Here is a 112,630-nt window from a genome sequence, read left to right as displayed (position 1 = left end):
GAACGGAGCGTCCGTTCTTCAGCTCTTCCTTGATACGTTCGTTAATCAGTACGTTAGCATCAACGGCGACCGCCAGCGTCAGCACGATACCGGCAATACCCGGCATGGTCAGCGTGGCGCCGGGCAGCAGAGACATAATCCCCACAATCAGCACCAAGTTTGCCACCAGCGCAGTGGTCGCAATCACGCCGAATTTACGGTAGTAAACCACCATAAACACGATAGAGGCGATCAGGCCCCACAGGCAGGCTTCCAGACCCTGAGTAATGTTTTGCGCGCCCATGGTTGGACCAATGGTGCGTTCTTCCACAATCTGGATTGGCGCAATCAGCGCGCCCGCACGCAGCAGCAGCGACAGCTGACGCGCTTCGTTTGGATTGCTGATGCCGGTGATGCGGAAGCTGTTGCCCAAGCGAGACTGGATATTCGCGACGTTAATCACTTCTTCCTGCTTCGCCAGGATAGCGCGACCGTTGGCGTCTTTCTTACCGCTGTCTTTGTATTCCACAAACAGCGTTGCCATCGGCTTGCCGATATTATCCTTGGTGAAGTTGGACATGATGTTGCCGCCCGCGCTGTCCAGCGAGATGTTAACCTGTGCCTGGTTGTACTCATCCATGCTCGACGTCGAGTCAGTGATGTGATCACCGGTCAGGATCACGCGCTTGTACAGCGTTACCGGCTGGCCGTCGCGGGTATTTTTCACTTCGGAATCGCCCGGTACGCGGCCGTTGGCGGCAGCGGTAGGATCGACGGAGGTGTTAACCAGACGGAATTCCAGCGTGGCGGTCGCGCCCAGGATCTCTTTAGCACGCGCGGTATCCTGAATACCCGGCAGCTCGACCACGATGCGGTCAGCGCCCTGACGCTGCACCAGCGGTTCGGCAACGCCAAGCTGGTTCACGCGATTACGCAGGATAGTAATGTTCTGCTGAACCGCATATTCGCGCGCTTCACGCAGGCGGTCATCCGACATGACCGCACGCAGCAGGTTGCTGCCGCTGGCGTTGATCACCAGATCGCGATGGCGGCCGGTCAGATAGCTGACGGCGTCGTCACGCGCCTGTGCGTCACGGAAACGAATTTCCAGACCGTAGTTATCGGTTTTACGCACGTTGGTGTAGGGAATATTTTTGTCGCGCAGATCGCTTCTGAGGTTATCGATATTCTGCTCCTGGAGCTTGCCCAGGGCGGTATCCATATCGACTTCCATCAGGAAGTGCACGCCGCCGCGCAGATCGAGACCGAGTTTCATCGGTTCTGCGGCCAGCATACTCAGCCAGCCTGGCGTGGCTGGAGCAAGGTTGAGCGCGACAACGTAGTCTTCGCCCAGCGTTTTGATGATGGCGTCACGAGCGCGCAGCTGCACGTCGCCGTTAGCGAAGCGCGCCATGATAGCGCCGTTTTCCAGCGCAATGGATTTGCTCTGGATATTCTCTTCTTTTAAAGCATTCTGGATCTGATTCAGCGTCTGTTCACTGGCGGCGCTTCCGCGCGCGCCGGTGATCTGAACAGCCGGATCCTCACCATACAGGTTGGGAAGCGCATAGAGCAGACCGACGATAAGCACGACGATCAGCATGATGTACTTCCACAAAGGATAACGGTTTAACACGGCAGTTCCCTTAGGGAAAACAAAAAATTACAGCGCCTTCATCGTACCTTTCGGCAGAACGGCAGCCACGAAATCACGTTTGACCACAACTTCCGTCGTCTCGTTCAGCGCGATAGCTACATAGCCGGTATCCGCCACTTTGGTTACGCGTCCGACCAGGCCGCCGGTGGTCAGCACTTCGTCACCCTTGCTGATGGAATCCATCAGTTTTTTATGCTCTTTGCTACGTTTCTGCTGTGGACGCAAGATCATGAAATAGAAGATCAGACCAAAAACCACCAGCATGATGACCAGCGAATACGGGCTTCCCTGTGCTGGCGCACCCGCAGCAGCCACTGCATCAGAAATGAACAAGCTCATTAATTTTCCCTCATTGATTAATTATCAGACGTTTAACGGCGGAACCGCTTTGCCCGTCCGCGCATAAAATTCGGTAACAAAGTGCTCTAATTTACCCTCTTCAATAGCCTTGCGTAAACCAGCCATCAGGCGCTGGTAGTAGCGCAGGTTATGAATAGTGTTAAGACGCGCACCCAGTATTTCGTTGCAACGATCCAGATGATACAAATAGGCGCGGCTATAGTTGCGACAGGTGTAGCAATCACACTCCGCATCCAGCGGCGCCGTATCATCTTTATATTTCGCGTTACGGATTTTCACCACGCCGTCAGTCACGAACAGGTGGCCGTTACGGGCATTGCGGGTAGGCATCACGCAGTCAAACATATCGATACCGCGACGTACGCCTTCAACCAGATCTTCCGGTTTGCCGACGCCCATCAGATAGCGCGGTTTGTCCTCAGGGATCTGCGGACAGACGTGCTCCAGAATACGGTGCATGTCCTCTTTCGGCTCGCCGACCGCCAGGCCGCCCACAGCGTAACCATCAAAGCCGATCTCTACCAGTCCTTTTACGGAGACATCTCGTAAATCTTCGTAAACGCCGCCCTGAATAATCCCGAACAGCGCGTTTTTATTTTCAAGCGAATCAAAGCGGTCGCGGCTGCGCTGCGCCCAACGCAGCGACATCTCCATCGAGCGTTTGGCGTAATCCCAGTCGGCAGGATAAGGCGTGCATTCGTCGAAAATCATCACGATATCGGAACCGAGATCGTACTGGATCTCCATCGATTTTTCAGGATCGAGGAAGATCTTGTCGCCGTTAATCGGGTTGCGGAAATGCACGCCCGCTTCGGTGATTTTGCGAATGTCGCCCAGGCTGAACACCTGGAAACCGCCGGAGTCGGTCAGGATTGGCCCTTTCCACTGCATAAAGTCGTGCAGATCGCCATGCAGCTTCATGATCTCCTGGCCGGGACGCAGCCACAGATGGAAAGTGTTGCCGAGAATAATCTGCGCGCCGGTATCCTGCACTTCTTCCGGCGTCATGCCTTTTACGGTGCCGTAGGTGCCCACAGGCATAAAGGCCGGGGTTTCCACCACGCCGCGATCGAAAACCAGACGGCCACGGCGCGCGCGCCCATCAGTAGTATCTAATTCAAACTTCACGTTGCCTCCATCAGAGAAACAGTCTGATGCTTAAGAGTTGACCTGCGCCCCGGTCGGGCGCAGGCGTCGCAACCGGACAAAGCCGGTTATGGCATTATTTACCGACCTGCTCGTTTATCGCCTGCGGATTGCGGGTGATAAACATCGCGTCGCCATAGCTGAAGAAGCGATACTTCTCCGCTACCGCCTGCTCGTAAGCGTGCATGGTGTGACGGTAGCCCGCGAAAGCGGAAACCAGCATAATCAGCGTCGATTCCGGCAGATGGAAATTGGTGACCAGCGCATCAATAACCTGATACTCATAGCCGGGATAAATAAAAATTTTGGTGTCGTCGAAGAACGGCGCAATCAACGCGTCTTTGGCCGCCGCCGCTGCGCTCTCCAGCGAGCGCACGGAAGTTGTGCCTACGGCGACGACACGGTTGCCGCGCGCTTTGCACGCCAGCACCGCATCCACCACTTCCTGCGGAACCTCAGCATACTCGGCGTGCATAATATGATCTTCAATGCTGTCCACGCGTACCGGCTGGAACGTGCCCGCGCCGACGTGCAGCGTAACGAAAGCGGTTTCAATCCCTTTCGCCCGCAGCGCTTCCAGCATAGGTTCGTCAAAATGCAGGCCAGCAGTAGGCGCAGCCACCGCGCCGGGACGTTCGCTGTAAACAGTCTGGTAAAGCTCGCGATCCGCGTCTTCGTCAGGACGATCGATATAAGGCGGCAGCGGCATATGGCCGACGGCGTCCAGAATATCCAGCACGGCGCGCTCGTCGTCGAAATGCAGCTCAAAGAGCGCGTCGTGACGGGCAACCATCGTCGCTTTGACGCTTTCGTCGTCGCCAAGCAGCAGCCCGGCGCCCGCTTTCGGCGCTTTAGAGGCGCGAATATGGGCCAGCACGCGATGCTCGTCCAGCATCCGTTCAACCAGCACTTCGATTTTGCCGCCGCTGGCTTTACGTCCGAAAATACGCGCCGGGATCACGCGCGTATTGTTAAAAACCAGCAGGTCGCCCGGATTGAGCAAATCCAGTAAATCGGTGAACACCCCGTGGGTCAGCGCGCCGTCCGGGCCGTTAAGGCACAGCAGACGGCATCCGCTGCGCTGGGCCTGCGGATAGTGGGCAATCAAAGATTCGGGCAACTCAAAAGAAAAATCGGCAACGCGCATGGTCATTCACAGTCAGGGAAATCAGGGCGCACATTCTAGCTGAAAACCCGCCAATTCTGAACCATTCGCCGCATCTATCGGTTAAACCGTCCGCCAACGGGCGTCGATGCGCTCTGCACGCCCCTATCAACGGTATCCCGACACGTCAGAAGCCGATATACTGCCGCGATGAACTTTCTCGCTCACCTTCATCTGGCGCGGCTGGCCAACAGCTCCCTGCTCGGCAACCTGATGGCTGACTTCGTGCGCGGCAATCCGCGTGACGTCTGGCCTGATAACGTTGCCGCCGGCATTTTGCTGCACCGACGCGTTGACGTCATGACCGACGCCCTGCCGGAAGTCCGGGTCGCACGCGGTTTTTTCCGCCCCCAAACCTATCGCGTATCGCCTATCGCGCTGGACGTCATCTGGGATCACTTTTTATCCCGTCATTGGGATGAGATCGTGCCGGAAACGGCCTTACCGGATTTTTTACGTCAGGCGCGGGCGGAGATCGGCCCGCACCTTGCCACCACGCCGGAGCGTTTCCAGCATCTGAATCGCTATCTGTGGACGGATCGCTGGATGGAAAAGTATGCGGAAGCGCCCTATTTGCAAAACGTGCTGACCGGGATGGCCAGCCGCCGTCCTCGCCTGGCCGCGCTGGCAGATTGCTATCAGGATTTTGTTGATAATTATCAACAGCTCGACGCTGTTTTCCGGCAGTTTTATCCGCAGATGATGGCAAAAGCCCGCCAGCAGTCACTGTAGCCACGATTGCCGCTTGCCCTTTTGCTGAAAAAGGTTATTGTTGGCGAACACATTGAATAAAAAAGCTTTTTGATAGGTAAAGCCTATCAGAGAAATCGGCGGTTATCGCTGGTTTACAACGCTATCCCGCCCCATACTGGCGGCCGTTTCCCTTAATTTATCCTTACAGGAGTGACTATGGTTCTCGTAACTCGTCAGGCCCCTGATTTCACCGCCGCAGCCGTGCTGGGCAACGGTGAAATCGTAGAAAACTTTAACTTTAAAAAACACACCGCTGGTAAAGCCACCGTTGTGTTCTTTTGGCCAATGGACTTCACTTTTGTTTGCCCTTCTGAGCTGATCGCTTTCGACAAGCGTTATGAAGAATTCCAGAAGCGCGGCGTGGAAGTGGTCGGCGTCTCTTTCGACTCCGAGTTCGTTCACAACGCATGGCGTAAGACCCCAATCGATAAAGGCGGCATCGGCGAAGTAAAATACGCGATGGTTGCGGATATCAAACGTGAAATCCAGAAAGCCTACGGCATCGAGCATCCGGATGCAGGCGTTGCGCTGCGCGGCTCTTTCCTGATCGACAAAGCCGGTGTGGTTCGCCACCAGGTTGTTAACGATCTGCCGCTGGGCCGTAACGTTGATGAAATGCTGCGTATGGTTGACGCGCTGCAGTTCCACGAAGAGCACGGCGAAGTGTGCCCGGCTCAGTGGGAAAAAGGCAAAGAAGGCATGGGCGCTTCTCCGGACGGCGTAGCGAAATACCTGTCTGAGAACGCTGGCAAGCTGTAATATCTTTTTGCAGACTGCTGAATAGAGCTCGCTTCGGCGAGCTTTTTTTATGCGGGCAATTCAGGCGGCTTAAGCTTTTGATGCGGGCGCACCAGGTTAAATATACAGCACGCCGCGGCGGGCTGTGATAGTCTGTTTACCAGTACAGTTCAAAGAGGGAAGAGAGTGCCCAAAAAAGAGCAGGCGTATTCTTCAGAAATCTGTGCCCTCATCGGCAGAGCCGTAGCAGAGCTGCTGGAAAGCGGCGAACCGGTAGGACGACATAACATCCTGATTAGACTTCAGATCCACAGCGCACAAGCTACAGACGAAAACATGAAGGCCGCTATTCAACGCGCTTTCCGATCGATACTCGACCGCTTCCATTAACCCCTATAGTCCCTGCACAACCCCTTTTTTCAACTGTCCCAGGCAGCAGGCTTCGGCTATGGCTTTTTGCCGATCTGCATAAGCCGCCTGGGATGTGGGTGAAGGTTATGCGTCGTCAGGCGTGCGGGCCACCACCACTTCCAGCGCCTGGCGGAAGATATCCAGCTGGACGACATCAGAGGTGTTTTCCAGCTTTTCAATCAGCTTCAGGATAATCGCTTTGTTCGTTACGTAGCCACCGGCTGCCGCAATTTCTCTGATCACGGCGCCGATAACTTTGGTTTCCTGAGCCAGTAAATCACCTTCTCCCTGAAAATGTTCAAGGATGCCCGGCTCTGAAGAGTGCTGCTGCATAGTATTCGCCTTTATAAAGGGCGGGATATCCCCACCTGAATTGACTCAATGTTTTTTGGTGCCGTCCGGCGGGCCTTCGCTGGTAAAAAGGTGCGTCACGTTATCCACGTCTCGAATTTCGTGCGTATAGCGATTGTTACCAGTCTTTATATTATTTCTGACATCGATAATAGCCTGTTTGCAGGCACGGTGCCTGGCAGCGCTTTTTTCCACGGCGGCCATCGCCTGCAGCTGACGGATCAGCGCGGCGTTATTGATGGTAGCATCGGTTTTTAACAGCACCAGTACGGCCTCACCCAGCACTATATCAATCAGTTTTTCATCGTCATTTCTGTACATACCAGCTTCTCTGTATCAGTGATGTGGGCACATAAATAGCCACAGTTCCCGGAAGTAACCCTGGGAGGCAGCAGGTTTGCCAACCACCGCCGATCAAAGGGCCAGGCGGGAAAGCAGGCCGGGCCGAGCAGAAAAGTTAGGACGTCTGGTAATCATCATCCAGGCTTTGAAACTCAGTCCTCACGGCCAAACAACATGCCTATCAGCTCGTGATAATGCTTTTCCTGTTCCGCATCGGAGGCCAGTTCAAGCCGCCTCAGCAGTTTAGAACAGATCGCCTTGCGGTTAATATTTTTACCCGAACGCAGAATCTCCACCACGATCTGCCCCAACGTTTCCTGTTGAGAGGGCATCATCGCTTCACTGAAGTAGCGACTGATATCACCTTCAGTTTTCGGGTTAAATCCATCCTGACGCATACAGCCCCCTTCAGTTGGTAGGTTAAAACGTGTTTAAATAATTCTGCGCTTAAGTTAACCAGTTTCGGCAAATGTGTACAGCTATTTTGAAGTTGTACAAGCCGATTTCTTGTAGCAAAAAGTGCGGCCCGCAGTGTAATACTCTGTCAGCCTGTTTTTTGAGAGGGATATTCAGGTGTTATAGCAGGTGAAGCTGCGTTTTTCGCTCCCTACAGATTGAATAGTCACCAGGATGCTTTTGGCAGCACGAATCTTTAAGGATGTATGGATGTACAAGTTTTTCTCCGCGGCCGTGCTTTTTGCTGGCCTCACGGCTTTTTTTAGCCAGCCCGTACAGGCGGACTACGTGCTGGAAAAGGTAGTGGAAGTCAGCCGACATGGCGTTCGCCCGCCTTCGCCGGATAACCGACGAGCTATTGAAAACGGTTCGGCCCGGCGCTGGCCCGACTGGCTGACCGCAGACGGTAACCTGACCGGTCACGGCTATACGGCAGCCTGGCTGAAAGGACGTTACGAGAGCAGTTACTATCGTGAAGCGGGCCTGCTGGGCGAAGGCTGCCCGAAGGAACGGGATTTTCACCTGATAGCCAGTCCGATGCAGCGTACCCGGGCCACAGCGCAGGTGTTAGCCGAGGCGGCTTTTCCGGGCTGCGACATTGCGGCACATGTCATGGCGGCCTCGCTGTTTCAGCTTCCCAACGAGAAAGTCAGCCAGGAGCAGGCCGCGACGCATCGTCAGGAAGCGCTACGCGCGATGGGCGGCAGCCTGGCAGACGCGCAGCGGCGGCTGCAACCGCAAATCGACGCGTTAAAAAAAGCCGTCTGTCAGCCCGCCCGGCCCTGCCCTGTTTTCAGCCAGCCCTGGCAGCTTGCCACCTGGTCGAACGGCACGGTCGGCATTCAGGGACTGGATACGCTGGCTGCAATGGCGGAAACGCTGCGGCTGGAATGGAGCGAAAACAAGCCACTTAGCGAAGTGGCCTTTGGCAAGGTTAATAATCAGGCGGAACTGGCCGCGCTGCTGCCGCTGCTGAGCGCTAAATATGATTACACCAACGATTTGCCCACGCTGGCCAGCCGCGGCGCTTCAGGGCTGATGAGCCAGATTGCCAGCGCGCTGCGCGCAGGCGCGACCGGAGAAAGAGCAACCGACGCGCCGCCGGACGTGCGCTGGCTGCTCTATGTCGCTCATGATATCAATATCGCCTGGCTGCGTACCCTGTTGGATTTCCGCTGGCAGCAGGCCGATTATCCGCACGGCAATATTCCGCCCGGCGGCAGTCTGGTATTCGAACGGTGGCGATACAAGGGCGAGCGTTTTATCCGCATCTATTTTCAGGCGCAAAGCCTTGCCCAGCTGCGCGAGCTTACGCCACTCGATAAGCAGCACCCTCCGCTGCTGACCGAGCTGACGTTTCCGGGATGCAGGCAAATGGCCCCAGGCACGCTGTGTCCCTGGCAGGCCGCTATGCAGCGGATTGAACGGCATATTGACCGCGCATTAACGACGTCTGCCGCTATCAGCCAAAGGCGCGTTCTCCAAAACTAATCGACGCCACTGAGACGGTCAATCCTACATCTCTCAGCATTTAAGTACCGCTTTCGGTGCTCGATGAGCGGAGTTGTCAGCATTTAGCCAATAAAAAAGGAGCCACGGCATGATGCCGCAGCTCCTTTTTTACTTCGTTCACAAAGCTTTTACGCAGACTGATGCTCAATAGCCTGCTGGCTTTCAATTGCCTGCTGGCCGTGAGTGATAGGGATACGGCGAGGTTTTTCGCTTTCAGGGATTTCCTGATACAGATCCACAGCAAGAATGCCGTCCTGCAGTTTCGCGCCGGTAACTTTTACATGCTCCGGCACCGTGTAGCTAAGACGGAAGTCGGCACGGCTGATGCCACGATGCAGCCAGCCATTTTCTGCGCTTTCCGTTTCTTTCTGCTCTTCCCTCTTACCGGAAATGGTTAGCTGTCCGCCTACCGTTTCAATAGACAGCTCGCTCTCTTTCCAGCCGGGTACGCTCACCGCCAGCGCATAGCGATCTTTATCTACGCGACGAATATCATAAGCGGGCGTAGCGGCTACGGGCGTGTCGCCGGTCAGCTGGCTGAACAGCCGATCCATACGGTTGAAACGGTCTGAAAACAGCGCGTCGCTCAAGGAAGGGATCAGGGAGAAGTTGCGTACGGTCATCATCATAACCTCCTGAATACAGTCTCTATTCAAAAGCTCATTTCGGGCAGGTTCGCCGCCTGCTCGTAAGTAAAATAGGGTCGGCCGAATCTATTTCAAGCGTTGCAAATAAAATTTTTTACCGCCTGTTTGCCATCGTCGCCCTGAGTCTGACGCATAAAAAAACCTGAGCCGGGCGTGCTGCCGGACTCAGGCTTTTTCAGGGTGGCAGGCGGAAATGCTGTTCGCTTTCCGGCCTACGCCTTGATTCTTTTCTTCACCAGCGTCCAGCTGATCAGCAGCAGGACTATCCAGCCAATACCGACGTAAAGCGATACGCGGGTATCCGGGAAGTAGCCAATCAGGCCGATAATAAAGAACAGGAACAGGATACCGACGATGGCCGTGAATATCCCGCCAGGCATGGCGAACTTCAGCTCTTTCGCCTGCGCGGGCGTCAGCGTGCGGCGGAAGCCAATCTGGGCGAACAGGATCATAATCCATACCCAGACGGTGGCAAACGTCGCCAGCGAGGCGATCACCAGGAAGACTTTCTCCGGCATCAGGTAGTTCAGGTATACCGCAATCAGCATCGCTAACATCATCACCAGCACGGTGATCCACGGAATACCACGGCGTGAGACGGTGGCGAAAATTTTAGGCGCATGGCCCTGCTCCGCCATACCGTGCAGCATCCGGCCAACGCCGAAAACGTCGCTGTTAATCGCCGAAAGCGAAGCCGTAATCACCACAAAGTTCAGAATGGCTGCCGCAGCGGCTATGCCCATATGCTGGAAAGTCAGGACGAACGGGCTACCGTTGGTGCCAACCTGGTTCCAGGGATAGATGGACATAATCACAAACAGCGTGCCGACATAAAACACCAGGATACGCAGCGGCACCGTGTTAATCGCACGTGGGATCGACGTGGCGGGATCTTTCGCTTCACCAGCGGTAATGCCGATAATCTCAATACCGCCATAGGCAAACATCACGATTTGCAACGACAGCACCATGCCGATAACGCCGTGCGCAAAGAAGCCGCCGTTGGTCCATAAATTGCTGATGCCGGTAGGCTGGCCGCCGTTGCCGATGCCCCAGAAAATAATACCGATGCCTGCCACAATCATAATAATGATGGTGGCGACCTTGAACAGCGACAGCCAGAATTCTACCTCGCCAAACACTCTTACCGTGGCCAGGTTAATCGCGCCGATAATCAGCACCACGCTCAGCACCCACACCCAGTGCGGCACGTCGGGGAACCAGACGCCCATATAGATGCCGAAAGCGGTGACGTCGGCAATGGCGACGATCAGAATTTCAAAGCAGTAGGTCCAGCCGGTGATATAGCCGGCCAGCGGGCCGAGATAATCCTGAGCATAGCGGGAGAACGAGCTGGCCTGCGGATTGTTCACCGACATTTCGCCCAGCGCGCGCATGATGATATAGGCGATAGCACCGCCGATAATATAGGCGAGGATCACGCTTGGCCCGGCCATTTTCATTGCGTCAGCCGAACCGTAAAACAGACCCGTGCCGATGGCCGAACCGAGCGCCATAAAGCGGATGTGGCGGGTACTCAGTCCCTTTTTGAGCGTATTATTTTTCATCTTTCATTCTGCTTAAACTCTGTCAACTTCTCCTGCCGGAGATCGGGCAGGAGAAGGTATCACACTTTTACTGCTGGTGCGCATTCACCTGCGCGCGTCCCATAACGCGATCGCAGATGGCCACGACGACCAGTATTGCCAGCGAAGGCGGCAGCCAGGCCAGGCCCTGCTCGGCCAGCGGCAGATTGGCCGTAAATGCAGGCAACGCATCCTTAAAACCGGTGGTTTTGATAGCGTCGATAACGCCGAAAATCAGGCTCACCAGCATGGTCGGTGCGATAATACGCGTACTCTTGTTCCACCAGCGCAGCGTAAAGCTCAGCAAAATCAGCACGATGCAAGGCGGATAGATAGCCGTCAGCACGGGTATAGAGAACTGGATCAGCTGGCTCAGCCCCAGGTTCGACACCAGCATCGAGAACAGGCCCAGAATAAATACCAGCTGGCGATAGGTCAGCGGCAGATACTGCTGGAAGAACTCGGCGCAGGCGCAGGTCAGGCCAACCGCCGTCACCATACAGGCAACAAAAATCAGCGCCGCCAGGAACAGGCTACCCAGGTCGCCGAAAGTATGCTGCACATAGGCGTGCAGAATAGCAGCGCCGTTGGCGTTCTGATCGACTATAGAGGCGCTGTCGGAACCCAGTTTAAACAGAGCAAGATAAACCAGCGTCAAACCAACCCCGGCGATCAGGCCCGCGATAATGGTATAGCGCGTCAGCAGACCGGCTTCGCTGACGCCGCGAGAGCGCGCCGCGTTCACGATAACGATGCCAAACACCAGCGCGCCCAACGTATCCATCGTCAGATAGCCGTTAATAAAGCCGCTGGAGAAAGCGCCATGCTGATAAGCCTCGGTAGCCGGTGCCAGGCCGCCCGCTGGCCAGATCAGCGCGGCGATGCCCAGTACGGCCAGCGCCACGATCTTCAGCGGCGCCAGGATATGCCCGACGGTATCCAGCAGCTTGCCCGGATAAAGGGAGATACCAATGACCAGCGCGAAATAGACCAGGCTGTAAATAAACAGCGGCAGCGGGCTGTCGCCGGTCATCGGCGCAATACCCACTTCAAAAGAGACGGTCGCGGTGCGCGGCGTGGCGAACAGCGGGCCGACGGCCAGATAGCAGACGGTGGCCAGCACGATGCCCGCCGCTTTGCCAATCGGCGAGCTGAGCGCATCGATACCGCCCCCCACGCGCGCCAGCGCGACAACGGTGATAACCGGCAGGCCGACGGCGGTCAGCAAAAAGCCAAGCGCAGCGATCCAGACGTGTTCCCCGGACTGAATACCCACCATCGGCGGGAAAATAATGTTACCGGCACCCACAAACAGGGCGAATGTCATAAAGCCCAGCGCGAGGATGTCTTTAGAAGTTAAACGATTTGTCATAAGGCCCGTACTGATGTTGAGTGAAATCGCGATGTCGGTTCTGTTCCCTGTGCGCTTTCAGCGCCCGATCTTTTGCCACGGCGGATAACTGCCTGACAGAAATACCGGCGCGTTTGCGCTATTTATGATCTTTTATACAGGGAGATAAATAAAACGGCGGTAAGTAAAACGTTTATAGCGGAGAAAGGCAATACGGGATCGAGAAAGCAGAGTGATATAGCGTAGAAATTGCTTAAGCCAGATAATCACTTCAGATTACAGGCGAGATGCCTTACATGATTTGTATTTTTTTTGAACTTCCCGGCGTTATTTTCTGCATTATTTTGCCAATGGATGCACAAAAGGCGCGTATAAACGCGCCTTTTGCATCTTTTGCCCGGCTTACCAGACCTGTTTAGCGATATCCACCACCAGGCGCAGCTTGGCCCACTGCTGCGCTTCGGTCAGGCTGTTGCCCTCTTCCGTAGAAGCAAAGCCGCACTGCGGGCTGAGGCAGATTTGATCCAGGCTGACGAACTGCGCCGCTTCCGCGATGCGCTTCTTCACCGTTTCCGGATCTTCCAATTCGCCAGTTTTGGTCGTTACCAGACCCAGTACCACCTGCTGTTTGCCCGGTTTGATAAAGCGCAGCGGCTCAAACCCGCCAGAACGCTCGTTGTCGTACTCCAGGAAGAAGGCGTCGATATTCACGGTGCCGAACAGAATTTCCGCGACCGGCTCATAGCCGCCTTCGGAAATCCAGGTCGAGCGGAAGTTACCACGACAAACATGCAGGCCCACGGTCATATCGTCCGGCTTGCCTTCCAGCGCTTTATTCAGCACCTGAGCATAGATGTTCGCCAGCTCTTCAGGATCGTCGCCGCGCTCGCGGATTTGACGCTTTTGATCTTCCGAACACAGATAAGCCCAGACGGTATCGTCCAGCTGCAAATAGCGGCAGCCAGCGTCATAAAAACCTTTAATCGCATCGCGGTAAGTCAGCGCCAGATCGTTGAAGTAATCCTTCAGATCGGGATAGACATTAGCGTCAATCACTTTACGGCCGCCGCGAAAGTGCAGCACGCTTGGGCTTGGGATAGTCATTTTAGGGATAGCGTCGCCGCTGATGCTTTTCAGGAAACGGAAATCTTCCAGCATCGGATGGTTGCCGAAACCCAGCTTGCCGGTCACCTTTACGCCGCGGGCTTTGGTCTGCACGCCGTTGAACTGAATGCCCTGCTCCGCTTCATAGCGCTCCACGCCGTCCAGACCGTCAAAGAAATCGAAGTGCCACCATGCGCGGCGGAACTCGCCGTCGGTGACCACTTTCAGGCCGCTGGCGCGCTGGTGCTCTACCACCTCGCGGATCGCTTTGTCTTCGATCTGGCGCAGGGCGGCGGCGTCGATTTCCCCGGCCTGAAACTGCTCGCGGGCCTGCTTGATAACGGCAGGACGCAGAAAACTTCCTACAACTTCGGCGCGGTATTGGGCTGAATCTCTTTGCATGATCGGTCACTCCTGGCCTGCGCAGCGGCGCATAATTTCATGGTGAAATAGTTACTGTTTGTTATCCTGAGACATCTGGATGTCTAAATGGCTGAATGCAAGAATGTCATGAGAAAGATTCAGCGGCAAACGAGGAAATTTCATTACCCATGAAAAAAATTCATGTTGATGGTGCTTACCCCTCCACCATCGCTCTGGCCTTTTTTAGCTGGTCGTCAGACAGCGGCAGATAGCCCGCCTGGGTGACCAGCGCCTGGCCCTGCGCCGACAGCGCCTGCCGTAAAAAAGCCTTTGTCAGCGGCTCCAGCGGCTGGCCCGGCGCTTTGTTGACATAGATATAGAGCGGACGCGCGTAGGGATAGCGGCCGCTGCGAATATTCTCTACCGAAGGCGCAATCTCGCGATCGCCGTCAAGGGCGACCGGCAGCGTTTTTACCCCGGTCATATGCGCGCCCATGCTGGCGTAGCCGATACCGTTCAGCGTGCTTGCGACCGCCTGGATCACCGCAGCGGAACCGGGATATTCGCCCACGTCGTTACGAAAATCGCCGTTGCACAGCGCCTGCTGGCGGAAGAACCCCCAGGTGCCGGAAGCGGAATTGCGGCCAAAGCGCTGCACAGGCCGCTGCGCCCATTGCTGCTGCTTAAGCTGAAGATCGCCCCAGTTGCGTACGGCAAACGTCGCGCCGCAGCGGCGGGTTACGGAGAAAATAGCGTCGAGCTGCTGAGCGTTGATGCCCTGTAGCGGATTATCCTGATTGACCACCACCACCAGCGCGTCCATCGCCACCGGCACGGCCAGCGGCGCATAGCCGTAGCGGTTCTCGAACAGCTGGCGCTCCACCGCCTGCATGGGGCGACTCATAGCGCCAAGCTGTGCGGCGCCCGCCGCCAGCGCGGTCGGCGCCGTCGACGATCCCGCAGCCTGAATTTGTACGTTAACGCCCGGATAGTGGCGGTTAAAGCTCTCCCCCCACAGCGCCATCAGCGTGCCGAGCGTATCCGAACCCACGCTGCTGAGGTTGCCCGCCAGCATCCCTTCGTTCGCGCCTGTTGCCGTGCCGCACAGCAGCAGCAGCGCCAAAAACCACTTTTTCATTTTTTTATCCGCCAGCTCAGTGAACCGCATTCTGAGCCAGTTCGTTGTTGACGATCAACCTTGCAGGCAGCGAGAAGCAGAAACAGGTTTCTTTACCCGGCTGGCTGGTAATTTCCAGACGGGCATGGTGATGGCTGAGCGCGTGTTTGACGATAGCCAGCCCCAGCCCGCTGCCGCCGGTCTGCCGCGAGCGCGCCTTATCGACGCGATAAAATCGTTCGGTCAGGCGAGGAATATGCTCGGCGGCGATGCCCGGCCCGTTGTCGCAGACCTTAAACTGCGCGCCGTGCGACGTCTTTTGCCAGCTGACGGTGATGCGCGTGCCGTCCGGCGTATGGTTGACGGCGTTATAGACGAGATTGGAAATGGCGCTGCGCAGCTGCTCATCGTTACCGAATACCCGCAGCTGTGGATCGGCGGAAAAGTGGATTTCGTGCCGCCCCTGGCTGAGCGTTTCCGCCTCGCGCTGGAGCAGCCGCAGCATCAGCGGCACATCGACTTTTTCCTGCAAATCAAGCGCGGGCGCGGCTTCGATCCGCGACAGCGTCAGCAGCTGTTTAACCAGAGCATCCATGCGGCGGGTTTGTTCCTGCATGGTATGCAGCGCCTTATTGCGCGACGGGCCTTCCAGCACCGCGTCGCTCATCATCTCCAGGTAGCCCTGAAGCACGGTAAGCGGCGTGCGCAGCTCATGGCTGACGTTGGCGAAAAAGTTGCGCCGCGCGCCTTCCAGCTGATGCATTTGCGTCACGTCGCGCGCCACCAGCAGCCACTGGCCTTCGCTATAGGGCATTACGCGGAACTCAAGATGGCGATGGCTGTTCAGCACCAGCGTCAGCGGCCGCGAGAAATCGCGCTGGCGCAGATAGAGGGTAAATTCAGGATAGCGCAGCAGGTTTAAGATATTTTGGCCGTTGTCTTCCGGCCAGCGCAGCCCCAGCAGCTGTTGCGCCAGACCGTTGCACCAGAAAATCGTGCCCTCTTCCGTGGTCAGCACCAGCGCATCCGGCAAGGATTCCGCGCCGCTGCGAAAGCGTTTAATCAGATGGCCCAGCTCCCGACGGCGGCGGCGGTTGCGCGCCTGCATCTGGTAAAGGCCGTAAAAAAGCGGTTCCCAGCTGCCGCGTCCGGTCGGCGGCGTGATGCTGCGATCGATCCACAGCCAGTGGGAAAGACGAAGCAGGTTAGCAAAATGCCAGCCCAGCACGGCCAGTACGGCCAGCAGCAGCCACCACGGCAGCCCGCCGACCAGCAGACCGACAATCAGCGCTGGCAGGCAGGCGAGCAGCAGCTCAAGCAGCAATCTCTTCCAGGAGAGGCGTTCCAGCACGATGAAAACTCCAGTGGGGACAATCAGTAACGCGCAGAGAAGCGGTAACCCGTTCCGCGCACTGTCTGCACCATACGATCGTGCCCGGTCAGTTCAAGTGCCTTACGCAGACGGCGAATATGCACGTCTACAGTACGATCTTCCACGTACACGTTAGTGCCCCAGACGTTATTAAGCAACTGCTCGCGGCTGTAGACGCGCTCGGGGTGCGTCATAAAGAAATGCAGCAGCTTATATTCCGTCGGCCCCATCTCCAGCGGCTGCGTTGCCGACATCACGCGGTGCGAGGAGGGATCCAGGCTCAGGCCCTGAATTTCAATCACCTCTTCCACCGCCATGGGCGAAATACGGCGCATCACCGCTTTGATGCGGGCCACCAGCTCTTTGGGCGAAAAAGGCTTGATAATATAGTCGTCCGCGCCCACTTCCAGCCCGCGCACGCGGTCTTCCTCTTCGCCGCGCGCGGTCAGCATCATCACCGGAATATCGCGGGTCATCGCCTCGCGTTTCAGATGGCGGATAAACTGAATACCGGTGCCGCCGGGCAGCATCCAGTCCAGCAGGATCAGATCGGGCCACGGCTCAATCAACAGATTAATGGCGCTGTCATAATCTTCCGCTTCTATCGGCTGATAGTCATTTTGCTCCAGCACAAAACACAACATCTCACGGATTGGGGCTTCATCTTCGACCACCAGAATGCGCTTAGCCATTATTGCTCCTGCGTTTGTGACGGAATGTCACTGGATATGCGGCGTCATTATGCGTCAGATTTATGACACTTTTATGAAAAAAGCGCCGGCTAATCATCAGTTTTATAACACTTTCAGCAGGATGGAAATGCGTAGCTGAGGTTTTTTGGCCAGGCGTTTATAATCGGCGTTTCGCTTACCTGACACTGAAGGGACGCTATGCGACTTATTCATACCGCCGACTGGCATCTGGGCCAGTTTTTTTACACCAAAAGCCGGGCGCCGGAGCATGACGCTTTTCTGACATGGCTGGTCGGACAGGTTGAGCAACATCAGGTCGATGCCGTGATCGTCGCGGGCGACGTGTTTGATACCGGCTCGCCGCCCAGCTACGCGCGCGAGCTTTACAATCGGTTTGTGGTCAGGCTGCATCAGACCGGCTGCCAGCTGATTATTCTGGCGGGCAACCACGACTCCGTCGCCATGCTGAACGAATCGCGCGAGCTGCTGGCCTGTCTGAATACGCGGGTGATTGCCGCCGCCAGCGAGGATCCGGCCGATCAGGTGCTGATGCTGAACCAGCGGGACGGTCAGCCCGGCGCGGTGCTCTGCGCTATTCCTTTTTTACGCCCCCGCGATATTACCGTCAGCAAAGCGGGTCAGTCGGGACGGGAAAAACAGCAGACGCTGCTGGAAGCGATTACTCACCACTATCAGCGCAGCTACGCGGCAGCGGTGCAAATACGCGGCGAGCTGCCGCTGCCCATTATTGCCACCGGCCATCTGACCACAATGGGCGTCACCAAAAGCGACGCCGTACGCGATATCTATATCGGCACGCTGGACGCTTTTCCCGCCCAGGCCTTTCCCCCTGCGGATTATATCGCGCTGGGCCATATTCACCGCGCGCAGCGCATCGCCGATACGGATCATATTCGCTACAGCGGCTCGCCCATTCCGCTCAGCTTTGACGAGCTGGGACGCGATAAAAGCGTGTTCCTGGTCGATTTCGCCGACGGCCAGCTACAGCAGGTCATGCCGCTGACGGTGCCGCTCTTTCAGCCCATGCAGATGATTAAAGGCTCGCTGGAAGAGATCGAGCGCCAGCTGCGCGAGATCCAGCCGCCGGAAACGGGGCAGAAAGTCTGGCTGGATATCGAAATCGCCACGCAAACCTGGCTCAACGACCTCCAGCGGCGTATCCAGGAACTGACGGAAAGCCTGCCGGTCGAGGTGGTGCTGCTGCGCCGCAGCCGCGAGCAGCGCGACAGCATTATCAGCCGGCAGAACAACGAAACCCTGAGCGAGCTGAGCGTGGAGGAAGTCTTTCAGCGCCGTCTGGCCGCCGAAGAAGAAGAGCCGGAGCGCATCGCGCGCGCCACGCTGCTGTTCAGCCAGACGCTGGCGGACATGGAGGAGCCATCATGAAGATCCTGACGCTAAGGTTTAAAAACCTCAACTCGTTGAAAGGCGAATGGAAAATTGACTTTACCGCCGAACCGTTCGCCAGCAACGGGCTGTTCGCCATTACCGGCCCGACCGGCGCGGGCAAAACCACGCTGCTGGATGCCATCTGCCTGGCGCTTTATCACGAAACGTCGCGGCTGGGTAAGCTGTCGCAGTCACAGAACGACCTGATGACGCGGGATACCTCAGAATGCCTGGCCGAGGTGGAGTTTGAAGTAAAAGGCGTCGCCTGGCGGGCGTTCTGGAGCCAGAACCGCGCACGCGGTGCCGTAGACGGCAATCTTCAGGCACCGCGCGTCGAGCTGGCCCGCTGCGACAATAACAAAATCGTCGCCGACAAGGTAAAAGACAAGCTGGAGATGCTGACCGAGCTGACCGGGCTGGATTTTGAGCGCTTCACCAAGTCGATGATGCTCTCGCAGGGACAGTTTGCCGCCTTTCTTAACGCCGACGCCAACAGCCGCGCCGAGCTGCTGGAGGAGCTGACCGGCACGGAAATCTACGGTCGCCTTTCCGCCAGCGTTTTTGAGCGGCATAAAAACGCCCGTGGCGCGCTGGAGAATCTGCGGGCGCAGGCCGCCGGGATGGCGCTGCTGGATAATGAACAGGTTCAACAACTTACGTTACAGTCAGCCCGGCTGCTGGCAGAGGAGCAGGCGCTCACTTCGCAGCTTCAGCATCGGCAGCAGCTGCTGCACTGGCACCAGCAGTACCAGACGGCGCTACAGGCAAAAGAAGCGGCCGTCGCCGGGCAGCAGGAGGTGGAAGCGGCCTGGCAGGAAGCGATGCCGCAGCTGAACCGGCTGCAACAGGCCGAACCGGCGGAAAAGCTGCGTCCTCAGTGGCTACTGCGCAATCAGCATCGGCAGGATCGGCTCGCGCTCGCTGAGCAGCAGCAGCACATCAATACGCAGCGCCAGCAGGCTCAACAGCAGCTGGACGAGCTGGCCGACGAGCTGAAAAAGGCGGAGGCGGCCCGGCAGCAGCACGAAAACGACAGGCAGCAGCAGGAGACGCTGATCGCCGAACAGCTGCTGCCGCTGGATAACCGTATCGACACGCTGGCCCAACAGAACCAGGCGCTGGAAAAAGAAGTAAGCGATTACCAACTTCATCTTAACGCGCGCCAGGCCGCGCTGCATCAGGCCCAAAACCAGCACAAGGAAAACGCGGCCCGCCAGCAGGAGCAGCAGCGCTGGCAGCAGCAGCACGCCCATTTTGCCCACTGGGGAGAATCGCTGCCGCTGTGGCGCGCGCGCTTCGAACAGCAGCAGCAAAGTGAACAGGCGCTGGCCGCGCTGCGCCAGCGTATCCACGAACAGCAGCAGGCGGTCAGCCGACTACGGCAGCAGATTGCCCAGGCGGAACAGCAGGCGCAGCCGCAGCAGGCTCAGCTTGAAGCGCAGCAAAAACAGGTCGCGGAAGCCGAAGCGGCGTTAACCAGCCAGCGGCAGCAGCGTTCCGAAGAGCAGCTACAGGCCTCGCTGACCAGGCTACAGCAGCAGCGGCCGCAGCGGCAACGCCTGGCGCTGATCGCCTCGCAGTGGCCGCCGCTGATGCAGCGAAGCCAAAGCCAGCACAACGATCGCACCGCGTTGCAGCAGCAGCTCCAGCAGGCGCAGGCCGATCTGCAAAACCTGCGCAGCGGCTGGAAAGAGAAGCGGCAGCATTTGCAGGACCTGGAAAAACGCTGCGAGCTGGAGCAGCGCATCGCCGATCTGGAGCAGTATCGCGCCCGGCTGGAGCCGGAACAGCCCTGCCCGCTGTGCGGCTCCTGCCAGCATCCCGCCGTCGCCGACTATCAGGCGCTTGAGCTTTCTGAAAACCAGCAGCGCCTTGCCGCCTTAAGGCTGGAAGTCGACCAGCTGAAGGATCGCGGCACCGCCAGAGGCGAACAGGTGAAAAGCCTGCAGGCGCAGCTGGAAAAGCTGCAGCGTGAGCTGACGGAAAGCGACAGCGAAGCGGCGCGCCTGCGCGAACAGTGGCAGAGCACGGCGCAGGCGCTGGGCCTGAGCGCTTCGCCGGACGATCTGCAACAGACCAGCGACTGGCTGACCGCTCAGGAACGCCAGGAAAGCGAAACGCAGGCGCAGCTGCTGGATTTGCAGCAGCGCGCCCACCAGCTTCAGCAGCAGAAAGATCGGCTGGCGGAAATGCAGAAAGCGCTCAGCGAGATGAAGCAGCAGCAGGAGCTGGCAGGTCAGCAACTGCTTACTTCTGTCAGAACGCAGGAAGAGCTGGAGCAGTCGCTCGCCCAGCAACAACAGCAGGCGCAGCAGCAGCATGATAGCCTGCGCGCTGCGCTGGCCGAACGGGATCTGACGCTGCCGCCGGCGGAGGAAACCGAAAACTGGCTGCATGAACGACAGAAAGAGTGGGATGCGTGGAACACTGTTGCGCAGTCGCTGACGGCTTCGGCTTCGCAGCTGACCGCGCTGGCCGCGCAGCAGCAGGCGTTGCAGGAAGAGATCGCGCGTGAACAGGCGCAGCTGATCCAGCGTGAGCAGCGCAGCCAGGCCGGTCAACAGGCGCTGGCCGTCCTGCGCGACCAGCGGCGACAGCTGTTTGGCGACAAGGTGGCGGCCGAGGTGCAGCAGCAGCTGCGCGCGCTGTCGCAGCAGCATCTTGAGCGCGGCCAGCAGCTACAGCAGCAGTGGCAGCAGCGGCAGAACCAGTTAAATACCCTGACCGGACAGCATAATTCGCTGGACGAGCAGCTGACCGTGCTGACGCACAGGCTGGAACAGGCGCAGCAGGCCTTTAGCGCGGCGCTGGAAGCCAGCGACTTCAGCAGCGAGGCGGCCTTTACGGCGGCGCTGATGGATGAAGATCGGCTGCGGCAGCTGCAGGCGCTACAGAAAACGCACGAGCAGCGACGCCAGCAGGCAGCGATCCTGCTGGCTCAGGCAGAAAAAACCCTGACGGCGCTGCCGGAAAAGCCGCAGGATCTGCCGGAAGATCCTTCTGCGCTGCACGCCGCCGTGGAAAGCCTCTCGCAACAGCTGAAAGAAAACGCCCGTCAACAGGGCGAGACGCGACAGCAGCTCAGCAGTGATGCGGATCGCCGCGAACAGCAAAAAAACCTGCTGGCGACCATTGAGCAAGAAACGCGCCAGGTAGAAGACTGGAGCTATCTCAATCAGCTTATCGGCTCGAAGGAAGGCGATAAGTTCCGCAAATTCGCCCAGGGCCTGACGCTGGATCATCTTGTCTGGCTGGCGAACAACCAGCTAAACCGCCTGCACGGCCGCTATTTGCTCCAGCGCAAATCGCAGGAGGCGCTGGAGCTGCAGGTCGTGGATACCTGGCAGGCGGACGCGCTGCGCGATACGCGCACCCTTTCCGGCGGCGAAAGTTTTCTGGTGAGCCTGGCGCTGGCGCTGGCGCTCTCGGATCTGGTCAGCCATAAAACGCAGATCGAATCGCTGTTTCTGGACGAAGGCTTCGGCACGCTGGATGCCGCTACCCTGGACGGCGCGCTGGATGCGCTAGACGCGCTGAACGCCAGCGGTAAAACCATTGGCGTAATCAGCCATGTGGAAGCGATGAAAGAGCGTATCCCGGTGCAGATCAAGGTGCGCAAAATCAACGGACTGGGTTACAGCCGACTGGAAGTGCCGGGCTGAATCTGCCAGTAAAGCGGCGAGCCGAAAGCCTCAACAAAATGGTCGATGACCGCCCTGACGTTAAGAGGAGGATGCCGCGTATGGGGGTAAATCGCAGCGATATGCTGCGGCTCGGTAGTGATAGCGGCAGCAAAATCCGGCAGCAGCCTGACCAGCTCGCCCGTTTGCAGTCTGTCGCCGATCAGCCAGTCCGGGTAGAGCAGCAGCCCCATGCCCCCCAGCGCGGCGACCAGCAGCGTTTCCGCATGGTTTGACGCCAGCAGCGGCGACACGGGATAGTGGATCCACTCCCTGCCCGGCTGGCGGAAAAACCAGCGGTTCGGGCCGGACGAACCGCGGTAAACCAGACAGCGGTGGCGATGCAGTTCGTCGGGATGGACAAGCGCGCCATGCTTACGCACATACTCAGGCGAAGCGGCCAGATAATAGTATTGCGTGCCGAATACGCGGGCGTGAAAAGAAGAATCGGTCAGCGCGCCGATACGAAAGATCACATCAGCCGGTTCTTTATGCGGATCGATATAGTCATCGGTTTGCATCATCTCGATGGTCAGCTGCGGATAGCGTTCGGCTAATGCCGCGAGGCCAGGCGCGACGTGCCGCTGGCCAAAGTAGATTGGCGCGTTAATCCGTACCAGACCAGAAGGCGCCAGCGTTCTTTCGTGCAGCGTTCTGCGCGCCTCCTCCATATTGCCGGTTATGCCGCGCGCATAATCGATAAATAGCCGCCCGCTTTCCGTGGGCGCTATCGCGCGGGTATTGCGATAAAAAAGCTGCTGGCCCAGCGAATTCTCCAGCTGATGGATCACGCGCGACACCTGAGAGGCGGAGATGCCCTCACGTCTGGCTACCGCCGAGAAGTTTTGCGCATCGTAAACCGCAATAAAGAGTTTTATCGCGCGCAGATTGACCGATTCCAGACCCGGCATTAATGCATTTCCTGCAAAAGTGTTTACCGCACTATAGCATTTCTATCATCTCTCGACCGCTGTAACCTTCCGCGCCTGATTAACGGGGAAATTTTGCTATGCAACTTTTATTGATTGTCTTGGTTATTGCCGGCGGTATGGGCCTGTCCGTAGAGGCAGGCCTGTTAGGGCCGCTGGGCGGAGAAGTGGGCGACCTGTGGGCAACCTTCAGTATTTTCGGTGTTGGCGCCGCGCTGACCTTTCTGCTGATGCTTTTTTTCAGCCCGCGCAACAGCCCGTCGTTTTTTGCCCAGCCCGGCTGGCAGCTGCTGGGCGGCGTACTGGGGCCGATTTACGTGGTTATCCTTACCGTTGCCACGCCGACCATCGGCGTCGCGATGACCATGATCGGCATTCTTGCCGGGCAGGTGTTTAAAAGCCTGATCATCGATCACTTCGGCCTGCTGGGCACGCCGCAAAGAAAAACGGACGGCAAGCGCCTGATCGCGCTGCTATTTATTGTCGTCGCGCTGGTATTGGTGGCAAGGGGGTAAAACAATGATAACGATTTTGATGATTATTCTGGCAGTGGCTGGCGGCGCGATGCTGAGCATTCAGGCCGCGATCAACGGCCAATTGGGCAGTAAAGTGGGCGTGTTCCGCTGCGCCTTTCTGACGTTTTCCGTCGGCGCGCTGATTACGGCTCTGCTGATCTTTTTCTTTGAACCGAAGCAGGCGGTCAGCCTGCTTGACGTGCCGAAGTGGCAGCTGCTGGGCGCGCTGTGCGGCGTTCCCTACATTGTGATTATGGTGCTGGCGGTACAGCGTATCGGGACGGCGGTCGCCACGGTTGCGGTGATCTTCGGCCAGCTAGCGATGAGTATGCTGATTGATAATTTTGGCTGGCTGGGCAACGCGGCCGTGTCGTTTTCGGCCAGTCGTCTGGGCGCCATTGTTTGTCTCGGCATCGCCCTGTTCTTTATCTACGCCAGCAACCGCAGTAAAAACGCGGCGGCCGTCGGGCGCGACTGACTAACGCCCTGCAACGTGAAAAAGCAACGGCCCGGCACGCGTGAATGCGAGCCGGGCCGTTTTGCCTTCGCCAAACGGTAAACCATCAGATTTTACCGTTTTACTTAGCCAGACGGTGAACCGTCAGATCTTCCCGGCCTTAGCGCGCGGGCCTAGCAGAAGCGCACCGTCGTCGCCAGCCGTCAGCAGGCGGGCGCTTGTAATGGCCGCGACATCATGGGCTTTATCCGAGACGTTGCTGGCGATCTGGTGCACGGCGGCGGCGATCAGCATCCCCAGCGCGGACTGATTATTGTTGCTGCTCTCATTATCGGAGGCCGTCGCCGACCCGCTCCAGATCTGCTTGCCGCTGCGTAAATCCACCAGTTTTGCCGAAGCGGTCACGCGCGTTTCGCTGTCCACAATCAGGTATTTAGTGCCGTAGGTGTTGATATCGATATACAGCGCCGCGTCGGCGTTAAAAATATCGTGCAGCTTAGTGGTGGAAACGCTGCGAATATCCGTGGCGTTGTTCAGACCGTTCTGCTTAAAGGTTTCCTCAACCACCGCCACGGGGAAAACGTAATAGCCGGATTCCGCCAGCGGCTGGGTGACCAGCGAAGTAAGGCTGTGCGCCGCCGCGATATCCGTTGTGTGGTTCTCCGCAGGCAGTACCAGAATGGAAGCGGGCTTGCTGGCGCGAAACGCGCTGTAGTCATGCGGCGTTTTCTTTGCGCAGCCGGTCAGCGTGATAACGGCCAGCAGAGCGGTAAAGGCGAAAAGCTTTTTCATTATTTTGCTCCCTGCTTATTACGCATCAGGAAATCCATATAAGAAGCGGACTCAGGAAAAGCCGTTTTCTCGGCGGTAAACTGTTGGAAAGCTAAATCGGGCTGGCCAGCGTTAACATAAAGTAATCCCAGCTGCGCGTGCAGGCCCGGTGCCACCGGTTTATTTTTGGCTTTCGCCTCTTCAATCACTTTATTCAGCGTAGCGATTTCTTTTTCCGGCGCGCTGCCGTTTTGATAAAAGCTGTAAAGCGAATTCTGGTAGTCGCCCCAGTAATAGATATTTTCTTTTTTCTGCGCGCAGGCGGTTAACAGCAGTGCCGTGGCAACCGCTGCGGTATATTTTATTACTCGCATTTTTTTCTCCGTTATTTAACCGGACGCCACGCGCCTGATTCCAGACCGCTGACCAGATGATTTACCGCTTCGCGTACCGCCAGGTCCATGACCTTGCCATTAAGCGTGGAGTCGTAGCTGGCGGTGCCGCCAAAGCCGATGACTTCGCGGTTGGAGAGTGCGTATTCGCCCGCGCCCTGCACGGAGTAGACCACTTCTGAGGTCGCCACGTCGACAACGTTCAGGTTGACCTTTGCATAGGCTACCTGCGTTTTGCCGCGGCCCAGGATGCCCCACAGCTGCTGATCGCCGACTTCTTTACGACCGAATTCGGTAATATCGCCGGTGATAACGTAATCCGCGCCTTTAATCGTTTGAGTACTGTGCTTATAGCCTGCTTCGTTTTTCAGCTCATCAAGGTTGGCACGATCCAGCACGTTAAAACGACCGGTTTGTTGCAGATGAGTAATAAGAATGGTTTTAGACTGATTGCCCAGGCGATCCACGCCGTCAGAGAAAATACCGTTCATATAAGAAGAGCGGTTATCGAATTTGCCAATGGCTATCGGGCTTTTTGCGCCCTGATATACCGGCTGGCTGGCGGCAGCTACCTGCGGCGCTTCAATAGCTCGGGAGGATTCGGTGGCGCAGCCGCTAAGCAGCGCGCAGCTTAATAAAGAAAAAGCAACAAGGTTATAACGATATTTCATTCTTTTCTTTTCCATGAATAAAAAAATACATCCAGCGTCCGCGCGCAGAATACAATAATGATGCAGAAAAACACAGGAAATAATAGCGTTTGACGAACAAACGGTATTTTACTGCCTGGCCACGACAGGGAAATAATCTGTAAATGGCCCAGGATCGCCGGAATAACCTGTCAGCCTGAGGCTAACAGGCTAAACTATCGGCTTACATCAGAAAACCTTTAGTAATCATGGGAAAAAAATGCCATCGGGAATGATTAAAAGCGGACTGACGCTGCTGGCGCTGCTGCTGACGGCCTGCCACTCTCCGCCAGAAGAGCCGCGTCCTGTACCGGCCACGCCGCAGGAGATGCAGGCATGGGCGGATAAAGTCTGTAGCGGCCGCACGGAGAATAACTGTCGCTATTTTGCTGAGATGCAGTACGGCATTCAGCGCAATTTTTACAATGCGCATCGCTATCATGGACGCACCTGTACCGTCACCGTCACCTGGCGCCAGAACGGCCGCTACGGCGTACAGAGCACCCGGGGCGATGAACAGCTCTGCCTGAAAGCATGGGGCGTGATCGGCAGCGCGGAAAACCTGCCGCCGCCGCCGCCTTCGCTGCCGACCTCAATGGTTATCGAGCTGAAGCCTGACTAGCTGGCCGGCTTCAATGGCTATCGAGCTTAAGCCGGACTAGCTGGCCTGCCGCCACTGGCGCGGGCTGACGCCAAACCAGCGCCGAAAAGCGCGCGAAAAGGCGCTGACTTCTGAATAGCCCAGCAGCAGCGCCATTTCGGACACCGGCAGCTGCCGCTGCTGTAAATACCAGGTCGCCAGCTCGCAGCGCACCTTGTCCACCAGCGCGGTAAAGCTCAGGTTCTCTTCGCGCAGGCGGCGCTGGAGCGACCAGCTCGACATGCCCATTTTTTCTGCCACCTCGGGCAGCGCCGGCTCGCCCTGCATCAGCATCAGACGCACCTGCGAACGCGCCCGATCGACCACGCTCTGGCGCGGCGTCGCGCTGTTCAGACGCCGGATCGCGTCCTGCATCACCAGCAGCAGCATCGGATCGCTTTCCGGCATCGCGCGCGCCAGATCTTTTTTAGGGATGATCATCGCATTACAGGGCTGTTCAAACCAAACCGGTGCGTCAAAGACTTTGCAGTGCTCATGCCACTGCTCGGGGCGGGGATGTTCAAAGTGCACTTCTCTTGGCGCCCAGTGCCTGCCGGCAACGTGACGGATCAGGTTCATAAACATGCCCATCGTCAGCTCGGCGTCCTGCCTGCGGCATAAAATCGCGCCGTGGCGTACCTGGTAGTCCAGTCGCCAGCAGTCGCCTTTGTCGGTCAGCCGCGTCAGGGTATCGTGCTGATGCCACGGAAAAGCGTTGACGACGTTGTGCAGCGCCTGCTCCAGCGTGGCGGAGCAAAGCCCGACATAGCCAATCAGGCCTAATGACTGCGGTTTAAACTGCCTGCCGTAGTGCAAACCGAAGTTATCAAACCCTGAGCAGCGCGCCGCTTCCTCCATTACCCGGCAGTAGTTAACCAGCCCCAGGCTCAGCGTCGGGCTGGCGAGCTGCTCCGGATCGATGCCGCTGACGCCGAAAATGCGGTCGACGTCGCCGCCTTTTTCCGTGATAAATTCACCGAGGCCGCTGGCAGCGGCGGCCAGCACGCCATGGTTACAGCCAGCATTCAGCACCGCTGCCATCTCAGGCCGTTTGATCGCTCCGCTTTCCATTATTTATCGCCTCGCTGCAGAAAACATTCTGCTTAATCAGCAATTTCTATACCAGCTGGCGGCTAAGCGCCCACCGGCAGCTCGCTGGTTTCCAGGTAGCGATGGCAGAGGCGCACCGAATGATCGGCCCACTGCGGCCCCAGGCTCAGCGCCATCGCGGTCTGCGCGTGCGAGCCGACCCAGGCCAGCAGCTGTATACGGCGCTGGATAAGCAGCGTCGGCACCAGCGCCAGCTCCGCATCGCTGATATGCGCCACCTGCTCATAGCCTTTGATCCAGTTGTCCACCCATTGCGCTGCACGAGGATGGTGCTCCACAAAGCTGATGGCTGCCGCAAGATCGTGCAGATACCAGCCCATGCCGCAGTCGTCGAAGTCAATCACCCGCGTTTCGCCTTTATGCCGCAGCAAATTGGTCAGGCGCAGATCGGCATGGATCAGGCCATAGCGGGAAGGATCTTTGCCGAATCGGGCCAGCTCTTCGCCAGCGCGGGTAATGGCCTGCTCCACCACGCCGCGATCGTCACGCCGCAAGCCCGGCGCGTCTCGCCAGTCGCCCCAGTGGCTTTGCGGGCTGACCATGGTCTGATGATCCCAGATGATGCGCTGGAAACCCGCCGGTTTTTGCCAGCTTTTGCTGTGCTGATGCAGCCGCGCGGTGATTTGGCCAAGATCCTGGAACGCGCGGGGATCGACGTCGGTGTCCGGCATCTCGCCTTCGATCCAGTCGAACAGCACCGCGTGGCGCAGGCTGCCGTCCGCCAGCCGCAAATCCTGAACGGTCTGCCCTTCCCGATCGGCAAGCGCCTGCGGCACCACGATACCCGTTTCGCGCAGCGCATCCAGCCAGCGCAGCTCGCTGAGGATATCGGCGCGCTGATGATAATTGCCGCGATGCAGGCGCAGCGCATAGCGTTTTCCGGCGGCCTCCAGCAGAAAGGTAGCGTTCTCCGAGCGGCAAAGCAGGCTGAGTTTGCCCTGTAAAGCGGCCGGATAGCGGCTCAGAGCGCGGTGGGCAAGCGCCAGCAGCGCGGCATTGGTCAGGTCGTCATATTGGCTGGTCATCAGTGTGGCTCCCGAAAGAAGTTGATACGGCCTGAACCAGCATGGCGTGACGCTTCCTCAATCGCTTGACCGCAGGTAACCCTCTTTTGACTTTAGCGTACAGCGGGCACTTTTTTTGCTTGTGAGTTGACAGCAGAGCGCAAAAATCCTTATGCCCGCGTCAAGTTTCCCCGGGACGACGGCTGCATTATCAATCAACACTTACTGGCGGGAACAGCGATATGACAAGCAAGCTAAAGCCTACTCTGGGCACGATACATTTGTGGGGCATTGCGGTAGGCCTGGTCATTTCCGGCGAATATTTCGGCTGGAGCTACGGCTGGGGCGTGGCGGGCACCATGGGGTTTCTGGTGACGACCGCCCTGATTGCCCTTATGTACACCTGCTTTATCTTCAGCTTTACCGAACTGACCACGGCGCTTCCGCACGCGGGCGGCCCTTTCGCCTACAGCCACCGCGCCTTTGGCGAAACCGGCGGGCTGATCGCCGGTATGGCGACGCTGATTGAGTTTGTCTTCGCTCCCCCGGCCATTGCCATGGCGATCGGCGCTTACCTTAACGTGCAGTATCCGGGATTGAATCCTAAATATGCCGCGGTCGGCGCTTACCTGATTTTTATGACGCTGAATATCCTGGGCGTCAGGCTGGCGGCGATGTTTGAACTGGTGGTGACGGTGCTGGCGGTGATCGAGCTGCTGGTCTTTATGGGCGTGGTCGCACCGGGCTTCAGCCTGAGCAATTTTACCGCGCACGGCTGGGCGGGCAGCGAAAGCTTCGGCCTGCCCGCCGTCTCCGGCATTTTTGCCGCTATCCCTTTTGCCATCTGGTTTTTTCTGGCCATTGAAGGCGCGGCGATGGCGGCCGAAGAGGCCCGCGATCCCAAACGCACCATCCCTAAGGCCTATATCGCCGGGATCCTGACGCTGGTGGTGCTGGCGATTGGCGTGATGCTGCTGGCGGGCGGCGCGGGCGACTGGCGCAGGCTTTCGGACATCAACGACCCGCTGCCGCAGGCCATGAAAATGATTGTCGGCGAGCACTCTAACTGGATGCATATGCTGGTCTGGATCGGTCTTTTTGGCCTGGTCGCCAGCTTCCACGGCATTATTCTCGGCTATTCGCGCCAGTTCTTCGCGCTTTCTCGCGCGGGCTACCTGCCCGCCGGGCTGGCGAAGCTTTCCCGTTTTCAGACGCCGCACCGCGCTATTATCGCCGGCGGCGTGATTGGTATCGCCGCCATTTTTAGCGACGGCTGGATCAATCTTCAGGGCATGACGCTGACGGCGGCGATGATCACCATGGCGGTGTTTGGTGCCATCGTAATGTACCTGATGAGTATGTTAAGCCTGTTCCGTCTGCGGCGTAGCGCGCCGGATCTGGAACGCAGTTTCCGCGCGCCAGGCTACCCTGTTGTGCCCGGCATCGCGCTGCTGCTGGCGCTGGTCTGCCTGGTGGCGATGCTGTGGTTTAACCCGGTTATTGGCGGGCTGTTTGCGCTGTTAATGGCCGCTGGCTACGGCTATTTCCTGCTGACCAAAGCCCAGCGCGCCAGCGCGCCGCGCGATGCGATGCTGGTCGGAGAATAACGACAAAAGGCAATGAAACCCCGTCGCCGATTCGCTATCATGCGCGCTGACTTTGAATGAGCGCGCATGACGCGCCGGAGAGGGAAAGTACAATGCTGTGGTTTAAAAATTTGATGGTATATCGTCTGAATCGCGAGATCCCGCTGGCGGCAGACGAAATGGAAAAACAACTTGAGGCATTCTCTTTCACTCCCTGCGGCAGTCAGGACATGGCGAAAACCGGCTGGGTTGCGCCGATGGGATCCAAAAGCGATGCGCTGACCCACGTCAATAACGGACAGATCCTGATCTGCGCCCGCAAAGAGGAGAAAATCCTGCCGTCGCCGGTGATCAAACAGGCGCTGGAAGCGAAAATCAGCAAGCTGGAAGCGGAGCAGCAGCGCAAGCTGAAGAAAACGGAAAAGGATTCGTTAAAGGATGAAGTGCTGCACAGCCTGCTGCCGCGCGCCTTCAGCCGCTTCAGCCAGACCTTTGTCTGGATCGACACCGTTAACAACATGATTATGGTCGACTGCGCCAGCGCCAAAAAAGCGGAAGATACGCTGGCCCTGCTGCGTAAAAGCCTGGGGTCGCTGCCGGTGGTACCGCTAACGCTGGAAAGCCCGATTGAGCTGACGCTGACCGAATGGGTTCGCTCCGGCGATACGCCGGCGGGCTTTGCGCTGATGGATGAAGCGGAGCTGAAAGCGCTGCTGGAAGACGGCGGCGTGATCCGCTGTAAAAAGCAGGATCTGGTGTGCGATGAAATCGCTAATCATATCGAAGCGGGCAAGCTGGTGACGAAGCTGGCGCTGGACTGGCAGGAACGCGTGCAGCTGGTGCTGTCGGACGATGGATCGTTGAAACGCCTGAAGTTCGCCGATACGCTGCGCGAGCAGAATGACGACATCGACAGGGAAGACGTGGCGGCACGCTTTGATGCCGACTTTATCCTGATGACCGGCGAGCTGTCTGCACTGATAGCCAATACTATCGAAGCGCTGGGCGGCGAAGCGCAGCGTTAAGCAAAGCACGGAGGCCGGATGCCCGGCCTCTCTGCATCACGCTTGCAGATACCAGCAAAGCCAGGAAACACGAAGGCCGGATGCCCGGCCTCTCTGCATCACGCTTTCAGGTAACGGCAAAGGTAGGAAGAAGGTTCGGCTACCTGCAGGTGAAACTCGCTGTGGCCCGGCACGTTGAAAACCTGGCCCGGATCGTAGTGACGCCATTCGGTTTCGCCCGGCAGCAGCACTTTAAACGAGCCGCTGACCACGGTCATCTCTTCCGGATCGCCGGTGCTAAAAGTATACTCTCCTTCCGCCATCACGCCGACGCTGGCGCGCCCTGTGCTGGCGCTGTCAAACCCGATCGATTTCACTTTTCCTTCGAAGTACTCGCTGACGTTGAGCATGGCACTATCCTTTATCAGAGATGAAAACGGGCGGCCCGTAATCGTTACGCTACCAGCTCTGCGGCCAGTCCGGCCAGCAGCACGTTGGAAAGCAGTACAGGGATACCCAGCAGTTTTTGTAAGAAATCACGATGACGCTGCTGATAGCCCAGGCAGTCCAGCACCACAACATCGGCGCCCTGCTCCTGAAGCTGTAGCGCGGCGTCAATCAGCTCGTCGTCGTGCTTTACCCAGGGATTGGCTACGGCAAAGCGAGGTCTTGAAGACAGACTTTGCCACTTATAGCCCTGCTCGCCCAGATATTCTTTTCGCGCCACCATGACGCCGACCTGATGGCCGTCGGTAATGGCGTTAACCAACGGCGGCAGCATACGGTACGCATCCAGCAGAACAGCGCTGCTGGTCTTAAGGTTTTTGTACTCGCCTGCGCAAAGAACCAGAATATTTTCAAATCCTTCCGCTTCCAGCTTGTTGATCAACTTTTGCAGGGATGCCTCGACCTTCGCGGCAGAGAGAATGACGAAAGAGCCATCCTCCATGTGCGTCATCGTCACCTTTTCGCCCGCTACCGGCCCATAACGCTGTTCGATGTCGGCCGCTGAAAGGCCGTCAAGCAATCCGAAGTGTGCGATATTCTCTTCAGGCAGGTGTTCCAGCAGCAGAGGCAGCAGATCTCTGCGAGGCGCCTTTCCTAAGGTTAAGGTAGCCAGTTTGTGGGTATTGCTTTCTGCCTCATTAAACACGTCGGACATAAAACTTCCGGAAAACAGGATATCAGTTCCGGAAAAAGACGACGGATTTGGATGGGAAAGCGGAGTGGTGAAGATCTCGGTCAATGGTCTGTCCAGTTAAAGGCGATGGAAGCGTCAGGCTTATAAACGTGCAGCGAAAATATGACGCCAGTCGCTTTCGGTCAAGCCCGGATCCCATGATACAAATATCAATACACAGCAAATTATGTTGGTAATTTGTCTTCTGCCGCAAAATTATTTTTTGCTTGAGCCAGACAGCTTGCTGTCGCAACAGCAGCGGTCGTTTTGGCAGAAGATTCGCCTGAATTACAGGTGGTAGCGCTTACATTTTAACCACGCCTTGCTGTGCCCCGGTGTTTTACGGCGTCCATGCCGTCATACGTTACTCTTTTTCGATATCTTCATAACGAGCTTTAGCGTCGACCGCTTCCTGCTCGCTTTGGTGCTCACTGATTAGCGTATCCGGCTTAGGATGATCGGCACGAAGTTCGTACCAGGTGACACAATTTTCTTCCGTTCCTTTTTTTATCGGAACAATATGCGCTTCACGAGGATAGGGCGGTCTGCCAGGCATATCTTTTCCCTCCTTAAAGTATTACCGAGCTGGCCGGGATTTACCGCGCGGCCAGCTTCCGTACTTCAAGTATAGACAAAGGCTGATAATTCTCTGTCCGCTCTGCGCAACTTGGGAAAAATCGTAGGTTTAACTGGCGCGAGCCAGCGCCAGCGCGCTAATAATTTCCTCAACCACGACCTCAGGTTGCTGCATGGCATCGATAATATAGTGGGCCGCCTCATGATAAAGCTTATCGCGGGCGGCCAGCACGTCGACCATTTCATCAGCAATAGGTCGGCCCGTTAACGTGGGCCGCTGCGCCTGTTCCGGATAGGCTTCCAGCCTGGCGGCCAGTACGGCGGCATCGGCTTTCAGATAGATAACCTGGCCGTGCTCGCGCATAAACTGCCGGTTTTCCGCTGCCAGCACCATGCCGCCGCCGGTAGCAATAACCGTGCGATCGGCCGTTACCGCCTGTAAAGAAAGCGACTCGCGCTGCCGGAAGCCCTGCCATCCTTCAGCCGCAACAATTTCCGTGACGGTCAGTCCGGTGGTCTGCTGCAGATGTTTGTCCGTATCGCTAAAGGCATAGCCCAGCGCCAGCGCCAATGCCTGGCCAACGGTAGTTTTTCCGCAGCCGCGCGCGCCGATAAGATAGAGGGGTAAGGACATGGCGAAAAATTCCTCAGCCTTGTTTACTGGCCGCTTAGCAGCAACCGGCAGTGAATAATGAGAGGCAGGCATCATACCGAGAATTCTTGTTTGTCACCAGCAGTCACTTTTTCTTTACACCCCTTGCACGGCAGAAACAGCACATCCCTTTGATATAAAGCAAAAATAGCATGTAAACCTTCCGTTACATACATTTTAGCCTGGCGGTAAGCCCGGCAACATTTCCTTACCCGAACCTCGTTTACTTTCCCCGGTTCTGCCCCAAAATAAAGGGACAGCCCGTTAATGAGGATCTCTTATGCAGAGCGAAGAACAAAAGTTAATTGAAAGCCTGTTTGGCCGACTGAAACAGGCTGAAACCCAGTCCGGCCCGCGTGATGCCGCCGCAGAAAAACTGATCCAGCAGCAGCTTCAGCAGCAGCCAGGCGCGCCCTATTACATGGCGCAGGCGATCCTGATCCAGGAAGCGGCTCTGAAACAGCTGAACAATCGGGTGAGCGAATTAGAGGCGAAGCTGGCGGCCCAGCCGCAGCAAAGCAGCGGCGGCTTTCTTTCCGGCCTGTTTGGCGGCGGCCGCCAGCAGCAGCAGCAGCAATCCTACAACGCGCCACAGCAGCAGTCTGCCTGGGGCAATGCACCACAGCAGCAGCCGTGGAATAACGCGCAGCAGCCCTATTCTGCGCCCGCGGCGCCTTCGGCTGGCCGAGGCTTTTTTAGGCGGCGCGCTACAGACGGCGGTCGGCGTGGCGGGCGGCGTAGTGATGGCGGATATGCTGACCAGCATGTTCCACCACTCGCAGCCGGAAGAGATCGTAAACATTATTAACGAACCGGCGCTGCCGCAGGAAAGTTTCGACAATAATCTGGATACGTTTAACAACGGCACCGACGCCCCCTTCCTGAATCAGGATGCCGGACTGCCGCAGGATTACGCCAGCGACTACGATAATGATTTCGACAACGGCGGTTTTGACGACGACGACAGCTTTGTCTGAATAAGGTCGAGGCTGGTTGCATAAATGAAAGGCGGGGATTTCCCCGCCTTTTGCTATTTGCAGCGCTGCGCCTGTAGCCATTTATCCAGCTCGTTGGCGAACTGCTGACGGTCGCGCTGGTTCAGCGTCGCAGGGCCGCCGGTCTGCACGCCGCTCGCCCGCATCGTGTCCATAAAATCGCGCATGGTCAGCCGCTCTTTTATCGTCGCCTCGCTGTAGCGTTCGCCGCGCGGATTCAGCGCCACGGCCCCTTTTTCCATCACTTCCGCCGCCAGCGGAATATCTGCCGTGATCACCAGATCACCGGGTTGCGCCCTTCGAACAATTTCATTATCCGCTACGTCAAAACCCGCCGGCACCCGCAGCGTGCGTAAGAAACGCGAGGGCGGCACGCTCAGCGACTGATTCGCCACCAGCGTCACCATTACCTGCTCGCGCTCCGCCGCACGATACAGCACTTCTTTAATTACCTTTGGACATGCATCGGCATCTACCCAGACTGGCATCGCCCTTTCCTTTATCAACACAACACTGCCTGCGATCTTGCCTGGCTTTTCAGGAATGGCAACCTGTTATTCACCGCATCTTAGCGCTGCGGGATAATACTGATCTTGCCGTTCTTCTCCAGAATAGCGAATTTGATCTGATCCAGCCGCTCCAGCCCCGCGGTGCTGCGGGCAGAATTCAGGATATCCTCTTCGGAAATGCCCGCTTTTCTGGCCCTTTCCGGCAGCAGACTGCCGTTTTCCACCAGGATTAGCGCCGTGCCGTCAATCAGCATATCCAGCCGGGGAAAACGCGCCTTCAACATGCCGAACAGGATGTCGACCACCACCAGGGTGATAATCGTCAGCGATGCGCCGGTGACCGAAAAATCGTTGCCCAGCAGCGCCTGCTGCGTCGCCTCGCTGATAATCAGCAGCAGGATCAAATCAAACGAGGTCATCTCCATCAGCGTGCGGCGTCCGGCGATTTTCAACACTACCAGCAGCAATAAATACATACTGGCAGCCCGCAAAACGGTTTCCATAATTAGCTCCTAAGGATAAATCCACTGGGTAAACTGCACGCTGGTTTTATTGTCCAGCGTCACGGTAACCGGATAGCGGCCAGGGTTCTGCGCCTGTAGGCCAATCCACACCGTCGCGCCGTCGCGATAGCGAGGAGAAGACCAGTGCAGTTCAAGAGCATTGCCACGGCTGAACGCCTGCTGCGGCTGCGGCTGAAGCGACTGAATTTGAAAGTTGTCCATCTCCTCGCCGTTGAGCACCAGCCTGAAGTCACCGTCCTGCTGCGGCCTGATGCGGATAGTCATCGACATATCGCTCGCCAGCCGCCCGAAACGCTCGTATTCCACCTCCAGGGCGCCGTCTGCCGACTTCACCCGTTTGTTGCTCAGCATCCCTTTTGAGAAAAGCCCGCAGGCGCCCAGGATCACGATAGTAAACAGAAAAAGATAGCCAATACGCTGTATCCGCCATTCAATCCGCTGCAGGCGCATATGCTCCTGAACCGGATAGCGGCGGCTGTCCATTTCATTTTGTTTCTTTAGATTCATCTGCGGCTCCTGGTTGTTGCTTAAGCGTAGCCGAAGCTGAATTAAGCCGGGTAATGACGTAAGCTGAACGGAATGAAAAGACAAAAAGAGGCAGAAGGATGATGAAAAAAATCGGTTTTATCGGCTGCGGTAATATGTCGAAAGCTATTATTGGCGGCCTGGTTGCCGCCGGCCAGGTGAAAGCGGAAGACATCTGGGTTTACGATCGCAAGCCCGAAACGAATCAGGCCATGCACGAGCAGTACGGCATTACGCCGGGCAGCAGCGCGGAAGAAGTCGCGAAACAGGCCGATATTTTATTCGGCGCGGTGAAGCCCAACGTTATTCTTAGCGTACTCAAGGAAATTTCCGGCTGCCTGAACAAAGATACCGTGGTGGTTTCCATCGCGGCTGGCGTCACGCTTGATTCGCTGGCGCAGGCGCTGGGGCACGATCGCAAACTGGTGCGCGTAATGCCCAATACGCCAGCGCTGGTCAATGAAGGCATGACCTCCGTGACGCCGAACGTGCTGGTGACCAAAGAAGAAGCGGATGAAATCGTGGCGATTTTTAACGGCTTCGGCAAGGCGGCGCTGGTGCCGGAATATCAAATCCACGCCGTGGTCGGCGTCAGCGGCTCTGCGCCGGCCTACGTTTTTATGTTTATCGAGGCGATGGCCGACGCGGCGGTGCTCGGCGGGATGCCAAGAGCGCAGGCCTATCAGTTTGCGGCGCAGGCGGTAAAAGGCTCCGCGCAGATGGTGCTGGAAACCGGCAAGCATCCCGGCGAGCTGAAAGATATGGTCTGCTCGCCAGGCGGCACCACCATCGAAGCGGTAAAAGTGCTGGAGGAGAAAGGATTCCGTGCGGCGGTCATGGAAGCGATGCAGCAGTGCATGAACAAGTCGGAACGGATGAGTAAAGATTGACCCACTTCAGCCCCTCATTACGGAGGGGCTGAATGCGTATTCAGCCCAGCGCTTTTTGCGCCAGCGCCGCGCCTTCGGCCATGGTCATCGGCTGCTGCATCCGACGCACCAGATCGGCGGTAAAGGTATACAGCCCGCAGGAGGCGACCGCGGCCAGCTGGCCTCTTTGCCCGTAGAGCGCCACAAAGGTTTTTTCCTTCAGCGAGCCGAACAGCCGAAAATCATCCCACTCTTTGGCATGACCCAGATACTCGTAGCGCGTGCCGAACTGCGCCGTCCAGAAAAAGGGCACGCGATCGAACTTCTCGCCGCGACCAAGCATGTTCTTCGCCGCCACCCGGCCCTGCTGCTGCGCCACGCGCCAGTGTTCGATGCGCATGGGGCCGGAAGCGGCGGGCCAGGTGGCGATATCGCCCGCGCTCCAGACGTTGGTCGCGATTTCCAGCTCCTCGCTGGCCGTCAGGCTGCCGTCGTCGTTCAGCGGCAGATCGTGAATAAACCCGGTGCCGGGCGCGACGCCCGTTGCCAGCAGCACGGCAGTGGCGGGCACCACGCGACCGTTTTTAAGCTCGACGCCGCTGACGTGGCCTTTCTCGCCCTGCAGCGCAGCCACTTCGCCTTCGATAAACTCCACGCCGTTTTCTTCATGCAGCTCCCGAAAATAGCGCGCGATTTGCTCGCCGAACTGCTTTATAAACGGCAGCGCATCGGGCGCGATAACCTGCACCTGCACTTTTTTGGCTCTTAGCGCAGAAGCCAGCTCCATGCTGATAAAACTGTTGCCGACGATCACCAGCTGACTGCTTTCATCCACCTCCTGCAACAGCGTCGCCGCCTGTTCAAGGCTGCGCAGCACGTGTACGCCGAACAGCGCCTTGCCGCTGAAATCGGGCCGCTGCGGGATCCCGCCGGTGGCAATCAGCAGCCGGTCATAATGCAGAGTGGAGCCATCGGCAAAGCGCAGCAGCTGCTCGCGGCTGTCCAGCTGCTCCACGTCGCCGTGCTTGCGTTCGGCATAGTGCCAGAAATCGTCATCCAGCAGAGGCGGCACCTCATCAATCGCCATCTTGCCGGACGGCACGAATTTGCTCAGCACGGTGCGATCGTAAGGTGCCTGCTGTTCGCGATCGACCAGCACCAGCCTTCCCTTAAAGCCTTCCCGACGCAGCGTCCAGGCCGCCGCCGCGCCTGCCGCGCCGGTGCCCAGGATCGCGAACACCGGCTCATCTTCTTCTTCTGCAAATTGATACAGCGGGGGAAGCGCTTCGGGATCCACCTGCACCATGCCGTTCTCGACCCTGACCGGATAGCGTTGCAGATCGCTTAGCGCCAGCGGCTCGCACAGACTGCCGTCGCTGATGGCGAAATTGGCCTTATGCCAGGGACAAACCAGATAGCCGTCACGGATAGCGCCCTGCTCCAGCGGCGCGCCGGAATGCGGGCATTTGGCCTGGTAGGCCTTGATTTCATCGTCTTGCCGAATCAGCAGGATCTCCTGCTCCCCAATGGGCACCCTGACCGGTTTCAGCTGCGGTAAATCCTGCAGGACGATAGCGTTTTGATAGCTCACGACAGGCTCCTTTCTTGTTATGCTTTTGTATTATCAGACTTGATAAGCCTGGCATTAACAGGGAGATCGGCCATCTTAAAGCGAAGCATGCCGTGCGCAGGATTGGATAAACTATTGTTATTTATACTGATTAAATTTTATGGCGGATAGCGAACAAGCCATGCTGTTGGCAAGCGGCTGTGAGAAACGTACTGGTAAAAAAAGCGCCGGCGTAAACCACGCCGGCCCGTCATCCGTTAGCGGCCCGGCCCCTGGGAGAAACCGCCGCGTGAGCCGCCGCCGCCCCAACCGCCGTGACCGCCACCGCCGCCCGGCGGCGGGAACAGACATCCGCTTAATGCTGTTACCAGCGCGACCACACTCACTGCTTTAATCAAACGACTCATTGCTCTTTCCTCATGGTAACAATGGCGCTGATAGTAAGCGTCGCCACACGGGCCGACAATGCAGAAAAATCCTGTTAGCCCCTGTTTTTACCCGGCGTAACCACGCTTAACGCTTTCCTTGCGGGAAAGCGCGAAAAACCTTAAAAGGCTAAAGCCGCAAACGAGGCGTGATCAGGCCGCCGCAGCCGCTTTTCTGCGCCGCCAGACCAGCATCAGCTGCACGGTATTAATCAGCACCACGATCGCCGTGGCGGTAAAGACCCAGCGGAAACCGCCGATGGCGGAAACGCCTGAGCCAATCAGCGGCCCGACCACGTTACCCAGATACATAAACGACTGGTTATAGCCAAAAATCCGTCCGGTAATGCGGTCGCTGGAGTAGCGCAGCAGCAGCGTTTGCACCGCCGGCATCATGGCGCCTTCGGCAAACCCCAGCAGAAAACGCAGCGCACCGAGTTGTAAGGCGCTGCTTGCCCACGACATGGCGAGAAACAGCACTATCGTCAGCATTAACGCGGCAAATAAAATGCGCTGCGCGCCGATTCGGTCGCCCAGCTTGCCCAGTCGGGGCGCGGAAAAGAGCGCCGATACGCCGGGAATGGCTGCCACTAGGCCGCTGATAAAGGCAATGTTTTCTACGTTCGGCTCCAGCTGGCGCACAAACAGTGTAAGGATTGGACTGATTGAGCCGTTGCAAAGCTGGATAACCAGCGTGGTGATAAACAGGCTGATAATTAATCCGGGATGACTCAGCGAACGAAAAACCATGGCGCCGCTGAGCTTTTCTTCTTTGCTGATTTTGCGATGCCCGGTTTCCTTGATCAGAAACAGCGTAATCATAAAGCTGGTCAGCAGCAGGCAGGAGGTAATAAAAAATACGGCACGTAGCCCGACCCAGTCAGCCAGAAAGCCGCCCAGCAGTGGCCCCATAATCACGCCGCAGATTTGCGCGGTGGAAACCATGCTCAACGCCCAGCCGCTGCGCTCGCGCGGCACCTGCGAAGCGACCAGCGCCATGGCGTTGGGAATATAGCCGGAGGTCAGCCCCATCAACGCCCGTAACAGCAGCAGCTGCCAGACGTTGGTTACAAAAGCCTGTAAAAAAATGACTATTCCCATGCCCAGCGAAGCGCGCAGCAGCATCAGCTTGCGCCCTTTACGATCGGCAAGGCTGCCCCACATTGGCGAGACAATGGCTGAAACCATAAAGGTAATGCTGAAGATTAACCCTGACCACAGCGTCAGCGCGCTGGGATCGGTGACGCCCAGCTGCTCCACGTAGAGCGGCAGAAAAGGAATAATCTGGCTGATAGCAAGGCCGGTAAACAGGCAGCCAAACCAGACCGAAATAAGGTTAACCTTCCAGGATTCCATGTTTTTTTATGCTCTGCAGGAGAATGCGAGCCATGAGTGTAACAACTCCCTGCCTGAACGCCAAAACGGTCAGACATCGTTACAGGCCATCGGCATGGTTCACAAGCGGTTGTTTTCACGGTGGGACGCTGCCCGCAAAGCGCGCGCGCCAGCGATAAATAGCAAAGCGGTAAGCCATCAATGAGCGGTGGTCAGAAGGTCAGAAGACCATAAAGGCGCCAGGCCAAAACAGCAGGCCACAACTGAAGACAAGCGATAGCTTCAGAAGGCGGATAACGGCTGGCGTGCAAAGCCAGAAACAGAAAACAGGCGGCAGAGGGTAATTCTTCTGACGCTAAACGCAAAAAACCCGCCATAAGGCGGGTTTTTGTTCTTCTGCCCGACGAGGTCGCAGCAGAAGTTTCTCTCGAATTACAGCGCAGTTACGTTAGCAGCTGCAGGGCCTTTCTGGCCGTTTTCGATAGAGAATTCAACTTTCTGACCTTCTTCCAGAGTTTTGAAACCCTGGTTCTGGATTGCAGAGAAGTGTACGAACACGTCTTTGCTGCCGTCAGTTGGAGAGATAAAGCCGAAACCTTTCTCAGCGTTGAACCATTTTACTAAACCAGTCATTTTGTTAGACATTTGTCTTTCCTTCAATAAGTATAAAGCCGTTAAGGCACGAGGTTTGTCAACAGGGTAGACTTATGGGGCACTCAAGAAGGAAGTCAGGAAGAAGAGATATCTGAGATAACGCTTTAACTGAAAACTGCTTTACTAAAATTGCTCGCATACGTGTCTGTTTCAAAACCGACGGTGCATTTACTCATAACCAGCGCTGCGGCACAAGCGCTGATGACTAAAAAAAAGTAATTTAATGTCAATTCGCTGATTTTTATAAAGATAATTTTCATCTTTTTGCCGCATTCAGTTAAACCTTCACTCGCGACGCTTTTTGCTACGGCATAACGAAAAAAAAATATTGCGGCGGCGGCTGGACATTCCGCTACGCCCATCCAGACTAATAAAAATCTCCACCTGGTTATTTTCCAGGCTAAATGGCAATTTATTCGGTTTGGTAAATTAGCCCGTTAAGCCTTTCCCGATCTCATTGCCGGGCTGTCGATGGCGCTTTGCAGGAGGTTTACCATGGTTCATCACGCTACCGGCGCAGGCCGGGAAATCACCGAGTATTTTAACAGCCCTGCTTTCAACGCGCCGAAAGAGAGCGAGCTGCTGGCGGCCATCATGACCGAACTGATGCGTAACGGCAGACCAACCACCAGCAAAGCGATTATCGCTACCGTTATTGCCAGGCTGGAAGGCGAGATAGATGAGACCCAACTGCAGGGCTATCGCAACTTGCTGACCAAGCTACTGGAAGAAAAACGCCCTGAACGGTAACGCCTCTGAAGCGGCAGCAGTGCGCTTACCTTATGCCTTATTTTTTCCTGATAACACCCGATAATGCTCGCCCAAAAAAAAACCGCACGGGGCGGGAAGCAAACGGGCATATCTGTCTGTGGCGAGATCAAAATGTCGCCTTTATTAATAGCGTAAAGTACAGCGCGCCTGTTGCAGGCGTATGACAATCAGATAACCTTTCGTATCGTGAAAGAGACTGACATTTCAAATGATAAAGTGAACGGACTTCTCTTTATTAGCAACGGTCGGATCCGTTGCTCCTACTCAGGTAAAAGGACATGCTTACAGGCTTTACGACGGCTTATTGCGCTTGCCTGTCCCGGACGCGTGTGGCAGGGCAAGCTCATGGCTAATATCAGACAGGGCTTGCGGACGATTTTTTCATTATTGCTGGCGATTGCTTTGGTGTTATGGCTGATGGACTGGCTGCGCGCACCGAAACCGCCAGAAGATTTTGCCCAACAGATTTTCCATACTATTGATGGCCGGACGATTACTATCGCCGAGCTGAGCGCAAAAAAACCGCTGCTGATTTACTTCTGGAGTGGCAACTGTAGCGTTTGTCGTTATACCACCCGCGATATCACTAACCTGAGCAACAGCGGCTATAACGTGCTGGCCATTGTGCACCATGCCGGCAACGATATTCAGATCGTCCGTCTGCTGAACGGTAAACATCTTACCCTGCCGGTCATTAACGATCCCACCGGCGCTATAGCCGCACGCTGGCAGACAGACGTGATGCCAACGCTGTTAATCGTGAAGAAAAGCAAGGTGGTGCAAAGCACCACCGGCTGGACCAGCGCCACGGGCATTCGGCTGCGCCACTGGTGGGTGAATAAGTGGTATTAGCCGCAGTAGACGCGGGTGATAGTATTCTGGCTGTCGCCCATAAAATTCAACCGGTTAAGATTAAAATCCATGGTAACCGCTGAGTTCCACGGCACCGCACGAGCCGGGTGCTCAAAGCGGAGCCCGTCAATGGCGGAAAGCGGTTTGCCAACGTACTGCTGGTAGTCGGAAGCGCCGCAGCGATCCAGTTCTGGATCCGTCGGGCCGGACGCCGCACCTTTGTGTGCGCCCGACTGACAACCCGCCAGCAGAATCGCCGCCGCAAAAGCGGCCAGTGTTTTCTTACCGATCATGATTTCTCTCCTCAGCTTGCTTTTTTGTCGTCGCAAGGGTAGCAGATAAGCGCCAGGGTGCAAAAACGCGGTCTTTTCGCGCAGCGATTCCAGCGGAAAATGGCACGGATTGCTTTTATTTTAATCAGGAAAATCCGCTATAATTTAGGAATTATCTCAACAAAGGAGCAACTCATGGATCTGATAGTGTTCATGCTGATTGCGGCCATGATGACGCTGGTCGCGGTGAAAGTCCGTTAATCAACAGCCCGCTTTTAGCGGGCTGTTGTTATTCAACTGCGAACGATATCGCAAGGCGCGTCCAGCAGCTGCCTGAAGCGATCCAGCGGCATCGGTCGGCCCAGATAGTAGCCCTGCCCTTCCTGACAGGCGATAGCCTGAAGCTCCTGCAACTGCTCCTGCGTTTCAATCCCTTCCGCCGTTACCGTCAGCGAGAAAGCTTTCCCCAGCCCGATAATGCCTTCAACAATCGACAGCGCCTGTGGAGAGTGCGGGAAATCGCTCATATAGGATCGATCCATCTTCATGCCGTCAAACGGGAACATTTTCAGATAGCCCAACGAAGCATGGCCCGCGCCAAAATCATCCACCGTCAGCTTTACGCCCAGCGCTTTCAGCGACTGCATCACTTCCAGCGCGCTTTGCGGATTTTCGAGCGTAATGTTTTCGGTAATCTCCAGTTCAAGCCGGTGCGCTTCCAGGCCGCTGGTGGCCAACGCGCTGGCTACGCGCTGCGCCAGATTGCCGCTACGAAACTCCACCGGCGAGATATTCACCGAAACGTACATCGGCTCCGGCCAGCCCAGCGCGTCGTGGCAGGCCCGATGCAGCACCCAGTCGCTGATATCAATAATCAGCCCGGTCTCTTCCGCCAGCGAAATAAATTTATCCGGCATAATCAGGCCGTGGCTCGGATGCTCCCAGCGGATCAGCGCTTCCGCGCCGTCCAGCCGCGTGTTTCTCAGACAATAGCGCGGCTGGTAAAAGAGCTTCAGTTCGTTTCCGGCGATAGCCTTACGCAAATTGCGCTCCATCTCGCGACGCAGCACCAGCTGTTCGGCCATTTCCGCGCTGTACCACGTCCACCGATTTCGCCCTTCCCGCTTCGACTTATAAAGCGCAATATCCGCCAGCCGCAGCAGTTCGTCGGCCTGCATCGCATCGTCAGGCGCCAGCGCAATCCCCATGCTCGCGCCGATAAAAATTTCCTGCTGACCCAGCTGGAAAGGTCGGCAAACCTCGTCCAGCAGCGCCTGGCAGCAAGCGTCAATCTCATGTTCGCCGTTCAGATCGGAAACGATAATAATAAATTCGTCGCCGCCCTGCCGCGACACCAGATCGCCGGCTTTGAGCACGCTGCGCAACCGGTGCGAGACCTCATTCAGCACGCTGTCGCCCGCCGCGTGGCCCCATGTATCATTGATCGGCTTAAAATGATCGAGATCGAGACTGATCAACACCAGCGGTCTTTCCGCCGTGGGCTGAGCCTGTAGCCTGCTCAGCAAAAACTCGCTCATATAGAGCCGGTTTGGCAGCCCGGTCAGCGCGTCGTGCTGCGACAGATAGTGAATGCGTGCCTGAGACTCGATCTCCTGAGTAATGTCGGAAACCGTGCCACGATAGCCGCTAATCTGTCCGCCCGTTTCTACGGCGTTAGCCACCAGGCTACAGATGCGCTTTTCGCCGCTGGCCGATACCGAATAGCAGCGCAGGGTATGGCGATGCCCTTCCTGCCGATGTTGAAACAGCCATTCGGAAACCGGCTGCGTATCGTGCTGCAGGATCGCGTCGATCGATTTATCCAGCAGCTTTTCCACCGCAAAGCCCGTGGCGACGGTAAAGCGCCGGGAAAGGTAGGTCAGCACGCCTTCGGCGTTGGTTTCCCAAATCCAGTCAGACGCGGTTTCGGCCACGTCGCGAAAGCGAGCCTCGCTAACGGCCAGCTCGTGCTGACTGTGGATCAGCTGCAAAAAACGCTCGTCGCAAAGCCTGGCGTTGTACATGGCGTGCCTGATAACGCGTCGCGTCACCAACGCCAGCATCACCGCTGCCAGCAGCAGCACAGGTAACAGCAGCAGCAGCAGCGCCCGTCCCGGCTGCTGCGAATCCCAGCGGATCACCACCGGCATCCCGTCAAATACCGCCTCCAGCAAAAAGGGCTCGGTAGCGGTATCCTGCGCGTTGCCCGGCACACGAGCATTCATCACGCCGACCGTACGGCCGAACTGCGCCAGCTTTTCCGGCGTGTAGCGGCTGACGAACACCATGACCGAAGGCGGCCCTGAGCGGGCTTTCAGCCCCGGCACTTTTCCTGTGGTGATCGGCGCAGCGGCTACGATAGCCGGCGTCGAACCGATAAGCGTATTCAGCGAGGTCGCGCCCTCCTCCTTTGCCAGCAGACGTGCCCTGGCGATAAGCGGCGCGGTCTGAATACCCAGCCAGCTTTCCAGCTGGAGATCGTCCAGCTGGCCGTTAACCACTGAATAGGTGGTGCGCCCTTCGCCGTCGACCACAAAGACGCCGTCATAATGGAATTCGCTGTATAAACCCGGCCCCAGGTTTTGCTGCTCAAACGCCCAGACCTTATCCATCGTCAGATGTAAATGGTTCCAGGCTTCACCCCAAAAGGCGTAATCGCGGATATTGGTCATCAACTCCTGACGAGCGTCCTGCCAGGCGTTATGCAGTAAAAAACTTTCCTGCTTAACGGCCTCTTCGTTCTGACGCCAGGCGATACCGACCACCATAAGCATGGCGAGCAGCGTCACGCCGCTCATCAACAGAATAAGCGATACGGCTATTCGTCGGGTAAAGAAGGTGGATTTCTGGCCGTAAGGCACCTGGTGGCTAAGCATGGGGGGAAAATTCATCTACTCCGAACCTTATCCTGCGGGCTGACAAACAACTCCCGTTTGCCCGCCCTGACTGCTATCTGAAAATCGCAGGTCCTTTTTCCCTTCCAGACGCGATCGTTAATGCACTATCGGCCTGGAGGCTGAACAATTTAGATGCAGCGCGCACTAATTCTGCCGCCTCGACACTCCCCTTCGCCCTTGCTACCATCGGCTGATACGCTTCCCACGCCCATGCTAATGAATAAAGAAACGGATAAAGCGACTGAGGCCCTGCTCTGTACGGGGATTTGCCTGATTTGGTACGGCATTACGCTGCTGATCGGCACGCCGCTGCTTCATCCTTTTTTAACGGAAAACGGCATTTTGATGCCGGCGCTCTGTCTGCTGGAATTTGTGGTGCTGGTGCCGCTCTGGCGCTGGTATAACCGGTATTATTCGGGCGTGCCGTCAGGCGTGCTGCGGCTCCGCCCGCTGCTCCTGTTCGGCCTGCTGCTGCTTGCCCTGATTTTTTCCCAGTCTTTTTATTTACAGCCGGAAAGCTGGACCGCCACGCAGCTAAACGGCGATGAACAGATCGAAGCCTGGCGCACGCTGGCCTTTTCGCTGGCGGTGGTGATACTGGCGCCCGTGGCTGAAGAGATTGTTTTCCGGGGCTTTTTGCTGCAGGCGCTGTTAACGATGGTGCCGGGACAGCGGCTGGCCTGTGCGCTACTCACTTCGCTGATCTTTGCCGGACTCCACACCCAGTATGTTCATCTGCAAACGCTCCTGGCGCTCACGGCGCTTTCCCTGCTGCTCTGCCTGGCCCGTTTTTATTCGGGCGGCCTGAAGCTGCCCGTCGCGCTGCATATGCTGAATAACTTTATCGGCGTTGCGCCCTGGCTATGGGCCACCTTCCTGCGGTAGCAATGGTTAGTGTTTATAACCAATAGGTTTTGCTTATAACCAATTCGCATATCGATAGCCGATAATCTACTATTTATCCGGTATGCAGGTAATCTACACTCGCCAACAAATTAAAACAGGGTAAGGAAACGTCATGAAACTTCTGCTTCCCGCCATTGCCGTCGCGCTGGCAGGTTCTTTTGCGGCACAGGCCGCTACGCCGCCGGATACGCTGGTTATCGCGCAGTCTATTGATGACGCCAACAGCTTCGATCCCGCGCAGGGCTTTGAGCTGACCTCGGTACAGGCGTTTACCAATCTCTATCAGCGTCTGGTACAGCCGGATCCGCAAAATCCTGTCGACCTGCAGCCAACGCTGGCCAGCGCCTGGCAGCCGGGCAGCGATAACCGCAGCCTGACTTTCACCCTACGCGACGGCGCGAAATTCTCTTCCGGCAACCCGCTGCGCCCGGAAGATGTGATCTTCTCTCTGGGACGCGTGGTCAAGCTTAACCTCGATCCCTCTTTTATCCTGACCCAGCTGGGCTGGACCAAAGAGAACGTGGACTCGCATCTGAAAAAGATCGACGACAGCCACGTGCAGATTAGCTGGACGGCTGACGTCAGCCCGACCTACGTGCTGAGCCTGCTCGCCGCGCCGGTTTCCTCCATCGTGGATGAAAAAGTGGCGATGGCTAACGCGCAAAAAAATGACTTTGGCAACAGCTGGCTGATCGCGCACTCGGCGGGCAGCGGCCCTTATCAGATCCGCAAATATATTCCGCATGAGGTGCTGCTGCTTTCCGCTAACGCTTCTTCACCAGCGGGCGCGCCAAAGCTGAAAAACGTGCTGATTAAAAACGTGCCGGAACCGGCTGCCCGTCGCCTGCTGCTGGAACAGGGCGATGCGGATATCGCCCGCAACCTGGGCGCCGATCAGATGGCGTCGCTCAAGGGCAAAACAGACGTGAAGCCAATGGCGGTGCCGATGGCCTCGCTGTATTACATGCAGTTTAATATCGACGCCAGCCCGGCGCTGAAAAACCCGGCGTTCTGGGAAGCGTCCCGCTACCTGTTCGATTACAAGGGCATCGCGGACGATCTGCTGAAAGGCCAGTTCCAGGTGCATCAGTCGTTTCTGCCGCAGGGCTTCCTGGGCGCGCTGAACGACAATCCTTACACTTTCGATCCGGAAAAAGCTAAGGCGATCCTGGCGAAAGCGGGACTGAAAGACGTCAGCTTCAGGCTGAGCGTCAGCAACCAGCCGCCTTACCTGGATATCGCTCAGGCGTTGCAGGCCAGCTTCGCGCGCGGCGGCGTCAAGGTTCAGCTGATCCCTGGTATCAGCACCGAAGTGGCAACAGCCGTCAAAGCCCATCAGTATGAGGCCACGCTGAACGCCTGGGGAGCGGACTATTTCGATCCTAACACCAACGCCTCCGCCTTTGCCTACAACCCGGAAGACGGCAGCAAAACCCTGGCATGGCGCTCTAACTGGCATATCCCGGAGCTGAATAAACAGACGCTGGCGGCCACGGCGGAAAGCGATAAGGAAAAGCGCATCAAACTGTATGAAAACATGCAGCGCGAAGTGCAGAAAAACTCACCTTACGTAATCGGCTTACAGGCTCGCAACCTGATTGCGCTGCGCGCCAATCTCAAAGGCTACGTGCAGGGCATCAACCCGGATATGGTCTACTACAGCCAGGTCAGTAAGTAATGGCGCGTTTTACCGCTGAAGCCGGGTCCGCCCGGCTGTTCTGGCTGCGCGGCGGCCGCCTGGCGACCGGTCTGGTCTCGCTGGCGGTCACGCTGCTCGGCCTGCTCGCCTTCACCTTTACGCTTTCGCATCTGTCGCCGGTCGATCCTGTTTTGCAGATTGCCGGCGATCACGCCAGCGAATCAACCTACGCGCAGGTAAGAAGCGAGCTGGGTCTGGATCAGCCGCTGCTGATGCAGTTCTGGCACTATCTGACGCATCTGGCGCACGGCGATTTAGGGATTTCACGCCTGACCAATTCGCCCGTCGCCAGCGATCTGCTGCGCACCTTTCCGGCCACCATCGAGTTGGCCACCTGCTCGATGATTTTCGGTGCCTTTTTCGGCATCGTGCTGGCGCTGGTCGCCGCATGGAAACCGGGCAGTCTGGTGGATAACCTGGCGCGTCTGGTTTCGCTGCTGGGCTATTCCGTTCCGGTGTTCTGGCTGGGCCTGCTCGGCCTGCTGCTGTTTTACGCCGTGCTGCACTGGTCGGCCGGGCCGGGTCGCCTGGACGATATCTGGATCTATACGCTGGAGCCTAAAACCGGCCTGGTGCTGATCGACAGCTGGCTTTCCGGCGATCCCGAGATGTTCCGCAATGCGGTTGCCCATCTGTGGCTGCCGGTAGTGGTGCTGGGCCTGCTGGCGATGGCGGGCATTACCCGTCTGCTGCGCGCGGCGCTGCTGGAAGAGAGCAGCAAAGAGTACGTGACGCTGGCGCGGGCAAAAGGCGCCAGCCGGGGCCGCATTCTGTTGCTGCACGTTTTTCCTAACGTGCGCGGCACCCTTATCACCGTACTGGCACTTTCTTACGCCACGCTGCTGGAAGGATCGGTGCTGACCGAAACCGTCTTTGCCTGGCCCGGCGTGGGCCGCTATATGACTACCGCCCTGTTTGCGTCCGATACGCCAGCCATCCTCGGCTCTACGCTGCTGATCGGCGGCTGCTTTATTCTGCTGAACGCGCTGGCGGATGCGTTAACTTATCTCACCGATCCGAGAACCCGATGACGCAAAATCTTACCGATCTTGAACTCGCCGCCCCGCGCCGACGCCGTCGACCACGCGTCACGTCGCTGGCTATCGGCGGCACGCTGGTGGCTATCCTGCTGCTGGCCGCGCTGTTTGCGCCGCTATTAGCGCCTTTCGACCCCAACGCGCAGATTATCTCGGCGCGCCTGCTGCCGCCGTCTTCCGCGCACTGGCTGGGCACCGACGGCTTTGGCCGCGATCTGCTTTCCCGCGTGATTTACGGCTCTCGCCCTACGCTGCTGCTGGTATCACTGATCCTGCTGCTGACTATCCCGGTCGGGATGCTGGTCGGCATCTGCGCGGGCTATCTTGGCGGCTGGACGGAGCGCGTGCTGATGCGCATTACCGATATTTTCCTGTCGCTGCCGAACCTGGTGATCGCGCTGGCGCTGGTGGCAATGCTCGGCCCTGGCCTGCTGAACGGCGCGCTGGCGCTGGCGTTAACCAGCTGGCCGCCTTTCGCTCGTCAGGCGCGCGCCGAAACGCTGGCGCTGCGCCGCAGCGACTATCTGGCCGCCGCCAGAATGCAGGGCATCAACGGCCTGCGCCTGATGTTCGGCCATATTCTGCCGCTCTGCCTGCCCAGCGCCGTGGTGCGCGCCGCGCTGAGCCTGGGCGGCATTATCCTTTCCGCCGCCGGCCTCGGTTTTTTGGGCATGGGCGTGCAGCCGCCGACGGCGGAATGGGGATCGATGGTCGCCGAAGGCAGCAAGGTCATCTTTGACCAGTGGTGGGTAGCCGCCGCGCCGGGCGGCGCGATCCTGTTCGCCAGCCTGGCCTTTAACCTGACGGGCGATGGCCTGCGTGACCGACTGGATACCCGAAATGCCAACTGACTCTACGCCGCTGGTTGTGGCGGACAACCTGACGATAAGCAGCGCCGCCGGTGTGGCGCTGGTCAAAAACATCAGCTTTACGCTGGGCCGCGAGCGCGTGGCGCTGGTGGGCGAATCCGGCTCCGGCAAGTCGCTGACCGCGCGCAGCCTGATGGGCCTGTTCTCCCCCGCCCTGCATTTACAGGCTTCCACCCTTAGCGTGGCGGGCGAAAATGCGCTGACGCTGAGCGAAAGCCGCTGGAGCCAGCTGCGCGGCAGCAGGCTGGCGATGGTGATGCAGGATCCGAAATATGCCCTGAATCCGATGCGTACCATTGGCTGGCAGGTGGCGGAGCCGCTGAAACTGCACGCCCGCCTCAGCCGCGCCGAAATCAAAGAAAAAGTCTGCGAGATGCTGGATGCGGTAGGCCTGCCGCAGCCCGCGCAGCTGATGCAGCGCTATCCTCATCAGCTTTCCGGCGGCATGGGCCAGCGCGTGATGCTGGCGATTGCGCTGATTGCCGACCCACAGTTTCTGATTGCCGACGAGCCGACTTCCGCACTGGATCACGCCATGCGCGATCAGGTGCTGGCGTTAATCCGCCGTCTGGTGGAACAACGGAATATGGGCCTGCTGCTGATCAGCCACGATTTACAGCAGGTTTCCGAACACTGCGAGCGCGTGATGGTGATGTATCAGGGCAATATTCTGGATACGCTGCCGGCTGCTAATCTGCCGCAGGCCACGCATCCCTATACCCGCACCCTGTGGTCGTGTCGCCCGAGTAAAGCCACGCAGGGCAAACCGCTGCCGACGCTGGATCGCGCCGCGCTGGAGGCTTACCGTGAGCATGATTGATTTACAGAACCTCAGCGTCGCGCACCGCCAGGGCTATGAACAGCGCACCGTGGTGCATGACGTGTCGCTTCAGGTTGCGGCGGGCGAATGCTTCGGCCTGGTCGGGCCTTCCGGCTGCGGCAAATCGTCGCTGCTGTGGGTTATGGCCGGTCTGAACCCAAACTGGCAGGGCACGATGACGCTGGCCGGCCATCAGGCGACGTCCGGCAAACCCTTTACCGGGCAGCTGCGTCGGGACGTGCAGATGGTGTTTCAGGATCCCTATGCTTCGCTGCATCCGCGCCATCGTCTGAAGCGCACGCTGGCGGAGCCGCTGAAGCTGCTGAAGGTGCGCGATATCGATGACCGTATCGAGCAGGGATTCCGCCATGTCGGGCTGGATCCGGCGCTGGCCGATCGCTATCCGCATCAGCTTTCCGGCGGCCAGCGTCAGCGTGTCGCTATCGTGCGCGCGCTGCTGCTGGAGCCGAAAATTCTGCTGCTGGACGAGCCGACCTCCGCGCTGGATATGTCGGTGCAGGCCGAAATCCTCAACCTGCTGAACAATCTGAAGCAGCAGGATAACCTGACGATGGTGCTGGTCAGCCACGATCCGGACGTGATCGACCATATGTGCGACCGCGCGGTGAGAATGGAGCGCGGCTACATTAAATAACGGGCGATGGCTGAACGCGGTGTTCAGCCATAAGCGCTTGATCTGGCTAATCTCTTAAACTGCTAACCCTTGCCAGAATTCGCATTTCCCCGCCGCTTTTTTCCTCCTATAGTCCTGATATCTCTCTCTTCAGGTTATGCCGATGCGCAAGATTGCCTCCGTTCTTTTTGCCAGCCTGTTCGCCGCGCAGGCTTACGCCGCTACGCCCGCCGACACGTTAATCGTAGCCATTCCGCTGGACGGCATTATCAGCTTCGATCCGGCGGAAAGCTTTGAAACCGTCAGCAGCAGCAGCTTGATCAACCTTTATCAGAAGCTGGTCGATGCCGATCGCGACGATCCCACTAAACTGGCGCCGCAGTTGGCGACATCGTGGCAGCCGGGCGGCAGCGAACACAGCCTGATCTTTACCCTGAAGCCGGGCGCGACCTTCGCCAGCGGCAATCCGGTCACCGCCGACGATGTTATCTGGTCGCTGAGCCGCGTGGTCAAGCTGAATAAGACGCCTTCGTTTATCCTGGCCGAGTTCGGCTGGACGCCGGAAAATATAGACCAGCAGCTGATCCGCCGCAGTGACAATCAGGTGGAAATCCGCTGGCCTGCCGCTATCGGCCGCGATCTGGCGCTGCGCCTGCTGACCGCGCCTGTGGCTTCCATCGTTGACCGCAGGCTGGCTATACAGCACGCCAGCGGCAACGATTACGGCAACGGCTGGCTGCGTACCCACTCCGCCGGCAGCGGCGCCTACGGCATTCGCAACTTCGTGCCGCAGCAGGCGCTGGTGCTGGAGGAGAACACGCACGCTGTCCCGGCGCCGAAGCTGAAAAGAGTGATCCTGAAGGGCGTGGCCGATGCCGGCTCGCGTCGTCTGCTGCTGCAACAGGGCGATGCCGATGTCGCCTATGATTTAGGGGCCGATCAGTTTGCGGCGCTGAAAAATCAGCCGGGCGTCACCGTTGCCAGCTTCCCTTCCAGCCTTGTCTACTATCTGGGTTTCAATACCCAGGATAAGCAGCAGCCCGCCTTAAGCAATCCGGCGCTGTGGCAGGCAGCGCGCTGGCTGGTGGATTATCAGGCTATTTCGCAGCAGCTGCTGAAAGGGCAATATCAGGTGCATCAGAGCTTTCTGCCGCAGGGTTTCGATGGCGCGCTGGAAAACCAGCCCTTTCATTACGATCTGGCGAAGGCTAAAGCCATTTTATCTCAGGGCGGCATCAAGCCCGGTACCCGCTTTTCATTGACCATCGTTAACCAGCCGCCTTACACCGACGTGGCGCAGGCGCTACAGGCCAGCTTTGCCAAAGCGGATATTGAGCTGGCCATTCAGCCGGTGGCGGAAGCCGAGCTGTGGGGGAAAATGCGCGGGCGGGATTTTCAGTCGATCTTTATTTACTGGGGCGCGGACTATATCGATCCCAACACCAACGCCAGCGCCTTTGCCTATAACGTGCCGGGCGGGCCGAAAACCCTGGCATGGCGACTGGGCTGGGCCATTCCGCAGCTGAGCCAGGAGACGCGGGCCGCAGCGGCCGAGAGCGACGCCCGGAAGCGCAGCGCGCTTTATCAGCAGCTGCAAACGCAGATCCAGCAGGATTCGCCTTACGTAGTGACGCTGCAGGGGCAGAAGCTGGTTGGCTTACGCAGCAACGTACAGGGGGCTCGCCAGAGCATTGGCGTGAGTATGCTGTACTACGACGCGGTAAGTAAGATTTAGGCGCGAAGCGGGCGGTTTACCGCCCGCCGGGATATCAGGAGATAGCGGAGTCGGCAGAGTGCTTGTGCTTGTCGGACTCAAAATGCGTTTTGAACTGCTCGTAAATAGAGATCATGTTCGACGCATCGCCCTGTAACGGGCTGAGTTTACCGGCGCGAACCAGTTCAATAACCAGCTGGAGCGCGGCCTGTTTAGGGCTGCTTGAAGGATGAGCAATTTCTGATGACATAGCGGCTTCCATGAAAAAAGAGTAAAGAGTAATTTTAACAACTTTCGCCCTTTTCGGCAGAATATTTTCTCTGTTTCCAGTGCCGTATCGGCTTTCGGCTGTTGCTACTTGTCACGCGTTGCCGCCAGCTTTCGATCCCGATCGATCGCGATCCTGTCTCGCACGATCCCTCAGATAGCACGTTTATTGCCACTGCATAACTATGCATTAACGAAAAGTTGTACAGGATTAAATAAAACTTGTACAAGGCGTTAAAAAAGTCTACATTCCCGTGCGTAACGTATTATGCATTTGCATAGCCTCAGGAAGTGCAGTAGGGTTTCCCACTTCCCGAGGCAATTTTTTCCCTCTAAGCCAAATTTCCTCTCTTCTAATCCTTTTTCATATTACGCTGGCCCTGAAAAGAAAATAATTTGCTTTCCTGCTTATCAAAACCTGTTGATATTTAATGAGCTTTCTTTGCAAAACCGGCAAAAGTTTTGATTCCAGCTATATTAAGAGTTTTCCAGCTGATTTGACCAGGCTTCGTCCGATATTATGCGTGAAAGCTTGCAGGTCGCCGTGTCGGGACGCTACCGTCATAGCTTATCACTGGCAGTGCCTCACAAAAGCAGAGCCGGGCCTCTTCTATTAACTTCTGGCTGTTTATGATGAATGGATCGAACACTTTTCTTACTCTGGCCGTGCCAGCGCTTTTTACCGTGCTGCTGCCGCTGAACGCGCCGGCGCAGCAGGTCACGCTGACGCTCTCTCAGGAGCAGGATGGCGGATCCGCAGGACGTGCCTGCATGTATATCCACCAGGGCCAGGCCGAATATCGCCTCGTCAAGCCTGACCAGCTTTGCCCCGGCACGCTGACTATTGAGGCGGCGACGCACCACATCTGAGCGGCTTTGCCCTGGTACGCTAACGGCAAGGCGGCCAGGCACTACGCCCGATCGGCTTCGCGCTGATACGCTAACGGCGAGGCGGTCACGCACTTCGCCCTATCGGCTTCGTCCTGGTACGCTAACGGCGAGGCGGCCAGGCGCCAGACCTGAACGCTTTTTTCCTGTCCGGAGATACGTCTGTACGACGGAGTATGTTACCTTTAGCCGAATGGCTATAATCTGACTGCTCGCGTCTGATTACGCTTCCTGACAAGGAGTTAAGTGTTGAAAAAAATGAATATTAAGCTGCTGACGCTGGTGGCCACCTATCTGGTTGTTCTGCTACATACGGCGGCCGTTCCTTTCAGCTATTTCCATCTGGCCTGGTCAGTGTCCGTGATGTATGAAGCGCTCGGGCGCATCGCTTTTCCCCTCTTCTTACTGATTGCCGGCTACGTTTCTCTTAATAAAAATGAGTCGCTGCTCAGTACGTTAAAAACGCGCGTGCTGGATCTGGTAATCCCGCTGGTTGTCTGGTCCGTTATTTATATTATTTATAATAAACAAGTTAACGCGGATACTTCACCGGTCAGCCTGCTGGAGCTGCTGAGCACGCCCGCCTATCCGCATATGTGGTTTATCTATACGATGATCCTGCTTTATCTGGTGACGCCGTTGCTGAATACATTTATTCAAAATGGTAGCCAGCAGCGCGTTAATTACACCGTTACTGTCTGGTTTGTGCTGGCTTCGGTTTATATGCTGTTTGATAACGTTAAGGCGAACCTGCTGGAAGGCCACGCCATTCCGGCGCCCAGCAATATTGATATGGTGGTGTATCTGTCCGGTTTTTATATTATCGGCGGCGTGGCGAGGCGTTTTGATATCAATCCCAAGGTCGTGATTTCAGGCATTATCTTTATTCTGTCTGCGGTGTTAACGTCGGTAATGACCTATTCGCTTTCAATCAGCACTTTTGCGCCTAACGCCATTTTTCTGTTTTACTCCGCGCCGACGCTGGTAGTGGTTTCACTGGCCTGCTTCTTTATGCTGCTGAATGCGCCCTTCCACTATAGCAAGCGCGCCATACGGCTTATCCACGGGCTATCGCGGCTGAGCCTGGGGATTTTCTTTGTGCACCTGATGGTGCTGGAGTCGCTGCTGCATCTGTTGCATATCGAATTTGAAGGCTATTCATCCGCGCTGACCATTCCGGCCGTCGCGCTGGCCTGCTTCGCTATTTCCGCCGCTATTACCTGGCTGCTACGGCAGATCCCCTGGGTACGTCGTATTACCTGATGTTCCGACGGCTCCCTTGCGTACGCCGCATTGGCTGCTTGCGCGATACATCCCCGGGCGTCCTGCCTGATCGCCTGAAGCAGTAAGAGCGGCCGCCTCGGAAAGCGGCCGTTCTTCCGGCAAACTACCGGTGCGCCACGGACCGTCAGTAACTGGCTGCGGCAAATCTGTGTGGCTGATTGATTGCTCTGCGCGCAATCCAGTAGAGTAAAATTCGCTCTTCATCGCTGTCCTGATCCGCCATCGCCAACAGCTTAAGCGCCAGCGTGGCCTTATTAACAGGCTGTCCTGTTATGCTCAGGTCAACCACCGCTTTACCAATAATGGTGCACACTTCTTCATCGCTCGAAGCCAGTAAATCGTGATCTGTACTCATCGTCTCCTCCTGTTGCCGGTAAATTTTAAGTCTGGCAGAAGCTGGGGAGATTGCCATCTCTCAGTCTTTTAAACTGGTTATCGTTATGCTGTCGCTATTTTTCGCTTTTTTCAATGAAATCAGCCACCGGGCGCCTGTTCGTCATCTTTTAGTCATACTTATTAACGAGAAATAATATCGCCACACAATTTTTCGGGCCGAAATTTACCTTAAGTCGCAACAGCGATTAACAACCAGGATTTTATGCCGTCGTTTATTCTTAAATTTGCGCCAAAACTCTGGAATAAAGCGGATCTGATTTATGACCAGACCCGATCGTTTTATCGCCGCCCGGCGCATTAAGATTATTCTGTAGTTTTACCTTTTCACCTCTTACTGTCTGGCACTCGCCAGCTTTAGCGCTTTCTGCGCCAGCCTTTTTTACTTTCCATACTCTGTTAATGACTGGATCTGTTTACGCCATTCTTAAACAGAAAATAAGCAAAAAGGCTGTTTTGCGGCTATTTGCAACGCAAAGGATTAAAACTAAGCTTTCCGCCAACAACACCTGTATAACGCCTGAGGATAAAAATAATGAAAAAAATCACCGCGCTGGCTTTGTTCCTGATGATGACGGGCAGCCATGCCGCTTTTGCCGCACCAGCACCAGCCGCCGCGGGCGTCGCCGCCGGCAGTGAAGCGACCACGCTTTCTGACGGTAACTCCAACGCTGTTGGCGTCGGCGCGGTCGGCGCGCTGCTCGGTATCGCTCTGGCGACCATGGGCGGCGGCGGCGACGGTTCGAACACGGGAACCACCACAACGACCACCTCCACCACGGCTCATTAGTCCGCAGCCGGCCTTTTAGTCATAAAGGGCCGGCTTTTAGTTAACGTCCGCCTCGCTTTTCAACCCCATGGCTGTACCGCATCGCCAGCTGACATTCGTCGGCCGCCTCGCTTTTCGCCTATACTTTGGGACTGATGTGGTTTTATTACGGAGGGAACAATGTTAATCGGCTTCGTTTTACTGGTTAGCGCCTGCGGCCACGACGCCTGTGACGCTTTACCGGTGTCCGAACATATTTTCCCGACGCGCGCATCCTGTGAGCGCATGGCAGAGCGTATTCATGAACGCCGCCCTTCCGCCGTATTACTGTGCGGCGAGGTCTATCGCAACCATGACAGCGAAACGACGGATATAAATCCGTAAGACAATTTTTTTTGGACGTTTAGTGGCAAAGGTGAGGATGGCTCTTCAAAAGCCATGAATGTTAACGCAGAAGGCAGGTATTGGTTGAGCTTGCATGCGGCGCCCGTCAGGCGACTCAGAACAGCCCAGAAGCAGACGGCCTGAGCCAGGCTGCCCGCTTCTGGTTTGCCTCGGCGCTAGAGCCCCAGCTCGCTCAGGCCGGGATGGTCATCCGGGCGACGGCCCAGCGGCCAGTGAAATTTACGCTCGCTTTCCTGTATGGGCAGGTCATTAAGACAGGCATAGCGCGTGGTCATCAGGCCATTGTCATCGAACGCCCAGTTTTCATTGCCGTAAGAGCGGAACCAGTTGCCGGAATCGTCATGCCACTCGTAGGCATAGCGCACCGCAATGCGGTTGTCCGTGAAAGCCCACAGCTCTTTAATCAGGCGATACTCCAGCTCGCGCGCCCATTTACGGCTCAGAAAAGCCTCCGCTTCCTGACGGCCATGAATAAACTCCGCCCGATTACGCCATTGCGTATCCAGGGTATAGGCCAGCGCCACTTTTTGCGGATTGCGACTGTTCCAGCCGTCTTCCGCCAGGCGCACCTTCTCTGCTGCCGTTTCACGCGTAAAGGGCGGAAGCGGCAAACGACGTTCCTGTTCAGCCATCACTTTTCCTCGCGGAGAGGCTATTGCGCCTCGGCTTTTTCATCGACGTAGCGCGTCACCGCCAGCAGTCGATTAATATGGGTCAACAACAGATCGATATCCGACTGTAAAAAGCTTTCACCGGATGTCGTGGCCGCCACGATGGCGTTCTGGATGTTGTCTGAAATCGTCGATGCGCCGTCGCCTTTTCCCGCCGTCAGCAGCAGCGCCGCCACCAGCAGCGACTGCGCTTCTACCTGCGCCGTCAGCTCTTTTGCATCAACTTCAATTTTAGCCATCTTCATTAAGATATCGATAACCAGCTGCTTCATCATTACTCCCCGCAATAAATTATCCCAGAAATTACCATTACGTTCAGAAACGAGCAAACTGAAACGCCGCTGGCTGCACCTTCTGTTGCATTCTGATCCACTTTCTTCCTTTTTAGCGCATTTTATAAGCAAGATGGCCATTTTCCCTGGGCAAAAGCAATTATATTTCCCGTTTCGCCTGGCTAAATGCCCGGCGTGGAGTAGATTTAATCTTGTGATGCTTATCACATCATTATCACAATAATAACGTTGGCAAGGGAGTAACTTGTGAATCAGACATCAAACGGCGGGACAGCCGGCACTCAAACGAGTACCCCGACCGAACCCCTGGTAAAAGTGATCGCGTTTATCGCGACGCTTGGCGGTTTACTGTTCGGCTATGATACCGGGGTGATTGCGGGCGCCTTGCTTTTTATGAAGCACGACCTGCATTTAACGTCATTGACCACCGGGATGGTCACCAGCTTCTTAATTCTGGGTTCCGCCATCGGCGCCATCTTCGCCGGGCGCGTGGCAGACCGCTTTGGTCGTAAAAAAGTCATCCTGGTGATGGCGGTGATCTTTATGGCCGGTTCGCTGGGCTGCGCCACCGCGCCAAACGTGGAGATGATGATCACCTTCCGCTTTATCCTCGGCCTGGCCGTAGGCGGCGCGGCGGCTATCGTTCCCGTGTATATTGCGGAAATCGTGCCGGCCAATCGCCGCTGGCAGTTCGTGACGCTTCAGGAGCTGATGATCGTTTCTGGCCAGCTGATCGCCTATACCAGCAACGCCGCGATTAACGAAGTCTGGGGCGGCGAAACCACCTGGCGCTGGATGCTGGGCGTAGCCTGCGTTCCGGCAGTTGTGCTGTGGGTCGGGATGCTGTTCCTGCCGGATACGCCTCGCTGGTATGCAATGCACGGCCGCTACCGTGAGGCGCGCGACGTGCTGGAGCGCACCCGCCATTCGCGCGTGGTAGAGAAAGAAATGGGCGAGATCCGTAAATCGATGTCCTCGAAAAGCGAGAAAAACGCCCGTCGTAAAAAGACGATTTCGACCTGGATGAAGCGCCTGGTCGCGCTGGGTATCGGCGTGGCGATGCTGCAACAGCTTTCCGGCGTAAATACTATTATGTTCTATGCGCCGACCATGCTGCAGGCGACCGGCCTGGGCACTAACGCCTCGCTGCTGGCGACCATCGCTAACGGCGTCATTTCCGTGATTATGACCTTCGTGGGAATTATGCTGCTGAGCCGCTTTGGCCGTCGTCCGCTGCTGCTGACCGGCCAGATTGGCTGTACCTGCACGCTGCTGGCGATTGGGCTGCTGACCTGGCTGATGCCGGAAACGGTTGATGGTCATCCGGACGTGCTGCGCAGCTACCTGGTGCTGGCCGGCATGCTGATCTTCCTCTGCTTCCAGCAGGGCGCGCTGTCGCCGGTCACCTGGCTGCTGCTGTCGGAAATGTTCCCGATGCGTATCCGTGGGATGGCTAACGGCATCTCCGTTTTCGCCATGCAGATGACGAACTTTTCCATCGCGTTTCTTTTCCCAACGCTGCTGGAAAAATTCGGCCTGACCAACACCTTCTTTGCCTTTGCCGCTATCGGTATCGCTGGCGGTATCTTTGCGGTACTGTTCGCGCCGGAAACGCAGGGAAAAACGCTGGAACAGATCGAGAAGCACTTTAAAAAGCATCTCCAGGACGATCCTGCGCCGCAAACGGACAACTAATCGAGGCGCCAGGGACGGCGCACAACTTTCTGACAAAGGAAACTTTCTGAGCCTGCACGGCAGGTAAACAAATAAAGAGGCCTGAAATGGGAACGGCGATATTTATGGTTTTGATGGTTTGCGGCTACTGGTACACCAGTCGCGACCTTTCCACCCGCTTTAAAATCAAGCGTTCTTTTGGCTGGGACGTCTACTTTCTGGTCGCCCTTTACGGCTGTATTTTTGTCTTGCAGGGCGTGATCGCCACCGGGCTAATCTGGCTCTTTCTGCTCGCCTGCTCCAGCCTGCTGAACATCATGCCTGAGCTTACGGGCGGTCATCACCACAACTGGCAAATGGAATTTATGAACTGGAGCTTTCTCGGTATCCAGGCGCCAGTTGTGGTGATGCTCTCTTTTGCCGTCGCCTTTTGTCTTTACCGTTCTAACTGGTCCGGCAGCGCCAGGCTGAACAGCAAGGGCCGCAAAAAGCTTTATAAAGAACTTTCGCGCTCTAACGGCGTTGAAGGCATTCTGTTTCAGTGCATGGAAGAAGGCGAGCTGGCCTGGGTAACGCTGAAATCGCGCCGCATCTATATCGGTATGATCCATACGGCTTCCTATGAGATCGAGAATACCGCTAATATTGTGCTGATCCCGATGCTGAGCGGCTATCGTGACGGCAAGACGCTGAATCTATGCGTAGAACACAACTACAGCAAGTGGTATGCGGAGCATAATATTACGCTGGATTCGGAACCGAAATCCGCGATGGCGTTCCGTAAAGTTATTCTGCTCAGTCAGATTGAGAGCCTGTCGCTGTTTGATGCCGCCAGCGCCAGCGCGTTAGCTTTCGATAGCGATGAGGATGAGGAACAGCCGCCGCAGTAATACGGTTTTCGGGCTGGTGCGCCCTATCAGCTCATCAGCTCATCAGCTCATCAGCCCATCAGCCCATCACTAAAGTGATAAGCCAGAAGCCGGCGAACGTCATCAGCAGCGAACCAACCACGTGCGTTAATACGGAAACCATCGCCCACAGATAGTTTCCCGCCTGCATCAGCGTAACAATTTCCAGCGAAAAGGTGGAAAACGTGGTCATGCCGCCGCACAGGCCGGTGGTGATCAGCAGCTTCCAGGCAGGATCAAGCTGCGGATTACGTAAAAACCACGCCATCGCCGCGCCGATAATAAATCCGCCCAGCAGATTCACCAGCAGCGTACCCGGCGGCAGATTTGGAAACAACGAGTTAAGACGGACGGCCAGCAGCCAGCGAATAACGCAACCGGCCGAACCGCCGATAATCACAGCGAGCAGAGGTTTAAACATCATCTTCCTCAATAGAGTGACGAGGATTGCGTAAGAAGCCCGACGCGCACTCCTGCTGGTTAAAAGAGAGCGTTGTCAGGCGTCATCAGCCCCTTATGAGCGGGGCGGTTGGGAAAGGCGGCACGCCATCGCCTCAGGCCGTTGAGCGTAATCAGTCGCGTGAACTTTTGCAAGCCTGCGGCCCGGCACCAGCGACGGTATCAGAAGCATTGCCATGAATTTACTGGAATTTATAGCAGATCAGCCGTGCTGCGCTATGCTTGCTTTCGTTATTAGCTACAAGGACATTTGGCTACCGCATGCGTTTAATTCCCCTGCCGCGACATGATTTACTGCTGGGCCTCTGCTGCCTGCCCGCGCTGCTCGTTATCTATCTGACCGGCTTTACCTTCGGACAGGTGCAGGCCGCAGGCCTGGTTGCCAGCGGCGCGCTGACGCTGGCGTTCGGTGCGAATAAAACCTGGGGCGGATCTTCTTTTTCGCTGCTGTTTACCACCACGCTGGGGGTGGCGCTCTCTTCAGCGCTGGGCTGCCTGGCGGGCAACATCACGCCGCTCTATATTGCCGGAGCCATGCTTTATGCGGCCGTTTACGTGACGATGGCGAACGTGGATGACAGCGCATGGTGGATGCTGTTGCAATGGTCGATCGCCTGGCTGGTCTCCGGTTATTTTGCCGGTTCGCCGGAGCACGCCGCCGATCGGGCTATGCTGGTTGGCGCTGGCGGTCTGATCCAGATGTTTTTCCTCTATCTGGTGTTCCGCCGCTACCCTTTTTATCTGAAAGACGTTTATCCGCGCGCCTGGCTGCGTTTTTTACGCGTCACAACAGGCAAATATAAACACAAAATCCATCTGCAATGGTCGGTTTTCTTTGCGCTAATGGCGATGGGGCTGGCGCTCTCCGGCGTGGAATTTTTCCATCTGAAAAACGGCTATTGGGCGGGCATGACGCTGTTAATCTGTCTGCGTAACAACTATCGGGATTCGCTGTCGCGGGTGCGCGCGCGCGTATTGGGCACGCTGATGGGCAGTATTGCGGCGGCGGCGCTTATCGATCTGTGTGACTCTCCGCTTTACCTGATCGGCGGATTTATGCTGTTTGGTTACGCCGCCTTTACCTGGTCCTATTCGCTGATCGCTAAATCCTATTTCGTCTTTGCCTTTATCGTCACCATGATGGTGGTGTTTATGATCGCCAGCCTGGGAACGTCGCAAATTGTTGTTGCCACCCATCGTCTGGAAACCACCGCTATAGGCGGCCTGTTCGCGCTGTTTGCCCTGGTGATGACCCGCCTCTTTACCCGCAAACAGATCCTGCTGCGGCGGCGTAAATCGGCCTGAACACCGCGCCCTTTCCGGCTGAAGCTCACCGCTTTGCTGCAGGACGTTTTTCAGCCATGTTCAGGGTGGGTTCCTCTGCGGCCGGTTTTGGTTTTTCCTCTTCCTCAGGAAAGAAAGACTCCAGAAAACGTCGCTGTTGCTGATTCATTTTCCAGCCCTTCAGGCATGATTTTTCAGGAAGCGTAGCCATTAAGCTATCCCCCACAGCAGCAACAGTATCCAGAATATCAGACAGCCCAGCACAATCTTCAGCCAGACTTTTCCGCGAAATGATAAATATTTTCCCATTGACGCTCCTTATCTCTGTCAGAAACAGAGCCACTATAAAATATAGCGACTAAATTAACTATCCATTTATTATTTTCGCAATATGGGATCTACCACACTAAATTTATAAACAATAAAATAGCGCTTTATATTTCAATAACTAACTTTCAAAATGCTATTTGAATTACAAAAAACGCTTAACAACACCCCTCAAAAAGTTAACGCCTGATAATATTTTTTATTAGTGCTATATCAGGAAAGATAAACATTTTTACATTCCAGAATTAACGCATTTTATTAACTTAAAAATTCCATATAAATAAAATTAATTCCAATAAGGCGATGCCGGGGCACCGCCGGTGGATTAGCGCTTTTAAGAAGTCGCTTCGGCCTGATCTTCTTCGCTGTTAACCATTGCCGCCTGAATTTCCTCTTCATCCAGCGAGGGATTCAGCGCGACGGCCAGCGGTGAACTGGCCAGGCTGTCCGGTACGGCGACATGCGGCGTAGGATTTTCGGCATTTTCCTGCTGGATTTCGCTACGGTGCCAGCTCATTACCGCAATTATTACGCCACAAAGCGCGAAAAACAGATAGAGCATATGCCCGCCCAGCGGCTGCATCAGCGCGCCGGTGATCATCGGCCCGATGCAGGCACCAACGCCAAATGCCATCAGCAGGCAGGCAGTCAGCGAAACGCGCCTTTCCGGAGCCACGCTGTCGTTAGCCATCGCCACCACCAGCGGGTAAAGCGAGAACTGCATCATGCTGGTGATAAATGCCGCGCCGGTCACCCAGATGAAAGTGAAATGCAGCGGCAGCGTCAGCAACAGCGCCGTTATCGAATAAAGCAGCGCGGTGCCGCAAAGCAGACGATGGCGGTTAAAACGATCGGAGAGCCAGCTCAAAGGGAATTGCGACACCAGCCCGGCGAAAATCGTAATGGCCATAAACAAACCGGTTTGCCGCGTGGTAAACCCTAGCTGGCTGGCGTAAACGGGCGCCATGCCGTAAAACGCGCCAACGGCCATGCCGGTCGCCAGCGTAATCAGCAGGATGCGAGGGATAGCGCGAAAAAAATAGCCCAGCTCCATTGGCGCGGGCGACATTGGCTGCGCGTTGGTACGGGTGGTCAGCGCAATAGGCACCAGGCAAAGCGCGAAGCAAAGCGCCACAATCAGCAGGCTTGCGCTACCGGATGCCGCCTGGGTCATCAGGATGATCTGACCGGACGACAGTCCCAGATAAGTGGCGACCATATAGAAACCAAAAATCAGACCGCGCTGGCCCGGCTCCGCCTGATCGTTCAGCCAGCTTTCCAGCACCATATACTGGCACATCATGCACAGGCCGATAATCAGCCGCAGTCCTATCCAGGCAGGCAGCCATTCCGTCAGCCCGTGTCCCAGCACGGAAGCCGTAATGATGCCAGCGCAGGAGACATAGGCGCGAATATGCCCCACCCGCGCGATGAGGTTATGCCCTACCTTGCCGCCTATCACCAGGCCGATGTAGTTGGCTGCGATAATACCGCCGATCAGGCTGCCGCTAACCTGTTCCTGCGCCAGACGCAGGGAAACATAGGTGGTCAGCAGGCCGGAACCCAACAGCATCAGCAGCGTGGTGCTGTATAAAGGTAAAAAGGTGCCGAGAACTTTCTTCATTGCGCTTCCTGTCTTTTTTATTCCACAAAAGCAAACCTGCACTGTAAAAGGTAGTCGTGCTTTTGCCGTGACAGCAAGCTTAACGGGCAGAAAAACAGACAAAAAAATTATGCGTTGATATTGACGAGGTCATTGCAATAATTAAGACAGGAGCCGAGTGACAATTATTTTCTTCAGCAGAAACATCGCATTGCACCGTTATGTGAGCAAATACAAAGCAAATGGAAATATATTAAGATCTTCCTTAACGTAATTTTTTCGGTTGATTATTTAATCAGATCAATAATACTTCGCAGCGCAATAAATAAAGTATAAACACTATTTGTCGGCCCTGAGGCTGGTCAGCTCAGGGCCAATATTTCTCAACGTGGCAGCAGCATTACTGCCCCAAATCCCGCAGCTTTTTCCCCGCCATCAGATTCTTTTCAATATGTTCCAGCGTAATGTTTTTGGTTTCCGGCACCAGCAGGAAGGTAATTACAATAAATACCAGATTAAAGCCGGTATAAAGCCAGAAGGTGCCCGCCGCGCCGATGCTGCCCAGCAGGGTCAGGAAGGTCGCGCCGATAATCATGTTCGCTACCCAGTTGGTAGTGGTGGAACAGGTGATGCCAAAGTCGCGGCACTTTAACGGCTGGATTTCCGAACAGAGGATCCACACCACCGGCGCGGCGCTCATCGCGTAGCCTGCAATACAAAGCATCGTCATGCCGACCGCCACCCAGGAAAGGTTCATGGTGGCTTCGCCCTGCCCCACTTTCATCAGGCAATAGCCGAGGATCAGCGTGGCAAAAGCCATCACAGAGAAACCGATTTTCAAAATAGGTTTGCGGCCCGCCTTATCGACAGTAAAGACCGCGATAAAGGTCGCCAGCATAAAGGTGACGCCAACCACTACCGTCGCCATCATCTGCTGCTGGGTACTCTGGAATCCCGCCATTTTAAAAATCTGCGGCGCGTAATACATGATGATATTCATACCGGTAAACTGCTGCATTCCCTGTAACAGCATGCCGAGAAACACGGCGCGGCGGACGTTGCTGTTTTTGCGAAACAGCGACAGCCCACCCTGCTTCATTTTCAGGCTTTCGCGGATCTCGTTCAGCTCCTGTCTGGCCTTATCGGACGTATCGCGCAGCATCCGCAGCACCTCTTCCGCCTCCACATGCAGGCCTTTCGCCGCCAGCCAGCGCGGGCTGTTGGGCAGGAAGATCACCATCACGAACAGCAAAACGGCGGGCAGCGCCAGAATGCCCAGCATGGCGCGCCAGTTGCCGCTGTAGCTGAAGGCGGTATCCGATAAAAACGCCAGCAGAATGCCGAAGGTGATCATCAGCTGATAGGTGCTTATCATCTTGCCGCGAATATTTTCCGTCGCCATTTCAGAAAGATAAAGCGGCGCAGTATAGGAAGCGATGCCGACGGCGACGCCCAACAGCACGCGAAAAGCGAGCAGGACCTCCAGATTGACCGCCAGCGCCGATCCCAGCGAGCCGACGATAAACAGCAACGCGCCCGCCATCAGGCTATATTTCCTCCCCAGCCGGTGCGACACCCAGCCGTTGCAGATAGCGCCAATTGCCGCGCCCAGCATCATGCTGCTGACTACCCACTCCTGCTCATGGCTGTCGAGCGTAAAGTGTTGGGTAATAAACGGCAGCGCGCCCGAAATCACGCCGATATCCAGCCCGAACAGCAGCCCGGCCAGGCCTGCCGAAAACGAAATAAAGAGATTCATCCGCCGGACTTTGTTTTTCCGCGCCTGCGGCAGCACCATACTGTTATTGATTGAAGACATTTTTTTAACCCCGGTTTTATCCTGTCTGCCGGTAACATACAGACTCGCGCAGGCCGGAGGTTATGTTAAAAAGTCCACAGGCATGGATAAAATGGCTGTGGCGCACGAAGTTGTGATGACGATCGCATTCCTTTGCGCCATGCTCAGGACAACGCGGCGGTTTGCGACCAGTTGTAGGTCACCAGACGCAGCTGAATAGTGCCGGTAATGTCGCCATATCGCTGATTCATACGCGCTTTAAAAAACTGCTGTAGACGTTCGGGCAACACCGCAGCGTTATAGCGCAGCAGCGTGCTGTGCCAGAACGTCGGTGGCCGGGCGCTGCCGCTATACCTCTCTTTTAACAGGCCCGCATAGCCGGAATGCTGCAACGCCTGCCAGAAAGCTTCTCTTCTCGCGATATCTGTCGCATCCGCTATACCGGCGATAAGTAATTGATTAGGCAAAGCCACCAGCCGCAGCTCGCGGACGGTAAGCTTTTTTTCCAGGCAGTGCGCCGCGGCAATTCGCGTCAGCTCCTCGATGCCCTCAGGCTGATGGCGTTGGTCGTAACACGAAGGGGTGATGGCCAGAAAAGTCAGATGAAAATGGTCAGGCTGCATGATATCGGCAAGCGGATCGTCCAGCACCTGTTCCCGCAGCTCTGCCAGCAACGTGCTTATCGGCTGGGTCAAGGCGGGCTGAATGCCGGTGGCGATGGCTTTTAGATTTTCCGGATAGAAGCCGCTGTACGCTTTAGCCGTTGTCGGATCGCGCCAGATGCGCAGCGTTTTCCTGCGAGCGCTGATGATAGATTTGCGTAAGACTTTCTTCTTCCACCCTGTGTTCTCCCGTCCGCTGTTAAGCATGCCAGTGTAGAAGCAGCGGGAGAGAAAGGGCAAACAGCGGGCTGGCAGCAGCAAGACGAAAAACAGGGAAATAGCAGGGACGGAAAGGGTTTTGCGAAGCATATCAATAGCTAAAAATTTCGCGGGCGGGTCAGAATGTTAAAGGCGCGCCAGCACAGCTCTTACATTTCCCCGACGCCAGTCGCGCTATTGTCAAAGCTTGTTTGCTGTATTCGGGAACGGTCAGGAACGCTCAGTAACGGTTTCTGAAGGTCCTCAAAAAACCCGGTCTACCAGCCGGGTTTTTTTGTGCCTGCCTGCTGACGACCTGCATTCAAATCATAAACGTTCGCGCGTTTATGACTGGCATGTCGCTGAGCAACTGCCCGGCTAAGCAAAGCCAGCGGCTCTTAGTTTTAAAGATTGCCGGCACGCTGCTTTTAATTATGTTTCAGACCGGCTCTTTTATTGCCTTTTCTGCAAGGATCGCCTCAGCGTAAGGCACAATAAAGCGAGCCGCCTCAGTTTCCGGAGGCGGCTCACGACACGGGTTCAATCAGATATCCTCCTACCTGTCCTCGTCGTCGTCCTCTTCATCATCGGGATCAACGAGATCGTCATCCTCCAGCGGCGCATCAATTTCTTCGTCATCTTCCAGCGGATCGACGAGTTCATCGCTGCCTTCGGGGATATCTTCATGGTCATCATCGGCTGGATATTCAGCGTCATCAGGAACCGGTTCCTGGTAATCCGGACGTTCAGACATAGCCACCTCCATCACCCCATATGGGTCAGTTAACTATAGAGGCTGGCACCAAACCGATCCCGCGCTGCATCACAGATCCGATAAAACTCGCGGCGATTTATTCGGTAAGTTTGTCGCCCGATTCTGGCGCATCGTCCGGGCTGTCTTTCTGCTCTTTGGGATCTTTTTCGATCCGATTCTGCAAGCCGGTAAAGCGCGGATCGTTAGAATAAGAAATGAACATAGGTGACCTCCTGAATAGCGAATGAAACAGAAGTATAAACCCAATTTTAAGATCTGAGTCCCGAAAGGCGGAAAGGCGAGCCCGTGGCATGGTGACTTTTTAACCAGGCTGCTCTAAGGTTTTAACAGGTTATGACGCTGAATTTTTTCTGGTTAACGCTTTAAGGGGAAAATAATGGAAAAAATGACGGTTAAGTATGGCAATTTAACCTTTCCGGCCGAATACAGCGAAACGCAGACCGGCGGCGGCCTTGATAAAACGCTAATTATTGCCAAAACCGAGCAAAGCACGGCGCTGTTCAGCGGCGCATTACAGGAAACGTTTAATTTTGAATCCGAACGATTAGGTGAGGAAGATTATATTTTGAGCGATGAAGTGCCACAGCATTTTATTTTTACCCACAAATAAGAGCTGTAGCCGTACGGCTATTTTGATGTAAGCGTGTCGTAACCTTTTTGATGCATAAAAAAACCCGGCCTGAGCCGGGTTTTGTCTTGTAGCGTAAGGCTTACTGCAGCAGAGACAGAACGCCCTGTGGAACCTGGTTGGCTTTTGACAGCACGGAGGTACCAGCCTGCTGAAGGATCTGCGCCTTCGACATGTTAGAAACTTCAGTTGCGTAGTCAGCATCCTGGATACGTGACTGTGACGCGGTCAGGTTGGTCACAGAAGTGTTCAGGTTGTTGATGGTAGATTCAAAACGGTTCTGAATCGCACCCAGGCCGCTACGTGCGGTATCGACGCTCTTGATACGCGCGTCCAGGTCAGACAGGTTGCCGCCGGTCACGCTGAAGGTTGCGCCCAGGCCAGAAGTCTGGAAGCCAGCGCCTGACAGGTCGATGTTGATGACGTTAGCGTCGGTTGCGTCGTTGGCGCCAACCTGGATTTTTACGCTGCCGGTCGTATCAAAGATCGCCGTGCCGTTGAAGGTAGAAGCTTTACCGATACGGTTGATTTCAGACAGACGCGCGTCAACTTCTTTCTGGATTGAGTCGATGTCGTCGGCGCTGTTGGTGCCGTTTTTCGCCTGAACAGTCAGTTCACGGATACGCTGTAAGTTGGTGTTCATCTCGTTCAGAGAGCCTTCAGCCGTCTGAGTCAGAGAGATACCGTCGTTGGCGTTACGTGCCGCCTGAGTCAGACCTTTGATCTGAGAGTTCATGCGGTTAGCAATCGCTTCGCCTGCTGCGTCGTCTTTTGCGCTGTTGATACGCAGACCAGAAGAAAGACGCTCGATAGCGGTGCTCAGAGAAGCCTGTGATTTGTTCAGGTTGTTCTGAGTGGTCAGGGACATAATGTTAGTATTGATAACGGACATAGTCGTTTCCTTAAAATTTTTACCAGAGTTCGGATACGGCGCCAGGATGCCCGTCACCGTCTGTATTCTTTATCGTCACGCCCTGGCAAAACTTTAAAGCGACTTGCATAAAAATCTGCAAAAACTGCCGTTTAGGATAAGTCTTAACTTGTGCGAACCAACAAAAGAACCAGCCCTGAAATAGTCGACCGCCGCCGCTAAAACTTTATCCTTTTTCATTAATTAATTTCCCTCACAACAGCATTGCGGAATCAAAGGCTATCCCCCGGCCAGTAACGTCTATGCTTAATGCTCTAAAAACAGAAATAGTCCCTACCTACTTTGTCGTTCCTTTCTCTTTGCATACCGGAGGCCTGGCATGAGCAACCAAGGCAATAACAGTAAGAACCAGCCGTTTCGCCGCACCACGGGCGAAGCCAGTAACCAATATGAAAATATCCCTTTTCACCTGACGCGCCACACGCTGCTGAAAGTAAGCGCGGCAACAGCGGCTACGGCGGCAGTTGCGCCCGGCGCGGCGCTGGGCGACAGCGAACGTCCAACCGCCCGCGCGCCGGAAATGCTGCCCCTGACGCTAAAAGTGAATGGTGAGAGCAAACAGCTTAACGTTGACACTCGTACCACGCTGCTGGATGCGCTGCGCGAGCACCTGCACCTTACCGGCACGAAAAAAGGCTGCGATCACGGTCAGTGCGGCGCCTGTACCGTGCTTGTGGATGGCCGCAGGCTGAACGCCTGCCTGACGCTGGCCGTGATGCATCAGGACGCCGAGGTCACCACGATCGAAGGTCTGGGCACGCCCGACAACCTGCATCCGATGCAGGCCGCCTTTGTGAAACATGACGGCTACCAGTGCGGCTACTGCACGCCAGGCCAGATTTGCTCGTCCGTGGCGGTGCTGAAAGAGATCGAAGCGGGCATTCCCAGCCACGTCACGCTCGATCTGGTGTCATCCCCGGAAGCGACGGCGGATGAGCTGCGGGAGCGAATGAGCGGCAATATCTGCCGCTGCGGCGCTTACTCCAATATTCTTGCCGCGATCGAAGATGTCGCCGGGAGCCAGAAAGCATGAAGGCCTTTACCTATGAGCGTGTGAAAACGCCCGCCGAGGCGGCAGCCAGCGCGCAGCGCACCCCCGGCGCTAAATTTATTGCGGGCGGCACCAACCTGCTCGACCTGATGAAACTGGAAATTGAAACGCCTTCCCATCTGATAGATGTCAATCATCTGGCGCTGGATAAAATTGAACCCACGACCGACGGCGGTTTGCGTATCGGCGCGCTGGTGCGCAATACCGATTTGGCCGCCGACGAGCGCGTCCGCCGCGATTACGCCGTGCTTTCCAGGGCGCTACTTGCCGGCGCGTCGGGCCAGCTGCGTAATCAGGCCACCACGGCCGGCAATCTTCTTCAGCGCACGCGCTGCCCCTATTTTTACGACACCAACCAGCCCTGCAATAAGCGTCTGCCTGGCAGCGGCTGCGCCGCACTGGAAGGCTTCAGCCGTCAACACGCGGTGATTGGCGCCAGCAAAGCCTGTATCGCCACCCATCCCAGCGATATGGCCGTTGCCATGCGGCTGCTGGATGCGGTGGTGGAAACGGTCAGCCCGGACGGTAGCGAACGCCGTATTCCCCTCAGCGATTTCTATCTGGCGCCGGGCGACACGCCTCACCGTGAAACCGCGCTGAAGCCGGGCGAGCTGATTGTCGCCGTTACCCTGCCCCGCCCGCTCGGCGGCACGCATATCTATCGCAAGGTGCGCGATCGCGCTTCTTACGCTTTTGCGCTGGTGTCGATTGCTGCTATCGTGCAGCCTGATGGCACGGGGCGCGTTGCGGCTGGCGGTGTGGCGCATAAGCCCTGGCGGCAGGAAGAGGCGGATGCACAGCTGCCGCATGGCGTGCAGGCGGTTTACGATCGGCTGTTCGCCGACGCGCACCCCACCCATGAAAATGAATACAAGCTGCTCCTGGCGAAGCGCACGCTCGCCTCGGTACTGACGGAAGCGAGGGCATAAAATATGAAATTCGATAAGCCCGCAGGCGATAACCCTATCGATCAGCTGAAAGTTGTAGGGCGTCCTCACGATCGTATCGACGGCCCGATGAAAACCACGGGAACCGCGACTTACGCCTATGAATGGCACGATAAAGCGTCCAACGTGGCCTATGGCTATGTTGTCGGTGCCGCCATCGCTAAGGGGCGTATCACCTCGATGGACCTTCAGGCCGCGCAGAGCGCGCCGGGCGTGCTGGCCGTGGTCACGGCGAAAAACGCCGGCAGCCTCGGCAAGGGCGAAAAAAATACCGCCACGCTGCTGGGCGGGCCGGAGGTTGAGCACTATCACCAGGCCGTGGCGCTGGTGGTGGCGGAAACCTTTGAGCAGGCGCGCGCGGCCGCCCAGCTGGTTGACGTGCAGTATCGCCGTGAACGAGGTAGCTGGGATCTCGCTGCGGAAAAACCTGGCGTCACCGAAGCGCCGGAAGATCAGCCGGATACCCACGTCGGTGATTTCAACCAGGCCTTTTCCTCGGCGGCGCTGAAGCTTGACGCTTCCTACACCACGCCGGATCAAAGCCATATGGCGATGGAGCCGCACGCTTCTATGGCGGTCTGGGAGGGCGAAAAGCTGACCGTCTGGACCTCTAACCAGATGATTAACTGGTGCCGAACAGACTTAGCGAAAACGCTGAAGCTGCCGGAAGAGAACGTGCGCGTGATCTCGCCCTATATCGGCGGCGGCTTCGGCGGCAAACTGTTCTTACGCAGCGATGCGGTGCTGGCCGCGCTGGGCGCTCGCGCCGCAAAAAGGCCGGTAAAGGTGATGCTGCCGAGGCCGGTTATCCCTAATAACACCACGCACCGCCCGGCCACCATCCAGCATATTCGTATCGGCACCGACCAGTCTGGTCATATCACCGCTATCGCCCATGAAAGCTGGTCGGGCAACCTGCCCGGCGGCACGCCGGAGACGGCGGTGCAGCAGACCGAACTGCTTTATGCCGGCGCTAACCGTTTCACCGGCCTGCGGCTGGCGAAGCTCGATCTGCCTGAAGGCAACGCCATGCGCGCGCCGGGCGAAGCGCCGGGTCTGATGGCGCTGGAGATCGCCATTGATGAGATGGCGGAGAAAGCGGGTATCGATCCGGTGGCCTTCCGCATCCTTAACGATACCCAGGTCGATCCTGCCAATCCTGACCGCCCTTTCTCGCGTCGTCAGCTGGTTGAATGCTTGCGCACCGGCGCGGAGCGCTTCGGCTGGGACCGCCGCAACGCTACGCCCGCACAGGTAAAAGAAGGTCGCTGGCTGGTTGGAATGGGCATGGCGGCAGGCTTTCGTAATAACATGGTGATGACGTCCGGCGCACGAGTGCATCTGGATGCCAACGGCATCGTTACCGTGGAAACGGATATGACCGATATCGGCACCGGCAGCTATACCATTATTGCCCAGACGGCGGCCGAGATGGCGGGCGTGCCGCTGGAAAAAGTGGTGGTGCGGCTGGGCGACTCCAGCTTTCCGGTTTCCGCCGGTTCCGGCGGCCAGTGGGGCGCGAACAGTTCTACTGCGGGCGTTTATGCCGCCTGCGTCAAGCTGCGCGAGGCGATAGCCAGCAAGCTTGGCTTCGATCCGAACACAGCGACCTTTGCCGATGAACAGGTACGCGACGGAGAGCGCAGCGCTCGTCTTGCCGATGCGGCAGCGGACGGTACGCTAACGGCGGAAGACAGCATCGAGTTTGGCGATCTGGAAAAGCAGTATCAGCAATCCACCTTCGCCGGCCACTTTGTCGAAGTGGGCGTGGACAGGGCGACCGGTGAAGTCCGGGTGCGTCGAATGCTGGCCGTGTGTGCTGCGGGCCGTATCCTTAACCCTAAAACCGCCCGTAGCCAGGTAATTGGCGCGATGACGATGGGTCTGGGCGGCGCGCTGATGGAAGAACTGGCGGTTGATAAGCGGCTGGGCTATTTCGTCAATCACGATCTGGCGGGCTACGAAGTGCCGGTTCACGCCGACGTGCCGGAACAGGAAGTCATTTTCCTGGATGACACCGACCCCGTTTCCTCACCGATGAAGGCGAAAGGCGTGGGCGAGCTGGGCCTGTGCGGCGTCAGCGCGGCTATCGTCAACGCGGTGTATAACGCGACCGGCGTGCGGGTGCGGGATTATCCCGTTACGCTCGATAAGCTGCTCGCTTCGCTGCCGGATGTCGTTTAAGGAGGCGCTATGCTGCAACAGGCTTTCCTTAGCGACCAGGCTGCGCCAGCGAACCCGGTGCCGCAGCAGGCGCTGCTGACCGACGACAGCGCCGCTATCCTGCGCTTCGCGGTAGAAGCGTTAAAAGCGGGCGTCTCGGCGGCGCTGGTCACGCTGGTGGCGATCCGCGGCGGCGCGGCGCGTGCGCTGGGCGCGCAGATGGTGGTGCGCGAAGACGGTTTGTACTGCGGTTTTGTCTCCGGCGGCTGCGTGGAGGCCGCCGTCGCTCACGAAGCGATGGCGGTTATCGCCTGCGGTCGCGACCGTCAGGTGATGTATGGCGAAGGCTCGCCCTGGTTCGATATTGTGCTTCCCTGCGGCGGCGGCATTACGCTCAGCATCCATAAACTGCGCGGCGCGCGGCCCCTGCTGGACGTGCTGAACCTGCTGGAGCAGCGTCAGCCTGCGGGGCTGCGCTACTTTCCGCAAAGCCAGCGGTTACAGAGCGACGCCTCGCTTATCCGGACGGGCTGGCACAACGATTTTTTCGCCACCGGCTATCGCCCCTGTACGCGCACCATTGTGTTTGGCCGTTCGATAGAGGCGCAGGTCACGGCCAGCCTCGCCCAGGCGGCGGGCTATGATGTGCACCTCTGCGAAGCGCTCGATCCGCAGGCTGCTGCACAGATAGATGCGCATACCGCCGTGCTGCTGCTCTGGCACGATCTGAACCGCGAGCTGCCGGTATTGCAGGCCGCCCTGACGGCCAGACCGTTTTACATTGGCGCGCTGGGCAGCCAGCGCACCCATGCCAGACGCGTGCAAAAACTCAGCGAGCTGGGCTGGCGCGATACGGATATCGCCCGCATCAAAGCGCCCATTGGGCTGTTCCCCAAAGCTCGCGATGCCAGCTCGCTGGCGCTTTCCGTTCTGGCTGATGTCGCGGCGGCCCGCCTTAGCCTGGCGGAGGATGGCTAGCCGGATTGGGCGGCTTTAAGGTACCGACAGGGCAGCCCTGTTCGGCTGCCTTAAAGTTGTTGCCAGGGTAATCCTGCCCGGCTGCCTTAAAGTGCCGATACAGTTGTTTCACCGATCCTGAAGCCCCTCGCGTTCCCCGGCGAGAAAGTCCACAAACGCGCGTAGCGGCGCGGACATAAAGCGGCTGGGGAAGTAAAGCCAGGGGCCTTCAAACGTGGTCCACCATGCCGGGAGCACCGGCAGCAGCTCGCCCGTAGCGAAATGGGGTTGCAGCCAGTTTTCAAAAGTAGCGATTACGCCTTTGCCGCTGCGTGCCAGATCGATAGCCGCGGCAGCGCCGTTAACGCCGATAGTCAAACGCCCGGCGGGATTGACGCTGACGGTTTCGCCATCGCGTTCAAATTCCCACGGGATCAGGGCGCCGCTTGAGTATTTCAGGCGAATGCAGTCATGGTCAACCAGCTCTCCAGGATGCGAAGGAGCGCTTTGTGAATCAAGGTAAGAAGGCGCGGCGGCAAGCGCTAACCGCTGTTTTCGCGGGCCTATTGGTACGGCAATAATGTCTTTTGCCAGATGCTCGCCATAACGGATACCGGCATCGCAGCCTTCAGCCGTTGCTTCAATAAGACGGTCATCCACCATGATTTCTACGTGTAAGCCCGGATGACGACTAAGAAAACGGTCCAGCAAGGGCGGTAAGATATCAACCATGACCGCGCCGGTAACGTTCAATTTAAGCGTGCCGCGCACCTCTTGCTGAGAGCTGGCAACGTCATTCAGTACCGATCGCATTTCATCAAGCAGCGGCGTCATTCGTTCAGCCAGCGTCCGGCCTGCTTCGGTTGGCATAACGCTACGCGTGGTGCGAATAAAAAGCGGCACGCCAAGCCTCACCTCCAGCGCCGTGATCCTTTCACTGACCGTGGAAGGCGACAGGCCCAGCTTTTTTGCCGCTACCCGAAAGCCCTTATCTTTAAAAACCGCGAGGAAAACCGCTAAATCATCCATTGCCCTTTCCCGTGATTGTTCGCTATTGCGATCACCTTATTCGTATTGCACCCGATTATCAAACAGCGCCGCACAGGTTATAAATCAGACAACGCACTGCTTTCCGTTACGGAAAAAATCAAACCTGACTGGAGCCCGCATATGAAAAACAAAAGTGTTCTTATTACCGGCGCGAACAAAAGCATCGGATTCGAAACGGCCAGACAGCTGGGCCTGCTGGGTTACAAAATTTGGCTGGGCAGCCGCGACAAAGAGCGTGGGCAAGCTGCCGTAGACAAACTGACCGGATGGGGCATCAATGCCCATTTGGTTATTATTGACGTCACCAAAACACAAAGTATTGAGGAAGCTGTTCAGCAGGTGCTAAAGGAAGACGAGAAGCTGGATATTCTTATCAACAATGCCGGCATTTCGGGCGCGCAGCCGGTGGCCCCGAGCGCGCAAAGCATCAGCGATATTATGGCGGTCTACGACACCAATGTTTTTGGCATTATCAGGGTCACGCAGGCTTTTATTCCGCTGCTTAAAGCCGCGCAGGAGGCCAGGGTTATTATGATCGGGAGCGGGCTGGGCTCGCTGACATGGGTCGCCGATCCCAGTCATCCTTATTCCCACGTACAGGCAATGGGCTACACCAGTTCAAAAACGGCCGTTAATGCGATAACGGTCGCCTTCGCTAAAGAGCTTACCGCTTACGGTATCAGCGTGAACGCGGTCGATCCGGGCTATACCGCCACGGATTTCAACGGCCATTCCGGCCCCAGAACGGTTACCGAGGCTGCCGCCGGTATTGTCTGGCTGGCGGATCAGGCGCCTGGAGAGACCACCGCTGGCTTCTATTTCGATCAAAATCGCGCGCCGTGGTAATGCTTTAAAGCGTGTAATTATCTGAGCAGAGGTGATGCCCTCGCCTCTGCGATCGTGCCCCGCCTGACAGTATCAGCACCCCTTTCCCCGATAACAGATGCAAACCCGCCTGGACAAAAAGCGTTCTGTTGATACGCTGGATAACGACCAGGCCAACCGCCTCGTTTACAGCAGGCGCTCTGATTGACCTGCCAGTCGTACCCGTTCAAAGGTTGTGTATAAAAAAATAAGGGACTTAAAATGAAAAACAACATTGCCTGCCTGACCCTGGCCGCCACCGCCCTGCTGGGCTGTGCGGCTATGCCTGCCGCCGCCGCGCCTTTTCCGGCCACGCCTGATTTATCGGTGCCGGTTAGCCGTTACGTGACGCAGGTAAACGCAGATAAAAGCGTGACCTTCCGTCTTTTCGCGCCGGATGCAAAGCGGGTATCAGTCATTACCGGCTCCTCCCCGGATAGCTTTGTCTCTCACGATATGAGCAAGGATAAAAGCGGCGTGTGGTCGTGGAAAAGCGGCTCGCTGGCCCCGGATTTGTACGAATACTACTTTGATGTAGACGGCTTTCGTTCTGTCGATACCGGCAGCCGTTTTCAGAAGCCGCAGCGCCAGGTCAATACCAGCCTGATCCTGGTGCCGGGCAGTATTCTGGACGATCGCGCCGTGCCGCATGGCGATCTGTTGACGATGACTTACCACTCAAAAGAGCTGCATTCAGAGCGCAGGATGTTTGTCTGGACGCCGCCGGGCTATAGCGGCAAAAGCGAACCGCTGCCGGTGCTCTATTTCTATCATGGCTTTGGCGATACCGGACTTTCCGCTATTGACCAGGGACGCCTGCCGCAAATCATGGATAACCTGCTGGCCGAAGGCAAAATCAAACCGATGCTGGTCGTTGTCCCGGATACAGAAACGGATATCGCTCAGGCGATCCCGGAAAATTTCCCGCCGAAAGATCGGCGCAAAACCTTTTACCTTCTTAATGCCAAAGCCGCAGACCGCGAACTCATGCACGATATTATTCCGCTGGTCGACGCCCGATTTAACGTGCGCCAGGATGCGAACGGCCGCGCGCTGGCCGGCTTATCGCAAGGCGGTTTTCAGGCTCTCTTTTCCGGCATGAACCATCTGGACAGCTTTGGCTGGCTGGCGACGCTGAGCGGCGTAACCAGCGTAACGGTGCCGGATACAGGCATTGCTCGTCAGCTCGACAGGCCCGAGGAGATTAACAGGCAGCTGCATAACTTCACCGTGGTGGTGGGCGAAAAAGATTCCGTTACCGGCCAGGATATTGCCGGGCTGAAAAACGAGCTGGAGAAAAAGCACATCAGGTTCGACTATAAAATGTATCCTGGCTTAAACCATGAGATGGATGTCTGGCGTCCGGCCTATGCCGAGTTCGTGCAGAAACTGTTTAAATAATGTTTTGCGCCTCCTTCAGGACTGGAGGGGGCGTTGGAATGATTTTGCGCCCGGTCTGTCGGCTAACGGCACCTTCATCATGTCGGGATGCAGCACTGCGCTGAGAATTTCTTTTCGTTTTCGGACAGGGATGACCGCAGATGGAAGACATTAAGAATAAGTTCACCCAGCTGTACTGACGTGGGTAGCGTCGTAGCGTTAGCGACAGTAGAAGACCCGGCATGTGAGGAACCTTCAGTTTGTAAACCGGACTTCTGGTGTGACCGGGAGCCATTCTTAATGATAAGAACCCGCAGCCGCTGACGTCACTGTTCGAAAACGTCGAAATACACAAAAGGAAATTGACTGATGCAGATACCTACGCTCATAACAAAACGTCTGTGGCTTAAACCGCTGGTTGCAGAAGATGCGCCTCAGATTCAAAAGCTCTACCCGCATTGGGAGATTGTCCGCTATATGGTCGCCTCAGTACCATGGCCTTATCCTGATAACGGCGCTGAGAATTACGTTAATAACGTTGCACTGCCCGATATGGCAAAAGGAATCGCCTGGTTCTGGACTATCAGACGTCGTGAGGCACCTGATGACCTTATGGGTTTAATTTGTCTTTATGACATTGAGGATAATAATCGTGGATTTTGGCTGGCGCCGGAGTATCAGAGGCAGGGCTATATGCGTGAGGCCAGTACTGTGGTTACAGATTATTGGTTTAATACATTAAATAAGCCGCTACTGCGAGCTCCGAAGGCTGCACTCAATAGCCGATCACAGCTTATTTCAGCCAGTAGCGGTATGCGGCTTATCAGGACGGGGAAGCAAGAATATGTCAGCGGCCTGCTTGATTCCGAACTCTGGGAAATTACCCGCAACGAGTGGAATGAATCGCCACGGATAATCTAGACACTTCCGAACCGTTGATAATACTGGTTTTCATATTCTATCGGTGACATTTGATCGCTAGAACCATGCCGACGCTTACTGTTATAAAACATTTCGATGTAATCAAAAATATCGCTGCGGGCTTCTTCCCGCGTTCCGTAGATCTTTTTCTTTATCCGTTCGCGTTTCAACAACTGGAAAAAGCTTTCTGCAACCGCATTATCATGGCAGTTACCGCGACGGCTCATGCTGCCCTCCAGGCCGTGTGATTTCAGGAACGACTGCCACTCATGGCTTGTGTACTGACTGCCCTGATCCGAATGAACCAGCACCTGTTTTTGGGGATTACGCCGCCATACAGCCATCAGCAGTGCGTTCAGGACAATGTCCTTTGTCATCCGGGATTGCATGGACCAGCCGATAATTTTGCGTGAGAACAGATCAACAACCACGGCAAGATACAGCCAGCCTTCGTGGGTCCTGATGTAGGTTATGTCCGTTACCCAACGCTCATCCGGAGCATCCGGATTGAACTGTCGCTGGAGCCTGTTGGGCGACACGATACTGGCCTCGCCTTTACGTGCCCGCGGGCTCCGGTATCCGACCTGAGCCTTTATCCCGACACGTTTCATCAGTCGCCAGACTCTGTTCACTCCGCACTGTTGCCCGCTGTCCCGCAGATCCAAATGGATCTTGCGATAACCATAGACGCATCCCGATTCCAGCCAGAACTGTTTAATCTGTCCTGTCAGTCCCAGGTCTGCCTGATGGCGTGGTGAATGCGGCTGCTGAAGCCAGGCGTAAAAACCACTGGGATGAACATCCAGCACCCGACAGAGCAGGCGAACAGGCCAGCAACAGGTGTTGTCACGGATAAAGGCGTACCTCAGTCGGACAGCTTTGCGAAGTACGCCGCGGCTTTTTTTAATATGTCCCGTTCGTCGGTAACCCGCTTCAGCTCTTTCTGGAGACGGCGGATCTCGGCCTGAGCATCTGACTGTTCTTTATTAGTGGAAGAATCCGGACCGTACTTCTTTATCCATGCGTAAAGGCTGTGGGTAGTGATATCGAGACGTGTTGCAACGCTGGAAACAGAATGGCCACGATCGACAACCTGTTTGACTGCTTCAATTTTAAACTCTTCTGGATAACGCTTACCGCTCATGGGCACCTCTCTTTCAGCCATCTTAAATGACTCTGAGGTGTCTGTTAAACCCGTGGCGATTCAATTCAGCTCACCGGAGCATCGCCACAAACTGGTCTGGCTATGTTGGTACGATTTGATGATAGGTGCAACGCTGGAAGACTGGCTGGATAACCTGAAACGTAAGGCACCTGAAGATCTAGGCTTGTGGCTGATTGGACGGCAGGAGGAAAACATATCCCTCATGCAAATAATGGATGAATATCTGCTATTTACCGGCCACTAATATCAGTTCCGAACTGTGCCGAACCGCTTTACTCCTAGGAAAAAAGCAGAGCTCCTCCACCTAACAGTCCAATGGAACGCTTCTTCAAGAGTCTGAAGAACGAATGGGTACCGGTTACGGGTGACACAAGCTTCAGCAATGCAGCCTAGGCAATAACGGACTATATCGTCAGTTATTACAGCGCTCTCAGGCCGCATGAATATAACCGTGGATTACCCCCAAATGAATCGGAAAACCGATATTCGAAAAACTCTAGCGGTGGCCAGTTTTAGTTGACCACTTCACCATTCAGATACAGCGCGGATTCCCACCCTGGAGGCGATGCACCATGAATAATCCCAGTCATAGCGACATGATGCGCAAGTTAAAAGAGATCAAGGGGATTAAGGAGCTGCTGGAGAAGGCCGTGCTCTTGTATGTCCTGCTCACGGATGGCGATCTGCCGGTCTGGTGCTATGCGCTCATCATCGGTGCGCGGGCTTATCTGGTAAGCCCGTTCGACGTGGTACCCGATCCCATTCCATTTGCCGGTTATCTGGATGATTTATCGATCATCACCTCGGCATTAGCCGCACTGCCGGTTAAGTCACACCACCGCCAATCCGCGAAAGACCGAATGAGATCACTGTGACAGTGATGGAGTCGGTCCTGTCACCCTATCGGGTTTTCTATGACCCTTTATCTATGACCCATCTACCGATGATTTGGAGATCGCAATTTCCGGTTAGTCCATCCCTCGTCTGTTCCTGGTGTCCCTCTCTCCTCCCCAAAAAAAACAAGTATCCCCCAGCCTGTGGCTGGGAGGCTTGTTTTTTTATCATCGGCGAGGAGGGAGAAACACAGGTATGTGTGTATCCCCATGGACGTATTACACCCCACCTGAATTAAATGAAATATCAGTATGTTATGCTCAAATAGTCTGGCACAACGAGTGCGTTTTGTGCAAAGCAAATCAAGTTTCGTCGAGTAATCGCTCATTCTGTGATGATGGAAAATGTTAAATGTCGAAATATGCTGATATGGTAAGGCTTTTATGCATAATCAAGCGACTAACCACTAGCATCCTGTTTAAGCAATCTGGTAGCGACAGCCAGGGGCGGTAGCATTTCTGTTTCGAGTAGAGCTCTGTGCTGGATAGGGTGGAAAGAACTGTGTTCGCCCGATTGAAGTCTGGTGTTGTTAGTTTTATCGACGACACAACAAAAGTTTAAACACCGGTCTGGCTATACGCAGCCGCTCATTATTCAACACCGATTGCAACCAGCCGGTTAAACAGACTTGGATATCCGCGAACAGTACGAAAAACAGCTCAAAGAGCTCCAGAAGGCCTATGACGAAGCCATGCTGGAGCTCCGTGCCAGAAAAAAGTTGGCCTCCCTGCCGGGCGAGGGCGACAGATAGTCGCCGATGTTCAGCAGGGATTGCGCACCGGCCGAGGGTACCGAGGTCTCCGTCAGTAAAATATGCCGTTGGTTTGCCTCGGCGCACTTGGTATTACCGCAGCGTCAAGGCAGTTCCCAAGGTTCAGCAGCATCTGGTCTCGTCGATCAAGGTCATGATCGACGAGAATCCATCGTTAAGCTATCGGACCGTGGCGGCACTGCTGGGTTTTAACAAGAACACGGTCCAGCGCATCTTCCAGTTCAAGGGGTGGCAAGTCCGTAAACGTCCGGTTGGGTTTCGCCCGAGACTCCGGGCCTTGTCCTCGGTGGCATCGGCCCCTAACCAGCGTTGGGCGACCGACCTATGTCGGATCTGGGCTGGACAGAATGTCTGGTATTCGTTGGCCTTGGTGATTGATTGCCATACCCGAGAGTTGCTGGGGGGCATCTATCGCGCAGTGGTAAATCAAAGACGGCTGAGGTGGCGCAGGAGCAAGCGCTGATAACCCGGTTCGGATGCCTGGGACGGGTAACCACGCCATCCTTGTTACGCAGCGACAATGGCTTGGTGTTTACCAGACGCAACTACAACCGCGCTGGTCAAAAGCTATGGGTTACAACAGGAGTTCATCACACCATATACGCCAAAGCAAAACGGCATGGTTGAGCGAGTGATCCGAACCCTGAAAGAGCAATGCGTACACCGGTAACGGTTCGAGACGTTACAACATGCCAGCCGAGTGATTGGCGACTGGCTCCAGTTTTACAACCAGAAGCATCCGCATCAGACGCTAAAGATGAAAACCCCGGCGCATGCCTATGCTCAAGCCGCTTAGTTGTGCAGGAACTGCTGGGTCATTACAAGTACCGATGAGTGGCTTGATGCTGGATTTGATGCTGGATTTGATGTTGAAAAAGCGAACCACATCATCAAGAGCTTCAGACAATTTATGGAAGAAAACAAAGATGAGCCCACAGCTATCGAACTCATTTACAGAAAACAGTATCATCAACGCCATCTAAGTTATGAGCAAATCGAGGAATTTGCTGAAAGCATCAAAGCGCCGCCGTATAATCCCGCCCCTACACAAGTATGGAAAGCCTATGAGCAGCTTGAAGCCGCAAAGGTAAAAAGTGTTCCTCCCGCTGCTTTACTGACAAATATCGTTAGTTTGGTGAGCTACGCAACAGGGATAAAGGATATACTTGACCCCTTCCCTAAAGTCGTTGAGCTGCGTTTCAGTGCTTGGTTAGTTCAGCAACGACAAGCGGGTGTTGAGTTTGATGAAAGTCAGCTTGAGTGGCTGAAAATGATTAAAAAGCAAATTGCTGAAAATGCAGAAATGATGATTGAAGACTTTGAATATGCGCCTTTTAATCAACAAGGTGGTGTTTTTAGAGCCAAGCAATTATTTGGTGATAGGCTAGATAATATTGTAAATGAATTGAATGGCTACCTAATCGCATGACAAGTAAAAATGGTAAACAAGAAGGCTGGATTGAAGTTCTTTTGGAAGACTGTGTCGCAATTTTGGACTCCAAGAGAATACCTGTTAATGCAGGAGAGAGAGCTAAAAGAATTAAAGGTAAAAGTAGAGGCGAGCTCTATCCTTATTATGGAGCAACTGGAGAAGTAGGGCTTATTGATGACTTCATTTTTGAAGGTGAACACCTTTTAATTGGAGAGGATGGAGCCCCATTTTTTGATAAAACTAAAAATGTGGCATTTGTTGTTAAAGAAAAATTTTGGGTTAATAATCATGCCCATATTTTAAAGGCATTTGATTCTGTTACATCCAATAGATATTTAAGTCATTACTTGAATCAATTTGATTATAAAGGGTTTGTTGGTGGCTCTACTCGCTTGAAGCTTAATCAAGCGAGTATGAAGAAAATCCCTGTATCTTTACCGTCGTTAAGCACTCAGCACGCAATAGTCGATAAAATAGAAGAACTTTATTCCCATATTGATGCTGGTGTTGAAGGGTTAAAGCAAGCAAAGGCTAAGCTTCAACAATATCGTCAGTCAGTACTTAAAGATGCCGTCACTGGTAGGCTAACAGAGCAATGGCGTGAGCAAAATGTAGACAAGTTAGAGCCAGCGAGTTCGTTGCTAAATCGTGTTCTCGATGAGCGCCGAGCTAACTGGGAAGCTGAGCAGCTAAAGTCCTTTGAAGAGAAAGGGAATACGCCGAAGAACGATAAATGGAAGGAGAATTATAAAGAGCCCCCTCAGGCTGATGTGTCTTCCTTACCTGAAATACCCGATAGTTGGACTTGGGCTACTATAACTCAGCTTGGTGAGTTAAATAGAGGAAAATCAAAGCATAGACCACGTAATGACCCGAGTTTATATGGTGGAGATTATCCGTTTGTTCAAACTGGTGACGTACGAGCAGCTGATGGCCTTTTAACAAATTATAAGCAGACATATTCAAAAAAAGGGCTTGCTCAAAGTCGTTTATGGCCAAAAGGTACATTGTGTATCACTATTGCCGCAAATATTGCTGAAACAGCAATACTTGGTATTGATGCATGTTTCCCTGACAGTGTAGTAGGTTTTATCCCTCAAAATGAAAATATTTCAGTTGAATATATAGAGTTCTTCTTTAGGACAGTCAGAGAAGACCTTGATCGCTATGCTCCAGCCACAGCCCAAAAAAATATCAACTTAGCAATATTAGAAACAGTTTCTGTTCCATTGATGTCAGTTGAAGAACAACGAGAGTTAGTGCTACAAGTGACCGAAAAGTTGGCAAGCGCAAGTAGAGCAGAAACCACTATAGATGGAAAGATAAAACATTCAGTTTCCCTAAAGTCTTCAATATTAGCGAAGGCATTTTCTGGTGAGTTGGTACAACATAACAGCAAAGAAAATACCAAAGATCTTCTAGATCAAATTAAGACAGAAAAAGAAGCTTTAGCAGAAACAAAGCCAAAACGTTCAATCAAGAGGGGGGAAAAAGTGACTTCAGGGCGTAAACCATTACTGACAGTGTTGAATGAACAAAGCGAACCTATAAAACCTGATGAGCTGATGCAGTTAGCTGGTTTTTCATCTAATGAAGTTGAAGAATTTTATATTGAGCTGGCCGAAATCTCAGAGAAAGTAGCACAGCTCTCACCTGACGAAAAACTGATTAAAAACTGGCCTTATGAAAAAGAGTCAGAGATTAAATTGAAGCTAAAGGATTAGTTGTGAAAATTGATTGGTTACGATTAGAAAACTTCAAAAATCTCACAAGTTTTGAGGTGGATTTTTCCTTAAAGTCTGAACGCCAAGTTATTATTGGTCGCAATGGTGTCGGCAAATCCAATATATTGGAGTCCATCGCATGGATTTTCAGAGACTTAGATCTTTGTGAAGAATCTGACTTTGAGTATGCGATTAAATATCGATGCCGTGATCACTATGTAAAAGTAATATCTAAAGGTAAATCGAGTAAAAAGCCTAGGCGCAAAGGTACTCGGCGAGAAAATATTCAGCGCTTCAAACGCTCTTATTGGGTAATTGAAAACGCTGCAGATATTGAAGATAAAAGTATCGAAGAAATTGAAAAATTATTTGTAGAGTTAAAAGAGACTGAATTTAACCGCCGCAACCAAGCTATTAAAAACGAAAGCGGCGTTTATCAATTTAGAGATGAAAGACTGCTTCCTGATTATGTTTTTGGTTACTACTCAGGAATATCGGCACGCTTTAATGAAGCGTTCGAAACTCACGAGCGCGATTACTATTCTGACCAGAAGGATGGGGAGGAAATGTCGCTTAGAACTATGTTTTTAGCTAAGCCTCACCATAGTCAGTTTTCATTATTATCTTTTTTTGCTAAGCAGGATGAGGCTACTGCAAAGTTTTTGTTGGATGAGTTCGACATAGAAAGCTTGTCTTCAGTCTTGTTTACACTTCAAGAACCCTATTGGAGTAGTTCGACTAAAAAGAGCGAACTAGAAAAGCAGAACAAAGATAGGCGTTTTTGGGGGGCTGGCGGAAATGTTGAGCCATTCTTAAATAAATTATTTAGTCTTGCCTATGCACCAATGGCTGGGACCGAAAGAAAAGAAATATCAATAAATCGAACGACTAACTTAGAAACAAGATATTGTTTTTTAAACTCTCAGGACTCTATTAATAAATTAGCTGACGGGTTAGAGCCAAAAGAATTTTTCACTCGTTTAGAAAGTTCTATTTTCAGTGATATTTTGAGCCTAGACGGCAGCGGATTAAAGATCCGTGTGAGGCTTAAAGGTGTTAAGGATGCGATTACTTTCAAGGAAATGAGTGAAGGTGAGCAACAGCTGCTCACTATTATTGGGCTTATGCGTTTCACTCAGCGAGATGAAAGTCTCTTTTTGTTAGATGAGCCGGACACACACCTTAATCCAGCGTGGTGCTTGGATTTGTTAAAAAACCTCAGAACATATGGTGTCGACCCTAAAAACAGCCAAATTTTAATTACCACACACAGCCCACTTACTTTTGCAGGTTTAGACAAGCACGAAGTTGTGATTGTGGACAAAAACTCGGATGGTCAGATTTATAGCTATCACCCTACCACCGCTCCAAAAGGGATGGGTTTCCAGGCTATTCTAACCAGTGATTTCTTTAAGTTACGCTCGACCCTGGATAGGGATACTCTGAATTTGCTTGATGAAAAACGTGAGCTGGGTTTAAAAGAAGAAAAAACCGATGAAGACAGACAGCGACTTGATGAGCTCAACACAATTCTTGGAAAATTAGATTTTTCACATGCAGCACGTGATCCTCTATATCTAGAATATATCCGCGCAATTACCGAAGCACAAAAAGAGTTTCCAGAAATTGCAAACGCAACTCCTGATCATGTTTCTTGGCAGGTTAGGAAACGGATTTCTCTTGATATTGCTAAACGGTTATCGAGAAAAAAGGAGGACGTTTGAGATACATAGATAAACGCCATCTGCGTAGATTGGTCGATTTAACAGACATCGATTTGGCAAAAGCACAAATTGCTGCGTTACCAGCAGATCAACGTAGTGCTTTTATTGATGCCAACGGTGATCGTTGGTCAAAGTTAAAGCCAGCTCTGTGGCAGTTGGGCAACTTAAAATGTTGGTATTCTGAGTCGGAACTACAAGTTCAACAAGGGCACGTTGAACACTTCAGACCAAAGAAGAAGCCTCACGGTCTTAATGGAGTTGCACACTCTGGTTACTGGTGGCGAGCTTTTGATTGGACTAATTTCCGACTATCACACCCTACATGTAACGTTCGAATTACTGATTATCTGACAGGTCAAATTGTTGGAAAAGGCGCGTATTTTCCTCTTAAAGATGGTGATGCTAGAGCTATCGACGAAGCAGGTGAGCGGAATGAGAATCCTGTTCTTCTCGATCCAACAGTGATTGGTGATTGTAAATTAATTTGTTTCGATACTAATGATGGTAGGCCACTTGCTACTTTTTCTGTACAGCAAGATCCGTGGAAGAACAAAAGAGCTATTCAATCAATAGCGTTTTATCATCTGGATGAAGGAACATGGAATTATCAACGGAAAGATTTGATGGATGAGGTTGGTATTCTTTGTGACAGGTTAATTGAAGCCGAAAGCTCACCCAATAGAGATCAAGCACAATGTGATCAGTTAGCTGATGAATTGGTTGGTTATATTAATGGGCATCAACCGTTCACCTCAGCATGTACTCAAGTAATTAAAGAAAAAGGGTTGCTTGAGGCAGTAAATTAGAGTTCTAAAATGAATAATATTAGTGCAGAAGAAATTTTAAACCGTGTTTGGAACTATGCCCATGTATTACGTGATGAAGGCGTTGGCTACGGTGATTATGTTGAGCAGCTAACCTATCTGATTTTTCTGAAAATGTCATCTGAGCGCGCTGAAAGTGGACAGGGCGGAGAAAGTCTTGCGGCGGATCGTTGGGCCAAGCTGATAGAGTTAGATGGTTCAGATTTGGAGGTGGAATATCGCCATACATTGGAGAGTCTGGGTAGCCAAAAAGGCACTCTGGGTATGATTTTCCGTAAGGCGCAGAACAAAATTCAAGATCCAGAAAAGCTTGAGCGCCTGATATCCATGATTAATAAAGAATCATGGTCATCATTGAGTATTGATGTCAAAGGCGAGATTTACGAAGGCCTACTCCAAAAAGGGGCTGAAAGTGAGAAGAAGGGTGCGGGCCAGTACTTTACGCCAAGACCAATCATTGAGGCTATTGTAGATGTAATGCAGCCTCAACCAATGCAGACAATTGCTGATCCTGCTTGCGGTACTGGAGGCTTTTTGACGGCAGCGCACGACTATGTGCTTTTCGACATAGATCGAGTGACCGGAAAAAGAATGCCTAAGTCGTTGTCGAAAAAAGAAAACCGTTTCTTAAAAAATGAAGCAATAAGTGGGAACGATATATCAGACTCAGTCGCACGTCTATGTGCTATGAACCTTTACCTTCATGGTATTGGAACTGAAGAGTGTCCGATATCTACATCTGATGCGCTCGCAAAAGAGGTCGGTTTAAACAAAGTAGATATGGTTCTCGCGAATCCCCCTTTTGGTAAAAAAAGCTCAATCACTATCATTAACGACTCTACCGGAAAATTAGAGAAAGAAAAGCTGACCTACACCCGTGCGGACTTTTGGGCAGAAACTTCGAATAAACAGCTTAACTTCGTTCAGCATATCGGTAACATGCTGAAAGTTGATGGTAGGAACTCAGGCAAAGCTGCGGTTGTTTTACCTGATAACGTGTTGTTTGAGGGGGGGGCCGGTGAAACAATTCGCAAAGCACTGCTGGCTCGCTTTAAACTGCACACTATCTTGCGCCTACCGACGGGCATTTTTTACGCACAAGGAGTTAAAGCAAACGTGATATTTTTTGATGCGAAACCTGCCGCCAAAAAACCTTGGACTGAAAGCGTATGGGTTTATGACTATCGAACTAATGTACACAAAACGTTAAGGACGAATAAACTTGTTCGTAGTGACTTTGACGAATTTGTTGAGCTCTATAAACCTGGTAACCTCAAAGCGCGTGTCGCGACATGGGCTGAAGTACAAAACGAAGAGACTGGAGCGGGACCAAATGGTCGTTGGCGTGAGTACCGCTATGACGAGATCATCGCAAGAGATAAGACAAATCTCGATATCACCTGGTTGAAAGACCAATCATTGGAAGATATAGAAAATCTTCAGCCACCAGCAGTCATCGCAAGTGAGATTGTTGAATTGCTCACAGCAGCACTAGAAGAGTTCAAAAGCGTAGAAGAAGCACTTGTAGAAGAAGATGAAGATTAATTACAAAAGGGGTCTAGGCTGTATTCTTAAAGTGATGAAGATATAATATCACATCTTCTCAGCAGCTTAAAATCTATGTAGCGGCGTTTTTCAAGATAGTTGTTACGTAAACCTGTTTTAAGCTGCCCGTTTGTACAGTTCTAGTAATCACCTGACATCGGCCTAGTTGATCCATTCAATCCGATTTATGCCCAGGGGTCACACTGACCGGCAATCGGTCGTCTAAATCGACTCTGGTGCGCTTACATTCGCGTAAAGTGGTTCTCTTTTGTCAAGCAATCATTAAAACGAAGCGGAAAGCAATATATAGCATCTTTAAACACTGAAAACTTTAATGCTATGGAAACAACTTTATCTGAAATCGAAATGTTAGAGCTGAAATCAAAAATAGTTCTTACTCTTCGTGGTGATAAAGCAGAGAATAAATTTCTCAGTATTCAGTTTGGAAGTAAAAAGTAATCCTCCGGCAGGCACTGCCTGCCGCGTATCAGTTTCTTGCTCTTTATCGGTAGCACTACCAACCAAACCCGAGACTCAAAATTCGCTCTCATCTTTTTTCTGTAATGCTACCCCAAGACTATCAAATAATTTTTCTCCAAGCGATTGAGCGTGATCCAGCAACATATCTAAATCTTGTTCAGTAATCACTACCGAATTGCCTTCTTTATCTTTCCCGCCACGATGAACTAAATGATTACGCTTTTGTGTTGCTATTTCGATCTCGTCTATTGGCCACTCTTTTTGTACATTAATGTCAAATGTAGCTTTATAACGCCCTACAACTTTGTTTGTACTATGCCAACTTGCACTAATCAAATATTCTTTGATTGCTTTAATCAATTCCGCCCTCATGTTTTCAATAGTTTCTCCTTTGAATGGCAAAGCCAAAATTTCTTTATTTACCTTAAATTCCGTCTTACCTTTTTCTATGAAATCTGTAAGGTATGAGTCATTTTTATCTATAGAGTTAATAAATAACTCAACATAAAGCGTTTCCAAGGCTGTAATGACGTTAATATATAAGATGCTAAGCAGATGTTCTTTTTGCTTATCTTTAAAATCACCTTTAGCCAGCGATTTTATTCCATCAATGCTTTCAACGAACTTAGAAAAAGGCTGTTCGGAAGATGTAACAGCATCGTACAAGTCTTCGTCGTACCAATCATTAATATTATTTGAATTGCCAGACCACTCGTAGCACTGTTCTTGTAAATCACTAACTAATTCTTGGATATAATCAAATTTCACGTACCCTTCAAACATCGCTTGTAACTCTTCACTTGCTTCATATGGGCCACCATAAATGTAAGCATATCCGCCTTCACGGGATTCATACGGGCAAGAGTTTGCGGGATCTTCGAAATTTTCAAAAAACCAATTCCTCATTACTTCAAGTTGATTTGCTTTACTTATATATTGCAGAGATTTGAGCGGAACTTTTTTACCATTAACATTAAAGACAACTTTCACGATATAACGCCTCTTTGAAAAAGTTATAGCATTTTGACCCACTCTTCAGAGACAAACATAGCATGATTTTCATCTCTAACCTCCGTAGATCTTCACATCCTGCGGTACAGAAAAAAATCTGAGTAAAGCGCTAACTCCGAAGGCAAAAAATAAGCTCACGTTGGTCCAGCCTCTTCGGAGAGAAGAGGCTCTACTTGCCCCTTATCACTCTATCCAAGCAATTAAGCTAATAGCTGCATAAACTAGAGGTGAGCTGGAATTTACCTACTTGACCGATGAAATCTGCATACCACTGCATCATCTCCCTCCGCCCTTCCAGATACAACGCATGGTTGTACGTCCCACGAATCGCATTCTTATCGACATGCGCAAGCTGGGTTTCAATCCATGCCGTATTGAACCCTTCCTCGTGCAAAATCGTACTCATCGTGTGACGGAAACCATGACCCGTTACCTTCCCCGTATACCCAATCCGTTTGAATAACTGATTAATACTCGCTTCACTCATCGTCTTGCGGGGATCATTACGTCCCGGGAACACCAGTGGATATTGCCCTGACATCACTTTGAGTTGCTGTACGATTTCCAGCGCTTGGGTAGAGAGGGGGACAAGGTGAGGCCGTTTCATCTTCATACGCTCTGCAGGGATTTCCCACACCGCTTTCTCAAGATCAAATTCACTCCAGAAAGCACCTCGTAGCTCGCCAGTACGAACTCCTGTAAGGATCAGCAGACGAGCGGCAAGAACAACTAACGGGCTTCCTGCGTAGCCTGCGAGAGCTTTAAAGAAGTCTGGTAACTCCTCAACAGTAAGGAAGGGATAATGCTTCGATTCATGCCCTGACATTGCGCTGGTTAGATCCGCTGCAGGATTGTATTCCGCACGACCGGTAACGATGGCGTAACGAAAGACTTCACTGCAACGCTGGCGAACCTTCTTGGCCTTCTCTGTCGCGCCACGGCTTTCCATTCGACGTAGCACATTCAGCAGAACCAAAGGCTTGATGTCATTCACCGGCAGTTGGCCAATATAAGGGAAAATATCTTTATTGAAGGCTTCGATAATGTCGGAGGCATAACCTTCTGACCACCGGCTCACCTTCGTTCCGTGCCATTCAAGTGCCACAGCCTGAAACGTATTATTGAGCTGCACATCGCGAACCAACTTTTCTTCTTTCTTGGCAAACGATGGGTCGATACCTTCGGCCAGCTTTTTCTTGGCTTCATCACGCAGTGCCCTCGCTTGTGCAAGGGACACTGCCGGATAGACACCAAAAGCCATACGTTTCTCTTTTCCATTGAAGCGATATTTCATCCGCCAGTATCGAGAACCAGAAGGAACAACTTCAAGATACAAGCCTGCACCATCTGCTAGCTTGTAGGCTTTCTCTCTGGGTTTAGCAGCATCTACCTGTCGAGCATTAAGCTTCATTGGGGGCATCTCCCTGGACCGAACACAGAATGCCCCCACTTATGCCCCCAACTGCGACTTGATTTCGGTTGAGTCCAGTTGATAACAGGAGATAAGATACGGGCCGGAAACCGCAGTATACGGGCTTTTAGTTGATTTCGGTAGACTTGGGAAGAGTTTGAAATGGTGCCGATAATAGGAGTCGAACCTACGACCTTCGCATTACGAATGCGCTGCTCTACCAACTGAGCTATATCGGCTTTCAGGAGGGATACTGCGGTCACTACGTTAAAAAAAACCTGACGCGGAGTCAAGCGCCTGCGGACTAAATGATGACTTTATAATCAACAGGTAACGCTCGCCCCGTTTTTTGCCTGCTCTGCTTTTCTTACTCTCTTCTGGCCTGTCTGGCGGTTCGCGGTCTGCTCGTCCTTCCGCGTTACTTCCGCCCTTCCAACAGCATGCGCATCGCCAGGCCGGTTAACACCGTGCCCATCAGCCAGCGCTGAAGCTTTTGCCACGTTGGGCGCCGTGCCAGAAAGCCAGCAATACTGCCAGCGGCAAAGATAAGTGAGCCATTAACCAGCATACTGATTGCGATTTGGGTAAAGCCAAGCTGCAAAGACTGGGACAATACGTCGCCCTGCTCCGGCCGGATAAACTGCGGCAACAGCGTGAGGTAAATAACTGCCGCTTTAGGATTTAACAGGTTGGTCAGCAAGCCCATAGTAAACAGCTTACGGGTGCTGTCGGGCGGCAGGTCGCGCAGCGCAAAAGGTGATTTACCGCCAAAAACAGCCTGCCAGGCCATATAGAGCAGATAGCAGGCCCCCGCAATGCGCAGCGCCTCATAAGCCAGCGGCACCGCCATAACCAGCGCGGTGATCCCCAGCGCGGCGCAAACCATATAGAAAATAAAACCGAGCGCCACGCCGCTCAGCGAGACAAAGCCCGCGCGGCGGCCCTGGCACAGGGAACGGGAAAGCAGATAGATCATATTCGGGCCTGGCGTCAGCACCAGCCCAAAAGCGATAGCCGCGAAGGGAAGCAGTTGGGAAAACGTAATCATCAGAACCTTCCTTTTTAGTTCAATTACTTATCTCCCTGTGGAATGTAAGCCACTTCCCTGTGGCCCACGCGATTAGCCGCGCACGGTATCATTGCCGAAAACCACCCATTTGTAGGTGGTCAGCGCCTCCAGCCCCATCGGGCCACGCGCGTGCAGCTTCTGGGTGCTGACCGCCACTTCCGCGCCCAGGCCAAATTGCCCGCCGTCGGTAAAGCGCGTGCTGGCGTTAACGTATACCGCTGAAGAATCAACCTCGTTAACAAAACGCTCTGCGTTCACAATGCTGCGCGTGAGGATCGCGTCGGAGTGCTGCGTGCCATATTCACGAATATGCGCGACAGCCTCGTCCAGTCCGTCCACCAGCTTCACGTTGAGATCCAATGCCAGCCATTCATCGCGATACTGTTCTTCCGTCACCGCGCTGACCACCGCCGGGCCTTGTTGCAGCAGCGGCAGCGAGCGCGGATCGGCGTGCAGATTAATACCTTCATCCTGCATACGCGCGCTTAGCGCAGGCAGGAACGCCTCGGCTATCGCCGTATGCACCAGCAGCGTCTCTACGGAATTACAGGCGCTGGGACGCTGTTTTTTGGCGTTAACGATCACGTTTAACGCCGCCGCAGCGTCCGCGTTACTATCGACAAAAATATGGCAAACGCCGATCCCGCCGGTGATCACCGGAATGGTCGACTGCTCGCGGCACAGCTTGTGCAGGCCAGCGCCGCCGCGCGGGATCAGCATATCGACATAGCGATCCAGCTTCAGCAGCTGGTTGACCAGCTCGCGATCCGGGCTTTCAATCGCCTGTACCGCGCCCGCCGGTAAGCCGTGCTCCTTCAGCGCGTCCTGGATCACGCGCACGGTCGCGCCATTGGTGCGATAAGTCTCTTTACCGCCGCGCAGGATCGCCGCATTGCCCGTTTTCAGGCACAGCGAGGCGACATCCACCGTCACGTTCGGACGCGCTTCATAAATCACGCCCACCACGCCCAGCGGCACGCGCCGACGTTCAATACGCAGCCCGCTGTCCAGCACGCCGCCGTCCATCACTACGCCGACCGGATCGGCCAGATGGCACACCTGACGCACGTCGTTCGCAATGCCTTGCAGCCTGGCAGGATTAAGCATCAGGCGATCCAACAGCGCCTCGCTCAGGCCGTTTTTGCGGGCGTCCGCCAGGTCAAGTTCGTTAGCGGCCAGGATATCCGCGCTCTGCGCTTCCAGACGATCCGCAATGGTCATCAGGACCTGGTTTTTTTGTGCGGTAGAGAGCACCGCCAGCTGGTAAGAAGCGGCTTTCGCGGCTTTACCCATTTCTTCAAGCATCTGCTGCTCCTTAACTGACGATCATATCGTCACGGTGAACCGCGACCGGGCCATATTCGTAGCCTAAAATTTCGCTGATTTGCTGGGAATGGTGCCCGGCTATCATCCGCATCGCATCGCTGTTATAGCGGCAGACGCCGTGCGCCACGTCGCGCCCTTGCAGGCTGCGAATGCGGATCACCTCGCCGCGCGAGAAGTTGCCGCTGATCTCCCGAATACCTTTTGGCAGCAGCGAGCTGCCGCGTTCCAGCATGGCGGCCAGCGCGCCGTCGTCGATGGTGATCTCGCCCGCCGGCGGCGCGCCGAAGATCCAGCGCTTGCGGTTCTCCAGCGGCGTTTGCAGCGCGTGGAAGCGGGTGCCGACCGGCTTGCCGTCGATCGTATCGCCAATCACGCCCGCGCGGCTGCCGGCGGCGATAATGGTATCGATACCGGCGCGGCAGGCCACGTCGGCAGCCTGAAGCTTGGTCGCCATACCGCCGGTTCCCAGGCCGGAGACGCTGCCGCCCGCCAGCTCGCGCAGCGCATCGTCAATACCGTGCACGTCGCGGATCAGCTCCGCCTGCGGATTATTGCGCGGATCGGCGGTAAACAGGCCGGCCTGATCGGTCAGCAGCAGCAGCTTGTCGGCCCCGGCCAGCATCGCAGCAAGCGCGGACAGGTTATCGTTGTCGCCGACTTTAATTTCTGCCGTCGCCACCGCGTCGTTTTCATTGATAACCGGCACGATATGGTTATCCAGCAAGGCCCGCAGCGTATCGCGCGCGTTCAGAAAGCGCTCGCGATCTTCCAGGTCGGCACGCGTCAGCAGCATCTGGCCGATATGAATGCCGTAGATGGAAAAGAGCTGCTCCCACAGCTGGATCAACCGGCTCTGCCCCACCGCAGCCAGCAGCTGCTTTGAGGCGATGGTCGGCGGCAGTTCCGGGTAGCCCAGGTGCTCACGTCCGGCGGCCATTGCGCCTGAGGTAACGATCACAATCCGGTGGCCTGCCGCGTGCTGCTGCGCGCACTGACGCACCAGTTCGACAATATGTGCCCGGTTCAGCCGACGCGATCCGCCGGTTAATACGCTGGTCCCCAGTTTAACGACCAGGGTCTGGCTGCTGCTCATTGTTTCCTGCCATAGCTTTAAAAAGGTGAAGAAGACGTTTTATCAGGTGTGGTGCCGGAAGCCAACAGCCGCCGCCCGAAAAGGCGTAAAAACACGGTGCAAGCCGCTAGTCCAGAAACGGGGAATTAACAAGAAGTGAGAATAAATGTAATAAAAGTTTCATCTCCTCAGGGTAAAACGTTCGTGCCCCGAACAACGTCATCGGGCCATTTAAAATTTTACTCATTTGGGAATAACAACAAAATGAAGAAAAGCGCACTGGCAATCCTGACCGCCGCTCTGGCTATGACCACGGCAGCCCAGGCCGCAGAAATTTATAATAAAGACGGTAATAAACTCGATTTCTACGGCAAGCTGAAAGCCATGCATTATTTAAGCGACGCGGACAGCAATGACGGCGACAAATCTTACGTACGTATTGGGTTTAAAGGCCAGACGCAGATTAACGACCTGATGTCAGGCTACGGCCAGTGGGAATATCACGTGCCGTTGAACAACGCGGAAAGCGACGGCACCACCGGCACCAAAACGCGTTTAGGCTTCGCCGGTCTGAAATTCGGCGACTACGGATCCATCGACTATGGCCGTAACTACGGCCTGATTTACGACGTGGAAGCCTATACCGATATGATGCCGGAATTTGGCGCCACCGCGTATACCAAAGCTGATAACTATATGCTGACCCGTACCAACGGCGTGGCGACTTACCGCAACACCAACTTTTTTGGTCTGGTCGACGGCCTGAAGTTCGCCTTGCAGTATCAGGGCAAAAATGAGAGCAGCAGCCGCTCTAACGCCACGTCCAACGGCGACGGCATGGCGGCGTCGGTAGCCTATACGCTGATGCAGGGCCTGACGATTAATGGCGCTATCTCTTCTTCCGACCGCACCAACGGTCAGCAGGCCAGCGTTTACGGTCGCGGCGACAAGGCGGATGCCTGGGCGACCGGCCTGAAGTATGACAACAACAGCGTTTACCTGGCCGCCACCTACGCCGAAACGCGCAATATGTCGCCCATCAGCGGCACGGCACGCATTAATGACGCCAACGTTGCCGTTAACGGTTACGCTAACTATCTGCAAAATATCGAGCTGGTGGCGCAGTATCAGTTTGATAACGGCTTCCGCCCTTCTCTGGCCTATGTGCAAACCAAAGCGAAAGATATTGAGAACGGCGTGGGCGATGCGGATATTTATAAATTTGCGGACGTGGGCGCGACTTACTACTTCAATAAAAATATGTCCGCGTTTGTGGATTACAAAATCAACCTGCTGGATGACGATAATAAGCTGGCGCAGAATACCGACGATATCGTTGCGGTAGGCGTAACTTACCAGTTCTGATTTAAATGTGAGCCGCACGGATGCGGTTGTTGTGCCCCTCGTTATGTGTCTGTAAGCAAAGGCTGGCAATCGCCAGCCTTTTTTTATGGGTGCGCAGACAAAAGCGCAGGGAACAATTAAGCGCCGCCCTGCGTTTTTTTATGCGGTCAGCTTTACCGGCTCGTCAGCGAAATCCGCAGCGGGTTTCAGACCCAGCTCCAGCTCTTCCAGCAGCGCTTTCAGGCGCACGTGGAAATTACGCAGCGTCTCTTCCAGGCGTTCGTTGTTTTCCTTTCCTTTAATTGCCGAAGGCTTCCAGTTGCCCTCTTTATCGAACAGGCCGAAGTGATACTCATAGGTGAAGTGATCTTCCTGTGCTTCCAGCTCCATCCACCAGCCCCAGAACTCACGCAGTTCCGGCGCAGGTTTCACATTGACGCAAACGGCCAGACAGTCGAAGAAGAAGCGCTCATCCACACATTTGGCCTCGCGGATATAAGGTCCTAATGTGCCGAAACGCTTCATTAAGCGGCTTTTGGGATGCCCACTCGGTAACGCCATTGTTAAAACTCCTTTGTTGAGCCCGTTAGTTTTCGCTAAGCGTTAATATTTAGCCACTCAGCGTGTTAATCGTTTAGCTAACCAGTCAACAATATCACGTAATGCTTTATCAAAGTTGCTCAATACAGGCGAAAGTGCGATTGGCATCAGCTTACCGTCGAGCGAGGAATTCACGATCAGCTTTGATTCCTCCGCCGGGCTGAAAGGATCGTTCGGCCAGTAAGCGGACAGCATCGGCGTTGGGCAGCGGCGGCCCAGCAGCCCCTGGGTTTTCAGCGAGTAGCGGCTCAGCTCGACCCGCAGCGCGGAATCGGCGGCCGATGCCATGCCCAGCCGGCTGGCCAACACGTCCATATACATTTCGGGAATGCTGTCCTGCAACGCGCTATCGCACAGCAGGCTGTGTACCACCGGCCCCAGACAGGCCACGGCGCGCAGTCGAGGCGCTTCCAGCCAGGCCAGCCGCACGGCAATGTTGCCGCCAAAGCGATAGCCGAAAGCGGCCACGCGGGTATGATCGACCCAGGCAACGTTTTCCAGCTGTTTTAACACCTGCTGGTGCAGAAAACTGGAATCCTGCGTCAGCTTCCATTTTGCAGAGAAGCCGACCGAAGGCATGTCGATGGTCAGCATTGCGATGCCACGCGGCGCAAGGTAGTCGTGGAAAAGGCGATAGTGATCGGTTTGCAGTGAATCCAGGCTGCTGCACAGCAGCACCGTAGGATAAGGCGCGCGGGCTTTTTCCGGCATATGCAAAAAGCCAAAAATGGAACTGCCGCCGGGAATGGTGAACTCCAGCTCTTTCAGCTCGCCCGGCAGTCTTGAGGTGGCCTCTTCATAGGCACGATTCGCCAGCTGCTGCGCCTGATCGGCCAGCTCATCGCCTTTCAGATGCGGATAGCCCGCTACGCCGTACAGGTTAGCAGCGTGCAGCCAGCACTGGCCCGCTTCGGCATCGGTAGCCGCCGAGGCGGCTTTATCCTGCCAGCGCGCGGCCTGCTGCGACCATTCGTAGATCCAGTTGCCGCCGCGATAGCCAATCACCGTATCCAGCAGCTGTTCATCAGTGTGGTCGGCGCGGCTGCTGGCTATCCTGGCCAGCACTTCGCCAATCTCCAGCGGCGACAGTCCCCGCCACGTCCAGAGCAGACGATTAACCATCCGATACCAGCCTGCATGGCTGTCGCCTTCCAGCGCGGAATGCAGCGGCAGCGGCTTGTGATGATGCAGGCGCCGGATCAGGGAGGAGGTTTCAGGATGCTTAAAGCGGGGTTTAAAGAGTTCTTCGCTGAGATTTTTAGGCGACATAGTACGATCCTTCGACATACGGAGAATCGTCTTAGTCTATAGCAGCCTGGCGGCTGACGCGAACCGTAAAACGCGCAACGCCCGGCGGAACCGGGCGTTTTGATTGAGCTAAATCAACCTTTTACGATTGGCGGGATATACACCACGCCCATATCCCACGGCTGTTCAATCCAGGTATTCTGTGGAATATCCACGACATAGTCGTCCACCAGCGGACGACCGGCCGGTTTGGCGAAAATAGTCACGAAACGCGCTTTTGGATACATATCGCGGATCGCCTGAGCGGTGCCGCCGGTATCGACCAGATCGTCAATTACGATAAAGCCTTCGCCGTCGCCTTCCGCGCGCTTCAGCACGTGCATTTCACGCTGGTTGTCGTGATCGTAGCTGGAGATGCACACGGTATCGACATAGCGGATGCAGAGTTCGCGAGCCAGCAGCGAAGCGGGCACCAGGCCACCGCGGCTGACTGCAATAATGCCTTTCCACTGTTCGACAGGAAGCAGGCGCTGGGCCAGTTTACGGGCATGGATTTGCAGCATGTCCCAGGTGACGACGTATTTTTCACTCATAAAAGGAGTCCCGGCCGATAATAACGGCTTAAAAATGTACAATGGGATGGGTTGCGCGGAATTATAGAGATCTGAGCCGCTAAAAACCAGCACAGGATAGCCCGGAAGGTGCTTTTTTGCCGAAGCGAACTAAGCATGCCTCTGGAAACAATGATATTCTTTGGGTTTGCTGCGTCAGATACTGACCAACCCTATCACAAATGCTCACTCCCGCGCCGCTGGCCGGGGATGTCGACACAGGAGATTTAACGTGTCCGAACTTTCTCAACTGTCACCACAGCCGCTGTGGGATATCTTCGCCAAAATCTGTTCAATCCCGCATCCTTCTTATCATGAGGAAGAGTTGGCTAACTATGTGCTGAGCTGGGCTGGCGAGCAGGGTTTTGTCACCTTTCGCGACGAAGTGGGCAATATTCTGATCCGCAAGCCGGCCACGAAAGGGCTGGAGCACCTCAAGCCGGTCGCGCTGCAGGCGCATCTGGATATGGTGCCGCAGAAAAACAACGACACCACCCACGATTTCACCAAAGATCCAATTCAGCCATGGGTTGATGGCGAATGGGTCAAGGCGCGCGGTACCACGCTGGGCGCCGATAACGGCATCGGCATGGCGTCCGCGCTGGCGGTGCTGGCGGATAAAACCGTCGAGCACGGCCCGCTGGAAGTGCTGCTGACCATGACCGAAGAGACCGGCATGGTCGGCGCTTTCGGTCTGCAACCGGGCTGGCTGCAGGCGGATATCCTGATCAATACCGACTCGGAAGAGGAAGGCGAGATCTATATGGGCTGCGCGGGCGGCATTGATTTTACCACCACGCTGCCGCTGAGCCGCGAAGCGGTGCCGGCCGGTTACGAGCATATCCAGCTGATCCTGAAAGGCCTGAAGGGCGGCCACTCCGGTGCGGATATTCATCTGGGCCTGGGCAACGCCAACAAACTGCTGGCCCGTTTCCTGTTCGCACACGCCAAAGCGCTGGATCTGCGCCTGGTGGATTTCACCGGCGGCACGCTGCGTAACGCTATCCCGCGTGAGGCGATGGCGACGCTGGCTGTTCCGGCCGACAAGCTCGACCAGCTAAAAGGCATGGCGCTGCACTATCTGGAAACCCTGCGCAACGAGCTGGGTCTGAAAGAGAAAAACATCAATATCGTGGTGGAAAATATCGCCGCTAACGACCAGGCGCTCTCCACCATCAGCCGCGACGCCTTTATTGCGCTGCTGAACAGCACGCCAAACGGCGTGATCCGCAACTCCGACGTGATGAAAGGCGTGGTGGAAACCTCGCTGAACGTTGGCGTGGTGTCGATTAAGGATGACGAAGCACGTATCAACTGCCTGGTGCGCTCGCTGATCGACAGCGGCAAAGATTACCTGGTGGAAACGCTGACGGCGCTGGGCGATCTGGCGGGTGCGAAAACCGTGGCGAAAGGCAGCTATCCAGGGTGGCAGCCCGATGCCTCTTCGCCGGTGATGGCGCTGGTGGAAGAAACCTACAAAAAGCTGTTTAACAAAGCGCCGAATATCCAGGTGATCCACGCGGGTCTGGAGTGCGGCCTGTTTAAAAAGCCGTACCCGGATATGGATATGGTTTCTATTGGCCCCACCATCACCGGCCCACACTCGCCGGATGAGCAGGTGCATATCGGCAGCGTCGGCCTTTACTGGCAGCTGCTGACCGCGCTGTTGAAGGCGATCCCGGCTAAATAAAACAGGACGGGCGAAGCACCACGCTTCGCCCGTTTTCTCTCCCGCTCGCAATCTCGCTCAGGGCAACGTACGCGGCATTAAATCCCCAGCAGTAATTGTCTTTCCAATTGCGGATTCAGCAAGGTTACGTGCAGCCCGACCAGACGCACGCCGCGCCCTGCCCGCCGCTCTTCCCAGGTTTTTTTCGCCACGTCGATCAGGTCTTCTTTATTCAGCACTGGCCAGACGTGCTCCTGAGTCGTCTGCTGGAAATCGTCAAACTTCAGCTTTACGCCCTGCCTGGCGATCAGCAGATCGGGCTTAATCACCTTTAGCCGCCGTTCCAGCTCCGCATAGAGAAAATCGATGATTTCCAGGCACGCTTCCCATTCATGAATATCCGCCGACAGCGTGCGCTCCACGCCCAGCGATTTACGCAGGCGATCCGTTACCACCTCGCGCTCGTCGATGCCGTTACAGCGCTCCCACAGCACGCGGCCAAACTTGCCGAAGCGCTTTAGTAGCGCGGCCAGATCCGTTTTCTGCACGTCGGCGCAGGTGTGCAGCCCCAGCTCCTCCAGCTTTTTCGCGGTGACCTTGCCGACGCCGGGTATTTTTGCCAGCGGCAGCGTCAGCAGAAACTGCGGGAGTTCCTGCGGCGTGATCACAAACTGGCCGTCCGGCTTATTCATATCCGAAGCGATTTTTGCGACGAATTTAATCGGCGCCACCCCGGCCGACGCGGTGAGATCCAGTTCGCGGGCGATGGTCTGCCGGATCTCCCGCGCCATCAGCGTGGCGGATCCGTGGCAGTGCGGGCTGTCGGTAACGTCCAGGTAGGCCTCGTCCAGCGACAGCGGTTCAATAAGCGAGGTATAGCGCGAGAAAATTTCCCGAATATGCGCGCTGGCTTCTTTATAAGCGTCAAAACGGCCGGGGATCACTTTCAGATGCGGGCAAAGCTTAAGGGCCGTCGCGGTCGCCATCGCGCTGTGCACGCCAAACTTCCTGGCGGGATAGTTAGCGGTGCTGATCACGCCGCGCTTGTGCTGGCTGCCGCCAATAGCGATAGGGATATTGCGCAGGCTGGGATCGTCGCGCATCTCCACCGCCGCATAAAAGCAGTCCATATCTACATGTATAATCTTGCGCATTCGCCCCTCCGCCAGCACTGGATAAGTATACAGGCAGCGAGCGCGTTTTCAACAGGTTAACGGGCGGCCGAAGCGCAGCGGCAGCGGCCTGGCGCAACTTTTCTCGGTTTTTTCTACGCGGCTCTCTTGATAAAAAAATAGACAATGCTAATGTGACGCAGCTTTTACGGATATTTCCGAAACTGCGAGTCAACCACGTCTTCGGACGGCGTATCAACCCTACTATCAAGGGAACCAGAATGGGCAAAATCGCACTGCTGTTTGCGATGTTTTTTCTGCCAGCCGTTGTTTTCGCCAGCGCGCCGGTCGCACCGATCGCTCCTCTGGCGCCGGTAAGCAAAGAGTTAAAGAAGCAGTTACTCGGCACACCTGTTTATATTCAGATCTTTAAAGAAGAACGCACGCTTGAGCTGTATGGCAAAATCGGCACCGAATATCGGCTGCTCGACAGCTACCGTATCTGTAATTTCTCCGGCGGGTTAGGCCCTAAACGTCGCCAGGGCGATTTTAAAAGTCCGGAAGGGTTTTATAGCGTGGGGCTTTCCCAGCTGAAGCCGGACAGCCGCTTTTATCGCGCTATTAATACGGGTTTTCCGAACGAATATGACCGCCAGCAGGGTTATGAAGGGAAATACCTGATGATCCACGGGAACTGCGTTTCCGTGGGCTGCTATGCCATGACGGATGCCAATATCGACGATATCTATCGCTATGTGGAAGCGGCGCTGCGCAACGGCCAGCCGCGCGTGGCCGTCAGCATTTATCCATTCCGCATGACCGACAGCAACCTGCAGCGCCATCGCTATTCGGTTTATTTCAGCTTCTGGCAGCAGCTCCAGCCCGGCTACGCCGAGTTTGTGAAAAACCGCCAGCCGCCGGCAATGGGCGTCAGCGGCGGCAAGTACGTGCTGAACAGCCCGTTGCTGAACGATGCCACCAGCCAGTCAGCGCTGGCGCTCTCCGAGGCAAAATAACGCCCAGTCGCCTGGCGCAATTTTGTGCCAGGTTTCGTTGCCCGTTAAGGGCTGAGTGGCGATCACCGTGACCACGTCATCCGGCGTGGTCTGCTTCTGAAAATCTATCTCCACGTCCTGATCCAGCAGCGTCGCTTTACCGAACGGCGCGCGACGCGTGATCCAGAACAGATTGGTCGAGCAGAACGCCATCAGATAGCGGCCATCCGACAGCAGCATATTAAATACGCCCTTTTCCCGCAGTTCCGTCGCCAGCTCCGCAATATAGCGAAACACCGCCGGCCAGTTGCCCGGCGTGCGCGGGTAGCGCGTGGTCAGCTTATGCAGCAGCCAGCAGAACGCCTGCTCGCTGTCCGTCTCGCCTATCGGGCGAAAAGGGCCGGTTTCCAGCCCGCGATAGCCTTTCAGCTGGCCGTTATGCGCGTAGGTCCAGTTGCGTCCCCACAGCTCGCGGGTAAAAGGATGGGTGTTTTCCAGCGACACCTCGCCACGGTTCGCCTGACGAATATGCGCCACCACCGAGCAGGATTTTATCGGATAATCCTGCACCAGGCGCGCTATCGGCGAATTAAAGCTGGGCTGCGGATCTTTAAACGTCCGGCAGCCTTTCCCTTCGTAAAAGGTGATGCCCCAACCATCCTTATGCGGGCCGGTTTTTCCGCCGCGCTGCACAAGCCCGGTAAAGCTGAAACAGATGTCCGTAGGGACATTCGCGCTCATCCCGAGCAGTTCGCACATAGCCGTTCCTCGCGTCAGTTACTTCGCCATCTCTTTTTCAATCAGCAGGATCAGGATATGAATAACTTTGATATGAATTTCCTGAATGCGATCGGCGTAGCCAAAGTGCGGCACGCGGATTTCCACATCGGCCGTTCCGGCCATTTTGCCGCCGTCCTTGCCGGTCAGGGTAATCACTTTCATTCCCTGCGCGCGCGCCGCCTCTACCGCTTTAATCACATTAGCAGAGTTGCCGGAAGTCGAAATGCCCAGCAGCACGTCGCCCGCGCGGCCCACGGCCTCAACATAGCGTGAGAAGATATGATCGTAACCAAAATCGTTGCCCACGCAGGAGATATGGCTGACGTCGGAGATAGCGATTGCCGGATAGCCGGGACGGTTGTCGCGATAGCGGCCGGTCAGCTCCTCGGCGAAGTGCATGGCGTCGCAGTGTGAACCGCCGTTGCCGCAGGAAAGCACCTTGCCGCCGGCTTTGAATGAATCCGCCAGCAGTACCGCAGCACGCTGAATAGCATGGATATTGGCGTCATCGCTGAGGAAATTATTGAGCGTGTCCTGTGCTTCACTCAGCTCGGCGCGAATGATGTCCTGATACATAGGGAGAGTCCTTTTAGGTGAGGTCTGCGGCAGTTTAGCAAGTTGCCACGCGGGCGAAAAGCGCCCTGCCCGTTCACGCGGCGCTTTGCCCTGTGCCGGTCGCGCTTTGTGAGCCAGGTTGTAATTATCATGTAAATAGATTGATAAAGAAAATCATCTCTATTACATCTGTAGCTAACAGGTCAGACCTCTTACAACTTACGGAGCGATGGTTATGATGGTTTTCAGTTGCGTGGCGACAATTTTGCTCATTGGCGCGCTGTTTTATCACCGTGTTAACCTGCGGCTGGCGAGCCTGCTCGTGCTGCTCTGGACGGCAGCCTGGGCGATGGCTGGCGTCTGGACGCCGTGGCTGCTGGTACCGTTAGCGATTATTCTGCTGCCCTTCAACGTGCTGCCGCTGCGGCAGGCGCTTTTTTCCAGACCGATGTTGAAGACCTTCCAGAAAGTGATGCCGCCGATGTCGCGCACGGAAAAAGAAGCGATCGACGCCGGCACTACCTGGTGGGAAGGCGATCTGTTTCGCGGACGGCCGGACTGGAACAAACTGCATGACTATCCGCAGCCAAGGCTGACGCCGGAAGAGCAGGCTTTTCTGGATGGCCCGGTAGAAGAAGCGTGCCGACTGGCTAATGATTTTCAGATAACCCATGAGATGGCCGACCTGCCGCCGGAGCTGTGGGCTTATCTGAAAGAGCAGCGTTTCTTCGCGATGATCATCAAAAAAGAGTACGGCGGCCTTGAGTTCTCCGCCTATGCCCAGGCGCGCGTGCTGCAAAAGCTGGCGGGCGTTTCCGGTATCCTGGCGATTACCGTTGGCGTGCCTAACTCGCTTGGCCCAGGCGAGCTGTTGCAGCATTACGGCACCGACGAGCAGAAAGATTACTATCTGCCCCGGCTGGCTAGCGGCCAGGAGATCCCTTGTTTTGCGCTGACCAGCCCGGAAGCGGGCTCCGACGCGGGCGCTATCCCGGACGTGGGCGTGGTGTGCCGGGGCGAGTGGCAGGGCCAGCAGGTGCTGGGTATGCGGCTGACCTGGAACAAGCGCTATATCACGCTGGCACCGGTCGCCACCGTGCTGGGCCTGGCGTTTAAGCTTTCCGATCCCGACCACCTGCTGGGCGAAAAAGAAGAACTGGGCATTACCTGCGCACTGATCCCAACCCAGACGCCGGGCGTGGAAATCGGCAAGCGCCACTTCCCGCTTAACGTACCTTTCCAGAACGGCCCGACGCGCGGCGACGCTATTTTTGTGCCGATTGACTATATTATCGGCGGCCCGGCGATGGCCGGTCAGGGCTGGCGGATGCTGGTGGAATGCCTCTCGGTCGGACGCGGCATCACGCTGCCGTCCAACTCCACCGGCAGCCTGAAAAGCATCGCGCTGGCTATTGGTGCCTATGCCCATATCCGTCGCCAGTTCCGTCTGCCTATCGGCAAGATGGAAGGGATCGAAGAGCCGCTGGCGCGCATCGCCGGAAACGCTTATGTGATGGACGCGGCCGCCTCGCTGATCACCAGCGGCATTATGCTGGGCGAGAAACCGGCGGTGCTCTCCGCTATCGTAAAATATCACTGCACCCATCGCGGCCAGCGCGCCATTATGGATGCGATGGATATCGCCGGCGGTAAAGGCATTATGCTGGGTAAAAGCAATTTCCTGGCCCGAGCCTATCAGGGCGCACCGATCGCCATTACCGTTGAGGGCGCGAACATTCTGACCCGCAGCATGATCATCTTCGGTCAGGGTGCTATTCGTTGTCATCCCTATATCCTTGCGGAAATGGCGGCGGCCCAGGATCATAATCTGCACGCGTTTGATAAAGCGTTGTTTCACCATGTCGGCCACGTCGCCAGCAATAATCTGCGTAGCCTGTGGCTGGGCCTGACCGCTGGCCGCACCAGTAAAACGCCGACCCGCGATGCAACCCGCCGTTACTATCAGCATCTGAACCGCTTAAGCGCCAACCTGGCCCTGCTTTCTGATATTTCGATGTCGGTACTGGGCGGCAGCCTGAAACGCCGCGAACGCATCTCTGCACGCCTCGGCGACGTGCTCAGCCAGCTTTATCTCGCCTCCGCCACGCTGAAGCGTTATGAAGACGAAGGCCGCAACGAGGCCGATCTGCCGCTGGTGCACTGGGGCGTGCAGGATGCGCTGAACCAGGCCGAAACCGCTATTGAGGATCTGCTGCGCAACTTCCCGAACCGGCTGGTCGCGGGTTTGTTGCAGGTTGTCGTCTTCCCGCTGGGCCGCCACTGCCGCGCGCCTTCCGACCGGCTTGACCATCAGCTGGCGCGTATTCTGCAAGTGCCTTCGGCCACACGCTCTCGCTTAGGGCGCGGCCAGTATCTGACGCCGGGCGAAAATAACCCGGCAGGCCAGCTTGAAGAAGCATTAACGGACGTCATAGCGGCGGAAGCTATCCATGACAGGCTGAATAAGAAAGCGCAAAAGCCGCTCTCCTTTACTCGTCTGGACAAGCTGGCGCAAAAAGGCCTGGTGGAAAAATGGCTGACGGAAGAAGAGGCCGCCGTACTGACGCGTGCCGAAGCCAGTCGCCTGCGCTCCATTAACGTGGACGAGTTTGAGGCGGATGCACTGGCAACGCAGCCGGTAAAGCAGCAGGATGATCCTCTGCATAAGGATCGGACGGAGAAAAGCCAGCCGCAGGCAGAAACCGAACGCAAAACGGAAGCCGCCTGAGTTGTCCGGCAGTCGTCGTGAAAGGTAGCGGCCTCGGCAATGGAATAAGGGAACCGGAAACGGTTCCCTTTTTGGCTTAACCGCCTCCGCTTTCTCAAGCAGGCCCTCTTTGTGCAGATCGGCTACACGCCTGCTTTCCTGAACCCGGTTTAAAATTAAGGCGAAACGAAGCAGATAAAGGGACAGAAAGCATGTATCCAGCCGAAGCGGCATTAAAGGCTTTGCTTGATCAAAGGGCAGAGAAGACCTTTCCCGCCCTTGCTATGGCTATTGGCAAAGGCGATAAACTAATATGGCAGGCGGCAGCGGGCTACGCTGATGCTAAAAACCACCTCAGGGCCACGCCGGAAACGCTGTTTGGCATTGGCAGCATCACCAAGGTTTTTGTAGCGGTCATCATCCTGCAGCTGGTTGAAGAAGGCTCCCTGACGCTTGACGCTTTCCTCGCAGACTGGCTGGCGGAAGAGAGCCTGGCAGGCGTCGCCAATGCAGAAACCGTTACCGTCAGGCAGCTGCTTGCACATTATTCCGGGATACCCAGCTGGGAAAACCAGCAGGCATGGATTTATGCAGCGCGCGGTCGGGAGGTCAAACCGGATAAGATATGGCTGCCGGAGGAAAACCTGGACTTTATCCGGGGGAAAAGCCCGCTCTGCCAGCCTGGAGAAGCCTTTCACTATTCCAACAGCAACTTTACGTTACTGGGTTTACTGATTGAAAAAGTCACCTCCCACGCGTTCGAAGAAGCCTTGCGCCAAAGAATCATCGGCCCGTTGCGGCTAAAAAATACCTTTCTTGAAACGTCGTTTTCTTCAGGCAGGAAAAACCTGGCGAAAAGATTTCACAGGCTGGATGCGCATTTTATTAAAAATGCCGGGATCTCAGCTTATTTCAAGGCAGAGCCTGGCGATCTTCTGGACGTTTCCGCCGTTAATCTGTCCGTTGAGTGGGCTGCCGGCGGCATCGTTTCTACCGCACAGGATGTGATGACTTTTATACTGGCGCTGAAAAATGGAAAATTGCTCAACCCTGAAAGCATGGCGGCAATGCAGCGCTGGCTGCCGGCCGATAGCGGAGAAATGGGGTTAAGCTTATTCAGAATAAATACCGATGGCGGGCCGGCTACAGGACATGGCGGCAACGTGCTCGGCGCCAGCGCCTGCGTATGGTGGTATGAAAAAGCCAACTGTGCGGTCGCCCTTCTCACCAATGTAGGTTCAATGCATGCGGCCCCTGAGGCTGACTGCGCAAGCGCACTTTTTAAAAACTCTGCGGCAGGTAGCCTGGCCCGACAAATCGCCGCGCATTATTAACCCCTTAAAGTCTGGCGCGGTGCGGCGTCCGGCCCGCCAGGCCGATGCCAGCGCCCTCCGGCAATGCCATACCGCACGGTGAAACGCGGTACAGCCTTAAAAATTACAGGTATAATCCCTGAATTATTCAACAGCCTCAGAAACGAAAATGACAAAACTTACCTTACAAGAGCAGATGCTGAAAGCTGGATTAGTGACCAGCAAAAAAATGGATAAGGTCCAGAGAACGGCTAAAAAATCACGGGTTCAGGCTCGCGAGGCAAGAGCGGCCGTGGAAGAAAATAAAAAAGCCCAGCTTGAGCGCGATAAGCAGCTAAACGAGCAGCAGAAACAGGCGGCTTTATCCAAAGAGTATAAGGCTCAGGTGAAGCAGCTGATTGAAATGAACAGGATCGTTGTTGCAAGAGGCAATATTGATTTTAACTTCACGGATAACAATCTTATTAAGAAAATTACCGTGGATAAGCTTACTCAGGCGCAGCTGACAAGCGGTCGCCTCGCCATCGCTCGTCTCACGAGTGATAACGGCGGCGAGCACCAGTACGCTATTATCCCCGCGAGCGTAGCCGATAAAATTGCGCAGCGGGATGCGAGCAGCATCTTATTAAACAGCACCCTGAGTCAGGAAGAGCAGGATGAAGAAGATCCGTATGCCGACTTTAAAGTGCCTGACGATCTGATGTGGTAATAAACGCCTGCGGCCTGGGGTTATCTGACCTCATCCAGCCGCTCTTGCGTGAGTTCCGGACGGGGTCGCTTTCAGAACGGGCTGGCATGACGGGTTTCTATCCGCTGCTGGCTAACGGGATGAACGAAATGCAGTTCGCTGGCGTGCAGCATCATGCGCGGCGTTCGTTCGGTGCCTGGCAGCAGGCGTCCGCCATAAAGATCGCATCCCCAGATAGGGTGGCCCAGCAGCTGGCAGTGAATGCGGAGTTGATGGGTGCGCCCGGTTTCCGGCGTCAGCTGTACTCGCGTCAGCGGCAGCGACGTTCCGTTTTCCAGCTCATGATAAAAACGCTCAACGACCCGATAGCCGGAGCGAGCGGGCTTGCCGTGGGTGGCGCAAATTGACATCAGCGGGAACAGCGCCGGATCTTTGGCAATCGCGGCGTCTATCACCCCTTCGTCATCATCGGCATGTCCACAAAGCAGCGCGCTGTACACCTTGGTTACGGCGCGCTGGCTGAACTGCTGGCAGAGAGCGGCATTGATCGCCTTAGTGCGCGCAACCACCATCAGCCCGGAAGTGCCGAAATCCAGACGGTGAACCAGGGTGCAGCCGGGAAATAGCTTTACCAGCCGATGATGCACCGAATCCAGATTCTGCGGGTTTTTCCCCGAGAGGCTCAGCAACCCGGCGCGGTTTAGCGATCAGCAGCAGATACTCGTCCTGATAAAGGATAGCTATTTCGTCATGGCACGGCGGAGCAATAAAGGTGTCGGGGATCACAGGCATCGGGTTACCGCACGGAGAGTGGCTGCGGATGATAACGAATTTTCAGCCCGCTGACGAATCTGTCTGCGCCCCGTGCTTAGCTTTCTCTCCGTCACGCCAATACTTCCCTCACCCTCGCCGCGCTTTTGTCGGCCTCGCATAGCCGAAAATTATCGTCCAGACTTAAAGTAAAGGCGTAGTCTGCGCGGGCATTGTGCTTTACACTGCGCGCTGCAAAAACTGAGTAGATAATCGATTAAGTAGGCGGTAATGGCGATGAACGGAACGATCACAACCTGGTTTAAAGATAAAGGCTTCGGATTTATCAAAGATGAAAACGGCGATAACCGTTATTTTCATGTGATTAAGGTCGCCAACCCAGACCTGATTAAAAAAGATGCGGCGGTAACTTTCGAGCCTACCACCAACAGCAAAGGGCTGTCAGCCTATGCGGTGAAAGTCGTCCCGGAAAGCAAATACATCTATATTGCAGGCGAGCGCCTGAAGCTCACCGCCATTAAAAATTACGTGGTGTTCAGCGAAGAAGTGCCGGTCGATGCCCGTATTGATAAAGAAAATCCGGTGCTTTCCGTGGGCGTATTGATGAGCAGCATCCGGCCGAAATCATCGGTTAAGCCAGGAGAAATGCGTACGCTGAAAAAACTGGCGATCACCACCTTCCAGGGCACCACGCTGATCTTCTCGGAAGATGAAATTGATATTGATGCGACGGTGAAACTGCTCAAGATGTAAATTAAGCCAAAATCCCGCAGCGTTAGCGGGATCCCCGCCCCGCTGGCCGGCCCGAATGTTCAGTACAGGGCGCGGCTGGCGGGTTGGCACCATTTTATCGGGCCGAAACCGCCTTGCGTAACGCCTCAGCCGTTCTGGCGCACTCGCGCTATCAGCGCATCAATGTTTTCGACATGGTCGGCGGCCAGAATGAGCGTTCTGCCCAGCGTTATCGCCTGACGGACGCATTCCGCTTTCATCACTTCATCCTGAATCGTTTTGATATCGGCAACCTGCGACATGCCCACGGTACGACGGATCAGCTCTGTGCCGCAGTAGCCCAGCGTATCGCGCCAGACTTTTGCCAAAAATTCGGCGGCATACCCCGGATAAGCCAGCGCGCGATCCCGCGTTTTTTCGGCAGCCAGCGCCAGGAAACCTTCGGCAAAGCTCTGCCAGGTTGTACGCACGTCGTCCAGGCGCTTTTCCCGCGCGTCGGCCGCTTCACGCGGCGCCAGCAGGCCGGGCAGCGCGCAGTAGTTGATTAGTAAATTACCTAATGCACTGCCAACGTCAAAACCCATCGGGCCGTAAAAGCCAAATTCCGCATCGATCACTTTCAGGCTGTTTTCCGCGACGAAGATCGACCCGCTGTGCACATCGCCGTGCAGCAGCGCTTCCGCATTCGACAGAAAACGATGCTTCAGCCCGGCAACCTTCTGGCGCAGCTCGTCATCGGTACGCAGCTGAGCGACCAGCGACTCCAGCGCGCGCGGATAGCCGTTGCGCTCATGCACTTCATACGGCTCGTTAAAGAAGAGCTCTTCGGTGATATCGCACAGCTCCGGGTTGGTAAAACGGGTAACGTCCGCTTTTTTCTGATACGGATGCTGATAAAAGTCGGAGGTATGGAACAGCGTCTGCGCCAGATATTCGCCCAGCTGCGCGGCGGCCTGCGGATAATCAATGCCTTTCACCTGCTCACCGCGCCAGATAGCGTGGCTGGAAAGATCTTCCATCACCATTACCGCCAGCGCCGGATCGTAATGCAGAATTTTTACCGTATGCGCCGGACAAAACTGGCCGTGGATTTGCAGCACTTCTGCCTCAATGCGCGCGCGATCGAGCGTCAACGGCCAGGATTCCCCCACGCAACGGACATAGGGGAGCGCCTGCTTAACGACGATGCGGCTGACGTCGTCACGATCGAAGATTTTAAAAACAAGGTTAAGATTACCGTCGCCAATTTCCTGCGAACTGACCAGGCTTTGTGGGTCGGCAATGCCGCCAAATTCACGGGCATATTCCACCGCATCAGCTGCGGTGAACGTACGGTATTGCGACATTAACTCCCCCTCCACGTTTTAACTTGTCTGCTGCCTTCTTTACCTCAAGCCGTTCAGACGTCTATACATCCGTCAGGCATGTTGGCACAATATGACCTGACTACGCAACCAGGATTTAACCTTCATGCAGACACTAAGCACAACCAGCTTACAAGTTCGTGACAACCAGCTGTGGATCCTTGACCAGCAGGCGCTGCCGCAAAAGAAGATTTGGTGTCCAACGCCCGATGTGGCGGCGCTGGTCGAACATATTAAAACGCTGCGTGTACGCGGCGCGCCGCTGATTGGCCTTTCCGCCAGCCTGCTGCTGGCCCTGCTGGCGGAAAACGGTATGCCTAAACCGGCGCTGAGTGATGCGCTGGAAGTGCTGCGCGCCTCCCGCCCTACCGCCGTTAACCTGATGAACAATCTGGATCGGATGAAACTGGCACTGGCTCAGGAGCACTTTGTCACCGCGCTGACTTTTGAGGCGCTGCGGCTGGTAGCAGAAGATAAAGCGCTGTGTGACAGCATTGCGGCGGCAGGCGTGAAGCTAATCAAGCCCGGCAGCCGCCTGCTGACCCACTGTAATACCGGCGGTCTGGCG

At 55.2% G+C, this 112,630-nt stretch carries 111 protein-coding genes, 1 tRNA gene, 4 pseudogenes and 1 riboswitch (2 of these 117 cut by a window edge); of the genes and pseudogenes, 55 read left to right on the top strand and 61 right to left on the bottom strand.

From position 1 onward, the window contains the following. The 4 genes from secD to queA all read right to left on the bottom strand — a co-directional run. Positions 1–1,615: the 5' portion of a protein translocase subunit SecD gene (secD, locus tag ACVWZ0_RS06085; protein ID WP_125288401.1), read on the bottom strand. The gene continues 233 nt to the left of window position 1, outside the view; 1,615 of the gene's 1,848 nt are visible here — the first part of the coding sequence; it begins with the start codon at positions 1,613–1,615; the stop codon falls past the left edge of the window. Positions 1,616–1,642: 27 nt separating this feature from the next. Then, a complete protein-coding gene (gene yajC, locus ACVWZ0_RS06080) occupies positions 1,643–1,975 on the bottom strand; it encodes a preprotein translocase subunit YajC (RefSeq protein WP_125288400.1) in 333 nt (110 codons plus the stop codon). A 24-nt stretch (positions 1,976–1,999) separates the two neighbouring features. Continuing rightward, positions 2,000–3,124, bottom strand: a complete 1,125-nt coding sequence (tgt, locus tag ACVWZ0_RS06075; RefSeq protein ID WP_125288399.1) for a tRNA guanosine(34) transglycosylase Tgt — start codon at positions 3,122–3,124, stop codon at positions 2,000–2,002. Positions 3,125–3,218: 94 nt separating this feature from the next. Next, on the bottom strand, positions 3,219–4,289 hold the full coding sequence (queA, locus tag ACVWZ0_RS06070) for a tRNA preQ1(34) S-adenosylmethionine ribosyltransferase-isomerase QueA (RefSeq protein WP_253461087.1): 1,071 nt from the start codon (positions 4,287–4,289) through the stop codon (positions 3,219–3,221). 168 nt (positions 4,290–4,457) lie between these two features. Between queA and ACVWZ0_RS06065 the strand changes: the two genes are divergently transcribed. The 3 genes from ACVWZ0_RS06065 to ACVWZ0_RS06055 all read left to right on the top strand — a co-directional run bounded on the left by ACVWZ0_RS06065 (position 4,458) and on the right by ACVWZ0_RS06055 (position 6,188). Continuing rightward, positions 4,458–5,039, top strand: a complete 582-nt coding sequence (locus tag ACVWZ0_RS06065) for an ACP phosphodiesterase (RefSeq protein WP_253455079.1) — start codon at positions 4,458–4,460, stop codon at positions 5,037–5,039. 177 nt (positions 5,040–5,216) lie between these two features. Further along, positions 5,217–5,819 carry a peroxiredoxin C gene (locus ACVWZ0_RS06060; protein WP_125288397.1) on the top strand — a complete coding sequence of 201 codons (603 nt, stop codon included), beginning with the start codon at positions 5,217–5,219 and terminating at the stop codon, positions 5,817–5,819. Positions 5,820–5,984: 165 nt separating this feature from the next. Next, on the top strand, positions 5,985–6,188 hold the full coding sequence (locus ACVWZ0_RS06055; protein ID WP_456783779.1) for a hypothetical protein: 204 nt from the start codon (positions 5,985–5,987) through the stop codon (positions 6,186–6,188). Between the two features lie 105 nt (positions 6,189–6,293). Here the strand turns inward: ACVWZ0_RS06055 and ACVWZ0_RS06050 are convergent, their stop codons facing one another. From ACVWZ0_RS06050 to ycgZ, 3 genes are all read right to left on the bottom strand, one after another. After that, a complete protein-coding gene (locus tag ACVWZ0_RS06050) occupies positions 6,294–6,542 on the bottom strand; it encodes a biofilm/acid-resistance regulator YmgB/AriR (protein WP_125288395.1) in 249 nt (82 codons plus the stop codon). 45 nt (positions 6,543–6,587) lie between these two features. Further along, complete coding sequence (locus tag ACVWZ0_RS06045) at positions 6,588–6,881, bottom strand: hypothetical protein (protein ID WP_253455080.1); 294 nt, start codon at positions 6,879–6,881, stop codon at positions 6,588–6,590. 173 nt (positions 6,882–7,054) lie between these two features. Continuing rightward, positions 7,055–7,300, bottom strand: a complete 246-nt coding sequence (gene ycgZ, locus ACVWZ0_RS06040) for a regulatory protein YcgZ (RefSeq protein WP_253455081.1) — start codon at positions 7,298–7,300, stop codon at positions 7,055–7,057. A gap of 268 nt (positions 7,301–7,568) precedes the next feature. Between ycgZ and ACVWZ0_RS06035 the strand changes: the two genes are divergently transcribed. After that, positions 7,569–8,849 (top strand): histidine-type phosphatase, encoded by a 1,281-nt coding sequence (locus ACVWZ0_RS06035; protein ID WP_253455083.1) that lies wholly within the window; start codon positions 7,569–7,571, stop codon positions 8,847–8,849. 149 nt (positions 8,850–8,998) lie between these two features. Here ACVWZ0_RS06035 and ACVWZ0_RS06030 read toward each other — a convergent pair whose 3' ends face one another. The 7 genes from ACVWZ0_RS06030 to phoB all read right to left on the bottom strand — a co-directional run bounded on the left by ACVWZ0_RS06030 (position 8,999) and on the right by phoB (position 17,102). Further along, a complete protein-coding gene (locus ACVWZ0_RS06030) occupies positions 8,999–9,493 on the bottom strand; it encodes an Hsp20 family protein (RefSeq protein ID WP_253461089.1) in 495 nt (164 codons plus the stop codon). Positions 9,494–9,729: 236 nt separating this feature from the next. Then, the gene (gene proY / locus ACVWZ0_RS06025) at positions 9,730–11,085 is read right to left on the bottom strand and encodes a proline-specific permease ProY (protein WP_253455084.1); all 1,356 of its coding nucleotides are present in this window, start codon (positions 11,083–11,085) and stop codon (positions 9,730–9,732) included. A 67-nt stretch (positions 11,086–11,152) separates the two neighbouring features. Then, the gene (gene brnQ / locus ACVWZ0_RS06020) at positions 11,153–12,475 is read right to left on the bottom strand and encodes a branched-chain amino acid transport system II carrier protein (RefSeq protein WP_253455086.1); all 1,323 of its coding nucleotides are present in this window, start codon (positions 12,473–12,475) and stop codon (positions 11,153–11,155) included. A gap of 381 nt (positions 12,476–12,856) precedes the next feature. After that, positions 12,857–13,960: a cobalamin-independent methionine synthase II family protein gene (locus ACVWZ0_RS06015; RefSeq protein WP_253455088.1), complete on the bottom strand. Its 1,104-nt coding sequence runs from the start codon at positions 13,958–13,960 to the stop codon at positions 12,857–12,859. Positions 13,961–14,135: 175 nt separating this feature from the next. Next, positions 14,136–15,059 (bottom strand): PstS family phosphate ABC transporter substrate-binding protein, encoded by a 924-nt coding sequence (locus ACVWZ0_RS06010; protein ID WP_253455089.1) that lies wholly within the window; start codon positions 15,057–15,059, stop codon positions 14,136–14,138. 16 nt (positions 15,060–15,075) lie between these two features. After that, a complete protein-coding gene (gene phoR, locus ACVWZ0_RS06005) occupies positions 15,076–16,389 on the bottom strand; it encodes a phosphate regulon sensor histidine kinase PhoR (protein WP_253455091.1) in 1,314 nt (437 codons plus the stop codon). A 23-nt stretch (positions 16,390–16,412) separates the two neighbouring features. Then, entirely contained in the window at positions 16,413–17,102 is a 690-nt protein-coding gene (gene phoB, locus ACVWZ0_RS06000) for a phosphate response regulator transcription factor PhoB (protein ID WP_125288383.1), read from the bottom strand. A 198-nt stretch (positions 17,103–17,300) separates the two neighbouring features. Here phoB and sbcD point away from each other — a divergent pair, with 198 nt between their 5' ends. Further along, positions 17,301–18,509 carry an exonuclease subunit SbcD gene (gene sbcD, locus ACVWZ0_RS05995; protein ID WP_253455092.1) on the top strand — a complete coding sequence of 403 codons (1,209 nt, stop codon included), beginning with the start codon at positions 17,301–17,303 and terminating at the stop codon, positions 18,507–18,509. Next, positions 18,506–22,174, top strand: a complete 3,669-nt coding sequence (locus ACVWZ0_RS05990) for an SbcC/MukB-like Walker B domain-containing protein (RefSeq protein WP_253455094.1) — start codon at positions 18,506–18,508, stop codon at positions 22,172–22,174. Before sbcD ends, ACVWZ0_RS05990 begins: the two co-directional genes overlap by 4 nt. Here ACVWZ0_RS05990 and ACVWZ0_RS05985 read toward each other — a convergent pair. Continuing rightward, positions 22,147–23,103: a LysR family transcriptional regulator gene (locus ACVWZ0_RS05985; protein ID WP_253455096.1), complete on the bottom strand. Its 957-nt coding sequence runs from the start codon at positions 23,101–23,103 to the stop codon at positions 22,147–22,149. The two genes, ACVWZ0_RS05990 and ACVWZ0_RS05985, sit on opposite strands and share 28 nt — an antisense overlap. Positions 23,104–23,201: 98 nt before the next feature. On the opposite strand from ACVWZ0_RS05985, the gene ACVWZ0_RS05980 reads away from it, so the two are divergent. Together ACVWZ0_RS05980 and ACVWZ0_RS05975 are read left to right on the top strand one after the other, a co-directional pair. Beyond that, positions 23,202–23,636, top strand: coding sequence for a DMT family transporter (locus tag ACVWZ0_RS05980; protein ID WP_253455097.1), 435 nt, complete (start codon positions 23,202–23,204; stop codon positions 23,634–23,636). A 7-nt stretch (positions 23,637–23,643) separates the two neighbouring features. Next, positions 23,644–24,114: a DMT family transporter gene (locus ACVWZ0_RS05975; RefSeq protein WP_253461091.1), complete on the top strand. Its 471-nt coding sequence runs from the start codon at positions 23,644–23,646 to the stop codon at positions 24,112–24,114. A 123-nt stretch (positions 24,115–24,237) separates the two neighbouring features. Here ACVWZ0_RS05975 and ACVWZ0_RS05970 read toward each other — a convergent pair whose 3' ends face one another. From ACVWZ0_RS05970 to ACVWZ0_RS05960, 3 genes are read right to left on the bottom strand one after another with little or no spacing between them, the layout of a single operon-like run. Continuing rightward, positions 24,238–24,885, bottom strand: a complete 648-nt coding sequence (locus ACVWZ0_RS05970) for a DUF799 domain-containing protein (RefSeq protein WP_253455099.1) — start codon at positions 24,883–24,885, stop codon at positions 24,238–24,240. Then, the gene (locus ACVWZ0_RS05965) at positions 24,885–25,238 is read right to left on the bottom strand and encodes a DUF4810 domain-containing protein (protein WP_253455101.1); all 354 of its coding nucleotides are present in this window, start codon (positions 25,236–25,238) and stop codon (positions 24,885–24,887) included. The genes ACVWZ0_RS05970 and ACVWZ0_RS05965 overlap by 1 nt, the downstream gene beginning before the upstream one ends. A gap of 11 nt (positions 25,239–25,249) precedes the next feature. Continuing rightward, positions 25,250–25,927, bottom strand: a complete 678-nt coding sequence (locus ACVWZ0_RS05960; RefSeq protein ID WP_253455103.1) for a CsgG/HfaB family protein — start codon at positions 25,925–25,927, stop codon at positions 25,250–25,252. A 238-nt stretch (positions 25,928–26,165) separates the two neighbouring features. Here ACVWZ0_RS05960 and ACVWZ0_RS05955 point away from each other — a divergent pair, with 238 nt between their 5' ends. Then, on the top strand, positions 26,166–26,567 hold the full coding sequence (locus ACVWZ0_RS05955) for a cell envelope integrity TolA C-terminal domain-containing protein (RefSeq protein ID WP_253455104.1): 402 nt from the start codon (positions 26,166–26,168) through the stop codon (positions 26,565–26,567). A 36-nt stretch (positions 26,568–26,603) separates the two neighbouring features. Here the strand turns inward: ACVWZ0_RS05955 and qhpR are convergent, their stop codons facing one another. Then, complete coding sequence (gene qhpR, locus ACVWZ0_RS05950; RefSeq protein ID WP_253455105.1) at positions 26,604–27,656, bottom strand: AraC-like transcriptional regulator QhpR; 1,053 nt, start codon at positions 27,654–27,656, stop codon at positions 26,604–26,606. 62 nt (positions 27,657–27,718) lie between these two features. Beyond that, positions 27,719–28,723: a phosphotransferase enzyme family protein gene (locus tag ACVWZ0_RS05945; protein WP_253461093.1), complete on the bottom strand. Its 1,005-nt coding sequence runs from the start codon at positions 28,721–28,723 to the stop codon at positions 27,719–27,721. Between the two features lie 218 nt (positions 28,724–28,941). On the opposite strand from ACVWZ0_RS05945, the gene eat reads away from it, so the two are divergent. Together eat and rdgC are read left to right on the top strand one after the other, a co-directional pair. Continuing rightward, positions 28,942–30,306 (top strand): ethanolamine permease, encoded by a 1,365-nt coding sequence (eat, locus tag ACVWZ0_RS05940; RefSeq protein WP_253455106.1) that lies wholly within the window; start codon positions 28,942–28,944, stop codon positions 30,304–30,306. A 92-nt stretch (positions 30,307–30,398) separates the two neighbouring features. Then, positions 30,399–31,310 (top strand): recombination-associated protein RdgC, encoded by a 912-nt coding sequence (gene rdgC, locus ACVWZ0_RS05935; RefSeq protein WP_253455107.1) that lies wholly within the window; start codon positions 30,399–30,401, stop codon positions 31,308–31,310. Between the two features lie 98 nt (positions 31,311–31,408). Here rdgC and ppnP read toward each other — a convergent pair whose 3' ends face one another. The 4 genes from ppnP to aroL all read right to left on the bottom strand — a co-directional run bounded on the left by ppnP (position 31,409) and on the right by aroL (position 33,679). After that, a complete protein-coding gene (ppnP, locus tag ACVWZ0_RS05930; RefSeq protein ID WP_253455108.1) occupies positions 31,409–31,699 on the bottom strand; it encodes a pyrimidine/purine nucleoside phosphorylase in 291 nt (96 codons plus the stop codon). A gap of 44 nt (positions 31,700–31,743) precedes the next feature. After that, positions 31,744–32,451 (bottom strand): AroM family protein, encoded by a 708-nt coding sequence (locus ACVWZ0_RS05925; RefSeq protein ID WP_253455109.1) that lies wholly within the window; start codon positions 32,449–32,451, stop codon positions 31,744–31,746. 382 nt (positions 32,452–32,833) lie between these two features. Then, a complete protein-coding gene (locus ACVWZ0_RS05920; RefSeq protein ID WP_125288368.1) occupies positions 32,834–33,025 on the bottom strand; it encodes a YaiA family protein in 192 nt (63 codons plus the stop codon). Positions 33,026–33,154: 129 nt separating this feature from the next. Then, positions 33,155–33,679 (bottom strand): shikimate kinase AroL, encoded by a 525-nt coding sequence (gene aroL / locus ACVWZ0_RS05915; RefSeq protein ID WP_253455110.1) that lies wholly within the window; start codon positions 33,677–33,679, stop codon positions 33,155–33,157. A gap of 298 nt (positions 33,680–33,977) precedes the next feature. Here aroL and ACVWZ0_RS05910 point away from each other — a divergent pair. Beyond that, a pseudogene (locus tag ACVWZ0_RS05910) lies at positions 33,978–34,674 on the top strand (DUF2076 domain-containing protein). Between the two features lie 53 nt (positions 34,675–34,727). On the opposite strand, the gene ACVWZ0_RS05905 reads toward ACVWZ0_RS05910, so the two are convergent. The 3 genes from ACVWZ0_RS05905 to ACVWZ0_RS05895 all read right to left on the bottom strand — a co-directional run bounded on the left by ACVWZ0_RS05905 (position 34,728) and on the right by ACVWZ0_RS05895 (position 36,232). Beyond that, complete coding sequence (locus tag ACVWZ0_RS05905) at positions 34,728–35,180, bottom strand: YaiI/YqxD family protein (RefSeq protein ID WP_253455112.1); 453 nt, start codon at positions 35,178–35,180, stop codon at positions 34,728–34,730. An 80-nt stretch (positions 35,181–35,260) separates the two neighbouring features. Further along, positions 35,261–35,704 carry a DUF421 domain-containing protein gene (locus ACVWZ0_RS05900; protein WP_253455113.1) on the bottom strand — a complete coding sequence of 148 codons (444 nt, stop codon included), beginning with the start codon at positions 35,702–35,704 and terminating at the stop codon, positions 35,261–35,263. Between the two features lie 9 nt (positions 35,705–35,713). Beyond that, the gene (locus tag ACVWZ0_RS05895) at positions 35,714–36,232 is read right to left on the bottom strand and encodes a hypothetical protein (protein ID WP_253455114.1); all 519 of its coding nucleotides are present in this window, start codon (positions 36,230–36,232) and stop codon (positions 35,714–35,716) included. Positions 36,233–36,330: 98 nt separating this feature from the next. On the opposite strand from ACVWZ0_RS05895, the gene proC reads away from it, so the two are divergent. Then, a complete protein-coding gene (gene proC, locus ACVWZ0_RS05890) occupies positions 36,331–37,140 on the top strand; it encodes a pyrroline-5-carboxylate reductase (protein WP_253455115.1) in 810 nt (269 codons plus the stop codon). A 40-nt stretch (positions 37,141–37,180) separates the two neighbouring features. On the opposite strand, the gene ACVWZ0_RS05885 is transcribed toward proC, so the two are convergent. From ACVWZ0_RS05885 to cspE, 4 genes are all read right to left on the bottom strand, one after another. After that, the gene (locus tag ACVWZ0_RS05885; RefSeq protein WP_253455116.1) at positions 37,181–38,710 is read right to left on the bottom strand and encodes an FAD-dependent oxidoreductase; all 1,530 of its coding nucleotides are present in this window, start codon (positions 38,708–38,710) and stop codon (positions 37,181–37,183) included. Positions 38,711–38,946: 236 nt separating this feature from the next. After that, the gene (locus ACVWZ0_RS05880) at positions 38,947–39,096 is read right to left on the bottom strand and encodes a hypothetical protein (RefSeq protein WP_253455117.1); all 150 of its coding nucleotides are present in this window, start codon (positions 39,094–39,096) and stop codon (positions 38,947–38,949) included. 171 nt (positions 39,097–39,267) lie between these two features. Then, positions 39,268–40,470 carry a multidrug efflux MFS transporter gene (locus ACVWZ0_RS05875; RefSeq protein ID WP_253455118.1) on the bottom strand — a complete coding sequence of 401 codons (1,203 nt, stop codon included), beginning with the start codon at positions 40,468–40,470 and terminating at the stop codon, positions 39,268–39,270. A gap of 411 nt (positions 40,471–40,881) precedes the next feature. After that, positions 40,882–41,094, bottom strand: coding sequence for a transcription antiterminator/RNA stability regulator CspE (gene cspE / locus ACVWZ0_RS05870; RefSeq protein ID WP_125288360.1), 213 nt, complete (start codon positions 41,092–41,094; stop codon positions 40,882–40,884). 504 nt (positions 41,095–41,598) lie between these two features. On the opposite strand from cspE, the gene ACVWZ0_RS05865 reads away from it, so the two are divergent. After that, positions 41,599–41,853 carry a biofilm development regulator YmgB/AriR family protein gene (locus ACVWZ0_RS05865; protein WP_253455119.1) on the top strand — a complete coding sequence of 85 codons (255 nt, stop codon included), beginning with the start codon at positions 41,599–41,601 and terminating at the stop codon, positions 41,851–41,853. A 366-nt stretch (positions 41,854–42,219) separates the two neighbouring features. Beyond that, positions 42,220–42,726: a redoxin domain-containing protein gene (locus ACVWZ0_RS05860; RefSeq protein ID WP_253455120.1), complete on the top strand. Its 507-nt coding sequence runs from the start codon at positions 42,220–42,222 to the stop codon at positions 42,724–42,726. Here the strand turns inward: ACVWZ0_RS05860 and ACVWZ0_RS05855 are convergent. Together ACVWZ0_RS05855 and ACVWZ0_RS05850 are read right to left on the bottom strand one after the other, a co-directional pair. Then, positions 42,723–43,019 (bottom strand): I78 family peptidase inhibitor, encoded by a 297-nt coding sequence (locus tag ACVWZ0_RS05855; protein WP_253455121.1) that lies wholly within the window; start codon positions 43,017–43,019, stop codon positions 42,723–42,725. The genes ACVWZ0_RS05860 and ACVWZ0_RS05855 overlap by 4 nt on opposite strands. Positions 43,020–43,291: 272 nt before the next feature. Further along, entirely contained in the window at positions 43,292–45,889 is a 2,598-nt protein-coding gene (locus ACVWZ0_RS05850) for a bifunctional diguanylate cyclase/phosphodiesterase (RefSeq protein WP_253455122.1), read from the bottom strand. 222 nt (positions 45,890–46,111) lie between these two features. On the opposite strand from ACVWZ0_RS05850, the gene ACVWZ0_RS05845 reads away from it, so the two are divergent. The 7 genes from ACVWZ0_RS05845 to ACVWZ0_RS05815 all read left to right on the top strand — a co-directional run bounded on the left by ACVWZ0_RS05845 (position 46,112) and on the right by ACVWZ0_RS05815 (position 53,595). Then, entirely contained in the window at positions 46,112–46,780 is a 669-nt protein-coding gene (locus ACVWZ0_RS05845; RefSeq protein ID WP_253455123.1) for a CPBP family intramembrane glutamic endopeptidase, read from the top strand. Between the two features lie 133 nt (positions 46,781–46,913). Beyond that, the gene (locus tag ACVWZ0_RS05840) at positions 46,914–48,479 is read left to right on the top strand and encodes an ABC transporter substrate-binding protein (RefSeq protein ID WP_253455124.1); all 1,566 of its coding nucleotides are present in this window, start codon (positions 46,914–46,916) and stop codon (positions 48,477–48,479) included. Next, positions 48,479–49,531 carry an ABC transporter permease gene (locus ACVWZ0_RS05835; RefSeq protein ID WP_253455125.1) on the top strand — a complete coding sequence of 351 codons (1,053 nt, stop codon included), beginning with the start codon at positions 48,479–48,481 and terminating at the stop codon, positions 49,529–49,531. Before ACVWZ0_RS05840 ends, ACVWZ0_RS05835 begins: the two co-directional genes overlap by 1 nt. Continuing rightward, on the top strand, positions 49,528–50,388 hold the full coding sequence (locus ACVWZ0_RS05830; protein ID WP_253455126.1) for an ABC transporter permease: 861 nt from the start codon (positions 49,528–49,530) through the stop codon (positions 50,386–50,388). Before ACVWZ0_RS05835 ends, ACVWZ0_RS05830 begins: the two co-directional genes overlap by 4 nt. Beyond that, positions 50,378–51,226: an ABC transporter ATP-binding protein gene (locus ACVWZ0_RS05825; RefSeq protein ID WP_253455127.1), complete on the top strand. Its 849-nt coding sequence runs from the start codon at positions 50,378–50,380 to the stop codon at positions 51,224–51,226. The genes ACVWZ0_RS05830 and ACVWZ0_RS05825 overlap by 11 nt, the downstream gene beginning before the upstream one ends. Then, positions 51,219–51,881 carry an ABC transporter ATP-binding protein gene (locus ACVWZ0_RS05820; RefSeq protein ID WP_253461095.1) on the top strand — a complete coding sequence of 221 codons (663 nt, stop codon included), beginning with the start codon at positions 51,219–51,221 and terminating at the stop codon, positions 51,879–51,881. The genes ACVWZ0_RS05825 and ACVWZ0_RS05820 overlap by 8 nt, the downstream gene beginning before the upstream one ends. 142 nt (positions 51,882–52,023) lie before the next feature. After that, positions 52,024–53,595: an ABC transporter substrate-binding protein gene (locus tag ACVWZ0_RS05815; RefSeq protein WP_253455128.1), complete on the top strand. Its 1,572-nt coding sequence runs from the start codon at positions 52,024–52,026 to the stop codon at positions 53,593–53,595. A 34-nt stretch (positions 53,596–53,629) separates the two neighbouring features. Here the strand turns inward: ACVWZ0_RS05815 and ACVWZ0_RS05810 are convergent, their stop codons facing one another. Beyond that, positions 53,630–53,824, bottom strand: coding sequence for a hypothetical protein (locus ACVWZ0_RS05810; protein WP_125288348.1), 195 nt, complete (start codon positions 53,822–53,824; stop codon positions 53,630–53,632). Positions 53,825–54,471: 647 nt separating this feature from the next. Between ACVWZ0_RS05810 and ACVWZ0_RS05805 the strand changes: the two genes are divergently transcribed. Continuing rightward, positions 54,472–54,711 carry a hypothetical protein gene (locus tag ACVWZ0_RS05805; RefSeq protein ID WP_253455129.1) on the top strand — a complete coding sequence of 80 codons (240 nt, stop codon included), beginning with the start codon at positions 54,472–54,474 and terminating at the stop codon, positions 54,709–54,711. 264 nt (positions 54,712–54,975) lie between these two features. Then, positions 54,976–55,992: an acyltransferase gene (locus tag ACVWZ0_RS05800; RefSeq protein WP_367317864.1), complete on the top strand. Its 1,017-nt coding sequence runs from the start codon at positions 54,976–54,978 to the stop codon at positions 55,990–55,992. Positions 55,993–56,137: 145 nt separating this feature from the next. Here ACVWZ0_RS05800 and ACVWZ0_RS05795 read toward each other — a convergent pair whose 3' ends face one another. Beyond that, positions 56,138–56,368, bottom strand: coding sequence for a hypothetical protein (locus ACVWZ0_RS05795; RefSeq protein WP_125288345.1), 231 nt, complete (start codon positions 56,366–56,368; stop codon positions 56,138–56,140). 573 nt (positions 56,369–56,941) lie between these two features. Between ACVWZ0_RS05795 and yjbE the strand changes: the two genes are divergently transcribed. Next, on the top strand, positions 56,942–57,196 hold the full coding sequence (gene yjbE, locus ACVWZ0_RS05790) for an exopolysaccharide production protein YjbE (protein ID WP_301252269.1): 255 nt from the start codon (positions 56,942–56,944) through the stop codon (positions 57,194–57,196). A 159-nt stretch (positions 57,197–57,355) separates the two neighbouring features. After that, positions 57,356–57,559 carry a hypothetical protein gene (locus tag ACVWZ0_RS05785; protein WP_253455130.1) on the top strand — a complete coding sequence of 68 codons (204 nt, stop codon included), beginning with the start codon at positions 57,356–57,358 and terminating at the stop codon, positions 57,557–57,559. A 176-nt stretch (positions 57,560–57,735) separates the two neighbouring features. Here ACVWZ0_RS05785 and ACVWZ0_RS05780 read toward each other — a convergent pair whose 3' ends face one another. Further along, positions 57,736–58,212, bottom strand: coding sequence for a nuclear transport factor 2 family protein (locus tag ACVWZ0_RS05780; RefSeq protein WP_253455131.1), 477 nt, complete (start codon positions 58,210–58,212; stop codon positions 57,736–57,738). A gap of 20 nt (positions 58,213–58,232) precedes the next feature. Continuing rightward, on the bottom strand, positions 58,233–58,523 hold the full coding sequence (iraP, locus tag ACVWZ0_RS05775; protein ID WP_253455132.1) for an anti-adapter protein IraP: 291 nt from the start codon (positions 58,521–58,523) through the stop codon (positions 58,233–58,235). Between the two features lie 267 nt (positions 58,524–58,790). On the opposite strand from iraP, the gene ACVWZ0_RS05770 reads away from it, so the two are divergent. Both ACVWZ0_RS05770 and ACVWZ0_RS05765 read left to right on the top strand, forming a co-directional pair. After that, positions 58,791–60,239: a sugar porter family MFS transporter gene (locus ACVWZ0_RS05770; RefSeq protein WP_253455133.1), complete on the top strand. Its 1,449-nt coding sequence runs from the start codon at positions 58,791–58,793 to the stop codon at positions 60,237–60,239. Positions 60,240–60,325: 86 nt separating this feature from the next. After that, positions 60,326–61,108 (top strand): hypothetical protein, encoded by a 783-nt coding sequence (locus ACVWZ0_RS05765; protein WP_253455134.1) that lies wholly within the window; start codon positions 60,326–60,328, stop codon positions 61,106–61,108. 58 nt (positions 61,109–61,166) lie between these two features. Here the strand turns inward: ACVWZ0_RS05765 and crcB are convergent, their stop codons facing one another. Next, a complete protein-coding gene (crcB, locus tag ACVWZ0_RS05760; protein WP_253455135.1) occupies positions 61,167–61,547 on the bottom strand; it encodes a fluoride efflux transporter CrcB in 381 nt (126 codons plus the stop codon). A 69-nt stretch (positions 61,548–61,616) separates the two neighbouring features. Continuing rightward, positions 61,617–61,689, bottom strand: a riboswitch (Fluoride riboswitch). Between the two features lie 157 nt (positions 61,690–61,846). On the opposite strand from crcB, the gene ACVWZ0_RS05755 reads away from it, so the two are divergent. Further along, positions 61,847–62,890, top strand: a complete 1,044-nt coding sequence (locus tag ACVWZ0_RS05755; RefSeq protein WP_253455136.1) for an FUSC family protein — start codon at positions 61,847–61,849, stop codon at positions 62,888–62,890. Positions 62,891–62,915: 25 nt separating this feature from the next. On the opposite strand, the gene ACVWZ0_RS05750 is transcribed toward ACVWZ0_RS05755, so the two are convergent. The 6 genes from ACVWZ0_RS05750 to ACVWZ0_RS05725 form a co-directional block, all read right to left on the bottom strand. Beyond that, a complete protein-coding gene (locus tag ACVWZ0_RS05750) occupies positions 62,916–63,080 on the bottom strand; it encodes a hypothetical protein (protein ID WP_253455137.1) in 165 nt (54 codons plus the stop codon). Positions 63,081–63,530: 450 nt separating this feature from the next. After that, on the bottom strand, positions 63,531–64,820 hold the full coding sequence (locus ACVWZ0_RS05745; protein WP_253455138.1) for an MFS transporter: 1,290 nt from the start codon (positions 64,818–64,820) through the stop codon (positions 63,531–63,533). Between the two features lie 379 nt (positions 64,821–65,199). Then, positions 65,200–66,618, bottom strand: coding sequence for a sugar porter family MFS transporter (locus ACVWZ0_RS05740; RefSeq protein WP_253455139.1), 1,419 nt, complete (start codon positions 66,616–66,618; stop codon positions 65,200–65,202). A gap of 143 nt (positions 66,619–66,761) precedes the next feature. Then, the gene (locus ACVWZ0_RS05735) at positions 66,762–67,568 is read right to left on the bottom strand and encodes a hypothetical protein (RefSeq protein WP_456783760.1); all 807 of its coding nucleotides are present in this window, start codon (positions 67,566–67,568) and stop codon (positions 66,762–66,764) included. Between the two features lie 445 nt (positions 67,569–68,013). After that, the gene (locus ACVWZ0_RS05730) at positions 68,014–68,211 is read right to left on the bottom strand and encodes a hypothetical protein (RefSeq protein ID WP_253455141.1); all 198 of its coding nucleotides are present in this window, start codon (positions 68,209–68,211) and stop codon (positions 68,014–68,016) included. Positions 68,212–68,308: 97 nt separating this feature from the next. Continuing rightward, positions 68,309–68,434, bottom strand: coding sequence for a hypothetical protein (locus ACVWZ0_RS05725; protein ID WP_301289583.1), 126 nt, complete (start codon positions 68,432–68,434; stop codon positions 68,309–68,311). A gap of 174 nt (positions 68,435–68,608) precedes the next feature. On the opposite strand from ACVWZ0_RS05725, the gene ACVWZ0_RS05720 reads away from it, so the two are divergent. Then, positions 68,609–68,842: a hypothetical protein gene (locus tag ACVWZ0_RS05720; protein ID WP_125288333.1), complete on the top strand. Its 234-nt coding sequence runs from the start codon at positions 68,609–68,611 to the stop codon at positions 68,840–68,842. Between the two features lie 100 nt (positions 68,843–68,942). Here the strand turns inward: ACVWZ0_RS05720 and ACVWZ0_RS05715 are convergent, their stop codons facing one another. Next, entirely contained in the window at positions 68,943–69,752 is an 810-nt protein-coding gene (locus ACVWZ0_RS05715) for a flagellin N-terminal helical domain-containing protein (RefSeq protein ID WP_253455142.1), read from the bottom strand. A 358-nt stretch (positions 69,753–70,110) separates the two neighbouring features. On the opposite strand from ACVWZ0_RS05715, the gene paoA reads away from it, so the two are divergent. Genes paoA through ACVWZ0_RS05695 form a run of 4 tightly spaced genes read left to right on the top strand, consistent with a single transcriptional unit; the run spans position 70,111 to position 74,930 of the window. Next, positions 70,111–70,824: an aldehyde dehydrogenase iron-sulfur subunit PaoA gene (gene paoA / locus ACVWZ0_RS05710; RefSeq protein ID WP_301289585.1), complete on the top strand. Its 714-nt coding sequence runs from the start codon at positions 70,111–70,113 to the stop codon at positions 70,822–70,824. After that, a complete protein-coding gene (locus tag ACVWZ0_RS05705) occupies positions 70,821–71,771 on the top strand; it encodes an FAD binding domain-containing protein (RefSeq protein WP_253455143.1) in 951 nt (316 codons plus the stop codon). The genes paoA and ACVWZ0_RS05705 overlap by 4 nt, the downstream gene beginning before the upstream one ends. 3 nt (positions 71,772–71,774) lie before the next feature. Beyond that, the gene (gene paoC / locus ACVWZ0_RS05700) at positions 71,775–73,973 is read left to right on the top strand and encodes an aldehyde oxidoreductase molybdenum-binding subunit PaoC (RefSeq protein WP_253455144.1); all 2,199 of its coding nucleotides are present in this window, start codon (positions 71,775–71,777) and stop codon (positions 73,971–73,973) included. A gap of 9 nt (positions 73,974–73,982) precedes the next feature. Next, a complete protein-coding gene (locus ACVWZ0_RS05695; RefSeq protein ID WP_253455145.1) occupies positions 73,983–74,930 on the top strand; it encodes an XdhC family protein in 948 nt (315 codons plus the stop codon). A gap of 108 nt (positions 74,931–75,038) precedes the next feature. Here the strand turns inward: ACVWZ0_RS05695 and ACVWZ0_RS05690 are convergent, their stop codons facing one another. Beyond that, positions 75,039–75,938 carry a LysR family transcriptional regulator gene (locus ACVWZ0_RS05690; protein ID WP_253455146.1) on the bottom strand — a complete coding sequence of 300 codons (900 nt, stop codon included), beginning with the start codon at positions 75,936–75,938 and terminating at the stop codon, positions 75,039–75,041. Between the two features lie 141 nt (positions 75,939–76,079). Between ACVWZ0_RS05690 and ACVWZ0_RS05685 the strand changes: the two genes are divergently transcribed. The 3 genes from ACVWZ0_RS05685 (at position 76,080) to ACVWZ0_RS05675 (ending at position 79,124) form a co-directional block, all read left to right on the top strand. Further along, positions 76,080–76,805 carry an SDR family oxidoreductase gene (locus tag ACVWZ0_RS05685; protein ID WP_253455147.1) on the top strand — a complete coding sequence of 242 codons (726 nt, stop codon included), beginning with the start codon at positions 76,080–76,082 and terminating at the stop codon, positions 76,803–76,805. A gap of 240 nt (positions 76,806–77,045) precedes the next feature. Continuing rightward, complete coding sequence (locus tag ACVWZ0_RS05680; protein ID WP_437177812.1) at positions 77,046–78,224, top strand: alpha/beta hydrolase-fold protein; 1,179 nt, start codon at positions 77,046–77,048, stop codon at positions 78,222–78,224. Positions 78,225–78,572: 348 nt separating this feature from the next. Continuing rightward, positions 78,573–79,124 carry a GNAT family N-acetyltransferase gene (locus ACVWZ0_RS05675; RefSeq protein WP_253455148.1) on the top strand — a complete coding sequence of 184 codons (552 nt, stop codon included), beginning with the start codon at positions 78,573–78,575 and terminating at the stop codon, positions 79,122–79,124. On the opposite strand, the gene ACVWZ0_RS05670 is transcribed toward ACVWZ0_RS05675, so the two are convergent. Beyond that, positions 79,121–80,268 (bottom strand): IS3 family transposase gene (locus tag ACVWZ0_RS05670; RefSeq protein ID WP_253454402.1). Its coding sequence is split into 2 segments (ribosomal slippage): positions 79,121–80,031 and positions 80,031–80,268, totalling 1,149 coding nucleotides; the frame shifts between segments, so codons are not numbered across the junction. The genes ACVWZ0_RS05675 and ACVWZ0_RS05670 overlap by 4 nt on opposite strands. On the opposite strand from ACVWZ0_RS05670, the gene ACVWZ0_RS05665 reads away from it, so the two are divergent. The 10 genes and pseudogenes from ACVWZ0_RS05665 to ACVWZ0_RS05620 all read left to right on the top strand — a co-directional run bounded on the left by ACVWZ0_RS05665 (position 80,267) and on the right by ACVWZ0_RS05620 (position 89,663). Then, a complete protein-coding gene (locus tag ACVWZ0_RS05665) occupies positions 80,267–80,533 on the top strand; it encodes a hypothetical protein (protein WP_253455149.1) in 267 nt (88 codons plus the stop codon). The two genes, ACVWZ0_RS05670 and ACVWZ0_RS05665, sit on opposite strands and share 2 nt — an antisense overlap. A 62-nt stretch (positions 80,534–80,595) precedes the next feature. Further along, positions 80,596–80,809: pseudogene (locus ACVWZ0_RS05660) on the top strand (integrase core domain-containing protein); the annotation flags it as partial. Between the two features lie 52 nt (positions 80,810–80,861). After that, entirely contained in the window at positions 80,862–81,164 is a 303-nt protein-coding gene (locus tag ACVWZ0_RS05655; RefSeq protein WP_236347168.1) for a YkvA family protein, read from the top strand. 1,311 nt (positions 81,165–82,475) lie between these two features. Further along, a pseudogene (locus ACVWZ0_RS05650) lies at positions 82,476–82,751 on the top strand (integrase core domain-containing protein). Continuing rightward, positions 82,752–83,384 (top strand): type I restriction-modification enzyme R subunit C-terminal domain-containing protein, encoded by a 633-nt coding sequence (locus ACVWZ0_RS05645; RefSeq protein ID WP_253455150.1) that lies wholly within the window; start codon positions 82,752–82,754, stop codon positions 83,382–83,384. Beyond that, positions 83,381–85,111, top strand: a complete 1,731-nt coding sequence (locus tag ACVWZ0_RS05640) for a restriction endonuclease subunit S (RefSeq protein ID WP_253455151.1) — start codon at positions 83,381–83,383, stop codon at positions 85,109–85,111. Before ACVWZ0_RS05645 ends, ACVWZ0_RS05640 begins: the two co-directional genes overlap by 4 nt. Before the next feature lie 2 nt (positions 85,112–85,113). Continuing rightward, on the top strand, positions 85,114–86,835 hold the full coding sequence (locus ACVWZ0_RS05635) for an AAA family ATPase (RefSeq protein WP_253455152.1): 1,722 nt from the start codon (positions 85,114–85,116) through the stop codon (positions 86,833–86,835). Then, a complete protein-coding gene (locus ACVWZ0_RS05630) occupies positions 86,832–87,641 on the top strand; it encodes a hypothetical protein (RefSeq protein ID WP_253455153.1) in 810 nt (269 codons plus the stop codon). The genes ACVWZ0_RS05635 and ACVWZ0_RS05630 overlap by 4 nt, the downstream gene beginning before the upstream one ends. A gap of 9 nt (positions 87,642–87,650) precedes the next feature. Further along, the gene (locus tag ACVWZ0_RS05625; protein ID WP_253455154.1) at positions 87,651–89,204 is read left to right on the top strand and encodes a class I SAM-dependent DNA methyltransferase; all 1,554 of its coding nucleotides are present in this window, start codon (positions 87,651–87,653) and stop codon (positions 89,202–89,204) included. A 213-nt stretch (positions 89,205–89,417) separates the two neighbouring features. Continuing rightward, positions 89,418–89,663, top strand: a complete 246-nt coding sequence (locus ACVWZ0_RS05620; protein ID WP_456784726.1) for a DUF2326 domain-containing protein — start codon at positions 89,418–89,420, stop codon at positions 89,661–89,663. Between the two features lie 75 nt (positions 89,664–89,738). On the opposite strand, the gene ACVWZ0_RS05615 is transcribed toward ACVWZ0_RS05620, so the two are convergent. The 6 genes from ACVWZ0_RS05615 to proB form a co-directional block, all read right to left on the bottom strand. After that, the gene (locus ACVWZ0_RS05615; protein WP_064375273.1) at positions 89,739–90,674 is read right to left on the bottom strand and encodes a hypothetical protein; all 936 of its coding nucleotides are present in this window, start codon (positions 90,672–90,674) and stop codon (positions 89,739–89,741) included. Positions 90,675–90,900: 226 nt separating this feature from the next. Further along, entirely contained in the window at positions 90,901–92,106 is a 1,206-nt protein-coding gene (locus ACVWZ0_RS05610) for a tyrosine-type recombinase/integrase (protein WP_253455155.1), read from the bottom strand. Positions 92,107–92,269: 163 nt separating this feature from the next. Continuing rightward, positions 92,270–92,345, bottom strand: a tRNA-Thr gene (locus ACVWZ0_RS05605). Positions 92,346–92,524: 179 nt separating this feature from the next. Beyond that, positions 92,525–93,154 carry a LysE family translocator gene (locus ACVWZ0_RS05600; RefSeq protein WP_253455156.1) on the bottom strand — a complete coding sequence of 210 codons (630 nt, stop codon included), beginning with the start codon at positions 93,152–93,154 and terminating at the stop codon, positions 92,525–92,527. 72 nt (positions 93,155–93,226) lie between these two features. Then, positions 93,227–94,480 carry a glutamate-5-semialdehyde dehydrogenase gene (proA, locus tag ACVWZ0_RS05595; RefSeq protein WP_253455157.1) on the bottom strand — a complete coding sequence of 418 codons (1,254 nt, stop codon included), beginning with the start codon at positions 94,478–94,480 and terminating at the stop codon, positions 93,227–93,229. A gap of 10 nt (positions 94,481–94,490) precedes the next feature. Then, a complete protein-coding gene (proB, locus tag ACVWZ0_RS05590; RefSeq protein ID WP_253455158.1) occupies positions 94,491–95,594 on the bottom strand; it encodes a glutamate 5-kinase in 1,104 nt (367 codons plus the stop codon). A gap of 243 nt (positions 95,595–95,837) precedes the next feature. Here proB and ACVWZ0_RS05585 point away from each other — a divergent pair, with 243 nt between their 5' ends. After that, positions 95,838–96,938: a porin gene (locus ACVWZ0_RS05585; protein WP_253455160.1), complete on the top strand. Its 1,101-nt coding sequence runs from the start codon at positions 95,838–95,840 to the stop codon at positions 96,936–96,938. 138 nt (positions 96,939–97,076) lie between these two features. On the opposite strand, the gene crl is transcribed toward ACVWZ0_RS05585, so the two are convergent. From crl to gpt, 3 genes are all read right to left on the bottom strand, one after another. Further along, positions 97,077–97,478, bottom strand: a complete 402-nt coding sequence (gene crl, locus ACVWZ0_RS05580; protein ID WP_125289119.1) for a sigma factor-binding protein Crl — start codon at positions 97,476–97,478, stop codon at positions 97,077–97,079. A 57-nt stretch (positions 97,479–97,535) separates the two neighbouring features. Continuing rightward, the gene (gene frsA / locus ACVWZ0_RS05575; RefSeq protein WP_253455162.1) at positions 97,536–98,786 is read right to left on the bottom strand and encodes an esterase FrsA; all 1,251 of its coding nucleotides are present in this window, start codon (positions 98,784–98,786) and stop codon (positions 97,536–97,538) included. A 113-nt stretch (positions 98,787–98,899) separates the two neighbouring features. Continuing rightward, positions 98,900–99,358, bottom strand: coding sequence for a xanthine phosphoribosyltransferase (gene gpt / locus ACVWZ0_RS05570; protein ID WP_125289117.1), 459 nt, complete (start codon positions 99,356–99,358; stop codon positions 98,900–98,902). 250 nt (positions 99,359–99,608) lie between these two features. On the opposite strand from gpt, the gene pepD reads away from it, so the two are divergent. Further along, positions 99,609–101,066: a beta-Ala-His dipeptidase gene (pepD, locus tag ACVWZ0_RS05565; RefSeq protein WP_253455163.1), complete on the top strand. Its 1,458-nt coding sequence runs from the start codon at positions 99,609–99,611 to the stop codon at positions 101,064–101,066. A gap of 77 nt (positions 101,067–101,143) precedes the next feature. Here pepD and dinB read toward each other — a convergent pair whose 3' ends face one another. Continuing rightward, entirely contained in the window at positions 101,144–102,199 is a 1,056-nt protein-coding gene (gene dinB, locus ACVWZ0_RS05560; protein ID WP_253455165.1) for a DNA polymerase IV, read from the bottom strand. 239 nt (positions 102,200–102,438) lie between these two features. On the opposite strand from dinB, the gene dpaA reads away from it, so the two are divergent. Next, entirely contained in the window at positions 102,439–103,173 is a 735-nt protein-coding gene (gene dpaA / locus ACVWZ0_RS05555) for a peptidoglycan meso-diaminopimelic acid protein amidase (protein WP_253455166.1), read from the top strand. On the opposite strand, the gene ACVWZ0_RS05550 is transcribed toward dpaA, so the two are convergent. Both ACVWZ0_RS05550 and lpcA read right to left on the bottom strand, forming a co-directional pair. Continuing rightward, positions 103,144–103,911 carry a class II glutamine amidotransferase gene (locus ACVWZ0_RS05550; protein WP_253455167.1) on the bottom strand — a complete coding sequence of 256 codons (768 nt, stop codon included), beginning with the start codon at positions 103,909–103,911 and terminating at the stop codon, positions 103,144–103,146. The two genes, dpaA and ACVWZ0_RS05550, sit on opposite strands and share 30 nt — an antisense overlap. Positions 103,912–103,929: 18 nt before the next feature. After that, a complete protein-coding gene (gene lpcA, locus ACVWZ0_RS05545; RefSeq protein WP_253455168.1) occupies positions 103,930–104,508 on the bottom strand; it encodes a D-sedoheptulose 7-phosphate isomerase in 579 nt (192 codons plus the stop codon). 214 nt (positions 104,509–104,722) lie between these two features. Here lpcA and fadE point away from each other — a divergent pair, with 214 nt between their 5' ends. The 3 genes from fadE (at position 104,723) to ACVWZ0_RS05530 (ending at position 109,216) form a co-directional block, all read left to right on the top strand. Further along, positions 104,723–107,215, top strand: a complete 2,493-nt coding sequence (fadE, locus tag ACVWZ0_RS05540) for an acyl-CoA dehydrogenase FadE (protein ID WP_253455170.1) — start codon at positions 104,723–104,725, stop codon at positions 107,213–107,215. Between the two features lie 191 nt (positions 107,216–107,406). Next, positions 107,407–108,528: a serine hydrolase domain-containing protein gene (locus ACVWZ0_RS05535; RefSeq protein WP_253455172.1), complete on the top strand. Its 1,122-nt coding sequence runs from the start codon at positions 107,407–107,409 to the stop codon at positions 108,526–108,528. Positions 108,529–108,676: 148 nt separating this feature from the next. Continuing rightward, positions 108,677–109,216, top strand: coding sequence for a DUF2058 domain-containing protein (locus ACVWZ0_RS05530; protein ID WP_253455173.1), 540 nt, complete (start codon positions 108,677–108,679; stop codon positions 109,214–109,216). A 71-nt stretch (positions 109,217–109,287) separates the two neighbouring features. Here the strand turns inward: ACVWZ0_RS05530 and ACVWZ0_RS05525 are convergent. After that, a pseudogene (locus tag ACVWZ0_RS05525) lies at positions 109,288–109,987 on the bottom strand (RluA family pseudouridine synthase). Between the two features lie 249 nt (positions 109,988–110,236). Here ACVWZ0_RS05525 and ACVWZ0_RS05520 point away from each other — a divergent pair. Continuing rightward, complete coding sequence (locus ACVWZ0_RS05520) at positions 110,237–110,719, top strand: cold-shock protein (protein WP_125289108.1); 483 nt, start codon at positions 110,237–110,239, stop codon at positions 110,717–110,719. A gap of 125 nt (positions 110,720–110,844) precedes the next feature. Here ACVWZ0_RS05520 and mtnK read toward each other — a convergent pair whose 3' ends face one another. Then, positions 110,845–112,044 (bottom strand): S-methyl-5-thioribose kinase, encoded by a 1,200-nt coding sequence (gene mtnK, locus ACVWZ0_RS05515; protein WP_253455176.1) that lies wholly within the window; start codon positions 112,042–112,044, stop codon positions 110,845–110,847. A gap of 124 nt (positions 112,045–112,168) precedes the next feature. Here mtnK and mtnA point away from each other — a divergent pair, with 124 nt between their 5' ends. Beyond that, positions 112,169–112,630 carry the 5' portion of an S-methyl-5-thioribose-1-phosphate isomerase gene (gene mtnA / locus ACVWZ0_RS05510; RefSeq protein ID WP_253455178.1) on the top strand. 564 nt of this gene lie beyond the right edge of the window, so only the first 462 of its 1,026 coding nucleotides appear in the window; its start codon is at positions 112,169–112,171; its stop codon lies off the right edge, out of view.

The sequence above is a fragment of the Erwinia sp. TECH1 genome (genome assembly GCF_054057575.1).
The sequence above is the reverse complement of the archived record's forward strand: the minus strand, read 5'-3'. Positions and strand labels throughout refer to the sequence as shown.

Coding starts and splice junctions, on each gene's coding strand:
- ACVWZ0_RS05825 (WP_253455127.1), top strand. CDS start 50,378: ATGCCAACTGACTCTACGCCGCTGGTTGTGGCGGACAACCTGACGATA.
- ACVWZ0_RS05920 (WP_125288368.1), bottom strand. CDS start 33,025: ATGCCTGGCAGACCGCCCTATCCTCGTGAAGCGCATATTGTTCCGATA.
- ACVWZ0_RS05745 (WP_253455138.1), bottom strand. CDS start 64,820: ATGAAGAAAGTTCTCGGCACCTTTTTACCTTTATACAGCACCACGCTG.
- ACVWZ0_RS05905 (WP_253455112.1), bottom strand. CDS start 35,180: ATGCCAGTCTGGGTAGATGCCGATGCATGTCCAAAGGTAATTAAAGAA.
- ACVWZ0_RS06035 (WP_253455083.1), top strand. CDS start 7,569: ATGTACAAGTTTTTCTCCGCGGCCGTGCTTTTTGCTGGCCTCACGGCT.
- crcB (WP_253455135.1), bottom strand. CDS start 61,547: ATGTTTAAACCTCTGCTCGCTGTGATTATCGGCGGTTCGGCCGGTTGC.
- ACVWZ0_RS05925 (WP_253455109.1), bottom strand. CDS start 32,451: ATGTCCGACGTGTTTAATGAGGCAGAAAGCAATACCCACAAACTGGCT.
- ACVWZ0_RS05675 (WP_253455148.1), top strand. CDS start 78,573: ATGCAGATACCTACGCTCATAACAAAACGTCTGTGGCTTAAACCGCTG.
- yajC (WP_125288400.1), bottom strand. CDS start 1,975: ATGAGCTTGTTCATTTCTGATGCAGTGGCTGCTGCGGGTGCGCCAGCA.
- lpcA (WP_253455168.1), bottom strand. CDS start 104,508: ATGTATCAGGACATCATTCGCGCCGAGCTGAGTGAAGCACAGGACACG.
- ACVWZ0_RS05740 (WP_253455139.1), bottom strand. CDS start 66,618: ATGTCTTCAATCAATAACAGTATGGTGCTGCCGCAGGCGCGGAAAAAC.
- proC (WP_253455115.1), top strand. CDS start 36,331: ATGATGAAAAAAATCGGTTTTATCGGCTGCGGTAATATGTCGAAAGCT.
- iraP (WP_253455132.1), bottom strand. CDS start 58,523: ATGAAGCAGCTGGTTATCGATATCTTAATGAAGATGGCTAAAATTGAA.
- proA (WP_253455157.1), bottom strand. CDS start 94,480: ATGCTTGAAGAAATGGGTAAAGCCGCGAAAGCCGCTTCTTACCAGCTG.
- yjbE (WP_301252269.1), top strand. CDS start 56,942: ATGAAAAAAATCACCGCGCTGGCTTTGTTCCTGATGATGACGGGCAGC.
- ACVWZ0_RS05640 (WP_253455151.1), top strand. CDS start 83,381: ATGACAAGTAAAAATGGTAAACAAGAAGGCTGGATTGAAGTTCTTTTG.
- ACVWZ0_RS05765 (WP_253455134.1), top strand. CDS start 60,326: ATGGGAACGGCGATATTTATGGTTTTGATGGTTTGCGGCTACTGGTAC.
- brnQ (WP_253455086.1), bottom strand. CDS start 12,475: ATGACAAATCGTTTAACTTCTAAAGACATCCTCGCGCTGGGCTTTATG.
- ACVWZ0_RS05585 (WP_253455160.1), top strand. CDS start 95,838: ATGAAGAAAAGCGCACTGGCAATCCTGACCGCCGCTCTGGCTATGACC.
- ACVWZ0_RS06045 (WP_253455080.1), bottom strand. CDS start 6,881: ATGTACAGAAATGACGATGAAAAACTGATTGATATAGTGCTGGGTGAG.
- eat (WP_253455106.1), top strand. CDS start 28,942: ATGACAAGCAAGCTAAAGCCTACTCTGGGCACGATACATTTGTGGGGC.
- frsA (WP_253455162.1), bottom strand. CDS start 98,786: ATGTCGCCTAAAAATCTCAGCGAAGAACTCTTTAAACCCCGCTTTAAG.
- ACVWZ0_RS05855 (WP_253455121.1), bottom strand. CDS start 43,019: ATGATCGGTAAGAAAACACTGGCCGCTTTTGCGGCGGCGATTCTGCTG.
- ACVWZ0_RS05805 (WP_253455129.1), top strand. CDS start 54,472: ATGATGAATGGATCGAACACTTTTCTTACTCTGGCCGTGCCAGCGCTT.
- ACVWZ0_RS05810 (WP_125288348.1), bottom strand. CDS start 53,824: ATGTCATCAGAAATTGCTCATCCTTCAAGCAGCCCTAAACAGGCCGCG.
- ACVWZ0_RS05520 (WP_125289108.1), top strand. CDS start 110,237: ATGGCGATGAACGGAACGATCACAACCTGGTTTAAAGATAAAGGCTTC.
- ACVWZ0_RS05895 (WP_253455114.1), bottom strand. CDS start 36,232: ATGAATCTAAAGAAACAAAATGAAATGGACAGCCGCCGCTATCCGGTT.
- queA (WP_253461087.1), bottom strand. CDS start 4,289: ATGCGCGTTGCCGATTTTTCTTTTGAGTTGCCCGAATCTTTGATTGCC.
- ACVWZ0_RS05965 (WP_253455101.1), bottom strand. CDS start 25,238: ATGCGAGTAATAAAATATACCGCAGCGGTTGCCACGGCACTGCTGTTA.
- ACVWZ0_RS05625 (WP_253455154.1), top strand. CDS start 87,651: ATGAATAATATTAGTGCAGAAGAAATTTTAAACCGTGTTTGGAACTAT.
- ACVWZ0_RS06010 (WP_253455089.1), bottom strand. CDS start 15,059: ATGAAAAAGTGGTTTTTGGCGCTGCTGCTGCTGTGCGGCACGGCAACA.
- phoB (WP_125288383.1), bottom strand. CDS start 17,102: ATGGCTAAGCGCATTCTGGTGGTCGAAGATGAAGCCCCAATCCGTGAG.
- ACVWZ0_RS05985 (WP_253455096.1), bottom strand. CDS start 23,103: ATGCCGGGTCTGGAATCGGTCAATCTGCGCGCGATAAAACTCTTTATT.
- paoA (WP_301289585.1), top strand. CDS start 70,111: ATGAGCAACCAAGGCAATAACAGTAAGAACCAGCCGTTTCGCCGCACC.
- ACVWZ0_RS05705 (WP_253455143.1), top strand. CDS start 70,821: ATGAAGGCCTTTACCTATGAGCGTGTGAAAACGCCCGCCGAGGCGGCA.
- ACVWZ0_RS05955 (WP_253455104.1), top strand. CDS start 26,166: ATGCCATCGGGAATGATTAAAAGCGGACTGACGCTGCTGGCGCTGCTG.
- ACVWZ0_RS06065 (WP_253455079.1), top strand. CDS start 4,458: ATGAACTTTCTCGCTCACCTTCATCTGGCGCGGCTGGCCAACAGCTCC.
- ACVWZ0_RS06015 (WP_253455088.1), bottom strand. CDS start 13,960: ATGCAAAGAGATTCAGCCCAATACCGCGCCGAAGTTGTAGGAAGTTTT.
- ACVWZ0_RS05900 (WP_253455113.1), bottom strand. CDS start 35,704: ATGGAAACCGTTTTGCGGGCTGCCAGTATGTATTTATTGCTGCTGGTA.
- ACVWZ0_RS05785 (WP_253455130.1), top strand. CDS start 57,356: ATGTTAATCGGCTTCGTTTTACTGGTTAGCGCCTGCGGCCACGACGCC.
- ACVWZ0_RS05665 (WP_253455149.1), top strand. CDS start 80,267: ATGGGCACCTCTCTTTCAGCCATCTTAAATGACTCTGAGGTGTCTGTT.
- ACVWZ0_RS05820 (WP_253461095.1), top strand. CDS start 51,219: ATGATTGATTTACAGAACCTCAGCGTCGCGCACCGCCAGGGCTATGAA.
- ACVWZ0_RS05730 (WP_253455141.1), bottom strand. CDS start 68,211: ATGTCTGAACGTCCGGATTACCAGGAACCGGTTCCTGATGACGCTGAA.
- ACVWZ0_RS05960 (WP_253455103.1), bottom strand. CDS start 25,927: ATGAAATATCGTTATAACCTTGTTGCTTTTTCTTTATTAAGCTGCGCG.
- fadE (WP_253455170.1), top strand. CDS start 104,723: ATGATGGTTTTCAGTTGCGTGGCGACAATTTTGCTCATTGGCGCGCTG.
- ACVWZ0_RS05875 (WP_253455118.1), bottom strand. CDS start 40,470: ATGGAATCCTGGAAGGTTAACCTTATTTCGGTCTGGTTTGGCTGCCTG.
- ACVWZ0_RS05685 (WP_253455147.1), top strand. CDS start 76,080: ATGAAAAACAAAAGTGTTCTTATTACCGGCGCGAACAAAAGCATCGGA.
- ACVWZ0_RS05695 (WP_253455145.1), top strand. CDS start 73,983: ATGCTGCAACAGGCTTTCCTTAGCGACCAGGCTGCGCCAGCGAACCCG.
- ACVWZ0_RS05600 (WP_253455156.1), bottom strand. CDS start 93,154: ATGATTACGTTTTCCCAACTGCTTCCCTTCGCGGCTATCGCTTTTGGG.
- ACVWZ0_RS05535 (WP_253455172.1), top strand. CDS start 107,407: ATGTATCCAGCCGAAGCGGCATTAAAGGCTTTGCTTGATCAAAGGGCA.
- ACVWZ0_RS05715 (WP_253455142.1), bottom strand. CDS start 69,752: ATGTCCGTTATCAATACTAACATTATGTCCCTGACCACTCAGAACAAC.
- gpt (WP_125289117.1), bottom strand. CDS start 99,358: ATGAGTGAAAAATACGTCGTCACCTGGGACATGCTGCAAATCCATGCC.
- proB (WP_253455158.1), bottom strand. CDS start 95,594: ATGAGCAGCAGCCAGACCCTGGTCGTTAAACTGGGGACCAGCGTATTA.
- ACVWZ0_RS05720 (WP_125288333.1), top strand. CDS start 68,609: ATGGAAAAAATGACGGTTAAGTATGGCAATTTAACCTTTCCGGCCGAA.
- crl (WP_125289119.1), bottom strand. CDS start 97,478: ATGGCGTTACCGAGTGGGCATCCCAAAAGCCGCTTAATGAAGCGTTTC.
- ACVWZ0_RS05780 (WP_253455131.1), bottom strand. CDS start 58,212: ATGGCTGAACAGGAACGTCGTTTGCCGCTTCCGCCCTTTACGCGTGAA.
- ACVWZ0_RS05530 (WP_253455173.1), top strand. CDS start 108,677: ATGACAAAACTTACCTTACAAGAGCAGATGCTGAAAGCTGGATTAGTG.
- mtnK (WP_253455176.1), bottom strand. CDS start 112,044: ATGTCGCAATACCGTACGTTCACCGCAGCTGATGCGGTGGAATATGCC.
- paoC (WP_253455144.1), top strand. CDS start 71,775: ATGAAATTCGATAAGCCCGCAGGCGATAACCCTATCGATCAGCTGAAA.
- sbcD (WP_253455092.1), top strand. CDS start 17,301: ATGCGACTTATTCATACCGCCGACTGGCATCTGGGCCAGTTTTTTTAC.
- ACVWZ0_RS05835 (WP_253455125.1), top strand. CDS start 48,479: ATGGCGCGTTTTACCGCTGAAGCCGGGTCCGCCCGGCTGTTCTGGCTG.
- ACVWZ0_RS05725 (WP_301289583.1), bottom strand. CDS start 68,434: ATGTTCATTTCTTATTCTAACGATCCGCGCTTTACCGGCTTGCAGAAT.
- ACVWZ0_RS05680 (WP_437177812.1), top strand. CDS start 77,046: ATGAAAAACAACATTGCCTGCCTGACCCTGGCCGCCACCGCCCTGCTG.
- ACVWZ0_RS06060 (WP_125288397.1), top strand. CDS start 5,217: ATGGTTCTCGTAACTCGTCAGGCCCCTGATTTCACCGCCGCAGCCGTG.
- ACVWZ0_RS06030 (WP_253461089.1), bottom strand. CDS start 9,493: ATGACCGTACGCAACTTCTCCCTGATCCCTTCCTTGAGCGACGCGCTG.
- ACVWZ0_RS05845 (WP_253455123.1), top strand. CDS start 46,112: ATGAATAAAGAAACGGATAAAGCGACTGAGGCCCTGCTCTGTACGGGG.
- ycgZ (WP_253455081.1), bottom strand. CDS start 7,300: ATGCGTCAGGATGGATTTAACCCGAAAACTGAAGGTGATATCAGTCGC.
- ACVWZ0_RS05990 (WP_253455094.1), top strand. CDS start 18,506: ATGAAGATCCTGACGCTAAGGTTTAAAAACCTCAACTCGTTGAAAGGC.
- ACVWZ0_RS05980 (WP_253455097.1), top strand. CDS start 23,202: ATGCAACTTTTATTGATTGTCTTGGTTATTGCCGGCGGTATGGGCCTG.
- ACVWZ0_RS05735 (WP_456783760.1), bottom strand. CDS start 67,568: ATGCTTCGCAAAACCCTTTCCGTCCCTGCTATTTCCCTGTTTTTCGTC.
- ACVWZ0_RS05840 (WP_253455124.1), top strand. CDS start 46,914: ATGAAACTTCTGCTTCCCGCCATTGCCGTCGCGCTGGCAGGTTCTTTT.
- ACVWZ0_RS05860 (WP_253455120.1), top strand. CDS start 42,220: ATGGCTAATATCAGACAGGGCTTGCGGACGATTTTTTCATTATTGCTG.
- ACVWZ0_RS05830 (WP_253455126.1), top strand. CDS start 49,528: ATGACGCAAAATCTTACCGATCTTGAACTCGCCGCCCCGCGCCGACGC.
- qhpR (WP_253455105.1), bottom strand. CDS start 27,656: ATGGAAAGCGGAGCGATCAAACGGCCTGAGATGGCAGCGGTGCTGAAT.
- ACVWZ0_RS05655 (WP_236347168.1), top strand. CDS start 80,862: ATGAATAATCCCAGTCATAGCGACATGATGCGCAAGTTAAAAGAGATC.
- ACVWZ0_RS05755 (WP_253455136.1), top strand. CDS start 61,847: ATGCGTTTAATTCCCCTGCCGCGACATGATTTACTGCTGGGCCTCTGC.
- aroL (WP_253455110.1), bottom strand. CDS start 33,679: ATGTCCTTACCCCTCTATCTTATCGGCGCGCGCGGCTGCGGAAAAACT.
- ACVWZ0_RS05750 (WP_253455137.1), bottom strand. CDS start 63,080: ATGGCTACGCTTCCTGAAAAATCATGCCTGAAGGGCTGGAAAATGAAT.
- rdgC (WP_253455107.1), top strand. CDS start 30,399: ATGCTGTGGTTTAAAAATTTGATGGTATATCGTCTGAATCGCGAGATC.
- ACVWZ0_RS05815 (WP_253455128.1), top strand. CDS start 52,024: ATGCGCAAGATTGCCTCCGTTCTTTTTGCCAGCCTGTTCGCCGCGCAG.
- ACVWZ0_RS05970 (WP_253455099.1), bottom strand. CDS start 24,885: ATGAAAAAGCTTTTCGCCTTTACCGCTCTGCTGGCCGTTATCACGCTG.
- ACVWZ0_RS05550 (WP_253455167.1), bottom strand. CDS start 103,911: ATGTGCGAACTGCTCGGGATGAGCGCGAATGTCCCTACGGACATCTGT.
- ACVWZ0_RS05880 (WP_253455117.1), bottom strand. CDS start 39,096: ATGAGTCGTTTGATTAAAGCAGTGAGTGTGGTCGCGCTGGTAACAGCA.
- dpaA (WP_253455166.1), top strand. CDS start 102,439: ATGGGCAAAATCGCACTGCTGTTTGCGATGTTTTTTCTGCCAGCCGTT.
- ACVWZ0_RS06050 (WP_125288395.1), bottom strand. CDS start 6,542: ATGCAGCAGCACTCTTCAGAGCCGGGCATCCTTGAACATTTTCAGGGA.
- ACVWZ0_RS05850 (WP_253455122.1), bottom strand. CDS start 45,889: ATGAATTTTCCCCCCATGCTTAGCCACCAGGTGCCTTACGGCCAGAAA.
- cspE (WP_125288360.1), bottom strand. CDS start 41,094: ATGTCTAACAAAATGACTGGTTTAGTAAAATGGTTCAACGCTGAGAAA.
- ppnP (WP_253455108.1), bottom strand. CDS start 31,699: ATGCTCAACGTCAGCGAGTACTTCGAAGGAAAAGTGAAATCGATCGGG.
- ACVWZ0_RS05795 (WP_125288345.1), bottom strand. CDS start 56,368: ATGAGTACAGATCACGATTTACTGGCTTCGAGCGATGAAGAAGTGTGC.
- ACVWZ0_RS05865 (WP_253455119.1), top strand. CDS start 41,599: ATGGTTCATCACGCTACCGGCGCAGGCCGGGAAATCACCGAGTATTTT.
- proY (WP_253455084.1), bottom strand. CDS start 11,085: ATGAAAAATAATACGCTCAAAAAGGGACTGAGTACCCGCCACATCCGC.
- ACVWZ0_RS05610 (WP_253455155.1), bottom strand. CDS start 92,106: ATGAAGCTTAATGCTCGACAGGTAGATGCTGCTAAACCCAGAGAGAAA.
- ACVWZ0_RS05690 (WP_253455146.1), bottom strand. CDS start 75,938: ATGGATGATTTAGCGGTTTTCCTCGCGGTTTTTAAAGATAAGGGCTTT.
- dinB (WP_253455165.1), bottom strand. CDS start 102,199: ATGCGCAAGATTATACATGTAGATATGGACTGCTTTTATGCGGCGGTG.